We start from the raw sequence: 115,343 nt of genomic DNA on the forward strand, positions 1-115,343 counted from the left end.
GCCACCAAGGTCGTTGGTGAAGAAATGTGTGCCGAGATAGCGGTCAAGCGTCAGCAGCACCAGGGTGGCGGTCAGAATCGGGAAGGTGGCAACGATCAGGATGTTGGTGCAAAGCGCCGTCCAGCAGAAGACCGGCATCTTCATGTAGGCCATGCCGGGCGCGCGCATCTTGACGATGGTGACGATCAGGTTGATGCCCGACAGCGTCGTGCCGATGCCTGCGATCTGCAGGGCCCAGATATAATAGTCCACGCCGACGCTGGGACTGAACTGGATCCCGGAAAGCGGCGGATAGGCCAGCCAGCCCGCGGTCGAAAACTCGCCGATGAACAGCGACATCATCACGAGTACGGCGCCGGAGGTGGTCAACCAGAAACTGAAATTGTTCAGGAAGGGGAAGGCGACGTCACGGGCACCGATCTGGAGCGGCATGACAAAGTTCATCAGCCCGGTCACGAAGGGCATGGCCACGAAGAAGATCATGATCATGCCGTGGGCCGTGAAGATCTGGTCGTAGTGATGCGGCTCCAGGTACCCGGCGCCGCCAGTGGCGGTCCAGGCCTGTTGAACGCGCATCAATAGCGCGTCGGCGAAGCCGCGTACCAGCATAACCAGCGCCAGCACCATATACATGATGCCGATCTTCTTGTGGTCGATGCTGGTGAACCATTCCTTCCACAGGTAGCCCCAGAGCTTGAAATAGGTCAGAGCGCCCAGAACCGCCACGCCGCCGATGACGACGCCGATGAAAGTTACCAGAACCACCGGTTCGTGAAACGGGAAGATGTCCCAGCCGAGTTTCCCGACGATGGGATCCCAGCGCGAATAATCAACTGCCGCCATTATGTCCTCAAACTGAAATTTCGGGAGAGCTGCGCGCCCGTATTTCCGGGCGCCGCGCCGTTATCTGTCGGTTTCGGGTTGCGTGCCGCTCTCGGGACCAGCCCTCGGGGAGCCGGCCAAGTCCTTGAGTACCCCGGAAACATTGATCGCGGCGAGCGACAGCGGCTCAAGCTGACCTTCCGCTTTCTTGACTTCGCGCTTGCCGCGGATCCTGGTCAGCATACCCGTCGGGTTGCTTGAACTGCAGATCCCCGCGAAAACGTCGCGTAGCTGAAGGCCCTCCAGGCCTCCTCCTCCCAATGCGTCGACCATCATCATGTCGTTCTGACACAGATCGTTGGAATCGACACACAGATTGATGACAGCGTTCCAGAGCTCCGGATCGACGGAGCCGTAGTAGCTGACAGGGTTTGCAATGCTCGGTTCGTCGAGCTTCAGAAAGGCCGTGCGGTCGAGCGGCTGTTCGCTGTCCTGCGCCTTGGCGACCCAATCCTCAAAGCCTTTTTCATCGACGCTGTGGAACTTGAACCGCATATGCGAGAAGCCGGCGCCGCTGTAATTGGACGAGAAACCGTCATAGACGCCTTCCTCGTTCATGACCGCATTCAGTTCGGTCTGCATGCCGGCCATCGCGTAGATCTGGCCTGCGAGTGCGGGAACGAAGAAGGAATTCATGACCGTGGACGAGGTGATCTCGAATTTCACCGGCCGGTCGACCGGAGCAGCAAGTTCGTTGACCGCCGCGACGCCCTGTTCGGGGTAGATGAACAACCACTTCCAGTCCATGGCGACCACCTGAATCACCAATGGTTCTTCACCTGCCGGAATTTCCTTTTCGGCAGAAATCCGTTCGAGTGGTGAATAGGGGTCGAGACGGTGCGTTGCGACCCAGGTCAGTCCTGCGAGGCACATGATAATGGCCATCGGAACCGTCCAGATGACGATTTCCAGGCTCGTGGAGTGGTGCCAGTCGGGCTGGTACTCCGCGTCCTTGTTGGAGGATCTGTACTTGATTGCGAAAATGACTGTAAGGGCCATTACTGGCAGGACGACGATCAGCATGAGGATCGTCGAATAAATGATGAGTTCAGCCTGCTGGCTTGCGATGTCCCCGGCGGGGTTCATCACGACCATATTGCAGCCACTGAGAAAAGGCGCTGCCGCCAACAGAGGCGCAAGTTTGGAAAGTCTCATATGGGATCACCGCTGGTCGGGTAAAGTCTGGCCTGGCCAGAATACGCCAACGGTGCGGCGCAACGGACGGGTGGCCTCAGTTCGAGGTGGGATCACCTTCTGAGCGACTTATTATCCCGATATTGCAGCGCGCACAAGGCGATATTGCGTCGCAGCATAACTCCAGCTGCAAGAAATTAGTATATATACTTATAGGTGTGTTTCACAGCAAGCCCTAGAGACCATGGCGCAAAGCCTAAAAATCGTGCTAGCTTCCGCTGGAGGAGCTTCTTCGCGCTGCACTATAAGGTCGTCTCAGGGAAACCAATCGGTGCGCGGGAAGTTGACATGAGAGGAGAACGTTCTTCCGGCGATGCCGTTCGCCGGTTTCTTTCCGAAGCACCGCGCGAGCTCAAAGGATATTCGCTGCGCGGTTTTCAGACTGCAACGAACGGGAACGACACAGGGAACCCGAATGACTGATGCCACGAATGCGCATGGCAACCTTGCCAACGGCGCCGCAAAACACCTCGATCTCGACGAGTACATCATCACTGTCGTCATGGCGCGCGTAACCGATCATTTCGGTTTCTTCGTCTACGCGTTTGCGTCCGTGCTCGTCTTTCCGGCGGTTTTCTTTCCCAACTATGATGCGGCGACCGGCATCATGCTGTCGTTTGCGGTCTTTCCGCTCGCCTTTCTCGTCAGGCCCTTTGCCAGCCAGGTGTTCAAACGGCTCGAGCCGCGCATCGGCCGATCCGGCAAGATCACGCTTGCCCTCTTCGTCCTCGGCGGATCGACCATGGCGATCGGGCTTTTGCCAAACTACCAGACGGCGGGCATTCTGGCGCCGCTGCTGCTGATCGTCATGCGCATCGGGCAGGGCATCGGCCAGGGTGGATCCTGGGACGGGCTGACGCTGCTCCTCCAGACAAATGCGCCGGAAAACCGGCGTGGCTGGTACGCGATGATCCCGCAGCTCGGAGCGCCGATCGGCCTGTGTGTCGCTGCCGCAATCTTCTACGTGCTGACCGGTTTCCTGACTGTGCAGGAATTCGTGAGCTGGGGCTGGCGCTGGCCGTTCTTCGCCGTGCTGGCGGTGAACGTCGTGTCGCTCTTCGCGCGGCTGCAGCTCATTCACACCGAAGCACACGAGATGTTCAAGGAAGAGGCACTGCTGAAGTCGAGCCCCTTCTTTGAAATGCTCTCCGTGCACTGGAAGGACGTTCTTCTCGCGACATTCCTGCCGCTTGCCAGCTACGCTATCCTGCACATGGTCACCGTGTTCCCGCTGGCCTTCGATTATCTTGAGGCCCAGCATCCGGTCTCCGACTTCCTGCTGCTGTTGCTGGTCGGGGGTGTGATCTCCATTCCGTCCGTGGTGATCTCCGGCGTCCTGTCCGACAAGTTCGGGCGCAGAAAAATGCTTGCCGCCGTTTCGGTCGCAATCGCGCTCTTCAGCTTCATCGTGACAAACCTGCTCGACGGCGGCGTGACCTATGTCCTTGTCGGCTACGTTCTGCTCGGTCTTTCCTACGGGCAGGCGAGTGCGATCCTGCCCAACCGGTTCCTGAAGCAGTACCGCTACACCGCGAGCGCTCTTTCCGTAAACCTTTCGTGGATTTTCGGCGCCGCTTTCGCCCCTCTTGTAGCCCTCGGCCTTTCGCTCAATTTCGGCGTGGCCTCTGCCGGCTATTACCTTCTGTCGGGGGCGCTGGTCACACTGGCTGCCCTTACAGTGCTGACCTTCCGTGAAAAGCATGCGCGGCAGTCGGCTTCCAGTGGCGGAGATATCTGAGTGAAAGCCTGCCTGGTTCCGTAGCGCACAGATGAAGGCGACGCGTACGCTCGTCCCCGATCCGGGGTATGAGCGGGAGTTTCCGAACGCCGCACGCGGCGCCCCGTCGACATCCGGAGAAGGGTCATGAGTGGACAGGCAGCCAAATCGGAATACTTGATCCGGACCCGGGCCACGCTCATCGGCATCAACACCGATCTGAAAGGAGAGGTGCTGGCCGAAGCGGGCATTCATGTCAGGGACGGCGTAATCGCGGCGGTGGCGCCGTTCGACAGTCTAAGGGCCCAATATCCGGACCTTGCGGTCGAAGGCGGGCCGGACATGATCGCGTTTCCGGGTCTCGTCAACGGCCATCACCATTCCGGGCTGACGCCCTTCCAGCTTGGCGTGCCCTATGGTCCGCTGGAGCTCTGGCTGCCACAATTCCGGGGCATGCGGTATGTCGGGCACAGGCTCGATACGCTCTACTCGGCAATCGAGATGCTGGAATCGGGCACGACGACGGTTCAGCACATCCATCCAGGCCTTGCCGGCGATACGGACAGCTGGACGGATCTTTCGGACAAGGTCATTGGCGCCTATCGCGACATTGGCATGCGGGTCTCTTTCTCTTTCATGATCCGCGACCGCAACCAACTCGTCCATGAAGACGACGAACCGTTTCTGACCGGACTGCCGGAGGACGAAGCGGCCTATTGGCGGCCGAAGCTTGCCGCCAGCAAGGCACCGATCAACGCGTATATGGATTGGTTCGAGGCGCAAAAGGGAGCTTGGGCAAAGGCGGACCCGCAAGCGGTCTCCTGGCAGCTCGCCCCCGCAAATCTGCACTGGTGTTCCGATGACTGCCTTGCCGGGATCTTCGACACCGCGCAACGTACCGGTTCGAAGATCCACATGCATCTGGTGGAAACCAGGCTGCAAGCGGAATACGCACGCCGCACCTATGGCAAGTCGGCGATCCGGCATCTGGCGGACCTGGGCTGTCTGACCGGCAACCTCACGCTTGGTCACGGCATCTGGGCCGATGCGGAAGACCTTGATCTTGTCCGGGAATGCGGCTGCACGATCTGCCACAATGCCAGCTCGGGATTGCGCCTGGCCAGTGGCGTCGCCCCGGTCAACGACATGCTTCAGAAGGGCGTGCCGGTCTGCCTTGGCATCGACCAAGCGGGGATCAACGACGACCGGGACATGCTGCAGGAAATGCGGCTTGTCTGGGCGCTGCACCGGGAACCGGGTCTTGCCACCTTCCGCCCCTCCGCGGGACATGTCTTCCGGATGGCGACGGAACACGGGGCGGCAACCACGGGCTTTGAGGGCCGGATCGGCCGACTGGATGTGGGCAAGGCAGCGGATATCGTGCTCGTCGACTGGAATGACATCGCCCGTCCGTTCATCGATGACCGGGTCCCGCTTGTCGATGCGCTGCTCCAGCGCACCCGTCAGATGCCGGCGGACACCGTGTTTGTCGGCGGCAGGAAAGTCGTCTCCGACGGCAGGGTGACATCGATCGACCGGGACGCGGTTCTGGACCAGATCCGGACTATCCTGACCTCGGCACTGACCCCGCAGGAACGAGAAGCGCAAGACAGGACGGCGGCGCTATTGCAACACATGACGCGCTGGTTCGACGCGCGTTATCGGCAAGACACGCGCCGAGCCTACCGCTTCAACGCGATTGCCGGCCAATCCTGACCAATTCATTCGGCAGGCTGTTGAGAGCTGCCGCCAACTGATTGGCGAAGCGCGCGGAGGCGACTGACAAGGTGCGCCCACGCATCTGCATCAGGGTCAGATTGCCATACGGCACGTCTTCCTTGCCCAGTGCCCTGAAGACCAGACGCTCGTCTCCGTAGATGTTGAGGCCGATGGGAAACTGGAAACCGACGGCTCTTTCCTGCTGCACGTAGTGGCGCATGAACTCGAAGGAATCGGCTTCTGCGACCGGCTCCATCTTCTGGCTCATGTTCGCCACGGCGATGTCGAGCAGATAGCGGATACCGATCCGTTTCGGCGGAACCACATGCGGATAACCCAGGCAGTCCCTCAGGCGCAGTCTTTCCTTCGCCGCAAGGGGGTGGTCCCTGGCCATGACCGCGTAGACAGGCTGTTCCACGGACAGGAGCACATCGAAATCGCCCAGGTGCGCGGGCTCGAAGACCAGCGCCAGGTCGCTTTCGAAGGCGCGCAGATCCTCCTCCGCCGCATCCCGGTCGCGTACGTGCACCGAAAAGGAAACGCCAGGATGTTCGGCCCGGTAGGCGGCGATCTGGGCCGGCATGAAATAGGGCTGGATCGCCTGGGAACAGGCAATGCTGACATGGCCACGCCGCAGGCCCGACAGGTCGGCCACCTGGCTGCGAACCCGGTCCATATCGGCCAGCTGCCCGCGAATATGCTGGATCAACAGCTCGCCGGCCGGATTGAGGCGAACCCCACCGTGAAGGCGTTCGAAGATGGGGGCGCCGAACTCTTCCTCAAATCCAAGAATGCGGCGGTTCAGAGCCGACGACGTGATGTTCATGTCTTCGGCGGCCTTGCGGATGGAACCGGCCTTGCTCACTGCATCGATCAGCTTGAGCGTTTGAAGGTGCCTCATTTTCAATGCCTTACAAATGGCGCTGCAAATTTTGAAGCACAAAGGTGCAAAAATAGCAATAGAAGTACTCACCAAAGGCGCGCATCGTAGGTCCGAGAGGGAGGGGCTTTCTCCCCTTTCCTTCCAAGAGGGGACCGATATGACCTATGAAACTTCACGTCGCGGGTTTCTCACGGGCGTCGGAGCGACAGCGCTCGGAGCATCCGTTTTACCGTTTCTGAAAGTGCTGCCGGCCTCTGCCGCCGGCAACGACGTGGTGGTGGCCGTCACCGGCCAGACCATCAACAGCTTGGACATTCACCGCAAGGGGACGAACCGCCCGAGCTACCAGGTGGCCGTGAATGTCTATGACCGGCTCGTGAGTTTCGGCACCAAGACGCTAGAGGATGGTAGCCTGTCCTATGATTATGCGGTGATCGAGCCCGAAGTGGCCGAAAGCTGGGAATTCACCGATGATGGCATGGCGATCGTTTTCAAGCTGCGCCCGGAAGGCAAGTTCCAGGACGGTTCGCCGATCACCGCCGAGGACGTGAAATGGTCCTTTGACAGGGCGGTCAGCGTGGGCGGGTTCCCGACGGTGCAGATGAAGGCCGGCTCCCTCGAGAAACCGGAGCAGTTCGAGGCCATCGACGAATTCACCTTCAAGATCAATCTTCTGCGCAAATCCAAATTGACCCTGCCGGATCTCGCGGTTCCGGTGCCGATGATCATCAACGCCAAGGTGGCGCGCGAACACGCGACCGAAGACGATCCCTGGGCGATGGAATATCTGCACAAGACCCCGGCCGGATCCGGCGCTTTCAAGGTAGCCTCCTGGAAGCCGGGCGAGCAGCTTGTCTATGAACGCAACGACGATTGGACGTCTGGCCCGGTCCCGGCGGTCAAGCGTGTTGTCCTGCGCGAAGTGCCCAGCCCCGCCACCAGACGTGCGCTGCTGGAACGCGGCGACGTCAACATGTCCTTCAACATGCCCAACAAGGACGCCAAGGAGCTGTCCGGCACCGAGGACATCACGGTCACGACGACGCCCGTCGAAAACGCGATCTACTGCCTGTGTCCGAACCTTTCGTTCGAACCGTTCAAGGACAAGAGGGTTCGGCAGGCGATTGCCTGGTCGGTGCCTTACGAGGAAGTGTTCCAGACGGCCGCCTACGGCCGCGGCGCCCCCTTGTGGGGCGGCCAGTCGGCGACGCCGGCAGATATCGCCTGGCCGCAGAAATTCCCGTATTCCACGGATCTCGACAAGGCCAAGGCCCTTCTGGAGGAAGCCGGCTACGGTGAAGGCTTCGAGGTGCCGCTGTCCATCGACCTGTCGCAAAGCGACTGGATGGAGCCAGCCGCCCTGCTGATCCAGGAAAACCTCGCCAAGATCGGTATCAAGACAACTATCGAGAAGATCCCGGGGGCCAACTGGCGCACCGCCTCGCTGGTCGAAAAGCGGCTGCCGCTGCATCTTGAAACGTTCGGCGGCTGGCTGAACTATCCCTGTTACTACTTCTTCTGGGCCTATCAGGAAGGCCATCTCTTCAACTCGTCCAACTACCGCAACGAAGAGATCGAGACACTGACACCGGAAGCGCTGCACATGCCGGTCGAGGATCCCGACTATGCGCCCAAGATCAAGCGCATGATCGAGATCGTCTGGGACGAGGTGCCGCGTATTGCCCTGTGGCAGCCGGCGCTCAATGTCGGCACGCGCAACCTTGCAGGCTACGAGTACTGGTTCCACCGCCAGCTCGATGTCCGCGGACTGAAGAAGGTCTGACGCTGATGGCCGGGCGCCTGTCGACGATCGGGCTAAGGATCACACATGCCATTCCCGTGATCCTGGGGGTGGTCGTGGTCAGCTTTCTGCTGACCCGCGCCCTTCCCGGCGACCCGGCCGTCTATTTTGCGGGCGCCGCGGCCAACGAGCAGTCGATCGCCGAGATCCGGACGGCGCTCGGGCTGGACAAACCCTTGACTGAACAGTTCCTGGTCTATGCCGGAGATGTGCTCTCCGGCGATCTCGGCAATTCGCTCTCGACAGGGCAGCCGGTGCTGGAAGATCTGGCGAACAGGCTTCCAGCGTCGCTTGAACTGACCCTGACGGCACTGCTGCTCTCGTGCAGCATCGCCATTCCGCTTGGCGTGTTGGCAGCGACACGCCCCGGGTCGGCAGTCGATCACCTGTGCCGGGTGCTCGTTACGGCAGGTGTATCACTGCCGACCTTTTTTACCGGCATCGTGCTGATCTATGTCTTCTACTACCTGCTCGGCATCGCGCCGTCTCCGCTCGGCCGTCTGGATTTCATCTATATCGAACCGGATCATGTCACCGGCTTTTACCTGATCGACGCGGCAATAGCTGGCGACTGGGAGACCTGGATCGGTGCGCTCAAGCAACTGGTGCTGCCGGCGACGACGCTGGCGCTTTTCACCCTGGCGCCGCTGGCGCGCATGACCCGCGCGGCCATGCTCAGCGCTCTGTCCTCGGATTACATTCGCACGGCGCGCGCCGCCGGTCTCACGGAGGACAAGGTGCTGTTCACCTATGCGTTCCGCAATGCGCTTCTGCCGGTCATCACGACGCTCGGCATGGTGTTCTCCTTCACGCTTGGCGCGAATGTCCTGGTGGAAAAGGTTTTCGCCTGGCCCGGCATCGGCTCCTACGCGGTGGAGGCGCTCGTGGTGTCCGACTATGCGGCCGTTCAGGGGTTCGTCCTGGCGATGGCGCTGCTGTTCGTCGCGCTCAATCTGGTGATCGATCTCACCTATACGCTCATCGACCCCCGTATCGGATTTGAAACCAAATGAGTGATCTGGCGACCGCTTCCCTGCCTGCCAAACAGCCCGACGGTGCGCTGGCTCACGCGGCCTATGTCCTGCGCTCCAATCCGGTAACTCTGCTGGCTTTCTCCATGTTCGCCGTGCTGCTTGTCGCCGCGATCCTCGGTCCGGCGCTCGTGCCCTACGATCCGATGGCCTCGAATGCGGCGCAGGCGCTGCAGCCGCCATCGTTCGATCACTGGTTCGGCACCGACAACCTGGGCCGGGACGTGCTCAGCCGGGTGGTCGTGGCGACACGGCTTGATCTCGTTATTTCCGTGGCCGCGGTGGCCCTGTCCTTCCTGATCGGATCGATCCTCGGCAGCATCGCCGGATATTGGGGCGGCTGGATCGATTCCGTGCTCAACCGGCTGTTCGACACGATCATGGCCTTTCCGCTGTTTGTCCTCGCCATGGGCATTGTCGCAGCGCTCGGCAACACCGTCGAGAATATCGTCTACGCGACCGCGGTCATCAACATTCCCTTCTATGCCCGGCTGGTTCGGGCCGAGGTGAACATTCGCCGGGACGCCGGGTTCGCGCAGGCAGCCAAACTGGCCGGCAATTCCGACATCCGTGTGCTGGCCGTGCACATCTTCCCCAACGCGCTGCCGCCGATGATGGTGCAGGTATCGCTGAACCTGGGCTGGGCAATCCTCAACGCGGCGGGGCTGAGCTTCATCGGTCTCGGTGTCCGGCCGCCAACGGCCGAATGGGGGATCATGGTTGCCGAAGGCGCCAACTTCATCGTGTCCGGGGAATGGTGGCTGGCGATCTTCCCGGGTCTTGCACTGATGTTCGCCGTATTCACCTTCAACCTCCTGGGAGACGGGCTGCGCGACATTGTCGACCCCCGGCAACGCACATGAGCCTTTTGTCGATCAAGGACCTCAAGGTTTCCTTCAAGACCCGGCGCGGTGACGTCGATGCGGTGCGGGGCGTGTCCCTGGATGTCACCAAGGGCGAGGTTCTCGGTATTGTCGGGGAGTCGGGATCCGGAAAATCCGTCACCTCCTACGCGCTGATGCGCCTGCTGGAGAGCAACGGCCGGGTCACCGGCGGTGCCTTGTCCTATGGCGGTATCGATCTGGGAACCGTCAAGGAAAGCGTCATGCGAGACCTGCGCGGCCGGGAAATCTCCATGATCTTCCAGAACCCGCGCGCGGCCCTCAATCCGATCCGCAAGGTTGGCCACCAGATCGAGGACGTGCTGCGCCGCCATTCCAGGGCGACCCGGTCCAATGCCCGCGCCGAAGCGATCAAGGCGCTGGAGGCGGTCCGTATCCGGGACGCGGAGGCACGCTACAGCGCCTATCCCTTCGAACTGTCCGGCGGCATGTGCCAGCGCATCGTCATCGCCCTGGCTCTTGCCTGCGACCCCAAGCTGCTGATTGCCGACGAACCGACCACGGGCCTCGACATCACCACTCAGAAAGCGGTGATGGACCTGATCGTCGACCTGATTGCCGAACGCGGCATGAGCGCCATTGTGATCACCCACGACCTTGGTCTGGCCGCGCAATATTGCGACCGGATCGCGGTCATGAAGGACGGCGAAGTTGTGGAGGAGGGACAGGCCGAGCGCCTGTTCGCAGCCCCCCGACATGCCTATACGCGCAAGCTGGTCGACGCGACGCCCCGCGCGGGTGCCTCCGTGCGGTCTCTTCTACCCTCGGAGCTGCGCACAGCAGCGCCGGTGCTTGCCAAGGCGACGGCGCCGCTCCTGGAGGTCCGCGACCTGGTCAAGACCTACCAGGGCAAGTCCGGTCCGGTGCAAGCGGTCAAGGGCATATCCTTCGCCGTGAAGAAGGGGCAGAGCGTGGGCCTTGTGGGAGAATCGGGCTGCGGCAAGTCCACGACCTCCGCCATTCTCGTGCGCCTGGCCGATCCGACCAGTGGCGAAATTCTCTTCAACGGCGAGGATCTGGCGAAAACACCTGCGAAGGACTTCGCCCGCGACCCCCGCAGGGCGCGGATCCAGATGGTGTTTCAGGACGCGACAGACAGTTTCAATCCCCGTCACACGGCACGGCACTCCATCGGCGAGCCGCTGGCCCGCCTTTCCGGCCTGTCCCGCAAGGAGCGTCAGGACAGGATCGATGAACTGGCGGACCTGGTCGGTCTGCCGCGACCGCTGCTCGACAGGTTTCCCCATCAGCTGTCCGGTGGACAGAAGGCGCGGGTCGGCATCGCACGGGCCATTGCGGTCGATCCGGAATTTCTCATTCTCGACGAACCTACCGCCGCGTTGGACGTCTCCATCCAGGCAATCGTGCTCAACCTGCTTGTGGACCTGAGGGCCAAGCTCGGTATCAGCTATCTTTTCGTCAGCCACGACCTTCATGTCGTCCGTCTGCTCTGCGACCACGTCATCGTGATGCGCGACGGCGAGATCGTCGAAGAGGGCCCGGCCGACAGGGTCATGGAAGCCCCGACCCATCCCTATACACGGGAGCTGCTGGCCGCCGCGCCAACCCCGCCAGCCTTGGCGGAGCCGACATTTTCCGCCGCCGAATGAGAAAAAGAGACATTGAGGATCAAGATGTTCGAACTTCCCTTTACGCTTTCGTCCCTGAAGTCCGCCTATGCGGATGGCACCAGTCCCGCGGATATTGTCGAGGAAGTCTATCGCCGGATCGAGGCCGTCGATGATCCGGGGATCTTCATCCATCTGATCGACAAGCAGGAAGTGCTTGGTCAGGCGGCCGGATTGGGAAAGTACGACGAATCTCTGCCGCTCTGGGGCATCCCGTTTGTCATCAAGGACAATATCGACGCGGGCGGCAAGCCGACGACGGCTGCCTGCCCCGCCTACGCATATGAGGCGGACACCGACGCTTTCGTCGTCAAGAAATTGCGGGAGGCGGGCGCGCTTCTGATCGGCAAGACGAACCTCGACCAGTTCGCGACCGGGCTGGTCGGGGTGCGCTCCCCCTTCCAGCCGCCGAAAAACGCCGTCGACCCGGCAATTGTGCCGGGCGGGTCGTCTTCCGGATCCGCGGTTGCAGTCGGCCACGGTATCGTCAGTTTTTCGCTCGGCACGGACACGGCCGGCTCCGGGCGCGTACCTGCCGCGCTCAACAACATTGTCGGCCTGAAGCCGACGCTCGGCGCTCTGTCGGCAAGCGGCGTCGTGCCGGCCTGCCGGACGCTGGACACGATCTCGATCTTTGCACTGACCGTGGAAGACGCCTACTGCGTGTATCAGGCTGCCGCCGGATATGATGAAACGGATGCCTATTCCAGGCAGATCCCCGTGACTGCGCCAGCGCCGGTTCCACCCCGGCTCCGGATCGGCATTCCCGATGCCGGTTCCATCGAATTCTGCGGTGACGAGGCGCAGGAAAAGTCCTTCCGCGACACGGTTGCCCTGCTGAAAGCAGATGGTGCCGAGATCGTCGAGGTTGATTTCACACCGTTCTACGATGTCGCCCACATGCTCTACGAAGGGGCCTGGGTGGCCGAGCGCCATACGGTCATTGAGGACCTGATGCGCGACAACCTGGAAGCCGTTCATCCGGTGACCCGAAAGATCGTCGGGGCGGCGCTGGACCTGAGCGCGACCGATGCCTTCCGCGGAATTTACCGCCTGAAGGAACTGGCGCGAAAGACCGAGCCGGTCCTGGCCGAGCTGGACCTCCTGTGTGTGCCGACAATGCCGACCTTCTACAGCGTGGCGGATCTGGAAGCTGATCCGGTCGGGCCGAATTCGCGCAACGGCACCTACACCAACTTCGTCAACTTGCTGGATATGAGCGGCCTTGCCGTTCCGGTGGCACCGCGCGGCGATGGCCGTCCCGGCAACGTCACCCTTCTGGCGTCGGCGGGCCGCGACGGATTTCTGGCAGCGGTGGGCAGCCGGCTTGAGCAGATGGCGCCGCATACGCTGGGTGCGACCGGTTGGGCATTGCCCGCACCCGTGGAGCTTCAGCCCGCACCGGACACCGGCGAAATCGCCATCGCGGTCTGCGGTGCGCATATGTCCGGCATGGCACTCAACGGTGAGCTGACCGGCCGAGGCGGTCGTTTTCTCAAAAGCGGCGAGACCAGCGATGCCTATGCGCTCTTCGCCCTTGCAGGCGGACCACCGAAACGTCCTGGCCTTGTCAGGGGCACGCCCGGGTCCGGCAGCCATATCGAACTTGAAATATGGGCGCTGCCCGCTGCCGAGGTTGGCGGGTTCCTCGCCGGCATTCCGGCTCCGCTCGGGCTGGGCACCATCGAACTCGCCGACGGCACGAGCGTGACCGGCTTCATCTGCGAGGCGGTCGGAACAGAGGGCGCAGAAAATATCTCCCACCTCGGCAGCTGGCGGAAGTTCATGGCCAACGCGGCCGGGGGCCCATCCATCGCCGCGGCCGAGTGAAGAAAGAGGTATAGCGGACCATGGCCGACCTGGACATTCCAATCATCGATCTCGAGCCGTTGACGCACGGTGTCGCTGGCGGTCTTGAGACCGTCGCGGCCGAAATCGGCAAGGCGGCCCGTGAGACCGGGTTTTTCTACGTCACCAACCATGGTGTTGACCCGGCGCTGATCGAACAGGTTTTTGCGGCCGCACATCAGCTTTTCGCGCTGCCGACGGACGCCAAGATGGCGCTTACGAAGGATTTCTTCAGGACCAATCGCGGCTATGTGCCGATGAAGGGCGAGAACCTCGATCCGTCGAAGCCGTCCGATCTGAAGGAAGCCTTCAATATCGGACTGGATCTGGAATCGGACGACCCCAGGATTCTCGCCGGCGAACCCTTCCGGGCGATCAATCAATGGCCTGACCTGCCGGGCTGGAAGCAAACCGTGCTCGGTTATTTCAATGCCGTCTGGGCACTGGGCCGCACGATGCACCGCGCTGTGGCAAGCGATCTCGGGGCCGATCCGGAGTTCTTCGAGGACAAGCTTGATGCCCCCATGGCCACGCTCCGGCTGCTGCACTATCCGCCGCAACCGGCTGTCGCAGAGGAGGGCCAGATCGGTGCCGGCACGCATACGGACTACGGCAACATCACCATCCTGCTCCCCGACGCTGTCGGCGGACTGGAAGTGCGCCGACGGGACGGGGTCTGGCTCAAGGCGCCCACCATCGAAGGTGCGTTCGTCTGCAATATTGGCGACTGCCTGATGCGCTGGACCAACGACGTCTATGTTTCGACACCTCACCGGGTGGTCAATTCCAGCGGCCTCGAACGTTTCTCAATCGCGTTTTTTCTGGACCCCAACCCGGACGCAGAAGTTGCCTGCCTGCCCAGCTGTTTGGGGGCTGGAGAGACCGCGAGATATGCCCCGATTTCGGGGGCCGACTACCTGAAATCCAAACTCGATGCGAGCTACGAACCCGTGAAAGCCGCCGGAAATGGAGGAAACCAAATTGGCTAAAAATTAGCCATTTTCATAAACTGCTTAATTTATGTGCAAAACTGCGAAGCGAAGGGTGCGCAGGCAATGCCGGCAGGCATGAAGAACTGAAAGACAAAACGAAAACACAAATAAGAACAGAGCCTTGGTCATCTGTGTGTGACGAGTCTCATTAGACGGGGAAATGGCACAGGGATTGCTAATTTTAAGCAAGAGACAGACGGAGTGGCCGATTGCGCTTGGCTTCGTCGTAATACGGAGGACGTCATGTCGAAATTCGAATTCTCACGCCGGACTATCCTGAAATCATCTGCAGCGGGGCTTGCCGCGCTGTCCTCGGCCGGCTTTCCACGGCTGGCGCATGCGTCGGATCTGACGGTCGGCATCGTCTATGTCGGCCCGAGGGACGACTTCGGCTGGAACCAGGCCCACGCCGTGGCCGCCGCCGCACTGAAGGCCGTGCCGGGCGTGACGGTCGTGGAAGAAGAGAACGTGCCGGAAACGATCGCGGTCCAGAAATCCATGGAATCCATGATCAACCTGGACGGGGCCAAACTGATTTTCGCGACCTCCTTCGGTTACTACAAACCGTTCGTGCTGGATGTGGCTGCAAAGTACCCCGACGTGGAATTCCGGCACGCGGCGCCGCTGTGGACGGAAGGCGATCCGAAGAACGCGGGCAGCTATTTCGGTTATCTCGATCAGGCGCATTTCGTGGACGGCGTTGCCGCCGGCCTGTCGACAACCAGCAACAAGCTGGGATTTGTCGCCGCCAAGCCGATCGGCACGGTTCTGCGCAACATCAACTCCTTCCTTCTGGGCGCGCGCAAGGTCAATCCGGAAGCGACGGTCCAGGTGATCTTCACCGGGGAATGGTCGATGCCGGTGAGGGAGGCCGAGGCCGCCAACGCGCTGGTGGATGCCGGCTGTGATGTTCTGACCTGCCATGTCGACGGTCCGAAAGTTGTGATCGAAACGGCCGAGTCTCGGGGCGTCAAATGCTGCGGCCACAATGCCTCCCAGGCACCGCTCGCGCCCAACGGCTTCATCACCGGGGCGGAATACAAGTGGGAGACCATCTACAAGATGTTCGCCGCCGATCTGGCCGAAGGCGAGCCCCTGCCGAACTTCACGGGCGGTGGCTTCGATGTCGACTTCGTGCGCTCCACACCCTATGGCGCCGGGGCCACGGAAGCTGCGATCGCCTCGGCCGATGCGGCCCGTGCCGACGTCAAGGCGGGCAAGCCGATCTTCGTCGGGCCAATCAACAAGCAGGACGGCACCCAGTTGCTGGCGGCCGGAGCCAGCTTCGACAATTACGAACCGTCTCTCGACCAGACCGACTACCTGATTGAAGGCGTCCAAGGCTCGATTACCTGAGCATAACCCCGTGGCATGCCCGGCGAGCCGTTCCCGAATGGCCCGCCGGGTGTGGCTGACATCCCGGCGGCAAACGCCGGGGAGTGCCGCGCGTGCGGCTCAAACATCAGGGAATTGGCATGGCAGACACCACGGAAACGCCCGGACTTGCGGTCCAGTCCAGCCTGGGGGGCGATCTCATGGACCGGCTCAGGCAGTCGGCTGAATATGTGGTCATTCCGCTTCTGGCACTGGTTTTCTCAGGGCTCCTGTTTTCCATCTTCCTGCTCGCACTCGGCAAATCCCCGGTGGACTTCTTCTCGCTCGTGTGGCGCGGCGGTTTCGGCACCAGCTTTTCCTGGCAGAACACGCTCGTGCGCTCCGCGCCGCTTGTGTTCACGGCCCTGTGCGTTGCCATCCCGGCGCGTCTCGGTCTTGTGATCATCGGCGGCGAGGGGGCTCTGGTTCTCGGCGGTTTCGCTGCCGCCGCCATCGCTGTTCCCATGATCGACTGGGCGCCCAGCTTCCTGATACTCGGTGTCATGGCGATTGCGGGCATGCTGGCCGGCGGCCTGTGGATCGGCTGCGTTGGCGCATTGCGGCACTACCGCGGAGTGAACGAGACGATCGCGTCGCTGCTGATGTTCTACATCGCTGTCTCGATCCTGAACTTCTTCGTCGAGGGCGCCATGCGTGATCCCTCGGACCCGAACAAGCCGTCGACCCGGCCGATCGGCTCGGACAACATGATCGGCGTCATCCCCGGAACGGACGTGCACTGGGGGCTGCTTGTGGGCGTCGTCCTGTGCGCATTGCTCTATCTTCTGATGAACCGCACCACGTTCGGCTTCGCCGCGCAGATCGCGGGCGGGAACCTGAGGGCTGCGAAGGCGCAGGGCTTGCCGGTCGGCCGACTTGTCGTTGTGTCCTGCGCGATTGCCGGTGCCTGTGCCGGGCTGGCCGGTTTCTTCGAAGTCGCCGCCATTCACGGCAAGGCAAATGCCTCCCTGATCGCGGGCTACGGCTTCACCGGTATTCTCGTCTCGTTCCTCGCCCGCCACAATCCGCTGGTGATCATACCGGTCGCCTTCTTCCTCGGCGGGATCGCCGCCTCGGGCGGTCTGATCCAGCGCCGCATGGACCTGCCGGACGCCACAGTGCTTTTCCTGCAGGGGCTGCTGTTCCTCGTCATCCTGGTTTCGGAAACCTTCTACGGACGCTTTTCCATCTTCAAGTCGAAGGGAGGCACACAATGAGCGACGACGCCGGCTTCATGACCGTGCTGCTGGCGATGTTCGCCGGAGCCATCAGGGTCTCGACCCCGTTCCTGTTCGTCAGTCTTGGCGAGATGCTGACGGAGAAATCCGGGCGCATCAATCTGGGACTGGAAGGCACGCTCGTCTTTGGCGCCATGTCCGGCTACGCGATCTCCTACCATACGGGCTCGCCCTGGCTGGGCGTGCTCGTTGCCGGACTATGCGGATCGGGTTTTGGCGCGCTGCACGGTTACCTTTGCAAGCTGCCCAAGGTCAACGACATCGCCATCGGCATCGCGCTGATGCTGTTTGGCACCGGTCTCGCCTTCTTTTTCGGCAAGGCCTACATCCAGCCGTCAGCGCCGCGCCTGCCGTCGCTATCCTTCGGGTCGTGGAGCGATCATCCGGGCGTGCGCCAGGCGCTCGAGATCAACCCGCTGTTCCTGCTCGGTATCGTTCTGGCTGTCTTCCTGTGGTGGGCGCTGAAGAACACCCGCTACGGACTGACGATCCGCACGACCGGGGACAGTGCCCCGGCGGCGCTGGCGCTCGGCATCAATGTCGACAAGGTCCGGCTGCTGTCGACCATGGTTGGCGGGTTTTTCGCTGGCGTCGGGGGATCGTTCCTGTCGCTCTACTATCCCGGCAGTTGGACGGAGGGACTGTCTTCCGGACAGGGACTGATGGCCGTCGCGCTCGTGATTTTCGCGCGCTGGAACCCAATCTACTGCTTCTGGGCAGCACTGCTCTTCGGCGCGGCCGGAGCGCTCGGCCCGGCCCTTCAATCCATCGGCATTTCGCGCGGCTATCACTTCTTCAATGCCGCGCCTTACATCCTCACCCTTTTGATCATGATCGCGAGCACGTCCCCCAGACGGTCGCTCAAGGGCGCCCCCGGCGAACTCTCGATCACCAAATAAGGAGCCACGACATGAGCGGACTTGGAGGACTGAACAAGGCCCCGAATGGGGTCGTTCTGGGAATGGTGCAGCTGCAGCTGCCGACCGTCGCGACCGAGGACGATCTCGCACGGCAGACCCAGGTGATCGTTGACATGGTGGCCAAGGCCCGGCGCAACATGCCGACCATTGACATGGTCGTCTTCCCGGAATATGCGCTGCACGGCCTGTCCATGGATATCAATCCGGACATCATGTGCACGCTGGACGGTCCGGAAGTGGCCGCCTTCAAGAAGGCCTGTGTCGACAACGAAATCTGGGGCTGTTTTTCCATCATGGAACTCAACCCCGGCGGCATGCCCTACAATTCCGGGCTGGTCATCGACGATAAGGGCGAGCTGAAACTCTATTACCGCAAGATGCATCCCTGGGTGCCCGTCGAACCGTGGGAGCCCGGTGACCAGGGCATTCCGGTGATCGACGGCCCGAACGGCTGCAAGCTGGCGCTGATCATCTGCCATGACGGCATGTTCCCGGAGATGGCCCGGGAGTGCGCCTACAAGGGCGCCGAAATCATGATCCGGACGGCCGGCTACACGGCCCCCATCCGGGAGAGTTGGAGGTTCACCAACCAGTCCAACGCCTTCTGCAATCTCATGGTGACCGCCAATGTGTGCATGTGTGGCACTGACGGGACCTTCGACAGCATGGGCGAGGGCATGATCGTCAACTTCGACGGCACCATTCTGGCCCATGGAACCAGCGGCCGGCCGAACGAGATCATCACTGCGGAAGTCCGGCCCGATCTCGTGCGCGAGGCACGCATCAACTGGGGCGTGGAGAACAACATCTACCAGTTCGGTCATCGCGGTTACGTGGCGGTGAAAGGCGGCGCACAGGATTGCCCCTACACCTACATGACCGACCTTGCAGCGGGGCGCTACCGTCTGCCCTGGGAGGACGATGTCCTGCACAAGGACGGCACCTCCTGCGGTTTCGAGGCACCTGATCGCGTGTTCGGCGAAACCTCCCTCAGCGACGCGGCGGAGTGACCGGCATGAGCCTGGCACAAGTTATGACTGCGGAAACAGCAGAGGGACAGGTCGCCGCGAACCCGTATCCCTGGCCCTATAACGGCGATCTTCGGCTGGACAACACCGCGCTGATCATCATCGACATGCAGACCGACTTCTGCGGCAAGGGCGGCTATGTCGACAGCATGGGGTACGACATTGGCCTGACCCGGGCTCCTATCGAACCGATCGGCAAGGTGCTCGCCGCCATGCGGGCCGGCGGCTATCACATCATTCACACCCGCGAGGGACACCGGCCGGATCTTGCCGACCTGCCCGCCAACAAGCGCTGGCGTTCTCGCCAGATCGGCGCGGGGATCGGCGATCCGGGCCCCTGCGGCAGGATCCTCGTCAGGGGTGAGCCGGGCTGGGAGATCATTCCCGAACTTGCACCGGTCGAAGGCGAACCGATCATCGACAAGCCCGGCAAGGGCTCGTTCTGCGCAACGGATCTGGAGCTGCTGCTGAGAACCCGGGGCATCGACAACCTGATCCTGACCGGCATCACGACGGATGTCTGCGTACACACCACCATGCGCGAAGCCAATGACCGGGGATTCGAATGCCTGATCCTGGCCGATTGCTGCGCGGCGACCGACCCGGGCAATCACGAGGCGGCGCTCAAGATGGTGACCATGCAAGGCGGTGTCTTCGGCGCGGTGGCGGACAGCGAAACGCTTCTCGGCGGGTTGCGCAGGGCTTCCGGGGAGGCGTCGGCATGAGTGTCGCAGAGACAACCACGCCTGCACCGCGCGCCATCGGCGTGGAAACCATCGGCATGAGCAAGGTGTTCGGGGGGCTGACCGCCCTGGATGACGTTTCGATCCGGGTCTCACCCGGGTCGTTCCACGCGCTTCTGGGGGAAAACGGCGCCGGCAAGTCCACTCTCGTCAAATGCATGATGGGCTTCTACCAGCCGTCCAGGGGGTCGATGCTGGTCAATGGAAAGCAGGTTGCCGTGCCCAATCCGCGGGCCGCGCATGCGCTCGGGATCGGCATGGTCTACCAGCATTTCACGCTGGTGCCGTCCCTGACCGCCGCGGAAAATCTTGTCATCGCACGAGCGGACACACCGGCGGTGATCGACTGGACAAAGGAAAGAAAGGCGCTCAACGCCTTTCTGGAGACAACCCCGTTCCAGGTGCCGCTGGATGTGCCCGTCTCGGGGCTTTCAGCCGGGGAAAAGCAAAAGCTTGAAATCCTGAAGCAGCTCTATCTGGACCAACGGTTCCTGATCCTCGACGAACCGACATCTGTGCTGACACCGGACGAGGCGGACGAAGTTCTGGGGCTGCTGCGCGGCATGACCGAGGCCGGTGAACTCACCATCTTGATGATCACGCACAAGTTCCGAGAGGTCACTGCCTATGCGGACGACGTCACGGTGCTCAGGCGCGGGCGGGTGGTCGGCAGCGGGCGGGTCCAGGATCTGTCCGTCGAGGAGATGAGCCACATGATGATCGGCGAGGCGGACATCCGTGAAAGCGCTGCCCGTGTCGCGCAGCCGGAAAAAACCCTGAAAATCGAGCTGGCCGGCCTCTTTGCGGATGACGACGAGGAACTGCCCGCGATCGAGGCGATCAGCCTGAAGATCCACACCGGCGAAATCCTCGGCATCGCCGGGGTGTCCGGCAACGGCCAGTCGGAACTGATCGAGGTCCTGTCCGGACAACGCACGCCGAGGGATGGCCGGATCTTCATCGACAAAAAACCCTATGAACCGGAACGGGACCAGATGGACCGGTTCAAGGTGTTCGGCTTTTCGGAGGAACCGCTGAAGAATGTTGCCGTGCCGCGCATGAGCGTCGCGGAGAACATGGCCTTCCGCACCTTCGACAAGGCGCCAATTTCCCCGTTCAAGGGCTGGCTGTCGCCGCCGCCCATGCGCAAACGGGCCCGCGAACTGATCGCCGCCTACCGGGTCAAGACACCGTCGACGGAAGAGCCGATCGAGAACCTGTCCGGCGGCAATGTCCAGCGGGCAATCCTGGCCCGCGAGTTGTCCGGCGAAGTCGACGTCCTGATCGTCGCCAATCCCTGTTTCGGGCTGGACTTCGCCTCGGTCGCGGAGATCCGGGCGCAGATCATGGACCAGCGCAACAAGGGGGCGGCGATCCTTCTGGTGTCGGAGGATCTGGATGAAATTCTCGAACTGGCAGATACGGTCGCGGTCATGTCCGAAGGCAGGATCACCTACCAGTCGCCGATGGCGGAAACAGACAGGGCCACGATCGGCCATGCCATGGCGGGGCATCACTGATGATCAGGATTGATGCCGCGCCTTTCACGTTCAGCTTGGACCCCGCAGCCACCGCGCTCGTCGTGATCGACATGCAGCGTGATTTCATCGAGCCGGGCGGGTTCGGCGAAACGTTGGGCAATGACATCTCGCATATGCAACGGGCCATCGCACCGACCGGCAAGCTGCTTCAGCTGTTCCGGCAGAAGGGATGGCCGGTGATCCACACCCGCGAGACCCACGCGCCGGATCTGAGCGATTGTCCGCCAGCCAAACGAGAGCGCGGCAGTCCCGCGCTACGGATCGGGGACACCGGGCCAATGGGCCGGATCCTGATCCGCGGCGAACCGGGCGCCGAGATCATAACCGACTGCGCGCCTGTCGCGGGTGAAACCGTCATCGACAAGCCGGGCAAGGGCGCGTTCTACGCGACCGAACTGGGCAAGATCCTGGAAGGGTTCGGCGTAAAACACCTGGTCTTTGCAGGCGTGACCACGGAGGTCTGCGTCCAGACCACAATGCGCGAGGCGAATGACCGGGGCTACGAATGCCTCGTGATCGAGGAGGCGACTGAGAGCTACTTCCCCGAGTTCAAGGCGGCCACGCTCGACATGATCCGGGCGCAGGGCGGCATCGTCGGATGGACGGCGCCGCTCGCGAATTTCGAAAATGCCATCACCCAATGAACCGGAGTGCCCATGAGCGCTGAATTCGACCCGAAATCCCACGTCGCCCACATGGAAAAGGTCATGGGACTGACCATAAAGGACGACTGGCGACCCGTCGTCGAGGCCCATATCGCAGCCACGCAGAAGGCCGCTGAACTCGTCCTGGCCTTTCCGCTAGAAGACGACGTCGAGGCGGCACCGGTGTTCGAGGCATGAGTGCACAAATGGACCCGGCCACGTCGTCCGCCACGGAGATCGCAGCGGCGGTCAGAACGGGAGAGAGACGGGCCGTTGACGTGGTCTTGACTTCGCTGAAGCAGATCGAGGCGCTCAATCCTGCCTTTAACGCGTTCACGGATGTGACCCGCGAACGGGCGCTTGCCGAGGCCGAAAGCGTCGATGCGGCTGTTGCCGCAGGGGCGGACCTGCCGCTGGCCGGCGTGCCTTTCGCCGTCAAGAACCTGTTCGATATCAAGGGTGTGGTGACCCGCGCCGGCTCCAGGATCAATCTCGAGACCTCGCCGGCCACCTCGGATGCAACACTCGTTACGAACCTGCGCAAGGCGGGTGGTGTCCTGATGGGTGGCCTGCACATGGGTGAATTCGCCTATGACTTCACCGGCGAAAACGCCCATGACGGCAATTGCCTCAATCCACATGACACGGGGCGCATGAGTGGCGGCTCGTCTTCCGGATCGGGTGCGGCAGCGGCCAGCGGCATGGTGCCGGTGACGCTCGGGTCCGACACCAATGGATCCATCCGCGTGCCGTCCTCCTTCTGCGGCCTGTTCGGGCTGAAGCCGACCTATGGCCGTCTGTCCCGGCACGGCACCTTTCCGTTTGTCGGCAGTCTCGATCATCTGGGGCCACTGGCCCGGTCGGCTCGGGATCTGTCGCTCGTTTTCGATGCTCTCCAGGGCAGGGACGAGAACGATCCGGCGCAGGCGGACCGGCCCTATCTGGCGACGTGCGGGGAGCTTGACAAGGGAACGGACGGGCTGAGGATCGCCATTGCGGGCGGGTACTTCCGGCAAATGGCGCAACCGGAAGCCCTTTCCGCCGTCGACACGGTTGCCGGCGCATTGGGCGTATCCGCCGAAATCGATATTCCCGAGGCGGCCAGGGCGCGAGCGTCCGCCTACGTCATCACGGCGGCCGAAGGCGCCAACCTTCACCTCGACCGGATCATGGCCCGGCCGCAGGACTTCGATCCGGACACGCGTGACAGGTTCCTGTCCGGCACGATGGTGCCTGCCGTCTGGGTTCAGCAGGCACAGCGCTTCCGCAGTTGGTTCCGCGCGATGATGCGCGGCATTTTCGAGCATGTCGACATCATCCTGGCCCCGGCCACGCCCTTTTCGGCACTGCCGTCCGGCACGAAGACCGTCACGCTGGATGGCGAGACCATGCCGGCGCGTCCGAATATCGGCCTGTTCACGCAGCCGATTTCCTTCATCGGCCTGCCGGTCGTTGCTGTTCCGGTCTGGCTCGACGGCGCAAGCCTGCCGATCGGCGTTCAGGTTATCGCACCGGCCTGGCGTGAGGACTTGGCCCTGAGGGTTGCCGACACGCTTGAACGAACCGGTGTCTGCAAGGCGCCGGTTGCCGGCAGCAAATTTGACGTATGACGCGGAGGTGGAAAGCATGGACAACGCACGGTGGGCAGGCAGAAACCAGGACAAGGACAGGATCCGGCAGCGTGTCTGGTCCGGCCTTGAGGCCAGCGGAACCAGCATCGGCCCGGCCTTCAGCCGCATCCCGAATTTCGCGGGTGCGGATCTTGCGGCCCGCAATCTGGCGCGCCTGCCGCAATGGCAGCAGGCCCGTGTGGTGAAATGCAATCCCGACCCACCGCAGATCCCCGTCCGGCTCAGGGCGCTGTATGAGGGCAAGATCGTCTATGCCCCTGTACCGGAGCTTTTGAAACCCTATCCGTTTGTCCGGCTGGATCCGGACAGACTCGAACAGAAAGGCATCCAGTTCGAGCTGGCGGCGACCTCGCAAGGGTTTGTGGAACACGGCGAGCCGGTCGAATTCGAGGACATGGAGCTGCTGGATCTGGTCGTGGTCGGCTGCGTTGCCGTCAGCCGGCAAGGTGCGCGCACCGGCAAGGGCGGCGGGTTCGCCGATCTGGAACTCGGTATCTTCCGCGAGCTTTCAAAACTCAGGCCGGACACGCCGATCACCACGACAGTGCATTCCTCGCAGGTCGTCGGCAACGACCAGCTCGTGATGATGGCGCATGACAGTGCGCTTCACGCCATTGCAACGGAGGAGGAACTGATCGAGACCGGGACCTCCATTTCCCAGCCTCGCGGCGTGGCCTGGGACGAGGTTCAGCCGGATCAGTACCGGGACATTCCGTTCCTCACCACATTGCGGGAACGCCTCGAGGCGGCAGGAGACAGAGACTGATGGACATCAACATCACTACGGTCAAGGCGGAGGTCGAGGCGGCTTTCGAGGTCTATGAAACGGCGCTCGTCACCAACGATGTCGAGACGCTGGACCAACTGTTCCTGAACGAACCGACCACGATCCGTTACGGTGGGGGCGAGAACCTCTACGGCTATGAGGAAATCGCCGCGTTCCGATCCGCCAGGAGCAGCAGCAACCTGGAGCGGACACTCGCCAGGACCGTGGTCACCACTTATGGCACGTCCTTCGCGACGGCTTCCACGCTGTTCTACCGCGACACGGCACGCGGCAAGGTCGGCCGTCAGATGCAGACCTGGGTGAAGACGGAAGCCGGTTGGCGGGTCGTGGCCGCCCATGTCAGCGTCATTGACGAGACGGCCTGATCGCCTGGCCCAAACGGCAATGGGGTGCCTTACGCGTCATCGACGTCACCAGGGTGACGCTCGACAGGCGGACATCGATAAACAGGGCCGACTTTCAGTCGATCACATAGTTGAAGGTACCGCACAGCCCCGGGCTGTTGATGTCCTTTGGCTCTTCCGATCCCTCGAAAGCGGCAACTCCAAGCAAAGAATCCCCAAACGACGAGGTTTCATGGAAGACCAGAAATGTGGCTGCCTTGCCGCAAAGAGTGTTGCCGTTGAGAAGCGTGCCCGGATCCTTAGCGACCTTGAACACTTCGGCAGTCACCATCTTGTCGTCGACGTCATCCCACTGACGCCGGGAGGCGCCAACTGACGTCAGCTGCACCTTCTTGCCGTTGCCGAAAGTGATTGTCATCTTGCTTCCAGGGATCGCGAACTGATTGTTGCCGGACAGCCTGATTGCACCCGTGATGGCTTCCGCTGTACGGCTGAATGGTTCGAATTCCCGTTCATCCTGCCATACGTGGTGTTCGATCGCTGACTGGGCGAAGACCGGTCCCGATAGAAGGGGTGCCACTATGGCAAAGGCGAGTTGATATCTGTTCTGCAAGACCATCATTCCAAGGAGCATACTCAGTCCGGGTGGCTTCCACCAGACCGATGGTGTGTGCTTTGTTTGGTGTCTACCGCCAGGACACGCCAGGCTGCCATGTCAGGGCAATGATGCCGTCTTCCCCTCATTCGGCGCGGACTTTCCGAGCAGTTGCGCCAACGGTCGCTTTTGCGCATTGCAACTAGAAGGCGTCTTCAACCAAACCAATGAGCTGCGCCGTTAGATCCTCGGACTTCACTGGGGAGCCATGGCAGGGCAACAGGATCGACGGAGAAGCTGTGGCAAGGAATTCAGTCACCCAGGTTCTGTAGGCAGCTGCGTCCTGATGCCGTAGCGCGGAAAAGTTTCCAGCAGGCCCGCCTGATCGGCGTAAACACCGGGAGGGCGAAGCGCCGCATTGAACGCGTCCGTGACAGCCAAGGCGCAATCGGCCCGCGACCTTACCTGCAACCAGACTTCCCCCGTCTTCAGACCATCGGGTTCGCAAAGGTCTGATCCGTCGGGGAGTTTCTCCCGCAAACGATCTAGCCCGTCGAAGGTCAGGCCAGTCAATTTAGTCAGGCGAGGTTTAGCCGTGGCAGAGCAATATAACGTAGCATTCGGGAAAGCCTCGACATGGGCCTTCAAACCTTTGTTGTGATAGTGGTTGGGCGCCAACAGGGCAGAAACATCCCTCAACTCGTGTGGGCTCTGGGTGAGTGCCGTTTCCATTCCGGCAACCGGGCTATAGAGGCAAAGGCTGCCATCTCGCAGGCGCAAAGCCGTGCAGCTCAATTTCGCCAACCGCGCAACATATATGCCGTCGACCCCCGTCACCGATTGAATATCAGCCTTCATGATGACGCTCTCAATTCCGCAAGTCTGTTGCACATGAGATCGACAAGGGCGCGCCCCGCCGTCTGGTCCTTTTGCGTGCGGTTTTGCACATGAACGCCCATAACCGCAGAAACCAGAGCCGCGGCCAGCTCGGCGGGCGAAAAACGCACTTTCCCGCCTTGCGCCCTCAGTTCATTTTCCAGGGCCCGTGTGAAGTGACTTTCCAGCTCCGTCCAATAGCCCCGTGTAGCCTCTTCCAAAGCGGGGCTCTTGAGCCTTGCATTCTCGACCCCGGTGTTGACCATCAGACACCCGAACTCGCTGGACGTCATTGAACCAGGCGTCACAAGACCTCGTAAGAACGTGATGATTTCAGGGATGCCACCGTCCCACATCGGGGCCATTTCATTGGTGATTGCGGCATCGCGATAATAGTTCAGCGCCTCTAGGAGAAGCCCTTCCTTACCTCCGAACTCAGACCGTATGGCAAACTGATTGATCCCGGTCTGTTGTTCCAGCTCCCTTACGCCCAGGGCCTGAAACCCATGTTCCCAAAAGGCTAAACACGCCTTCTCAACGGCTTTCTGACGATCATAGGATTTGGGGCGTGCCATCTTTCAGTCCACTCACTTGATATTTCTATACAGTTGCATAGTTATTTTTCTATTCAACTGTATAGAAAAAGATTCAAGATGAGAGATGTTGTTTTTCCAAAGGGCAAACAAGCCAACTATGATGCCTACGGATACGCCGCGACCGTCAGAAGCTGGGGGTCCTGTTTGTATCCGGACAAGTGGGTGTCGACGCGTCTGGCATCGCAATCGCGGATCCTGCGGCGCTGTTTAAACAGGCGTTCGCAAACTTGGGTGACGTGCTAAGCGCCGCAGAATGCAGCTTCGACGACATTGTCGACATCACCACTTTTCATGTGAATATGCATGACCACTTCGCCGCCTTCGCTGCGGTAAACAAATGGTCTTTCCAAAACCACCGTTCCCGAATTGGACCGCTGTCGGCGTGGTTAATCTCGCTGACCCCAGTTTGCTCCTAGAGATCAAGGTCACGGCCAAAATCGGCTAGGTGTATGACGCACTGCAGCCATTCAAGCGAACTGCTGCACTTGTAAAACGAGGGCTCGGACCGGACTTGCGTCGGCACGGCAGGCCTCACCTATCCAATCGACTTTGCTGGCGTCGCTTCCCGGCCCAGAGCCGACCCTGGCCTTGAGATCAATGCGACATCGCAGCTACACTGAAGCTGCTATTCATGCAGGCCGCAGTATGATGACCTGCGAGAGGACAGAGGCAGTGGCATTGTTGGCGGTCAGAAGAAACTCGCCTATGCCCAGGAGGGCAAGCTGCTGTAGCGAATTGTTCGTGGTTTCTTGCCACTATCGTGGGCAACGGGTTTTGATAAATTACTGCTCTACACAAGCTCGGCAGGCCAAGCTTGTGAAGCAATGAGATGTCTTACTACCGTCAGCATTTCGCTCTGAACGCGTTTCAAAAGATATGAGTCGATTTTTTCTTTGCGAAACGCCAGGCATACAGTGCGCTCGAACACCGGATCGACGATTGGCAACGCGATGAGTCTGCCATCGACCAGTTCGGTCCTAACCGCAGAGCGGGCAAGAACGGCAGCACCGACACCACGTTCGATTTGTTGGATCAGTTGGTGGCCGGCATCAACCTCAAGCCTGATATTCAGTTCAAAGCCGCGCTGCGCGGCTATCGCCTCTACGCCAGTCCTCAGACCATGTCTGCGGCTCGGCGCGATCAATGGCAGGCATGCCAAGTCCTTCAAACCAAGCTGCTTGGGCAATGTCTCCGCCTGCTGTGCATGGCAGATCAGGAACAATCTCTCGGTGGCCAACTCCGTGATCTCCAGGGTCGCGTCAGATTTCCTGTCGAAGACGAAGGCAAAGTCGATCTCGTCATTTTCAAGCCAGCCTTCAAGGTAACCCGAGAAGGCCTCAGCGACGGTCAGTTCAACATTAGGCAGGGCCGCATTTACTGCCTCGATCAAGGGGGTTGTCAACACGGCCGAGACCGAAGGTGGCAAGCCGATTGAAACAGCGCCGGAGGGTGAACCCTCCCAGGCGGTGACTTCTGCGATGGCGTCAACTACCAGGCTCTCCAACTGCTTGGAGTACTTCAGCAGAATTTTACCTTGCTCAGTGGGACGGACCCCTCTGGAGTGCCGGCGAAGCAGTGTCGTTCCAACCACTTCTTCAAGTCTTTGCATTCGCTGGGTAATCGCGGATTGGCCGGTATGCAGTTCCTGCGCGGCCCTGGTCAGGTTGCCGTGTTCGCACACCACCGAGAAGTCGAACAGAAGGGGGATGTCTTTGGACTTGAGCACGGTATCACTCATTTTAATGCCTAAACCACATATTCATTATTTCAACAGATTTCAACAAGCCTCTAATGTCTCCCCCAGCGTCATGCTAACTCCGCATTCTTGCGGAAGACTGGGAGGAAAACGTGAAACACTTCATGAAAACAGCACTGATGGCTGCGGCCGCCATATGCACCGCCGCCACGTCGTGGGCTGCGGATTACAAACTCGACATCTCGCTTGACACCGGACCGAGCCATATCCGCAACGAGTCCATCATGAAGTTTGCCGATGAGCTGAAGGCGCGGTCGGACGGCAAACTGGAAGTCCGCGTGTTCCACGCTGCATCACAGTACAAAGGCTCCAATGTCCCGACCGCCTTGGCGCAGGGTGCGCTGGACATGGGCGCGCCCCTGCACCAGCACTTTTCGAAGATCATTCCCGAAGCAGGCACCGTCCTTCTGCCGCTGTTCTACGGCGCGACACCGGAAGAAATTCACGCTGTCTGGGATGGCCCGGCCGGTGACGAACTCAACGCCATGATCGAAAAGAAATTGCGCGTTAAAGTCATCGGGCGCTGGTTCGACCTTGGCTATGGCACCGTGTTCACCACGGAGAAGCAGCTGAACAAGCCCGAAGACATGGACGGCATGAAAATGCGTGTCCCCGGCGGTGCTGCGAACATGCAGCGCTACAGTACCTTTGGTGCGAACCCCGTGTCGATCCCGCTGTCGGACGTTCCGCAGGCACTTCAGCGCGGGACAGTGGACGGCATCTGGTCAACGCAAGAGACTGTGCGCTCGGCAAAGCTTTGGGAAAGCGGCATCTCCTACGCGTTCGAGGACCGTCAGGCTTTTCTCCAGTATGTTCCGATGATCAGCCTGGCTGCCTGGGACAAGTATCCCGAAGAGATCCAGACCCTGATCGTTGATACATGGGAGGACATGATCGACGACGTGCGCGCAGTCGCGATGGAGCGCCAGACAAAGGCGCGCGAAATCGGTGCGGAAAATGGCGTGATCACCGTGGATCCCTCGCCGGAAGACCTTGCGCGCATGCGGGAACAGCTGATGGCAGGTCAGGCCGAGGTTGTGGAGGAGTTGGGCATCGACCCTGACTTCGTCGCCACGGTTCAGGCAGAGCTGACAAAGCTTCGCTAAACCCTGACAACGGGGCGGCGTTCCGCTGCCCCGTCGCTATCTGCACACGGACGGACCTTATGATCACTTTTGCCAACCGGATCACGCAATTCGCCAGGATCGTTTCCGGCATCATCGGCCTTGCCGCTCTGTTGCTGCTGTGTTTCGAGGTCGTCGCGCGGTATTTCGCACCCCATATTCTGCCCGACTGGGGCGGCGAGGTCGTCATATACCTGACAGTCTGGGCCATGTTCCTAGTGGTTGGAGAGCTTGCCCTGAACGGCGGGCATGTTCACGCGGACTTTGTCGTCGACCGGCTTGGCCCACAGCCGCGATGGGCGCTCGGGTTGCTCGCCTCTTTCATCGGTCTGGTCTTTTCGATCCTTTTCCTTTGGTACGGTTACGAAGTCGTCGACTTCGCGCATTTGATTGGCGAAGAGGGCGACAGCTCGTTGCGCTTCCCGAAGTGGATCTACTACCTCGCCCTACCGACCGGAATGGCTCTGCAATGTTTGGGCTATGCCATCCGAATGTGGGCGGAATTTACTGATCCGGGTTCCATGACCCGCGTGTCACATACTCCCGCAATGGAGGACTGACCCATGGAATTCGCGCTCGTTGGCATCGCGCTTCTTGTCTCAATCGCGCTTGGCATCCCGATCTATGCGGTGCTTGGCCTGTTGGCCGTGGTCATGTTTGCCTTGGAAGGCACACCTCTGATCGCTGTTGCCCAGATATACGTTGATCATCTGAACTCGATCACACTTCTGGCGATCCCGTTCTTCATCATCTCGGCCACGTTCATGCAAAAAGGTGGCATCGCGCAGGCGCTGGTGAATTGGGCCAATGCCTGGGTCGGACGGTTCACCGGTGGTCTGGCCATTGTCTGCGTGACCGCGACGACGGTGTTTGCCGCGATCTCAGGTTCCTCAGTTGCCACAGCCGTTGCAATGGGCCTGATCCTTGTTCCGGCGATGCTTGAGCAAAAATATGATCGCCCCTTCGCTGTTGGCCTTGTCGGTGCGTCGGGGACTTTGGGAATCCTTATCCCGCCAAGCCTCGCTTTTATCGTCTACGCCATCATCGCCGAGCAATCCGTGCCGCGCCTCTTTCTGGCGGGTGTGATCCCGGGCCTGATGCAGGCGGCACTGTTCATCGGCTACTCGGTCTGGGTTGCCAAGCGTCGCAACTATCCCCGTATGCCGCCGCTGCCGCGCGAAGAGTTCATTCGCGTGAACATCCAGGCAATCCCGGCGCTGTTGGTCCCAACCATCATCCTGGGCGGCATCTACAGCGGGATCGTCACGGTCTCGGAGGCCGCAGGAGCCGCGGCGCTGGTCTCGATCTTTGTCAGTGTATTCTACTATCGCGGATGCAGCCTGCGTGACGTGATACCGATCGTCGGGGAGAGCATGCGGTCGACCATCTCCATCGTTATGATCATCATCACCGCGCTTGCCTTCGGCCATTGGCTGACGAAATCCGGCGCGCCGCAAGATCTGGCTGACTGGATCGTGGCGATGGATCTGGAGGCCTGGCAGTTTCTGATCATCATAAACATCTTCTTTCTAATTCTTGGAACCTTCCTCGAAGTGTTCGCGATCATGCTGATCACCTTGCCGATCATTCTGCCGTTGCTTGGGCCCCTTGGGATTGATCCAATACACTTTGCCGTCCTTATGACGATCAACATGGAACTGGCCCTGCTGACGCCGCCGATCGGGTTGAACATATTTGTGCTGAGTTCGATCACCGATACGCCGGTCGCAGAAACCGTGAAAGGCGTGCTGCCGTTCATGGCCCTCATGCTCATCCTGCTGATCCTGGTGACTTACGTGCCGGCCATCAGCCTTTGGCTGCCAACCCTCGTATACGGATAGGAGACCTGACATGCCCGTCATTCGTATCTTCTACGACGAAACACTTGACCCTGTCATGCGATCGCGCCGGGGTGAGATCCAGGACAAGCTTGAGGCGATGATGCGAGAGGTTCTGGCCGCCGATCCTGCAAAGTGCCAATTGGTGATGAGCGCGGTCATGCACGCAACGCCCAAGCCCGTCTATGTTGATCTGCAATTCCGCGCCAATGATCACCGGACACATGAAGTCGTGTCCGAGGCGATGACCCGAACCGCTGCAGCAATCGTCACGGCGACAGGCACTGGCATCCGCATCAGGGCCTTCGACATCGATCAGGCGACCTTGCACGCGCTGGACCGTGAGGCGGGAGAGGCGTCATGAAAGACTTTGACAAACAGCATGTGAAGATCGCCGAAATCAGCAGCTTCTTTGCGGGCGGCAAACGCGTGACGCTCACGGACCAGCCCCAAAAACACGTGCAGGTTGCCCGCAACGGGCCCCCAAGGCTGGTGGATCTGAATGGCGACTATGTGACAAGGCAATGCTATGTCCAGCATGTACGCCTTGCCGAGCCGGACTATGAAACACCTATCATGTTCTGGCACGGGGGGGGCATGACTGGCGTAACGTGGGAAACGACACCTGACGGACGTCCAGGTTGGCAGATGCGGTTCCTCCAAGCGGGGTTCGACACCTATGTCTGCGACGCCGTAGAGCGTGGACGCTCAGGGTGGTCACCCTTTCCGGAAATCTACGACACGGCCCCCATCTTTCGCACCCGCAACGAGGCCTGGGAGCTTTTCCGCTTTGGCGCACCGGACGGCTATTCAAACAAGCCGGACGAATGCCAACCTCATGCAGGCTTACAATTTCCGATCAGCTCTCTCGATAACCTCGCAGCACAATTCGTGCCCCGCTGGACGACCCACGGGCAAGAAACACTTGAAGCGTATTTTGATGTTCTGAAGCGGACCGGGCCGGTCTGGCTGATTGCGCATAGTCAAGGCGGAAACTTTGCTCTCGAAGCCGCCGCGCGCCACCCCGAATTCTTCAGGGGCGTAGTCATCATCGAGCCGGCCTCTGCGCCTGAGGACATCGGAAAAGCTAAACAGGTGCCCCATTTGTTCATGTGGAGCGACTATATAGGGAACTCGCCAACCTGGGTCTCTTACCGCGAACGGGCAGACGCCTATGCCGCTGCGCTGGCGGAAGCCGGTGGGTTCGTCGAGACGCTTGATCTGCCCGCCGACGGTATCCTGGGAAACTCCCATGTCCCGATGATGGATGTGAATTCGGACCACGTCGCAGATTTGGTTCGGGCGTGGATTGACAGGGTCAGATAACGGATATCGGCAATTCCCCGCATGGTTGCTTCGATATCTTGACTTTCAAACCCGATGTCTTCCCGATTTCGCAATGAAGTAGATATGCACTGGAAACCCTGCACATTTTTCATTTTCATATGAAAAACGATAAACGCGTACAAATTACGGCTCAAGAGCATGTAGGGGACAACCCCAAACCTTCCCAAGAACGCTATCTGCCGTGTAAATGTCCGCTTTGGACTTTTCTGGCCTGGTTAGCTGAGAGGTGCAGCGAATGTCCGCTTCCCGCCCAATTGTTGAGCTCAGCGCGCTGCAAAATGTGTCTTGGATAGGCTCGAAACCGACGTACGCTGCGCTGATGCAGAGAGTCGCCCCGGTTTCAGGTGAAGGTCGGCTAAATAGGAAGGGCTGCCGTTTGTGGCAACGTCGCCATGGCAATTCGCTGAGAACTGCCCTCATCAAGAACGGCCTTCACAGCAAGTGCCAGACATTCTGGCGGAACGTCATGTCGACCAACTCGCTAGCCGATGCCAGCGTACTCGTTTCTACGGGATATTGACGCATTCCAATAATAAAGAAATCCGAACAGCAAACCGACATGAAGGATGGTGTTGGGGATAAAGGACATGACGGATCCGTAGACGCCCATTGCATAGGCCAAGGGATCTACGGGAAGGATAAGCACCTGAAGAAGAGCGTTTGCCAGCAATAGGTTTGTCATTGTTGGCGAATCTGCGTCGCCTCGTGCCAGGAAATTCAGGACACCAAAACTCAAAAGAAAGACCCCAGCCGTGCGCGCCATAACCAACCCTGTGTCACCGGGCACCGCCGACTTCATGTCGACAAGGAGGGTCATGGGAAACACCGCCGCGATCACGCCAATCGTACAGGCCAAAAAGGAGGCAAAGGTCAGGAAAGCGCGACGAGACATCTTATGATCCTGTCTTTGGAAAGAGAGTTTGAAGGCTAAGATCAAGGGCTGTTTCCATGTGCTCTTTCGAGCCACCTGTTTGCGCAAGCGCGCTCAAGCCGTTCATGACCGCGTAGAGATGGGCGGCGCCGCTTTCCGGGGAAAGCTGCTGGTTGAATTCCCCACGTAAGGCGGCATTCCGGATGAAGGTCTTCAAAGCGGACCTGACCCTTTGTGCACCGGCATCAAGCGCTGGTTTGATTTTCGCGTCGCACGCTTGAGGACTGAATGCCGTGATGACAATAAAGCAAGCACCCGGCCCAAGGTTTTGCTGTACGGAAATGCTGTTGAAGATAAAATCACGCAAAGTGTTTTGATCGGCGTCCGAAGCCTCAATCGTCTCGCACTGGATTGAAACTTTGGCCCTGTAATGATCCAGCGCTGCAAGAAACAGCCCGTCCTTGTCACCGAACGTGTTGTAGATGCTTTGGCGGCTCAGGCCTGTTGCATCAACAAGCATCTGGAGCGAACAGGCGGCATATCCAGACTTCCAGAACGCCAGCAACGCTGCATCCAGAACTGTCTCTCTGTCGAATTCAACTGGCCGGGCCATACGCACCTCACAAAATTATGGAACGAACATTCAATAATTATGCGAGCTATTCAAGCGAATTTTGATTTGCTGCTGCAAACGACCATTCCCTGAGCGCGTGGCATCCGTAGGACCGGCTAAAACCGACCTCCTCGGGCGTGAACCGGCTTACAGCCAAACGGTCCATTTCAGCCATTCACCACGCCTTGATGGTCTCTTGGAAGGGGCGCGAGAGGTTATTCGAAAGGGCCTTTCAGACTTCAGGGCAATCGGCGGACCTGATTTGGTCCCGCGATACTCGTTCTTGCAGGCTCAACCTCTCAAGCAAAAGACAACACAAAGAGGAAGCTGACCGCCGCGAGCATCGCAAGGCTCAAGGTAACACCCAGGATTAGGGCGGGACCGATCTTCACAAGCCGGCGCAGATCGACGCTCAAGCCGAGACCGGACATGGCCACGACGAACAGCCCGCGCGAAATCTCCGAAGTCAGGTTTCCAAGGAGTTCCGGCACACATCCCAGATTGTTCAGCGCCGCCGCCAGCAGAAAGCCGGGAATGAACCAGGGCAGCACTTTCACCAGACGTATATGCGGTTTGCCATGGGATGGGCTTGGCTTTTCGCGATTCCGCAACAAAAGCGGAGCGAGCAAAACTGCGGGGACCAGCATCAGGACCCGGATGAGCTTGATTGTCGTGCCGACCTGGGCGCTGACCATGCTGACCGGTGCCGTCGCCGCGACCACTTGCGGAACGGCATAGACCGTCAAACCGGCGAAAGTGCCGAATTGAAATGCATTCAATCCGATGAATGGTGCGAGTGCGGGAAGCAACAAGACAAACAGGACACCAAGGATCGAACTGAAGGTGATCGCGGCGACCACATCCTCGTTGCCGGCCCCGACGGCGGGAGCGACTGCGGCTATGGCAGCGTTGCCGCAGATGGCATTTCCGCAAGCGATAAGGAGGGAAAGGCCCTCCGGCAGGCCGACGGCCCTGCAGAGCGTGAAGCCGGCCAGGATCATGCAGGCGACCAGGAGCATGACGAACAGCACGAAAGCGAGGTCGCCGTCATGGAAGACGTCGAAGCTCAACGAAAATCCGAGAAGGATGACGGCAATCTCGAGAACCGAGATCGTGCCGCAGCGGATCCCGGATGCAAAGGACGGTGGAATGGCCGCAAAGGTTCTGACAAGGATGCCAATGAGGATCGCGCCGGTAAACGGGTCTATCAGCCGAAGATTGGTAAGGAGGCTGCCGAGCTTGCTCAGTCCGATGGCCAGCAGGCTGATCGCCAGACAGAGAAAAAGCCCTGGCAGAAGGCCGGCGAAAGCCCGCATTTTCATCCGGCAAATGCCCGTTCGATGACAAATTCCGCCGGCCGGTTGTTGGCTCCCTCCGTCAGCCCCGCTGCCTCCAACAAGGCCTTGGTGTCCTTCAGCATATCCGCCGATCCACAGATCATGGCGCGGTCGGTCGCAGGATCGAGCACTGGCACGCCCAGATCTTCAAAAAGCTTGCCGCTTTCGATCAGGTCGGTGATCCGGCCGCGAAATGGATAATCCTCGCGGGTCACCGAGTTGTAGAGCGTGAGTTTCGATGTGTCGAAAAGCTCGTTCAGCATCTCGTCCGTTTTCACCGCAGCCACAAGGTCCTGGCCGTATTTGAGTTCCGCGACTTCCCGGCAGGAATGAGTGAGGATCAGTTCATCGAATTTTTCGTAGGTTTCCGGATCCCGGATCACGCTGGCAAAGGGCGCGATGCCGGTACCGGTCGAGAACATGTAGAGCCGCTTGCCAGTGACAAGCGCGTCGTTCACGAGCGTCCCCGTCGGCTTCTTGCGCATCAGGACCGCATCGCCCGGCTGCACCTTCTGCAGGTGAGATGTCAGGGGACCGTCGGGCACCTTGATGGAAAAGAATTCCATATCCTCGGCCCAGGACGGGCTGGCGATGGAATAGGCGCGAAACACCGGCTTGCCCTCGATCATGAGGCCGATCATCACGAACTCGCCCGAGCGGAAGCGAAACCCTGCCGGCCGGGTCATGTGAAAGTGAAACAGCTGGTCGGTGTAGTGAGTGACGCTGGTGACGGTCTCAACGAAGGTGCCGGCCGGCGCGCAGGCCTCCAGCTCTTCCGGTCGTGTCATGACATTCATGGCTGCTTCTTTCCCTTCAAGTTTCGTGGTGCCACCGGCAGACGGGTTTGCGAGGAGCGATGACAAGGCTCAGGCGGCCTTCTCGCTCAGGTGTTCAAGCTTGCCCTTGACACCGTTCCAGTCCTCGGCATCCGGCAGGGCGTCAATCTTCTCGGTGATGACGGGCCAGACCGCCGCATAGCGTGTGTTGAGATCGAGCCACTTCTGCGCTTCCGGATCGGTGTCGGCCAGGATGGCTTCGGCGGGGCATTCGGGCTCACAGACACCGCAGTCGATGCATTCGTCCGGGTTGATGACGAGCATGTTCTCGCCCTCATAGAAGCAGTCCACAGGGCAGACTTCGACACAGTCGGTGTATTTGCACTTGATGCAGTTTTCGGTGACGACAAACGTCATTTGACCCCTCCGTTTCGATGAGATGTCGCCGTTATTGCCGGGTCCCTTGGAAATGTCGGTCAATTAGTTGCTATTGCGGATTTCCGGCCTGTGGTGAGCTGGTTTCAGTCCTAAAGGAGCTGGAACAGACATGCAGCCAACCCCAAACACCTACACGCCGCTACCTTCCGCCGAGGAGGTGGCCGCCTGTGCGCCGCCCAAGGAAGTTCGCGTCGGCGGCAAGGGCGCGTCGCTGACGCTTTCCTGGCCGGAGGGCCGGGCCGAAACCTTCACCGCACCGTTTTTGCGCGAAAACAGCCAGTCGGCGGGCAGCAAGAAACTTCGCCTCAACGGTATGGCCGTTCCCGCACGGCCGGACCTGACAATCACGTCGGTCCGCCCGATCGGGGCCTACGCGATCAATATTGTCTTTTCAGACGGTTACGACCGGGGGATCTACCCTTGGGCCTTCCTCCTGCAGCTTGCTGAAACTGCGGCGGCAGCACCAGAGCAAACGGCACTGACACCGGAAGACTATCTGAAGAGCAATTAGTTGACCGACCGGGCTGGTGCGCCGGCTCTAGTGTGAATGCAATTGCTGGAAAAAGTGGAGACAGGCATGGACGACCTTCGTGCAGGATTGAATGAAGTGGAGTGCGACCTGCTGGTGATCGGCGGGGGAACGGCCGGGCCGATGGCGGCCTACCGGGCGCGGAAGAAAAATCCGAACGCCAAGGTCATTTTGCTGGAAAAGGCCAATGTGAAGCGCTCCGGCGCCATTTCCATGGGCATGGACGGGCTCAACAACGCGGTCATTCCCGGCCACTCGACGCCCGAGCAGTACACCAAGGAAATCACCATCGCCAACGACGGCATCGTCGATCAGGCCGCGGTCTACAAATATGCGCAGAACTGCTACGGGATCATCGAGGAACTGGACCAGTTCGGCATTCGCTTCCAGAAGGACGAAAACGGCGAATATGACGTCAAGAAGGTTCACCACATGGGAACCTATGTCCTGCCGATGCCGAATGGCGACACGGTCAAGAAGGCCCTCTATCGCCAGCTTCGCCGGGCGCGTGTGCTGATTTCCAACCGCTACATGGCGACACGTCTCCTGACCGGCAAAAGCGGCCGTGCCGCCGGTGCGATCGCGGTCAACACCCGCTCGGGCGAGTTCCTGGTCATCAAGGCCAAGGCTGTGATCATGTGCATGGGGGCCGCGGGCAGGCTCGGGTTGCCGACATCCGGTTATCTTTACGGCACCTACGAGAACCCGACCAATTCCGGCGAAGGCTATTCCATGGCCTATCATGCGGGTGCCAAGCTCGCCAATCTGGAGTGTTTCCAGATCAACCCACTCATCAAGGATTACAACGGCCCTGCCTGTGCTTATGTGGCGGGCCCATTCGGGGGCTACACGGCCAACTCGAAAAACGAACGCTTTATCGAATGCGACTACTGGTCCGGCCAGATGATGCAGGAGTTCTACAACGAACTGCAGTCCGGCAAGGGACCCGTGTTCCTCAAGCTCAACCATTTGCACAAGGATACGGCCGATCACATCGAGCACATCCTGCATACGGTTGAGCGGCCGAGCCGCGGCCGCTTCCACGAGCAGCGCGGCACGAAATACTCCGAACAGATGATCGAAATGCACATTTCGGAAATCGGCTTCTGTTCCGGACATTCGGCTTCGGGGGTTTATGTCGACGAGTTCGCCCGCACCACCGTGCCAGGTCTCTATGCCGCCGGAGACATGGCGAGCGTCCCTCATAACTACATGCTGGGCGCGTTTACCAACGGTGCGATCGCGGGCGAACACGCTGTCGACTTCGCAGCCGAAGTCGATCACGACGAGTTCGACGACGCAGCGATCTCGATGGAACAGGAGCGTGTTCTGGCACCGACGAAGCGCGACGACGGCATCCCGCCGAACCAGATCGAATACAAGATCCGGCGTCTGGTGAACGATTATCTGCAGCCGCCGAAGGTGACGGCCAAATACGAGCTGTGCCAGGCCCGGCTTGCCGAAGTTCGTGAGGACATGAACACGCAGATGATGGCCCGCGATGCGCATGAGCTGATGCGGTCGATGGAAGTCGCCAGCATCCTGGACTGTGCCGACATGGCCGCCCATGCCTCGCTCTATCGCGCGGAAAGCCGCTGGGGCCTTTATCACTGGCGTTCGGACTATCCGGACACAAACGACTCCGACTGGAAGTGTCATGTCCTCTTGTCCAACCAGGACGGTGTCATGACCTGCGAAAAGAAGGAAGTCGCACCTTACATCATCCCGATCGCCGAGGATGAGAAGGACGCCTACTACAAGCAACGCATCACGGCCCAGGCCTGATCCGAACGCACGGAGACACCCATGCCCATTGCCAATACGCCGACAACCGTTCCCGTCGTGGTCGATGAAGGAAAATGCATTGCCGACAAGGGCTGCACCGTCTGCGTCGACGTCTGCCCGCTCGACGTGCTGCGCATCAGCGACCTGACCGGCAAGGCCTACATGAAATATGACGAGTGCTGGTACTGCATGCCCTGCGAGGCCGATTGCCCGACCGATGCAGTCACCGTCAACATCCCCTATCTGCTGCGCTGAGGAGGAGGACGAGATGGTGTTCGAACCCTTCGAAGACGAGAACGACCTTGAAGATCTGGACGCAAGGTTGTCGGATCCCGATCCGGCGATACGCCGGGTGGCGGTCATGGGTCTGGCCGACACGGCTGATCCGGATGCAATCCCGCTGATCGCCCGGGCCGTTGCCGACAGCAGCGCCGACGTGCGCCTGCAAGCGGCAATCGCGCTTGGCGAATTCGACGGACTGGAGGCTGCGACGGCCTTGTGCCAGGCCCTGCAGGATACCGACAGCAAGGTTTCCAAGACCGCAGCAGACAGCCTCGCTGAGCTCAAGGACCCGAAATCAGCGGATCCGCTACTGGCCCTGACCAACCATGAAGACGCAAAGGTGAGGGAAGGGGCCTTGCTCGGCCTGAAGCAGCTGCGCCGTCCCGATGCCCTGGCCAATGGCATCGAAGGCATGAAGGATCCCGTAACGGCAGTCAGGATCCAGGCTGTCGGGGTTGTCGGATATCTGAAGGCCGAAGAAGCCCTGCCGGCGCTGATCGCCAGCTGCCGGGACGACGACCCGGAGGTGCGTCGCACCGCGGTCGGGGCGCTCGCCTTTTCGAAATCCTCGCATGCCCGGGATGCTCTGCTGACCGCACTCATGGACGAGCATTGGGCCGTTCGCGAGATCGCGGCGGAAGTGCTTGGCAAGATCTCCACGACCGGTGACGGTGGGCCGCTCATTCCGCTGCTCGATGATCCGTATTGGCAGGTCCGGGTCAAGGCCGTGCGCAGCCTGGGAAAACTGAAGGTGACCGCTGCGGTGGCGAAAATCGGCGCGCAGCTCGAAGAGCAGACCTCGAACCTGCGCAAGGAGGCGGCGGCGGCGCTTGGCGAGATTGCCGACAGGTCGGCCCTGCCATTCCTGGAAGACCTCGTGGACGATCCGGATCCGGACGTTCGCAAAAATGTTCGTTGGGCTTTGGGGCAAATTGAGTAACAATGCTGCAGAGCAGCATTTCGGCAAGGGGAGAGGCACAACGTGGGCAGAGGGATGGAAAGGCTGGCGGACCGGACCAGGGCGCATGATGGCAGCCGCCTCCGGGCTACCCCTTCGCTGACCGCAGCCTCTTCCCGTCTGCCGAAATACAGGGAGATTGGCAATACGCTGATGGAGGCCATCCTCGCCGGTGACTATTCGCCGGGAAGCTATCTGCCAAGCGAAAGCGCCTTGATGAAACGTTTCGGGGTCAGCCGGGTCACCATCCGGCTGGCCCTTAACATGTTGCGCGAGGCGAGCCTGATCGTCGGTCATCAGGGCAAGGGCTATTTTGTCTGCACGCTACAGGCCGTCCAGGACCTTGGACGCCTCCAGGGTTTCGGCGAGTTGATGGCGCCCCTCGGGGTCGAAACCCGCTCCGAAGTCCTGTCCGCCGGGATCGTTCCGGCGCCGGGGGATGCGGCAGCAGCGCTCAACCTGAAACGGGGGGAAGACCTGGTCAAGATCCGGCGTATCCGCATCGCCGCACAAGAACCGATGAGCATCGATGTGAGTTATTTTCCGCTCGCCATCGGCCAGAAACTCCTGCAGCTCGATCTTCCTAACATGGACATCTTTGCGCTCATCGAGAACCAGCTCGGCATCGAGATCGGCTTTGCCGACATCACCATGACGGTTATCCCGGTTGAAGCGGACACAAGCCGCCTCCTGAATGTGAAGGAAGGGGATGTCGTGATCCGTACGGAACGCCTGACCTACGACGCATCCGGCAAGCCGATCGATTATGAGCATCTGTTCGTGCGGCCGGATTGTCATCAATTCAAGATCAGGGTGCCAAGATGGTGAAGGTGAACCGGCGCGAAATTCTGCTTGGACTGGCGGCCTGCGCGGCAACCGCGATCCCGGCCCATGGTGCGGAACACGACTTCAGATCGCTCGGGCTGGTGAAACCGCCGCTGGCAATCGAAGCGCCGGAACTGAACGTTCCGGACCTGGCCGGCACCGTTCACCAGATCGGCGATTACCGCGGCAAGACAGTGCTTGTCTCCTTCTGGGCGACATGGTGTCCGCCCTGCCGCAAGGAAATGCCGGCGCTCGCCCGGCTGAGCCGGGAACTGGATCCGGACCGTTTCGCCGTCCTTGCGGTCAATGTCGGCGACCAGGAAGACCGGGTTCGGGATTTCCTGAGCAAGATCGACCATGACGGACTTCCGGTCCTGCTGGATCGGAATACGGACCTTCCGAGCAAATGGTACATTCGCGGCCTACCCGTGACCTATGTTCTGGATGGTGCCGGGCAAGTGATCTATGGTGCCATTGGCGAAAGGGTCTGGGACTCTCCAGCCATGATTTCCGGCCTCAAGTCCTTGAGCTGATCCGGAGAAGAATTCAAAGTATTCATTCCTGCGCGATTTGTATCGGGCAGTGCAGATGTCTTTTCACTAAATTTCCAAAAAGAAAAAAAGCGACCCTTCTTCATTTGGGTTGCTGAAACTTGTCTTTTCTGCCTGAGGTAAAGGTGATCAAATAATACAGGTTTTCCGAACTTGTATTAGAAAAAAGCTTGGCGCGATGCACAAGAACCGCGCACCTTGCCGCTGGGATAAGCGTTTACCCCAAATCCCGCCCCATACTGTCTAACCGAGACAATCGGTCATCCCGATAAATACTTATTCTTGTCAGTAGGTTACGGCTCCAGCCCAAAATACTTCCCGCAAGCTGGCACGGCATTTGCGCCAATAAAACCGTCCTGAGATAGGCGGCACTACTTGAGGGAAGGCTATGAAACACACAACACTTGGATTCGGATTGGGGCTCGCACTTGCGGTCGCACTCCCCAGCATGCCAGCACTGGCCAAAACCATCGACATCGCGATCGGTCACCAGAGCATGTGCACGGATACCTACACCGCGGGCATCGTGGTGAAGGAAAAGAAACTTCTCGAAAAATATCTGCCAAAGGACGGCGCCTATGCGGACGTCGACTACAACATCACCTGGGCAGACTATTCCTCCGGCGGGCCGATCACCAACCAGATGCTGGCCAACAAGCTGAATATCGGCGTGATGGGCGACTATCCGCTGATCGTCAACGGCGCCAAGTTCCAGGAAACGGATTCCCTGCGCACGCTCTATGTCGCCGGAACCGGCTACAATCTGAAGGGCAGCGGCAACGCTGTCGTCGTTCCGGTGGAAAGTGACATCTATTCTTTCGACCAGCTTAAAGGAAAATCGGTGTCGACGCCGGTCGGTTCAGCCGCCTGGGGCATGCTGCTGAAGGCGATGCAGGACGAAGGCATCACGGAAGAGGTGTCGCTGAAGAACCAGAGCCCGGCCGTTGGTGCCGCCAATATCGCGGCAGGCAAGATCGACGCGCACTCCGATTTCTGCCCCTGGTCGGAAATCATGGAATTCCGCGGCACGGGCCGGAAGATCTATGACGGCAGCGAAGCCGGTGTTCCCTACCTCCATGGTGTCGTGGTCCGGCAGGACTTCGCCGAGGAATATCCGGAGGTCGTCACCGCCTTCCTGAAGGCCGTGATCGAAGCCGGCCAGTGGATCGAGGAAAATCCGAGCGAAGCCGTCGACCTGATGGAAAAATGGACCGGCGTGGAGAAAGAGGTTCTCTACATCTACTTCTCAAACGGCGGTCACCTGACACTCGATCCGACCATCAAGGACGGCTGGGTCGATGCCCTGAAGTTCGACCATACGGTCCTGGTGAAGGAAAAGGCGATCCCGCCGCTCGATTTCGATGCCTGGATCACGGAGGATTATATCAAGGCGGCCTATTCCGACCTTGGCCTGGACTACGAAGCCGACAAGGCCACGGTGGTCGATCCGGAAACCGCAAATGCCGGCTTGCCTGTTGAAATCTGGCATTCCCGGGACGGTATCCTGACTTACGAAAGCCTGCCGGACTTCCTCAAGGCCGTTGCCGAGTTCCAGGGTACCGGGGCCAAGCTCAACGCGACCTATGTCTACGACAAGTCGACCGGCCTGAAGCTCTTCGGCAAGACCGCCTATTTCGTCCACGGCGAAGACGGCACCTATGAAACCTTCCTGCGCAAACCGGAGGCGGAAGCCTACGCGGCTGAGGTCAAGGGCGAGGTGATCGACCTGCCGACCGCCGTCGCGGCCTTCGTTCCCACCGAATAATGCGTTGACCCGGGCGCCGCGGCCATTTCCGCGGCGCTCGCAACACCTGCTTTTCGCCCGTTCGCGCCCGGGTCCACAGCCGTCTATTGAGGGAGAGTTTCATGAGTAACTTGGGTCAGGCCACTGATGTGGCCGAAGTCAGGGGTGCGGAGCCGGAGCCCTCCACCCCCACCCAAAGAAAGGAAGACCTGGTCGGTTTCGCGGACGCGCCCGGCCTGTCCGGAAAGGATGTTCTGAAGGCCGTGCGCGGCTGCACGTCGAGCACTTACGACCTTCTGAAGAAACATGGGGTCAGTATCGTATTGAGTCTCGTCTCGCTCGCCGCGGGCATCGTGTTCTGGCAGCTGGCGACGGCTTACAAGGTCGATTTCTACATCAATTTCGAAAACATTCCCTCGCCCGGCAAGGTTTTCGCGGCCTTCTGGACGCACCTTGGCGACGGCGAGTTCTACATCCATATCGGTGTTTCCATGCAGCGGATCCTGATCGGCTATGTCACCGCGTCGGTGATCGGAATTGCCGCGGGTGTTCTGATGGGACGCTCGAAAATCGCCTGGTCGCTGATCTATCCCTATATCGAGGTTCTGCGCCCGATCCCGGCCGTCGCCTGGATCCCGCTCGCTATCCTGATGTGGCCGACCGAGGAAGCCTCGATCATCTACATCACGCTGCTGGGCGCTCTGTTCCCAATCGTTCTCAATACCTTGCACGGAGTTGAGCAGACGCCGGAGGTGCTTGTTCGGGCGGCAAAATCGCTCGGCGCATCCCGGCTACAGATCTTCTGGCACGTTATCCTGCCGGCGGCCCTGCCGAGCATCGCGGCGGGCCTGGCCATCGGCATGGGCGTGAGCTGGTTCTCGCTGCTGGCCGGTGAGATCATCTCCGGCCAGTACGGCATCGGCTATTTCACCTGGAACGCCTACTCGCTGATCAACTACCCGGACATCATCGTCGGCATGCTGGTGATCGGCGGTCTTGGCACACTGTCCACCTACGCAGTGAAAATCGGCATGAAACCACTGCTGGCCTGGCAGAAGAGGGCAAGATGATGGCCCTCGCTCTCGGTTCCAGACTGGCGGTTGCGGCCGGTACGATCCGGTCCAGGCTCGGCCTGTGGCTGGCGCTCACCGCGGGTTTCACGGTGGGCTATTATCTCCTGCTGATGGCGGCACTGATCGTCCGGTTCGGCGCATTGCCAAACTATGCGACCGCCTACAACTGGCCGAAGAATGTGTGGACCATCTTCCGCTCGACGCCCTCCTTCAGCGACGTTCCTCCGATCGTCGCCGAGGAATACCTGCTCGAGTTCGGTTACATGAACTACGACTACGGACACGGCATTTCCGAGTGGGCGCTGAATATCCTGCCCTACAAGGTGATGTTGGTCGCCGTCCTCGCCGGTCTGCTGGCAGTCAACATCCTGCTGCTCAGAGCGAAGAGCGCGTGTTCCACGGCAACGCGGCTCAAGGCGGGCACCGCCACGGGTGTGGGTGCCGGCTTTGTGGCGCTCACCTCGGCCACCATGAGCTGGGTCGTGTGCTGCGCCACGCCATCGTGGATCGTCGGCCTGTCCATGCTCGGTCTCGGTGTCTCGGCGTCCTTCTGGATCGAGCCGATCGGCCCGTATCTCACAATGGGCGGCTATGGCCTGCTCGCGGCGACCGCGCTGGCTCTCGCCACCCCTCCCGGGACACCCGCCACGAGCGCAAGAGATCAGCAAGACAAGATTTCCTCTGCGAAAGGAGTGCATGCATGAACACCCAAGTCGTGTCTCTGACGGAACACATTCCACACCGGGCCCTTGCCGCCTCCAAAAAGGACATCGGCCATATCGTGATCGAGGATGTCGAAATCGTCTTCGGCAAAGGCGCCAACGCCAACCAGGCCGTGACGAAGACTTCACTTGATATCAAGCCCGGAGAATTCGTCTGCATCCTCGGCCCCTCCGGATGCGGAAAATCCACCCTCCTAAGCTCGATCGCCGGATACATCACGCCCACCAGCGGCGTGGTCAGCGTCGATGGCAAACCGGTCAAGGCTCCGGGGCCGGACCGCGGCATGGTGTTTCAGCAGTATTCGCTGTTTCCGTGGAAGACGATCCGCGACAACATAGCCTTCGGGCCAAAGGTTGCCGGTCGGAGCAATGTCGAATGCAGCTCCATCGCCAACACGTTCCTGGAAATGGTCGGCCTGTCCCGGTTCGCAGACAAATATCCCTCGGAGCTTTCCGGCGGCATGCAGCAGCGGGTCGGGATTGCACGGGCACTCGCGAATTACCCCTCGGTGCTCCTCATGGACGAGCCGTTCGGTGCGCTCGATGCCCAGACCCGGCTGATGATGCAGGAAAATCTGCTGTCGATCTGGAGCGAGTTCGGCATCACGGTCGTTTTCGTCACCCATGATGTCGACGAGGCGATCTTTCTGGCGGACCGGGTGCTGGTCATGAGCGCCAGCCCGGGCTCGATCATCGATGATCTTCAGGTCACGCTGCCGCGTCCACGCGACCCGGCGATGGCGACCGGGGCCGAGTTCATGGCGCTGAAGAAGATCTGCCTCGACCAGATCCGTTCCGAAAGCCTGAGAGCTTTCGAACAGCAGAACAGGTGATCCCATGGCGCGTGTTTTCCTGGCATTGGTGCTTTTCCTCCTCCCGCTTGGTGTCGCGGCGCAGGGCGTCCAGGGCGTTATCCTGGACGACCCGGTCAAGGTCGACGACTTCTCCCTGCGTGCACAGGACGGAACCCCGTTCACGCAGGACAGCCTGGCGGGGCAATGGACCCTGATGTTTCTCGGCTACACCCACTGCCCGGATGTCTGTCCGTTCACGCTTGCCAATCTGGAAGCGGTGCGAACCGAACTCTCCCAGATGATGACGCCCGAAAAGCTTCCGGAAGTGGTTTTTCTGGCTGTGGATCCGGACCGGGATGAAGAGCTGCTGGCCGATTATGTCGCGCATTTCGGGATTTCTTTCACCGGCATCACTGGTGAACGGGCGGAAATCGACAAGCTGGTGGCAAGCCTTGACGGCTTCTACCGCCTGGAAAAGTCGGGGGCCGACGACGACGCCTACGACGTCACCCACAGCGCGGCCGTCACCGTAATCAATCCGGACGGTGCCATCACCGCGAAGATCAGCCCGCCTTTTCATCCGGTCAATACCGCGACTTACCTGTTCCGCCACATGCGCGGACTGGACGTCACCAACTGAGAGGAACTTTCCATGCTTGTCAGCAATCTTCGCAGCAAACTCCTCGCTGGAATGGCTTGCGCATTAACTTTGACGGTTCTCTCGCAGGGGCCGGCACTGGCCGGCGGAGACCACACACACGCCCATATGAGCGACCAGAAGATGTCCGGAGTTGTCGTCAGTGAAGCGATGTCACCTGCTGCGGCACCAGGCATTGGCACCATGGCGGTCTATCTGCTCCTGGAAAACACAAGCGGGGCCAATGTCGACCTTGTGGGTGTGGAAAGCCCCGCATTCGCAATGACACATCTTCACAAGACCGCCATGGCTGATGGTCTCATGACCATGGAACCGGTTGCGCAGCTCACCGTGCCCAAGGGAGAGAGCGTCCGGTTTGCCCCGGGCGGTCTTCACATCATGCTGATGGGGGCCGAGCAGACTTACCAACCGGGCGACAGCTTTCCCCTGACCCTCGTTTTCGGCTCCGGGCAAGCGCTCGAGGTTGAGGTGAGTGTCGTAAATCCGGGAGAAATGCCGGTCGACGCTCACGATCACAGCACCATGAAGATGAACTGAGGACCGCTCGGCGTGGCCCGTCAGGGAAAGATCGAGGTAACCGGATTGCCTGCGACAGCAACCCGTCCTCCAGCTCGGAAGACCGCCCTTGCGCTATGCCTCTTTCTGTTGGTCCTCGCCGGCCGAACGACAGCCACGCAGGCGGACATGATCGACACGAGCGGCATGCAGCCATGGGAAACTTGCGGTCTCTGCCATTCCCTGGACGGTATCAGCCGCATGCCGAAGTTTCCGAAACTGGCGGGGCAAAGACCGGCTTACATCATCAAGCAATTTCGGGACTTTCATTCCGGCACGCGGGAAAATGACGGTGGGCAGATGCAGGCGATCACGACCGAGATCGATCCGAACGCTTTGCCGGCGATTGCCGACTATTTCGCACGCCTGGCACCGCCTGAACCTGTTTCCCCGTCAGACGCGGGCAGTCGGCCGAGTGCCGAACAGCTCTTTCGTCAGGGGCGAAGCGATATTCCGGCCTGCCTGTCCTGCCATGGCAGTACGGATCCTGACGTGCCGCTGGCGCCCTGGCTGGAGGCGCAGCACCCGGAATATCTCGTCAAGCAGCTCCAGGACTTTCGGCAGGGGAACCGCGGTAATGATCCAGGTGGCGTCATGCAGACCATCGCTTCCCAGCTGCCGGAGGCGGATATCGAACCCCTGGCCGCCTACATTGCCGCCCAGAAAAGACCGGAGAGGACACCTTGAACAAGATGTTACGTGACCCGAACAGAATGAAGGAACAGGCAGTCGAGGCCCCGGACCGGGTCTCTGCCGTCTATCTGAGCGAAGTGCTTTCCGATCTGGACGAAGGAGCGGATTTCCTCAGCCGGCTGAACGAGACGGACCTTGCCACGGTCAGGTCCGCGGGCTCTGTTGTCCGGTTCGGAAAAGGGGAGGGCGTGTTCTTCCAGGGTGATCGCCACAGCGGTATCTGGCTGATCGAAAAAGGCACGGTGCGAACGTTCTATGCCGGTCCGTCTGGCCGGGAGATCACCCTGGCTCTTTGGACGCGCGGGCATTTCGTCGGCGGGCCCGAAATATTCGGAGGCGGCACGCATATGTGGTCGGCGGACGCGCAGGAAGAAGTCGAACTGCTCTACCTGACCGGCGCGCGCATTCGGCAGCTGATCGACACGATGCCGTCCTTCGCCATCTGCATCATCAACGGGCTGGTGGCCAAGGGAAAATGCTATTCCGCTCTGGTTCAAATGCTGGGAACGCGTTCAGTCACCGAACGCCTTGCGCAATTGCTGATCATTCTTGCGGACACGCACGGCAGATCGGAAGGCAATCGGCTCGTCATCGAGAAAAAGATCACCCATGAACATCTCGCTGCAATTGTCGGCTCAACGCGGCAGTGGGTCACGATGACATTGGACAAGTTCCAGAAGAAGGGTCTGATTTCGGTAAGCAGAAACAAGCTGTCAGTCGAAAACTACGAATTGCTGCATGGCTTGGCAACGTAACGGCTCGAGCCGCTCGCCGACTTCTCTAACAAGCTATATTTTTCAACAACTTACCAGAAATCGCGTAATTTGTATTATGGAATATTAATGCATCTCAAAAGAAAGCAACACGGCTCCGCAATTTTGAGTGAGCGCAGGGCAGCATTTCGTTTCCGTTCGTCGTGTTTGTCGTACCGCGCGAAAGCCAACACGGCCTATCCGTATACTTTCAGCCGTGGACCGGCGGCGCGCTCAAACAGGTCTGCCGCAAATTCTTCGGAGCCTTTCAATGGCCCCAATATGCGGAATTGGTGTTGATGATAGAGACCCCGGTAGGCAGCGTGGGCCAGACGGCCATTGATGGATATATCTGTGTGAAACCACGACTTCAAAGTGCCGACCGTTCCGGCGTCTCCCAGAGACAACAAGGTTCCCTTGTTGCGGAACTCGAACGCGTCTATCGGTTCATTCTTCAGCCAGCGCGGCAGCGCATCAATGAGATGTTCGGCCTGCTCACTGGCGGCTTGCGCGGTCGTCGGAGCCGGGGTGTCGGTAATTGCGCAACAATCGCCAATCGCAAAGATCGCATCCGATTGCGTAGTTTGCAGGGACGGCCTGACACTCCACTGGCCCTTCTTGTTTGTCTCAAGCGCAGCAATGTCACCGGCAATCGCAGGGCCTGAAGTGCCCGTGGCCCAGATCGTCACATCAGCCTTGAACGTCTGGCCCGATTTGGTTTCAACAGCATTTGCCATGACCTTGCAGATCTGTTGACCGGTCTCAACGCGCACACCGGCTGTCTCAAGCTGCTCTCTCACGATAGAGCGAACCTCGTCATCAACACCGCCCAGGATCTGATCGGCTCCTTCGAGAATGGTCACATCGATGGGTGGCAAATCCGAATGCGGCGCCAATGCTGCACAGTGAAGATCATTCTTGAGATGAGCGGCAAGCTCGACACCGGTGGCGCCCGATCCTGCGACAACAATCTGAAACGGCCGGCCGGTGTTGTTGGCGTGATGCGCCAGCAGGCGGTGCGACAGCCGGGAAAACAACGCCTTGGCTCCTTCGACATCATCCAGCATCGCGGCATGTTCGCGGACACCCTCGACGCCGAAATCCGGCGTGCCGCCGCCAATTGCAAGCACCAGAGCCTGATAGCCGATCTGGCGTGGCGGCACGACATGACTTTGCGTGTCTTGCGTCATCGCCGCCAGCGTTATCGTGCGATCCTCAGCCGAGATATCGGCCAGACTGCCTTGCTGAAACGCAAAGCCCCATTTTTCCGCCAAAGTCGCGTAGCCGATCTCGTCAATCTCGCCGGGCCCGCTACCGGCAGCCACCTCATGCAGGCGCGGTTTCCAGATATGGGTTGGGCTCTTGTCGATCAAAAGCAGGTCCGGATGGCCGTTTCTGGCAAGTCCCACCGCCAGTTCCAACCCGCCTGCGCCACCACCGACAATCACAATGGGAAATGTTTGCATTACCTGCCGTCCAGACCTTCTTGAATTCACAACGGTGAGGGTGTTGCCCCTCCTGTTACTCCGCCTTGAAATCGCGATAGACAGGGTGCCACATCCGCGCCTCTACCTCGTCGTCAAGCGCGGCTCCGCCAACTGCTTGTGCCTCTGCCAGCCCTTCGGCCACCGCAGAGCGAGCAACGGCTTTGGCGATCTCGACGGCGACGCGGCGCAATTCCGAGGTGGGTGGCAGCATATGGCCCGGCCCCTCGGTGCTGGTCTTCGCGGTCTGCGCAAGTGCCTTGGCGGCAGCGACAAACATCTGCTCACTCACGCGAGTGGCGCGCGCCGCCAGCACACCAAGCCCGACACCTGGGAAAACATAGGCGTTATTGGTCTGATCGACCGTGTAACTCTTGCCGCCGATCTTGACCGGATCAAACGGGCTGCCCGTACCGATCATCGCCTTGCCATCCGTCCAATCCACGATGTCCTGCGGCCTGGCCTCGGATTTCGAAACCGGGTTGGACAGCGGCAGGATGACCGGGCGCTCGACCTTCGAAGCCATTTCAGTGATGCAGCTCTGGTCAAAGGCACCCGCCTGCCCTGACGTGCCCAGCAAGACGGTGGCCTTGATGTTGCGGAGCACATCGATCAGATCAATCCGGTCCTTGTCAGCACACTCCCAATCCGCGATATCGTCACGTGAGCGCGCAAAGGGTTTCTGGAAATCTTGCAGATCGGCATCGTCCAGCACCAGCCCGTTGGCGTCCATCGCATAGAATCTTGCGCGTGCCTCGGCCTCGCTCAGCCCCTCGTCCTGCATCAGCCGCAGGATCAGACGCCCGATCCCGCATCCGGCAGAGCCTGCGCCAAAGATCACCACAACCTGATCGCCAAGCCCCTCACCCTTCGCCTTGCTTGCCGCCAGCAAGGTGCCGGCCGCGACAGCCGCTGTGCCTTGCACATCGTCGTTGAAGGTGCACAGATGGTCTTTGTAGCGCTCCAGCAGGCGCAGCGCATTGCCGCGCGCAAAATCCTCCCATTGCAGCAACACATGGGGCCAGCGCTTCTTGACGGCAGTGACAAATGCCTCGACGAAATCATCATATTCCTCGCCGCGCACCCGCGCGTGGCGCCAGCCGATATAGCGCGGATCGTTGCGCCGATCTTCATTGTCGGTGCCAGTATCCAGCAGGATCGGCAGTGTCTTGTTCGGGTCGATCCCGCCACAGGCGGTATAAAGCGACAACTTGCCAATCGGGATACCCATGCCGTTGGCGCCCTGATCACCAAGGCCGAGAATCCGCTCGCCATCCGACACCACGATCACCTCCACGGCGTCGAACCGCGGATCGGCAAAGATGTCGTCGAGCTTGCTCTGATCGGGAGGGGAAAGGAACAAGCCGCGCGGATGCTCCCAATGGCGCGAGAATTCCTCGCAGCCCTCGCCCACGGTGGGCGTGTAGATCAATGGCAGTATTTCAGTGAGATGTTCGGAAATGAGTTTGTAGAACAAAACCTCGTTGTCGTCCTGCATCTGGCGCAACCGCAGATATTTCTGGATCGGCACGTCCACCTCATCGAGCGCGATTTTCGCGCGGGCGCATTGGTCTTCCAGCGTTTCGACATGCGGCGGCACCAACCCGCGCACCCCAAACGCATCGCGTTCATCCTCGCGAAAGGCTGTGCCCTTGTTCAACAGCGGATCATCCAGCAGATCGATGCCGCGTTTTGTGACGCGTTGCGCAGAATTGGTTTTATTGGTCATGGTGTCCTCAACGGCGTTGGGCAAGCTTGCGTTTGGTTTCGGCGATCGCCTTGGCCGGATTCAGACCCTTGGGGCAGGCCGAGGTGCAGTTCATGATCGTATGGCAGCGATAAAGGCGAAACGGGTCATCCAGCGCGTCAAGGCGTTCGCCGGTATGGTCGTCACGTGAATCCGCCAGCCAGCGATGAGCCTGCAACAGCACGGCCGGGCCCAGGTATTTGTCGCCGTTCCACCAATAGGAAGGGCATGCGGTCGCGCAGCAGAAACACAGGACGCATTCATAACTGCCGTCGAGTTTTTCGCGGTCTTCGGGTGTTTGCAGGCGCTCTCGCTCGGGTTCCGGACCATCTGCCTTCATCCACGGCTCGATCATTTCATATTGCGCGTAAAGAGTTTCCAGACTGCCGACGAGATCCTTGATGATCTCGAGATGGGGCAGCGGTGTCAGCGTGATCGGGCCGTCACCCTGTTCATCGATATGGGTCAGACAGGCCAGTCCGTTCTTGCCGTTGATGTTCATCGCGCAGGAACCGCAAACCCCTTCGCGGCATGAGCGGCGCAACGCCAGCGAGGGGTCTACCTCGTCGATAATCTTGAGGATCGCATCCAGCACCATCGGCCCGGTTTCGTCCAGATCAAGGGTGAAGCTGTCCATTCGCGGGTGATCGTCGCTCGCCGGATCGAAGCGGTAGACGCGAAACTCACGGGGTTTCTTCGCATCACTCGGGCTATCCCAGGTTTTACCTTGCCCGAGGCGCGAATTAGGCGGCAGACGGAACTCGGCCATTGCAGACCTCCTTTTCTTCAGATTTTGCGCTCGGTAGGCGGAAAGGGTTTGGCATCATCGCGCCCGGTTTCCAGATGCACCGGGCGGTAGTCGATCTCGACCTTGCGTGCCTCGTCCAACCACGCGACGGTGTGTTTCAGCCAGCCCTCGTCGTCGCGTTCCTCATAGTCATCGCGCAGATGGGCGCCCCTGCTTTCGGTGCGATTGAGGGATGATTGCGCGACCACAATGGACTGGTCATAAAGGTTCTTAACCTCATGCGCGGTCATCAGCTCCATGTTCCAATGCAGGTCGGGGCTGGTGCAACCGATATCATCGATACCATCGGCCAGTTCGGCCATTGCGTCGATCCCTTCCTGCATCGTCTCCTCGTCGCGAAAGACGCCAAAGTGCTTTTGCATGATCGCTTGTGACTTCGCTCGCAATTCGCCCGCGTTTGCGCCGGCGGCGTTGTGGCGCAAGGCGTCAAAGCGCGACAGCGCGGCCTCTTCGGTAGCCTTCGGGGCGGGCGGCACGTCTTCGTCCTTGTTCACTATCTCGGCCGCGCGCAGGGCGGCAGCGCGCCCGAAGACGATGATATCAAGCAAGCTGTTCGTTCCCAGCCGGTTCGCGCCATGCACCGAAACACAGGCGGCCTCGCCGATACACATCAGGCCTGGCACAATCGCATCCGGGCCACCCCGGCGAGGATCGATCACCTCGCCGTGGATATTGGTGGGAATCCCGCCCATGCAGTAATGCGCGGTCGGTACGACAGGAACCGGCTCCTTGCGTGCGTCGATCCCCTTGAACACCCGGATCGTCTCAAGAATTCCGGGCAACTTCTTCTCAAGCACCTCGTCGTCAAGATCTTCCAGGTGAAGCTCGATATAATCCCCGTTCTCGCCGCATCCCCGGCCCTCGCGCATTTCTACCCCCTCGGCATGGGAGACGATATCGCGGCTGGCGAGATCCTTTTCGTGGGGGGCGTACTTGGGCATGAACCGCTCGCCCTCGGAATTGGTGAGGTAGCCTCCCTCACCCCGCGCGCCCTCGGTGATCAGCACGCCCGGGCCTTTAAGGCCGGTGGGGTGAAACTGAACGAACTCGCCATCCTGAAGCGGTATACCCGCGCGCAACGCCATCGCTCCACCATCGCCCGTGCAGGTGTGCGCCGACGTGCAGCTTTCATAGATTCGGCCGTATCCCCCCGTCGCCAGCACCGTCTGCTTGCCTCGAAAGCGATGAATCGTGCCATCGACCAGCGAAAAAGCCATGAACCCGCGACAAGTGCCGTCTTCATCCATCAGCAAATCGGTGGCGAAATACTCCACAAAGAACTGGGCCCGCCGTTTCAGGCATTGTTGGTACAGAGTGTGCAAAACGGCGTGTCCGGTGCGATCCGCCGCAGCGCAAGAGCGCGCGGCCATCTCGCCTTCGGCGCAATGGGTGGTATGGCCGCCGAACTTGCGCTGATAAATCCGCCCATCTTCGGTTCGCGAAAACGGCACGCCCATATGTTCCAGCTCAACGACTGCCGGAATTGCCTCGTGGCACAGATAGGCGATCGCATCCTGATCGCCGAGCCAGACAGACCCTGCCACAGTGTCATACATATGCCAGTGCCAATCATCCTCCTTGATGTTGCCAAGGGCCGCGGCGATGCCGCCCTGTGCCGCCGCCGTGTGGCTGCGCGTGGGAAACACCTTGGTGACGCAGGCCGTTGAGAGCCCCGCCTCGGCCATGCCCAACGTTGCCCGCAAGCCCGCGCCACCGGCTCCAAGGACAACAACATCGAAAGCATGATCGATGACTTGATAGGAACGGGCCATGGGTCAGCCTCCGATATGTGTGAAAATGAGAACAGCCAGCCCAACGACAGTGGCAAGCGCCGAAAGCGCGGCAATCGCGTAAACAAGGGCGATGGATGCCACGCGCCAGCCCTCGGAATGGACGTAATCTTCCAGGATGACGCGAAATCCGATCGTGCCGTGGCGCAGCGCAACGAGCACAAAGGCGCCGATAAGCGCCGCATTCCAGGGCGCACCAAGCCAGGCAGCGGCAGTGGTGGCAGGCGCATGCAACATGCTGAGGATCGAGACAAGAAACCAGAGCGCCAACGGGATCAGGGCCAGCGCCGTCATGCGTTGCACCGTCCAGATCGCAGCCCCCGTGCCCGAAGCACCGAGTGCGGTTGCGCGGCGATAGGCGGTGCGCTGCGCGAGCCGTGTCAACAATGAGGGATCGGTCTGGGTACGTGCGACCTTGATTTCGTCTTTTTGTTTGTCGTTCTGATTTTGCTGATCGTCGTTCTTCGCGGTGTCTTTGGCCGCATCATCCGCCTCGCTTTTTTTATCAGTGTTTTTCGCGTCACTCATTGCCGCCCCCTCACAAAATCACCACAATCCAGACAATCACCGTCAGCAACAGTGCCCCCCCTACGGCGGCCTTTCCACTGCGCCGTACGCTGTCCATCTCAAAGCCCATACCGGCATCCCAGAACAGATGACGCACCCCGTTGCAAAGGTGGAAACCAAGCGCGAAGGTCCAGCCAAACAGCGCGAGATACCCAAGCCACGACGTGAGCAGCCAATGCGTCACGCTTTGAGCGCTGCCCCCCAACGCAAGCGCGGTAATCCACCACGCAAGTCCCACGGCGCCCAAGCCCAGCACGATCCCGGTTGCGCGGTGCAGCACAGACAAGATCGAGGTGATTTCGGGTCGGTAGTGTTGCAGATGCGGTGAAAGCGGTCGCGTCGTGGAGCGTGCTGTCATGTCCATTTCTCCATCCTGTCAGGCACCGCCAATCCCATCGCCGATCATGGCGCTCGGATCGGCAATACGGTCAAATTCGGGGCCGGTGAGGTAACCCAGCTTCAGCGTGGCCTCACGAAGGGTCAGGTCGTTTTCTTCGGCCAGATGTGCAATCTCGGCGGCGCGGTCATAGCCGATCTCGGGGCTGAGCGCGGTCACCAGCATCAGTGAGCGTTCCAGATATCCTGCAATCACCTCTTTGCGCGGGGCGATCCCTTCGACCGCGAAACGGCAGAAATTGGTCGTACCATCGCCCAGCAGGTCAATCGCATGCAGCACATTTGCCGTGATGATCGGGCGCATCGCGTTGAGCTGGAAATTCCCCATCCCCCCCGCCATTCCGACCGCTGTGTCCAACCCGATGATTTGCAGGCAGATCATCATCATCGCCTCGCATTGCGTGGGGTTGACCTTGCCCGGCATGATCGAGCTGCCCGGTTCCGTCTCGGGCATGTGAAGTTCGGCCAGGCCGCAGCGCGGACCCGACGCCAGCCAGCGCAGATCGTTGGCGATTTTCATCACTGACACCGCCAAACCCCGTAGCGCCGACATCACCGCTACCATCGGGTCAAGCGAGGCCTGGGCTGCAAACTTGTTGGGGGCCGTGATGAAGGGTTGTCCGGTGAGAGTTGCGATTTCGGATGCTATCGCCTCTGAGAATCCCGACGGCGCGTTCAAGCCCGTGCCCACCGCAGTTCCCCCTGCGGCCAACCGGTAGAGCCCATCTCGTGCCTGGCGCAACCGCTCGAGCCCGTCACGCAGCATCGCGCCATGACCAGACCATTCCTGGCCCACCGACAGCGGCACTGCATCTTGCAAGTGGGTGCGCCCGATCTTTGGCATATCGGCCCAGTCCTGCGCCCGCTGCTCGAACACGCTGGCCAAAGCCTCGATCGCAGGAAAGACCTGCGCATGCAGCGCCAGGACAGTCGCGATATGCATCGCGCTCGGGAAAGTGTCGTTTGACGACTGTCCCATATTGACGTGATCGTTGGGATGCACCGGATCCTTGCTGCCCAATGTCCCGCCAAGGATCTGGATTGCGCGGTTGGAAACGACCTCGTTGATGTTCATGTTCGATTGCGTGCCAGAGCCGGTCTGCCAGACAAAAAGCGGATAATGCGCATCCAGCTTTCCAGCGATGGTCTCGTCACACGCTTGTATGATGGCAGCGGCAAGCGTTGGATCAAGACGGCCTGCGTCCGCGTTAATCTTGGCGGCGGCCTTCTTGACGTAGCCATAAGCATGATAGACCTGCTTTGGCATCCGATCACCGGCAATCGAGAAATGAACCAGCGAGCGTTGGGTCTGCGCGCCCCAATAGCGATCAGCGGGCACCTCGATTTCACCCATGGAATCGCTTTCCGTCCGCGTGCCCCGCGCGCTCAGCCCGATAGGCGGCAGAGGGTGAGCTAGCGTAAGCGGTGAGGAATCAGGACGCATTGGGCAGCGTCTCCTGTTTGTGATGAAGATAAATCGAATTCTTGACGGTAACGCTCCGACACTCTCCGGGTTCCCGAGAGATCGATCAAGTTAACATCTGGTCATGTGACACACTCATCGTATTGCCTGCCGTAAAGGCACGCCAATACGGGGACCGCTGTTGAGAACACGGCATCATCGTTTCCTGTGAGACGGTCCGTTGCCGGGCAAGGAAGTTCGGATCGAAATATGCCGGCCGATTAACCTGACATCACGACCATGCCTTCAAGATGACACCATGAACCGGAAAATGTCGGCTATCGCTACGCATCGAAACAACTTGACGATGCAACCATGACGATTAGCACGCGGATACAACTGCAAGAGAGCTCATTGTCAATTTCGCTACGTAATCAGTTGCAAAACCAGAATTTTTTTTTAAAACTCTCAAAAGTGCGGAGCGAATATTTACTGATTGGTTCATGTTTTCTTCGGATGCGCTGCCGTGCCAACATCCTGCTGGCGCGAATTGCAACTCAAACCTTGAACCTGGCTGGAGGGGTCGAATGCCATCGATCGGTACAAATGTGACCAACGCCCGCGGAAGCGGTGATTGGCGGAACGCTGGATGTTCCGGGGGCGACCTGAGCGGCCCGGCATCAATGACCCGAAAGGCAAACGCCCACCCGACTACCGGAGCCCTGACAGCATGAGCCCTCGTCACTGCGCAATCTTGCCTCGCGGATGGAGGTGGGCGGTCACCATTCTTTCTGGTGTGGCAGTGTTGACCGGATGGTCGGACGTGACCGTCGCCGCGGATATTTTCAGCCCGATAGGTCCGGTGTTGGAGGATCAGTCGACCCATCTGCTGCGGGCATCGCTGATCGCCCTCGTGGCGGTTCTGCCCGCGATCCTCCTTCTCCCGATCATGCTCTGGCGCTACCGGATCGGTGGAAACGCGCGCTACACGCCCCAGTGGGAGTTCAACAAATGGTACGAAATGGCCATCTGGGGGGTACCGGTTCTGGTGATTTGTGTACTGGCGTACTGGCTTGCCCAGTCGACGCTCAAGTACGATCCCTACACACCCCTGGGGGAAAATCCGCTGGAGATCGACCTTGTGGGCATCGATTTCCGCTATCTCGCGATCTACCCGGACCAAGGGGTCGCCGCGCTGGACGAGATCGTCATCCCGGCCAACCGTCCCGTTACATTCCGGCTGACCACTGACACGAACATGCAAAGTTTCCTGCCGAACGGCTTTGCCGGGCAGATCTACGCGATGCCGGGGATGGTCACCAAACTGAACCTGGCCGCCAATCAAGAGGGTGAGGGTACCGCGACCCAGACCCAGTTCAACGGCTACGGTTTCGCGAACATGCGGGTGCCCATGCGCGCCGTTTCGGACGCGCAATTCGATGCCTGGGTCAATGGTGCTGCCGGCGAAACGGTCGATGCCGAAAGCTACGTCAAGCTGCTCGTCTCCGGAGACAGCGCGAAGGAGTACAACTCCAATACGCCCGCGCTTCGACCTCTGGCCGATACCTGTCTCTTCGACCGCGTGGTGGCCCGCTATCATCAGGGCACGCCCGTACCGCCGGAGGCGCAGCCGGGCAGCACAGTCTTCGATCCCGCGAAAGGCGCCTTGCCCGATGGACCTTGTGACAAGCTGTTGGCCAACAGCCACTTCAACATGAGCCAGATGGGCAATATGCACCACGATACCGCCACAGATCCCACCGGGTCCGACCAGTAGAAGCGACAGAACATGGAACACTTTATTTTTGGTCGTCTCGGCTGGGACGACATCGCGATCTTCGACGTTTTCCGCGACCCCACGGCCAGCAACATCGTCGGCAGCTCCGCTGGCTGGCTGGCCGTCATCGGTGCGGTGATCGTCGCCGCTTTGCTGCTGATCAAGGGCTGGTGGAAGCCGCTGCTGTTTACCTGGTTGAACACCACCGACCACAAGAAGATCGGCATCATGTATATCGTCGTGGGCCTTGTCATGTTCGCGCGCGGTGTGGCCGAAGGCGTTGTGATGCGCTCGCAATATGTGACCTCCTACCAGGGGGGCTACCTGACGCCAGATCACTTCTCCGAGCTTTTCTCGACCCACGGCACCATCATGATCTTCTTCGTCTTGATGCCGTTCCTGATCGGCTTCATGAACCTTTTGGTGCCGCTGCAGATCGGGGCGCGCGACGTGGCCTTCCCGCGTCTCAATCAGATCAGCCTCGGCTTCACCATCGTCGGCGCGATGCTGTTGATGATCAGCCTCGTGGTCGGACAGTTCGCAACCGGCGGATGGACCGGTTATCCGCCCTATACCGGCGTCGCCTTCCAACCAGGAACCGGGCCGGATTACTGGATCTGGTCACTGGGCCTGTCTGGTATCGGAACGGTGCTGACCGGCCTGAACTTTGCCGTGACCATCTACAAGATGCGCTGCCCGGGCATGACCTTTTTACGGATGCCGATCTTCGTCTGGACGGCGCTCTGCACCTCCATCCTCCTGATCTTCGCGCTTCCCCCACTGACGGCCGTGGTCATCATGCAGGCGCTTGATCGCTACCTCGATTTTCACTTCTTCACCAACGACCTTGGCGGAAACATGATGAACTTCGCCAACCTGTTCTGGATGTTCGGCCATCCGGAGGTCTATATCCTGATCCTGCCCGCCTTCGGCCTTTACTCCGAGTTCACGGCGATCTTCTCGGGCAAGCGCATCTACGGCTACATGTCACTGGTCATCGCGACGATGGCCATCGCCGTGCTGTCCTTCACTGTCTGGCTGCACCACTTCTTTACCATGGGACAAAGCCCGACGATCAACGTTGCCTTCGGCATCGCCACCATGCTGATCGCGATCCCCACGGGGGTGAAGGTCTATGTCTGGATCGCAACGCTTTGGGGCGGACGGATCCGGATACGCACGCCAATCATCTATCTTGCGGGGTTCATCGTCTTCTTCGCTGTGGGCGGTTACACCGGCATCCTGCTGGCCAACCCGACGGTCAACTTTGCCGTGCACAACAGCCAGTTCGTCGTCGCGCATTTCCACAACGTGCTGCTGCCGGGCACGCTCTTCGCCGTGCTTGCCAGCATCTACGTCTGGTTTCCGAAGTTCTTTGGCTTCCGGCTGGACGAACGCTGGTCGGCGACGGCTGCCTGGCTCTTCATCATCGGGTTCACCTTCGCGTTCATGCCGCTTTACATGGTCGGGCTGATGGGCCTGCCTCGGCGCAGCCCGGCCTTCGATGATCCCAGCTACATTCCCTACATGATCGTGACGATGGTTGGGGCGCTCTGCGTGCTCGCGGCCCTGGGTACGCTGATCGGCAGCTTCGTGGTCTCGGCACTGCGACGCGATACTCTTGCGGTGCCAGGTGGCGACCCTTGGGACGGGCGCACCCTGGAATGGGCCTCGCCCGCACCGGTGCCGGAGTGGAACTTCGCCTTCATCCCCACGGTGAACAGCCAGGATGCTTTCGCCAAAGAGAAAGCGGCAGGCACCGCCTACGAGATCGACTGCGACACCTACGAGGACGTCGAGCTTTCACCGACCAGCTGGATAGGCCTGAACATCATCGTCTTCGGGACACTGTTTGGTTTTGCCATGGTGTTCTGGATCTGGTGGCTGGCCGTGCTGTCTGCACTTGCGTTGCTGACCCATTCCATCGGCCTCGGCTTCGTGCGCGACAAGGGCGAGATCATCCCCGCGTCTGTGATCGAGCGGACCGAGAAAGACTGGATCGCCCTGGCCGCAGAAGGCCCGGGCACCGAGCGTCGTGACGAGGTATCGCCCAGCAACCGCGGCATTGCCGCCCGCATTTCGGAGGCGTGAGATGACGACGTCGAACACCAACCTCAGACGCCATCCAGGGCTGAACCTTGGCCCTTCCCACGGAAAAGCCCACGAAGAAGCCGAATCCGTCGTATTCGGGTTCTGGGTCTTCCTGATGAGCGATCTCGTCACATTCGCGATGTTTTTCGCAATCTATGCGACGTCGATCCAGGCAACCGCAGGAGGACCGGGCAACGCGGACATCGTCGATGTGACCAGCATCGCACTCCAAACCGGATCGCTGCTGATCAGCTCACTGCTCTTCGGCGTCGCAACCGTCGCGATGAAATATCATTCCTCCAAACGTGTTGTGATCCTCTGGCTTCTGGCTTCCTTGGCTTTCGGTCTGTGCTTCCTCGGTCTCGAAATCCGCGACTTCATAGATGCGGCGGAAAAGGGGGCAGTCCCGATGCGCTCGAGCTATCTCAGCTCCTATTGGGCGCTGGTCGGGTTGCACGGGCTGCATGTGAGCGTGGGCAGCCTGATGATCCTGGTTGTCTGCGTCCAGATCGCCTTCTTCGGCTTTGCCAGCGACGTCAAGACACGGGTGCTCCGGCTGGGGCTCTACTGGCACTTTCTCGACATCATCTGGATCGGGATCTTCTCGGTCGTCTTTCTTCCGGGGCTACTGTCATGAACAACAAGGACGAACGCGCGCACGACCTGCGCATGTATTTCACGGGCTTCATTGCCGCCGTCATCCTGACTGCCCTGTCGTTCCTGACCGCGATCCTGCAACCCTTCGGCTCCGTCGGAATCTTCGCGTCCCTCGCGGTGCTGGCAGCGGTGCAGATAGCCGTCCACTTCCGCTTCTTCCTGCACATCGACGTGTCGCGGCAGAAACGCGAGGAGCTGCAGCTCATCCTGTTCACCGGGCTGATCATCCTCATCATGGTCGCCGGAACAGTCTGGGTCCTCGGCAATCTCATGACGCGCATGATGTAACAGTATCCGGGCGGCCCCCTGACGCATTCTTCGGGCCGACCGGATTTGCTCGTACCAACTCCGCTGCAAGGGAAAGTTCAAATTTCTCGTGCTGCGGAGTTTTACGATATCAAGACCAAATTCAGTGACAGGGGACGCGTCCCATGTGTTTTTCCGCCGAAGTGAATTTTGTGGCCAGCGCCGCCATTGGCGCGGTCGGGGTCGCAACGCTCACCCATGTCCGTCATCCACGCCATGTCCTCTTTGCCGCGATGCCGCTTTTCTTCGCGTTGCATCAGTTCACCGAGGGATTCGTCTGGCTCGGACTTGACGGGACAATTGGTGAAACCGCGCGCGATCATGCTGCGTTTTTGTTCCTGCTTTATGCACAGGGACTGCTGCCGATATTGATGTCGCTGTCCGTTTTCCTGCTGGAAGATGTCGGCTGGCGCCGCATGGTATTGGCGGCAATCACCCTGATTGCCCTTGTTTTCGGGGCCTACATGATCTGGGGTGTCATGTCGTACCCGACGTCGTGCTACGTCGAGAACAGGTCGATCGTCTATTCCAACCCGGTAACTGAAACGACGTGGACAGGCATTGCCTATATCTTTGTCACCTGCGGCGCACTCGTTCTGTCGAGCTTCCGCGTGGTTCGGTGGTTCGGGGTCTACAACCTGGTCGGGCTCACGATCATCATCCTTGCCAAATCTTACGCCTTCTCCTCGGTCTGGTGTTTTTACGCCGCGGTGATCAGTGTCATGCTCTACTGGCAGTTCCGAAACGGAAAGATCCTGTCCTCGTCCGTCCCTTGATAAGGGCAGGTTCCCCTGCCCGCGCCGCGCGCAACGTGACGTGCCGCACCAAGAGGCACGAAGGTATGGACCGGCAGGAAGATCAGGCTTGCCATATCGCAGATCTGTTCTGGGTCGAGCAAGATGATGTCGATCAGAGACGGGCATGAAAGCGTCGCCTCTGCCATGTGACCGGCCCATCGAAAAGTTACGGTTTGCGTGGCCGTCAGCGCTTGCGCCGCCTTCGAAACAGACGAATGGCGACGAAGATCACGAGCGCAACGATTACCACAAGCGGAACCGCATGCATTGCGTTCGGATGGTGCGTCAACCAGCGCGCGGCTCTGCCGCCAAGCACGGTCCAGAGCCCGGCCCAGGCCGCTGCACCGACGATGTTGGCGATCAGAAACCGAATCCAGGGCATTCCCGTCGATCCCGCAACCAGTCCGTTGAACTGGCGCAGCACGACGAAAAACCGCGCGAACACGACCATGAACGCGCCGTATTTCTCCGTTGCGGCCTCAACGCGCGCGTAGCGCGCCTGTGTCAGGCCCACGCGGTCGCCATAGCGTGCCACCAGCGACTGGCCATATCGATGCCCGATGACGTAACCGATGTTGTCCCCAATGACCGCCCCCGCCCAAGCCGCCAGGAAAACGTACGGCAGGCGTGTTGCGCCCGCGCCGGCGGCGGCCGAGGCGGCAATCAGCGCGCTTTCGCCGGGCAGAGGCAAGCCGAAGGCTTCCAGAAGGACCGTTACGAAAACTGCCGCCGGGATGCTCCCGCCCAGCAGTCCCCAGCTGGAGATGAGCGAGATCTTCATCGCTCATCTCGCCTTGCATCTCGCTGCACGAGCCGCTTTCCTCTCGCTCTATCGCAGGAAGTTGTCGCGCAAGAGCGACACGACTTCGCGCGTGCGCCCGTCCAGCACGGCCTTAATGCCGAAGAGCGCGGTCGAGGCGACCTGACCGGCCTCAATTTTGGGGGGCATGACCAGTTCCACCCGATTGACGCGGACGTCGAGGATTGCGGGACCTTCGGCGGCAAGCCATTCCTTCATCGCGCCTTCCAGATCACTCGCATTCTCGACCCGCCATCCCTTCAGACCGCACACCTCAGCCAATTTGGAGAAATCGGGGTTCTCCAGCCCGGTGAAACTGTCGAGCAGGCCACTGACCCGTTGCTCCATCTCGACGAAGCCAAGGCTTTCGTTGTTGAAGATGAGAATCTTGATCGGCAGCTTCTCTTGCTTGAGGGTCAGAAGATCGCCCATCAGCATGGTCATGCCTCCGTCACCACTCAGCGAGATGACTTGGCGCCCGGGATAGGCGGCCGCGGCCCCCATGGCCTGCGGATAGGCATTGGCCATCGTGCCGTGCAGCAGGCTTGTGAGGAAACGCCGTTGGCCCTTCGCCGTCAGGTGCCGCAAAAGCCAGACCATCGGGGATCCGCCATCGGCGGTAAAGATCGCGTCCTGCGCCGCCAGCCGGTCGAGCGTGTGGGCGACGAACTGCGGATGGATCAGCGACGGATCGTGTTCGTCGGCCTCGGAAACGTAGCCTTCAAGATCCTTTTTCCACTGCTTGCGCGCGGTGTCGAGATGGGCCTTGTCTTCCTTCTGGTCCAGTCGGTCGAGCAGCGCCTCGATGGTCGGGCCGATGTCGCCGACAAGACCCATGCCTACCGGCGCGCGGCGTCCGATATGCGCCGGGTCGTGATCGACCTGGATGATCTTCTCCTTGCCGGGATAGAATTGCGTATAGGCGAAATCCGTGCCGAGGCAGAGCATCACGTCGGCGCGGTCCACGGCCTCGACCCCTGCCTTGTTGCCCAGAATGCCTATCATGCCGATGTTGTAATCGTTGTCGGGCTCGATAAATTCCTTCGAGCGGGAGGTATGGGCGATGGGCGCGGCCAGCTTTTCGGCCAAGGCCACCAGCTGGGGCTTGGCATCGCGCGCGCCGATCCCGGCATAAAGCGTGACCTTGCCCGCCGAGTTGAGCCGGTCCGCCAAGGCGTCAAGCTCGTCGTCCGCGGGTCGTTGGCGCGACTTGGGCCGATGGACGGACCAGGCCAGATCGTCCTTGGTGTCTTCCTCGAACATGTCGCCGTTGATGATGACGACCGCGACACCACCTTTGGTCAGGGCCGCCTGCGCGGCTTGCACGATGATGCGGCGAGCTTGGTCGGGATGCGAGATGTATTCGCAGAACACGCTGTATTGCTCATAGATCTTTCGCTGGTCCAACTCCTGGGGAAAGCCCAGACCGGTCTCGGCGCGCGCCACGTCCGTTGCGATCAGGAGGACGGGTGCGCCGTTGCGGTGGCTCTCGAAGATGCCGTTGACGAAATGAAGTGATCCGGGGCCACAAGTACCTGCGCAGACGGCCAGTTCACCGGTGAAAAAGGCCTCACCGCCAGCGGCAAGCCCACCCGCCTCTTCGTGGCGCACATGCACCCAGCGCAGATCTGAGCGGCGCACCGCATCGGTGAAGTGATTGATCGTGTCGCCCACGATCCCCCAACAGCGCTTCGCACCAGCTTCGATAAGGGTGTCAACGACAACATCGGCAACCTTGGCCATTTTCGTATTCCTTATTTTTATCAGTTGGTTAGTTCGCGCGTTCCCGTGCGAGATCAATGGCGGGGCGGAAACTGGTCGCCTGCGCTGCGCGCCAGAAGTCGGCGTAGATGGTGTCTTCAGGGGCATCCAGAAGCGCCCCTTCGCTGAGGAAAGTGTGAACCCGATCCATCGGCACCCCCTTTTCGGGCCCGCTGCGATGCATCAGATGGTGCGGCTCAAGCTCGCTCGGGTGGTCCAGTCCGGCCGAAGCGACAATCTCCATCAAGGCATTGACGGTCTTGTCGTGAAACCGGGCCGAGCGCTCGCCCTGAACCTCGGGAACAAGGCCGCGTTGACGGCTTGGATCCTGTGCGGTGACACCGGTTGGGCAGGTGCCGAGATGGCAGCGCTGAGCCTGGATGCAGCCGACCGAGAACATGAAGGCCCGCGCCGCGTTGCACCAGTCCGCCCCCTGCGCGATGCTGCGCGCCAGGCCCATGCCGGAATAGACCTTGCCGCTTGCCGCCAGCCTGATCTGCGATTTGACGCCCGCCCCCACCAGAGCATTGCGCATCAGGATCAGGCCTTCGGACAGAGGCATGCCGACCCAATCGGACAGTTCCAGAGGAGCGGCCCCGGTGCCGCCCTCGCCGCCATCCACGACGATGAAGTCGGGGTGAATTCCCGTCTCAAGGATCGCTTTCATGATGGCAAAGGGCTCATGTGGCTGTCCAATGCACAGCTTGAGGCCCACGGGCTTGCCGCCGGACAGCTCACGCATCCTCGCGGCGAACTCCAGCATCTCGATCGGTGTGGAAAAGGCCGAATGGCCACGCGGCGACAGGCAATCCTCATGCGCAGGGACCTGTCGGATCTTTGCAATTTCCTCGGTCACCTTGGCGGCCGGCAACAAGCCGCCGTGGCCCGGCTTGGCGCCTTGGCTCAACTTGATTTCGGTCATCTTGACCTCGTCGCGCTGCGCGGTTTCGGCGAATTTCTCCGGATCGAACTTGCCATCCTTGTCGCGCGCCCCGAAATAGCCGGACCCGAGCTCCCACACGATGTCGCCGCCGTTCTCCAGGTGATAGGGGGAAAGCCCGCCCTCGCCCGTGTCGTGGTAATATCCGCCCAGCTTGGCCCCGCGGTTCAGCGCACGCACGGCATTGGCTGAAAGCGCGCCAAAGCTCATGGCGGAGATGTTCAGGACCGAGGCCGAATAGGGCTTGCTGCACTGGTCGGATCCAACATCCACCCGGGGCGATGTAATCGGGTTCTCGGTGGGTGAGATGGAATGAACCACCCAGTGATAGGTGTCCTCGTCGGTGTCGCGTTCGGTGCCGAACGGCTGCGTGTCGGTGAGACCGTCGGCGCGCGCATGAACCAGACGTCGTGCCGACAGTGAATAGGGCGTGCCGCCGAGATCGTCCTCGACGATATAGCTGTGAAGATAGGGTCGCAGATCGTGGAACAGCCACCTGATCCGGCCGGCCACGGGATAGTTTCGCGTAATCGACCAGCGGGTCTGGAACGCATCGTACAGCCCGAGAAGGACAACGGCGGCCATTGCCAGGCCCAACCAGATCCATCCCATGACGACAGCGAGCAGAAGTCCAACCGCTGCGATAATCGGGACGATTGCGCGCTTTGACAGATCAAGAAGGCTGGCCAGTTGATTGTTCATTTTGTCTTCTTTCTTTTTTTGGTCAACGCAACGTGCCTGTGACCTGCCGTCAGTGCCCATGCACCATTTCTGGATTCTTACTTAACTCCGGTCAAGCCCTTGCACCTGTGTTTCTTGTTTCTTACTTGTTTCGGATCAAGCGCTTGCACCGCATTTCTGTGTACTGCAACTGACCTACAATCGGAAGTTCTTACGAATTGCTCGTCAAAGCTGAAATACTGTTGAGTTTCTATCTGCAGTCCCAGGCTTTCAGAGCGCCACCGGCGCAGCCCGGTGTCAGAGGCGGTGCAGCTCTCTCGTCTCCGGACCGAGACTTGAACCCAGAATCGGATGCCCTAAAAAATCCGAACACTTGAGTAGCTCTTTCTAACCGCGTTTCGAGAGCCACTCTGCAACCCGAAGGAACAAACATGGACGTCACACAGATCATCCTCCAGGACCACGCCGAACAACGCCGTCTGTTTGCTGCGATCAACGAGATCGACCCAAGCGACACCGAAGCCCTCACGGCCGTGTGGGGTCGCTTGAAAGCCCTGCTCGATTCACATGCAGAGGCCGAGGAGCGCTTTTTCTATCCTGACCTGCTGAAAACAGGCACCGGTGCCGCAGATGCCGACGATGCGGAGGAAGAGACACGCGACGCCATTGGCGATCACAACGAGATCCGGGATACCGGCGAAAAGGTGCAGAATTACAAGGTTGGAACACCGGAGTGGTTCTCGGCAGTCGCGGCCTGCGAGGTCGCCAATAGCGATCACATGGGTGAAGAAGAGCGTCAGGGCCTCGCGGATTTCCGCAAACGCAACTCTCTGGAGGAGCGCCACAAATTGGGCGTCCGCTTCCTTGCGTTTCAGTGCGCACATCTGACGGGTGTCCCCGTAAAGGACAAGGATGTGGACGACTACGTCGAGGATCCGGCGCAGACACTGGGCAACGCCTGATCCAAGCACCCCTGAAGGCGGATCGCGGCCACAAAGCGGCCGCCTTCGCAATCGGATGGTAGTCCGGGTTGCAGAAATTCCAAATATGCCTGACGCGCATCCGGCAGGTGCGTGTCAGCGCCAGGCCATACCCCTTTCGGGCTCTCACCCGACCTCAGGCTAGTCGTGTCCCCGCTGGGACTTGATGGCGCTCTCCAAATCGATGCGTCGGTCAAGTTCCACCGCCTGGCTGACGGTGATCTCGCCCTCATTTCTTTGATCCTTCAAGAAACGGCGCTCTGCTTTCAGAGCGACACTGTGAAGATCGCAGCGCAGCTCGGCGGTGGCCTCCCGGTCATCCGCATCGGATTCGTGATGCAAGCTGTCGAGCCGATGTTGGTAGATTTCCATGATTTCGCCCGAGGCCGCGTCGAGGGCAGTGGTATCTTCCATGTCCTTGGCCCGATCCGAGCGCGCGTCTTTCAGCGCCGACAGGGCTGCCTCCGCCATGCCGACCTCAATCTCACGCAGCTCGTCCCGTGTCGATCCGGTGCCCGACCAGTCAAGCCATCGCAGGCAGACCGGCAGCAGCAGCCCTGTCAGGGTCGTGGTGGATACGATCACCACGGCAGCAACCAGGATGGCGAGGTCTCGGGTCTCCAACGAAATCTCGCCAGAGGACGTTGCCGGCAATGTCAGGATTGCGGCGAGTGTCAGTGCTCCGCGCGGTGAGGCCACCGTCATCGACACCAGCAGCGGGAACAACTTCGGACCCGCGTCGCCCGCGCGCAGCTTTCGCCAGGCCGGCAGCACGCCAAAGACGATGCCAAGGACGATCAGCCTGACCGCGTAGAGCGCGATCAGGATCAGGCCGATCTGCAAGACAAGGCTTTCCGCCCCTTTCAGATTGGCACTTCCGGACACCTTCAGTCCGCTCTCCAACAGTCTGGGAAGTTGCTCGCCCAGCAGGACGAAGACCGCCCCGTTCAGCGTATAGCTGATCAGGTTCCAGATCGCGCGCCGCTCCAACCGATGGACCCCGCCACCCAGTTTCGCTGAATGGCGCAAGGTCACGGCCAGACCCGAGGACGCCGCGGCAAGAATGCCCGACGCTGAGACATGCTCGGCCGCGATATAGGCACCGAAGGGGATCAGCACCGTGATGAGTGCCGTCGATCCAGCATCAGCGCCCAGACGATCATCGATCTTTGCGGTCAGCCAGATGCTCAGCCATGTCACGGCGACGCCGATCCCGACACCCGCGCTGGACAGCCAAAAGAACTCGCCGCTGGCCTGCCAGATCGAAAATGCGCCCGAAGCGATCGCCGCAACCGCGAACTTGAAACACACCAGTCCGACGGAATCGTTCAACAGCGCTTCGCCCTGTAACACGGTCATCAGGCGGTGGGGCATTGGCACACGAGAGGTGATCGCCGAGACCGAAACCGGATCCGTCGGCGAGATCGCCGCCGCAAGGGCAAAGGCCACGGGAAGCGGCAACTGAGGCAAGATCGTGTGGATCAGGAGGCCGATTGCCACGACGGTGACAAAGACCAGAACAAGCGCCAGGCTCAGCACCGTCGGCGCATCACGCGCCAGGTCATCACTCGGCAAACGCCAGCCATCATAAAACAGGAGTGGCGGAACAATCATCAGGAAGAACAGATGCGGATCGAGCGTGATGTTCCATGGTGACAGCGCTCCGATGGCCGCCCCGAGCGCGATTTGCACCAGGGGTCGTGGCAGTCCGGGAACGATTCGCGACAGCAGACTGCTGATCACCGTGGCCAGCAGGAACAGGATCACGACGAGACCGACGTTCATACGGACCCCCGCCGTTTTTGTCCGTGAACGGTCATGGTTTGACTTTCCTTCGACGGTGACACCCGAGGGTGCGGACCTATAAATGAAGACGAAATGGCATCTGAAAACTCTGTCGAACTTTCATCTTTTGCAAGGAACGTTTTTTCGCTCAGGCGGTTCCAGTGGGCTGCCAGATCAGCCTTCATCGCGGCGCCGGTCGAGCAAATTTCTCCTAGCGGAAAGTTGCTGGCACCTTGACGAACTCCATTGCAAGGCGCCCTCATTTCGGACGTTCGAGACTTCTCCGGAAGCCAGACACTAATCATTGAAAAGGCTTCACTTCTTCCACTTTCAGATATCCTAAAGGAAGTGGGTGGTAGACAAAGAACACCTTTAACAAGAAAGGCAGGGAACCAGTCCGGTGGGCAGAGCGTTACAGGTCAGTGTAAAAGCAAAAACAGATCTCTCCAAGAAAGAACACAAAGTGCCTCTACTGCGAATTGACATGATCGAAGGCCGCTCGGAAGAGCAGCTTCAGACCCTTCTCGACACCATCCAGAGCTGCGTCGTTGACGCCTTTGGCGTACCTGATTCAGACCGCTATCAGATCGTCCATGAGCACAAGCCGGGACGCATGGTGTTCCTTGATACCGGACTAGGCTTCACGCGTTCAAACCAGATGGTTTCGATCCAGTTCTTCACCAGTCCGCGAACGCATGTCGAGAAGATGAAGGTCTATGAGCTTCTTGCTGACCGCCTCGAAAAGGAATGCGGCCTCAATCCCAACGACTTGCTGATTTCCGTGTTCACCAATCGGGAGGAAGACTGGAGCTTCGCCCAGGGCGAAGCACAATACGTCACCGGACGCCTACCATAAGAGCCCTCTGCAAAACCGGTCGGATGGCCCTTCCACAAGGCGGGGCCGGGCGTGTCGCAAAGTTTCTCGCCAGAGAATTTCATTCCACTGCTGCAGGTCTGAATGTCCAATTTTTCACTTTCGGGTTGATTGTCTCACTGGCGAAATACCCACCGTATAATAGGGTTACGATTTTGGCTTTCACACCAGAATTGTTGTCTCCCTATTCAAGCTCTCCACGAACTCTGCGACACTCTCCATAACCTTGATCCCGACCCGTCCAAGTATAGCCGACCCCTTGTCCCGCACAGGCGCTCCCCCTTCCCGAGGGCGCCTCTGATCCATTTCCGAAAGGACCCTGCAGATGACCACTCTTGCCAAACTTCTTGTCGAAACGCTCGCCTCCGCCGGGGTAACGCGGATCTGGGGCGTGACGGGTGACAGCCTCAATGCCATTGACGGCGCCCTGCGCGAGAACGGTGAGATCGAGTTCATGCATGTCCGCAACGAAGAGGCCGGAGCATTTGCCACCGGTGCAGAGGCGGCGGTTACGGGCAAGCTCGCGGTCTGCGCAGGAAGCTGCGGGCCGGGCAACCTGCATCTGATCAACGGGCTTTACGACTGCTACCGCAACCGGGTCCCCGTGCTCGCCATCGCGTCGCATATCCCCTCCACCGAGATCGGGCTGGGCTTCTTCCAGGAAACCCATCCCACGAAACTGTTCGAAGAATGCAGCGACTTCTGCGAACTCGTCACCACGCCCAAGCAGATGCCGGGCGTCCTGCACAGGGCTTTGCGCACGGCCATCGGCCGGAACACCGTTTCGGTGATCGTGATCCCCGGCGACGTGTCTCTGCTGGACTTCGACGGTGACACCCCGGCCTTCGTACCGCCCTCACCGGTGCGCCGCGTGCCGGTCGATAGCGATATCGCGGCCGCAGCGGAGCTTTTGAACGGCTCGTGCGACGTCACGATCCTGGCCGGGGCCGGTACCGTTGGCGCGCATGACGAGGTCGTGGCGCTGGCCGACGCGCTGAAAGCGCCGATCGTGCACGCCTTCCGCGGCAAGGAATTCATGGAATGGGACAACCCTTTCGATGTGGGCATGACCGGACTGATCGGATTTTCGTCGGGGTATCACGCGCTGAAGGAATGCGACACGCTGCTGATGCTCGGCACCGACTTTCCCTATCGGAATTTCTACCCCGAGGATGCCAAGGTCATCCAGGTCGACCGTGAGCCCGGCGCGCTCGGCAAGCGTGTGGCCCTGACAATGGGGATCGAAGCCGACGTTGTGGAATTCGCGCGCATGATCACGCCGAAGATCGACGGAGGCCGACCGCGAGAGTTCCTCGACAAGGCGCTCAAGCACTATGCCAAGGCGCGTGAAGACCTCGACGCTTTGGCGATCCCCAGCAAGCCGGGCAAACCTCTGCACCCGCAGCATATCTATTCGATCGTCAACGAGGTGGCCTCGGAGGATGCGGTCTTTACCGTCGATGTCGGCACGCCCGCGATCTGGGCCGCGCGCTATCTCAAGACCAACGGCAAGCGGCGACTGATCGGCTCGTTCAACCATGGTTCCATGGCGAACGCGATGCCGCAGGCGCTGGGGGCGCAGGCGGCGTTTCCTGACCGGCAGGTCGTGTCCATGTCGGGTGACGGAGGGGTGGCGATGCTATTCGGCGAATTGCTGACAGCCGTACAACTGAAGCTGCCTGTCAAGATCGTGGTTCTGAACAACGGAACGCTCGGCTTCGTGGAGCTGGAGCAGAAAACCGGCGGCTACCTGCCCGAGAATGTCGCCCTGCAGAACCCCGATTTCGCAAAGGTCGCTGAGGCCATCGGCCTGAAGGGTATTCGTGTCGAGGAGGCCGACGATCTCAAGGGCGCGCTGCAGGACGCTTTCGCCCACGATGGCCCTGCGCTGATCGACGTGGTGTCGAACCGGCAAGAACTGGCCATGCCGCCGACTATCAAGGCCGACGAGGCCATCGGCTTCAGCCTCTATGGCATGCGCGCGATCCTGAACGGACGCGGTGACGAGATCGTGAAACTGGCCACCAGCAACCTCTTCAGATGAGCCCCCAACCAACCGGCCGAATTCTTACATTTATTTGATCTTGGGAACCGGCAGAGGAAAGAAACAAGATCAAATATAGCCGGAAATGAAACGAGTGCGCAGCGGGGCTGGTCCTGCCGGTGGTGGGAGGTCAGCGCTGCGCATACTGCAACGCCAAGACGGGAGTGATCCGAATGGCAGCCCCAACCTCCCGCTCTGACGGAGCCATGACCCACTATCGCTGGCTCGTCGTCGCGCTTCTCTTCGCCATCGTCGTGATCAACTACATCGACCGCTCGGCGATCTCCTACGCCATCGACCCGATCTCAAAGGAACTGAGCCTGTCGGACACCCAGAAGGGGCTCATCCTCGGGGCTTTCGGGGTTGGCTACATGTTCACCACCTTCATCGGTGGTATCCTGACTGACCGTTTCGGTCCGCGCATCATCCTGACTGCTGCAGTCATCCTCTGGGCGGTCTCAAGCGCGCTGACCGCCGTCGCCTCCAGCTTCTTCCTTCTCCTGGCCCTGCGCGCGCTGCTGGGTCTTGCGGAAGGGCCGATGTTTCCAGGCCTGACCGGTGCCGTCGCCAACTGGCTGTCACCGCGTGAACGCGCTCGGGCGTTAGGCTTTTCACTGGCAGCGGTGCCTCTCTCGTTGGCCATCGGCGGCCCTGTCGTCAGCGGCATCCTGTCCTTTACCGACTGGCGCTCGCTGTACTGGATCCTCGCCGTCGCAAGCCTTGTTTGGTTTCCGCTGTGGTTCTGGTTGTTCCGAAACCGGCCGGAAGAATCGGCTCAAGTGAACAAAACCGAATTGGCCCATATCCAGCACAAGGCCGTCGACGACACCGACACAGACCGTGGCAGCGGAAATGTCGTTCCTGCCCAATCCGACAACGCGACTGAAACAAGCTGGAAACGGCTGTTCACGAACGGAACGCTTCTGTCCAACTACTGGGCGTTCTTCGTCTTCGGCTATTTCCTGTTCTTCTTCATGACATGGCTGCCGGGATATCTGGAACAGAAGTTTTCGGTATCGGTTGCCAATGTGGGCTGGTTCTCCTTCGTGCCCTGGGCGGTCGCCGGCCTGGTGCTTCTGTTGCTTGGCAATCTGTCCGACCGTCTGCTGGAGAAAACCCACAGCCTTCGGATCTCGCGCAGCTGGCAGATCATCATCACGCAGCTGATCGCCGCCGTCGTCATCCTGCCCGTCGCCTTCACCTCGACACTCTGGGTCGCACTGGCACTGATCAGCGTGGCGGTTGCGGCCTCCATGGGGGCGAACGCGGTCTACTACGCCGTCAACGTTGACGTGGCCCCGGACCGGTCGGCCACAGCGCTGGGGATAATGGACTTTTTCTTTGCTGTTTCGGGCTTTGCCGCGCCTGCCATCACCGGCTGGGTGGTCGGCAGCAGTGGCGGTTTCGAGCGGGCGTTCTTCATCCTCGCCGGGCTGGGAGCTTCTTCGGTGATTTTGACGTTCCTCTTCCACCGTCCCGACCGCGACGCGATCGACCATCCCTATCCGGAGCGGCGTTAACCGACGCCACCCTGCCAACCGGTCTGCAGAAAAGGACAACCACATGCGCCCCAAGACCACAGCCAAGTCGCCCTCGACCACGACGTTGCTCAACGACCCGAGCTTCAACAAGGGCACCGCCTTTACGGAGGAGGAGCGTGAGGAGCTGGGTCTAACCGGGCTGCTGCCCGCGCATGTAGATACGCTTGAGACCCAGATTTCGCGGGTCCACACCCATCTCGAAGCCAAGGGGACGGACCTTGAACGCTATATCTACCTGATGGGTCTGTGCGACCGGAACGAGACGCTGTTCTACGCGGTGCTCATGCAGGACCCGGCGCGGTTCGTTCCCATCGTCTACGACCCGACCATCGCTCAGGCCTGCCTTGACTACGGGCAGATCTTTCGCCGGCCACGCGGAATGTATCTGACGAAGCACATGAAGGGCCGGCTCAAGGAGGTTCTGTCCAACTGGCCGACGCGCGATATCCGCTTCATCTGCATCACCTCGGGCGGTCGCATCCTGGGTCTCGGCGACATCGGCGCCAACGGCGCGCCAATCCCCATCGGCAAGCTGCAACTCTACACCGCCTGCGCGGGCGTGCCCCCGAATGCCCTCTTGCCGATCCACATGGACATCGGCACGACCAACCGGGATCTGCGCGACAACCCGCTCTATCCCGGCCTGCACGAGGACGTGGCGAGCAGCGATGAGATCGACGCCCTGATGGACGAATTCATGCAGGCGGCGAACGAGGTTTTCCCGGGCATCTGCATCCATTTCGAGGATTGGAAAGGCACCGACGCTCTGCGCCTGTTCCACCGCTACAAGGACGACTACCTGATCTTCAACGACGACATCCAAGGCACTGCCAGCGTGACGATCTCGGGCCTGACGACAGCGCTGCAGATCAAGGGCGAGGCGCTGAAGGATCAGCGCATCCTTTTCGCCGGGGCCGGGTCCGCCGGAATCGGGATTTCCGAGATGATCGCAGAGGCGATGCAGGGCGAAGGCCTGAGCGAGTGCGAAGCGCAGGAGGCCATCACGCTCTTCGATGTGAACGGCCTGCTGACCAGCACGCGTGACGACCTCAATACCTATCAGCAACCTTTCGCCAAAGATCTCAAGGACACGAAGGACCTCGAGGCCGCGGTCAAGGCGGTCAAACCGACGATCCTGATTGGGGTCAGCACCGTCGGCGGCCTCTTCACCGAGGGTGTGGTCAAGGAAATGGCCAAGCACTGCGACCGGCCAATCATCTTTCCGCTGTCCAATCCCACCGAGAACGCGGAATGCACGCCCAAGGACGCTTATACCTGGACCGACGGCAAGGCCCTGGTGGCCTGTGGGGTGCAGTTCCCCGATGTCGAGGTGAACGGACAGGAATTCCACCCCGGACAGGCGAACAACTTCTACATTTTCCCCGCCCTCGGTCTTGCAGCCTACGCGACCAAGGCGACGAAGATCGACAGCGAAATGTTTATCGCAGCTGCCCGGGGGTGCGCAGGGCAGGTCTCGGACTCGGCCCGCGACAAGGGCATGCTGTTCCCGCCGCAAAAAGACATGCTGGCCACCGAGCTTCGGATCGCCGTTGCCGTTGCGCGGAACATCTTCGACCGCGGTCTGGCAGGTGTCGAAGAGCCCGATGACGTGGGCGCGCTGATCCAGAGCCACGTCTTCGAACCAGTCTACCAAAGCAACAAGGACTGAAACCAAAAGACGGTGGGCAGGGATCAACTTTCCCGTTGATCGTGGTCTATCTTTCCTTCGGCGGATCGAAAAAGCCCGCCGAAGGGCCGACCGCCTGGGCAAGGCCCCTGCCCCGCCACCACGCGGCCCTTTCCGGTCTTGCGCTTGAGAACCGGCCCGTCGTCGACTCCGTCAGGAGTTCGACGAGGCTCCGATAAGTTCCCGCAGAGCCTTTGGCGAGACGACCTTCAGCACCCCCATCGCGATAAACGCCAGGACGGTCGCCATAGCCGCCGCCGCAAGAACGGCGTCCATGCGCTCCTCCGCAATGGGTTTGTCCGGGGCGAAAATGCCGATCAGGACGATAATCGCGGTGGTAACGAACATGATCGCGATCAGCTTGGACCACGAGAGCAGCCACTGGAACAGGAAAAAACAGGAGACGCCGATGACGACGCTGCCCCATATGGGAAGCGACAGATCGTTCAAACCGATGGAAACGAGCCAGCCCAGGCCCGTGCCCAGGCACCTCTTGATCGCGTTGCCAAAGAAAAGCGAATGTGGCGGGAGGCACAGGAAGGCGAAGGCCAGGGGAAAGAAATAGCCGTGATTGCCGAGCTGATCGAAATACTGCCGCCCGAACCAGGTGGCAAATGCGAAACCACTGGCAAACAGGACACCGAGGACCAGAGCATGGGTACGCGAGCGTTCATCCTCGGCCGGAAAGCTATTTGAGGCCGACGTCAGCCGCGCCACCAGAAACGAGGCGAGCGCACCGCTCAAATAGAGGCCCACAACAAGCTCCGGATTGTTCTCCGGGATGATCTGTCCGGTGAAAACTGACCAGGTGATGCAGACCACGATCATCGGGCGCGCGTGGCCGAAACTGCCGAACAAGCCTGAAATCATTGCCAGGGCGGCGGCGATCAAAGGTGCCCATGCCCCGAAAAGCAGCACCAGATAGATGGCGCATGCCCCCACCAGAAGGGAAAGGGTCGCCATCCGGTAGCCCGATCCCCGGATTCCATTGATCATCGCAAGTGCCCCCAGAAACGGGACTGGTGTCATATGCGGGACAATAAAGAAGACGATGACAGCCGGTACAAAGGTCGCGAAGGTCGTACCTAATGCCAGCCGAAGCGGCACCGGCGATCCCTCGAAGATAAAGTCCCACAGCCACTGTCCCAGCGACGCAAGGCTCCAGGACGTTTTTTCGCTGGCCATTCGAATACCTCCCTCCTACGGTCCGACCAGCCCGGTCAGCAAAGCGATAACGAGGGCCGCGATTACGGCGGCCGGCAACGAGATGGAGACGACAAGCGGCGCATGAATGACCGTCAACGCCCCGGCTAAGGCCCCGATCAGGACGCTGAGCAATGTCACCACCGGGCCCACCGCCTCGCGCCAGTTCCCGCGCCCTGCGATCGCATCCGCTACCTTTCCTGCCAGTGTCACCAGCATCCCGCTCAGATACGTCCGGACATGGAAATCCATGTGCCCGCTGAAAGCATGGTTGATCATGCCCATCGCAGCCGCCAGAGCCACCAGTGTCAGATAGGCGTCGCCGCCCATGACCAGATTGACCGCCGAGGCACTAAGCACCCCAGCGACCAGCGCCAGCGACGCCGGATCCCGCCGCGCTTCGCCCGCGTTGACAAGGCGACCAACAACGCCCCCCACGAAGAACGCGAGAACCCCAGCAGCAATTTTCAAAGATGTCGCGCCGTTGCCATTCACGACACCAGTCACGATTTTGGTCAGGTTGCCGCTCATGAAAGAGGGAAACATCTGGATCGAGGCCAGCATGGCGAGATATCCGACCGCATCGATCCACCCGGCAACGGCGTTGAGGATCAACGATACAAACCCTTGCGGTATCGAGAGGCGCGTGATCGGCGAATTCTCTTCTGCGCCCCGCCCACGGGATTCGGATTTCTGCGGCATCGATATGTTCCGACTATCTTTTCGTTTCGTCGGACACCGACAGGTCCGCCCGGATATTTTTCAGGCCGCAAACTACCCGCCAAACCGGTTGACCGAAAGGCGTGGGATTGCCGACGGTATCTCCATGGCACAACCGTGTCCCCAGCTAGAAGCCGCAAGCACCTAGGCAATACCATTCAAGATGGTCGGAAAATGCCATCATCAACCAGTGGCGGTTTTGGTGCAAAATTAAAACGTGGTCGCTGCGTAACGTTCGTCCACCCCTAACGTTCCCGCATCGCATGTGCGATTTGATCGGCGACCGGTTTCACCAGATAGCTCAGAACAGTTCGGTCTCCCGTTTCCAGAAAAGCCTCGGCAGGCATGCCGGGGAGCAACACCTTGCCTTCGAGCTTGGAAAGCTCTTCGTCCAAGATGCCAAGGCGCGCGACATAGAACGCCATGCCCGTGCGCTCGTCCTGCTTGAGGTCTGCTGATACCGTCAGAAGCGTTGCGCGGAGTTCCGGCGTGGTTCTCTGATCGAAACTCGGGAAGCGAACACGCGCAGCCTGGCCCGAGGACAACTGATCGATATCCACCGGCCGCACCTGGGCTTCGATGATCAACTGGTCCTCACGAGGAACAAGCTGCAGAACCGTTTCGCCGGGGGCGACGACCCCTCCAATGGTGTGAACGGCAAGTTGGTGCACATAACCGGTTCTCGGGGCCCGGATCTCGACCCTGGTCAACTCGTCTTCAGCCGCGATCTTCTGTTCTTCAAGTTGCGCAATGCGCGAGCGAACCTCCTGAAGCTGCTCGAGAACCTCAGCCCGGTAGGATTCTTCGATCTGAAGGATCTGGATATGCCGCTCGCTGATTGCTTCCTTCGTGCGCGCAATTTCCGCTACGAGGCCGCCAAATTCGCCTTGCAGGCGGGCATGCTCCCGTTTCAGAGCCGTCACCCGGCTCTTGGAAACCAGGTTCTTCCCCAGAAGGCCTGACAGATCAGACAATTCCTCGTTGATCAGCTCGATCTCGGATCTCTTCGCTTCGACTTGCGCTTGGAGGCCTTCAATCTGTTTGTTGAACTGGCGGACCTGCTCGACAAGCTGATCCTTTCGGCCGGCTATCGATTTTCGCCGCGCGTCCAGAAGCATCTGCTGGCCGCGTTCTATATCACCGGGCTTGGTCTTACGATTGTCCGGCCAGGCAATCTCGTCGCGGTCGTCGCGCTCCGCCTCAAGGCGATACAGCTGTGCGGAGAGATCCCTGAGCTGTTTCGTGACAACCGCCAGGTTTGCCCGGGTCACCGTATCGTCCAGCCGTATCAGGAGATCGCCCGCAAGGACCTCGTCTCCATCCTTGACCTTGATCTCCTTGACGATCCCGCCTTCGCGGTGCTGAACGTCCTTGACGCTGCTTTCGACGACGACCGTACCGCTGGAGACGACCGCCCCCGAGATTTCGGCGAGGCCTGCCCAGATCCCGATGCCACCAACCAGAACGACGATGGCAAGGAAAGCAAACAGGAGATGGGACCGCACGGTCTTGCCAAGAAGCGCATCGTGATCGTTGCGACCTCCGCTCGGCGACGTCTCAATCATCTTCATCAGACGCCTCCCCTGCCTGTCACCTGCTGAGGCACTGGCTGCACGACCTGTTTGAGCACTTCCTCTTTCGGACCGAAGCCGGCCATTTTCCCATCGTTGAGAAAGAGTATTTTGTCGACCGATGCGATGGCGCTTGGCCTGTGCGCGATGACGACAACGATGGACCCGCGCTCTTTCATTGTTTGAATCGCATTTGAAAGTGCGTCCTCGCCCTGAGAGTCGAGGTTGGAGTTCGGCTCATCCAGAACGATCAGAAACGGATTGCCGAACACTGCTCTGGCCAGCGCGATGCGCTGGCGCTGGCCGGCAGAAAGCTCGCGCCCGCCCCGGCCGATGACTGTATTGTAGCCCTCTGGCAGACCAACGATCAGGTCGTGAACATCAGCGATCATCGCCGCTTCAATGACGTCTTTTGAGCTGGCACCATCCCTGAACCGGGCAATATTCCCGCCGATGGTTCCGTCGAAGAGTTGCAGGTCTTGCGGCATGTAGCCGATAAACTCACCGCGTTTCGGGCTCGGCCACTGGCCGAGTTCAGCCCCGTCGTATCGAATGACGCCCTTGAGTGGGGGAACCACACCCACCAGAGCCCGTGCCAATGTGGATTTGCCAGCCCCCGAACGGCCTATGATGCCGAGGCCCTCTCCCGCTTCCAGGGTCAAGGACACATTCTGGACGTACGGTAGCGTTTCGCCGACCGGGCCGCAAAACACCTGCTCAACTCGGATCTCCCGTTCCGGTACAGGAAGATCCATGATGTTCTTTTTTTCGTCGACCAGGTGCAGGACGCGTTTCAACCTGCTCAGCGCCTGCCGGCAGGCAACGAAACCGCGCCATTGGCCGACAGCCTGTTCAATGGGAGACAGTGCCCTGGAGGTCATGATGGAAGACGCAATCATCACGCCAGGACTGATTTCCTGCCTGATCGCGAGCCAGGCTCCAACGCCCAGAATTGCGGACTGCAATATGAACCGGATTGTCTTGATAGCCGTCCCGAAGAAACCGGACCGGTCGGCGGCCTTTCGCTGGGTCGCGAGATAATCCCCGTTCTGGGCGTTCCATTTTAGCGACAGGGCTTCCTGCATACCCATCGCGGTCAGGACTTCCGAATTGCGCTGCCCGTCTTCGATCGCGGAGGTTCGACGACCGGTCTGGCCGGCCGCCTCCTGTGCCGGGCCGCGCGACATGGCTTCGTTCAGGCCGATCATCGCGCAAATCACGACAGCACCACCCAGGGCAACCAGACCGAGCAGAGGGTGAAAAAGGAACACAATACCGAGATAGAGCGGCAGCCAGGGAATATCGAAGATCGCAGCCGGGCCCGGCCCGGACAGAAACTGCCTGACCGTGTCCAGATCCTGAACCGGCCGCAGCTTTGCCGACCTCGCGCCAAGCCGGACAGGCAGGAGGTTCGAGATTTCGTAGACGGCGTCCGAAAGCTTCGCGTCGACACGTTGGCCCACCCGCGCCAGAATACGGCCACGCACCCCCTCCAGCAGCCCGTAAAACGCGTAAAGCGTGATTGCCAGGGAACCTATGACCACAAGGGTCGGCACCGAACCGCTGGCCAGCACCCTGTCATAGACCTGGAGCATGAAGAGCGGCCCGGTAAGCATCAGAATATTGATGACGAGGCTCACCGCCCCAATGGCCCAGAAGGTGGGTCTGATGGAACGGAAGGCCAGCACAAGGGGATCGTTTTTCCGGGGACTCTGGGAAGCATTGCGAGCGTTTGATTGCATTGAAATCATTCCATTCGGCTGCTTCGCAGAGTTTTTGGAGAGCTTGTATGCGTCGAAAACATTTCCGTGTGACAACCAAATATGCAGCCCCGTCTCAGGCCGGGCATCTCTCCAACGCCAAAGTCAAATCGAGACGGGACAAAATCGGCAGTCTGACGTGCACCGGCTGGATGATATCGTTCGCCAAAGAACGTTGCGTCACGCTCAACACACCCCCAGTGTTCGGGCAATCACGCCCGCTGGACGTCGGTGACGACGATGAACAGTTTCCCTATCGCATGAGGTCATCCCTACGGATCTCACATCGATATAGATGTTCGGTTAACTTCCCGGTGTCACGCCACCTATGCGAAAGGAAGGCCGTCAGTAAAGACGATGCTTTCCACATCATAGAGATAGTTGCGTCCCAGATCGCCATCATCAATGAAGTATATCGTCCCTACTCTCGCGGCCAAACGATCACACTGTACATGAGAACACTACTCTTCAATCTGACGAAACTTTAGGCAAGAAGACAAGATTGACTTTCCTGAAGTTAGCAAGCCCCATTTTTTGGCACAAGCACATATTTTGCACCGCAACATATCTTGTCGGAGTTTGCACCTACATCAATCTATCAATATGATTTTAAAGCTTTTACGCCTGATTTCAGCCAGCGACCGACAGCATTGCACACAGGCCGATTGCAAAAAAATTAGGCTGTATCTGATCCGATACAACTATTCCAATTAGGCTTCGGAAATAAAACTGAAGCTCAGAGCAAATATTTAGCCGGCAGCCGCATCGAACCCAGCATTTTGCTGCCATTCGCGGTGCAACCCGAAGACATAAATATCTACCCCTGCGTCATGAGCATGTTACCGCAGTGCAAAATAATCCACCCATCTCTGATTGTGCAGAACCATGACCGTTGTGCGCTGCAGCACAAAATATGAGCACCTCCCCCTATTGCGGTACAAACAAACCCTGCGTAACCTCCGCTTACCTTTCGTTAACTCTCTATGTTGACACCTGAATTGCTCACGCGGGTTTCTCAGAATGATCCAGGACGCACTGCACAATGCAAGCGCTCGTCTGACCGATTGGCTGGACAGCAAGGCCTTGCCTGTCTGGTGGGAGATTGGCGCCGACAAGGCAGTCGGCGGCTTTTTCGAAGCCATTGCGCAGGACGGCACGGCTTGCCGGATCGATCGGCGCGCGCGGGTTCAGCCGCGCCAGATCTACTGCTATGCGGCAGCGGGTCACCAGGGCTGGAACGGCCCTTGGGAAGAGGCCGTAGGTCATGGGCTCAGGTTCTTCGACGAGACCTATCTTCTGGAGGACGGGCTATACGGTGCAATGGCGTCTTCAAGCGGCACGCTGACTGATCGCAGCTTCGATCTCTACAATCAGGCCTTCGCCCTCTTTGCCTTGGCACAGGCGGCAAAATCGTTTCCGGAAAACGCCGAAGCATACGGGATACGGGCGGCCACGCTTCTCGGGAGACTGAAAGACCGTTTCGCTCACCCGTTTGCCGGCTTCGAAGAGCAAGTCCCCCGCGTTCTGCCGCTGTGCTCCAATCCGCATATGCATCTGTTCGAGGCCGCTCTCGCTTGGCATGAGCTTGGTGGCGTACAGGCATATGCGTTCGGCAAACTGGCGGACGAGATCGCGGAACTTTGCCTCGGCAAATTCATCAACCCGGCAACCGGCGCACTCCGTGAATTCTTCGACGGTGACTGGGAGCAATTCGCCGAGGACAAGGGACGCACGGTCGAACCCGGACACCAGTTTGAATGGGCCTGGCTTCTGGTGCGCTGGGGAACGCTACGCGGACGGGATGATGCGCTTCTGAAGGCCCGGCGCCTCTTCGACATCGCGAAAACCTACGGCATCTGCGCCACTCGAAAAGTGGCGATCATGGCGCTGAATGACGACTTCACCGTGCGTGACGGCGTCGCAAGACTCTGGCCGCAGACGGAGTGGATCAAGGCGGCAATCGCCCTCGCTTCCGTTTCGTCAGGTGCCGAACAGGAAAGATACCTCGCATCCACCCTAGCCGCGTGCCAGGCATTGGAGCTTTTCCTGAACACGCCGGTTCCCGGACTTTGGCGAGACAAGATGAAAACCGACGGCAGCTTCATCGATGAGCCTGCACCTGCAAGCTCCTTCTACCACATCCTTTGCTCGATCTACGAATTGTCGGACAGGATTGAGCGGCTCAGCGAAAACGAACCGGCATTCGAAACCTTGCAGCCTCTCAAGAGAAAACTGGCATGACTTTCGGGGGCCGCAATGTGGCCACCTGCGAAGACCTCTCTCACCACTTTGAACCCAACAAAAGAATTATGCACACAAAATTTGCACCAGTTAAATTTTTGAACATAAAAACGCACTTCATAAAAGCATTTGTCACATGAATTTCACTTTCAAAAGAAAATTTTTTGATTACAATTTGAGATAATAAATATTCATCCGAGTAATCGCTTGAATAGCACATAAAAATCAGAATTTTTAAGGCGGTTAATCTAGACTCACGTCTGGTTTTTACGACCGTCAACGGACCTTCGTGACTTATTCTTTTGATGGGGTGTTTTGAGATGGTCGCCAAATTTGGAACAAGCGGACTGAGGGGTCTGTCAACTGAACTCGTCGGTGACACGACTCTTATCTACACGCTCGCCTTTGGCCGGTATCTTCTGGAGACAAACCAGATTTCCGAATTCGATACCGTCTACATTGGCCGGGATTTTCGCGAGTCCAGCCCCGAGATCCTGGAGCTTTGCGCGAACGCACTCAGCGAGCTCAATCTGAACGTGGTCGATTGCGGCACGCTGCCGACACCTGCCCTCGCCTATCACGCGATTGGACGCCTCAGCGCCAGTCTGATGGTGACCGGCTCGCATATTCCGGCTGATCGCAACGGTATCAAGTTCTATCGGCCGGACGGTGAGATTTCCAAGGTCGATGAAATGGAAATCACGCGCTTTGCCGCAATGATCACGAAGACGGACATTGTCGCAGTCAAGCGTGCCAACTCGCCTCCCGCCCGCATTTGTGACGAAGCGATGCGCGGTTTCGAGACGCGCCTCAAGACATTCCTGGAAGCCGGTGCGCTCAGCGGTCTTCGGGTCGGCGTTTACCAGCACAGCACCGTCGCCAGAGACCTTCTGGTCAGCATCCTCGAATATTACGGCGCCCAGGCAATACCCCTTGGTCGGTCCGAAACATTCATTCCGGTCGACACGGAAGCCGTCTCTGCAGAAACGGAAACGCTTTTGCAAGACTGGGCTGCCGAACACCAGCTCGACGCCATTGTTTCCGCCGACGGCGACGGTGACCGCCCTCTGGTCGCTGACCAAACCGGCACTCCCCTGCGCGGGGATCTCCTTGGATTGATCAGCGCCCTGCATCTGGGAGCAGATGCCGTGGTTACTCCGGTTACATCGAATTCCAGCATCGAGAAGGATGCGCCGTTCGAAACCTTCCGCACCCGGGTCGGGTCACCTTTTGTGATATCCGGCATGGAATCGGTCGAGGTGAATGGAGCGACAGCCGTTGTCGGCTTCGAGGCCAACGGCGGTGTACTGCTCCAGTCAAATTTCGATCGCGGGCCATCCAGGTTCGAAGCCTTGCCGACACGCGATTGTTTTGTCCCGATCCTCGCAACGCTCAAGAACCTCGCCGCGTCGAAAGACGACCTGGGAACCCTGGCGAGATCCTTTGGCCTGAAGGCTGCTCTGGCGGACAGGTTGGAAAACTACTCCACCGAGCGCAGCTCCAGCCTTGTTAGCTACCTCTCGCAGAATGAAGACAATTTGCGGGACTTCCTGGCCCCCGTCGGACAGCCCGTTTCGATCGACACGATCGACGGTCTGCGGATCACCCTCGACGGAGAACGGATCATTCACCTGCGCCCCTCCGGAAATGCGCCCGAGATGCGTTGTTACGTAGAGGCATCTTCGCTCAGCGAGGCGAGAAAACTTCTGAGGGACGGACTGGAGCTGCTCTCGGGCTGGACCGGCTCCAACGTTATTTCAGAGCGGTTGTCGGCATGAGTTGCCGCACCGAACGGCGGTGAAACGCCCATGAAAAACTGATCGCGAAGCGCGGCCTGAGTGCCGTGCTGCGGCGAACTCTACGTCATCTCTGAGATGACCGAATTACTTATCAATTATGAGGTGAATAACTGCCATGATCGACTTCAAGTCCAATGACGGAACTTTCAGCATCAGCGTGGTTGGTGCCGGATATGTCGGTTGCGTTTCCGCAGCCTGCCTTTGCAATGACGGCTACAATGTCGTTGCGATGGACGTCAGCGCCACAACGATCGAGCGCCTCGCCAACGGCAAGTCACCGATTATCGAACCAGGCTTGGACGAGCTGATTGCAGCTGGCCACGAAAAGGGCACGCTGAAAGCCACGACCGACATCGAGGAAGCCGTCCGGTCCACCAATATGACGTTCTGCTGTGTGGGCACACCCAGCCTTCCCAATGGCACCTTGAACACCGGCTATGTGAAGCAGGTCTCGGAAGACATTGGCCGCGTGTTGCGCGACAAGGACGAATTCCACATTGTCGTCATGCGCTCCACGATTCTTCCAGGCACGATGGAAGAAGTCGTGCTGCCGGCCCTGGCCGAAACTTCCGGAAAGGTACCTGGAGTTGATTTCGGCGTCGCCTACTATCCGGAATTCCTGCGCGAAAGCACGGCCATCGACGACTACTACAGCCCTGGCGCGATTGTCTTCGGCCAGTATGGCGATGACACCCGCTCCATTGATGCGCTCAAGTCGCTCGTCGCTCACATTCCGGTTGTTCCGCATGTCATACCGATGCGCAGTGGCGAAATCGTCAAATATGCAAACAACTGCTGGCATGCAGTGAAGATCAGCTTCGCGAATGAAATCGGCAACCTGTGCAAGTCCAAGGACATCGACAGCCACGATGTTCTGGAAGTCCTGTGCGCCGATACGCGGCTGAATATTTCCAAGGCCTACATGAAACCCGGCTTTGCCTTCGGCGGTTCATGCCTGCCCAAGGACTTGCGCGCGCTGACCGGTTTCGGCCGGCTCAACAACGTTCCGACACCGATGCTGGATGCTGCCTACAGCGCCAATCTGCTGCAGATCGACCGTGCCAAGAAACTGGTCAACAACGCCGGCAAGAACAACGTCGGTTTCATGGGCGTGACCTTCAAGGAAAACACCGACGATCTTCGCGAAAGTCCGATGGTCGAATTGGTGGAAACCTTTCTCGGCAAGGGCAAGCAGATCAATATTTATGATCCGAATGTGGTCAAGACCGAAAACGGTGGCCGAAACTATCTGCCCCATATCGCACCGCTTGTCTGCGACACGATCGACGACGTGGTTGCACGCTCCGAGATAGTGGTCATCGGAAACAAGTATCCAGGGCTTGCGGAGTCTCTTTCGGCTTCCAACAAGGAACTTACCGTGATCGACCTTGCTCGCGTTTCGATGACGTCGACGGCCAACCTCACCTACCACGGCCTCTGCTGGTAACGGCAGGGAAATCATCGGAAATCAAGCCAATGAGCGACGGATATTCCGTCGCTCATTTCTTGGCGCCGCCAACTTCCATTTCCTGTTTCCCAGTAAGTTGCTCAAAAGTTAAGCAATTGCACGGAAACGATCATTGAAATTTGGTTAAAGCGACGGATAAGTGCGGTAAATATGTTTCTATAGTTACTAAAACTTAATCCAGGTTCATTATTTTTAGCTGACTTCTTGCCTTCTGGAACCGGCAGATATTACAAAACTTGAGAACAACAGGGTTCTAGGCACCGCAAATCGGGACGATTAGTTTTGAAAAGTAAGTCCTTTAGATCGTTGAAAAAACTCGTCGGAGCGGCCTTTCTTGCTGGACTTCTTGCAAGCTGCGCCAGCCCCCGGACTATTCTGGATGTCGGAAGCCGCGCCGAGCGAGACAACCAGCAACGGTGGGCAGAAGTCCAATACAACAAGGCGCTCGTCGCAGCGGACGAAAAATTGGCCGAGTCACCCGGAGATGCGGAAGCACTCGAGGTCAAAGGCATCGCTGGCCGCAAGCTCGCCCAGATACACGAAGACCGCGGCGAGAAAAAAGAAGCTTATGCCGCACTCGAAGCATCCGCTGCTGCAGGCTACGGCTCTTCCATATCCCGCCTTGCCAAGTTACACAGCGATGGCGTCTATATCCCGAGAAATTTACGTGCCGTTCTGCCTGGCTACGCAAGACTGGCGAATGAAGACAAGTCTATACGCGCTTCCATGCTTCTTGCCGACCTGGCAAAGCAGGGCAAGCTGAAGGGCAGCGGCCTGAACACCAACAGCTCTTACTGGTATGCGAAAGCAGCCTCCTACGGATCAGTCCGGGCGAAAGACGATCTTGCGAGACTCTATGCTTCCAGCGGCCGTCTCAACGAAGCCAAACGCCTGATCGCCAGCCAGGGCAGAACGAAGGCTGTTGGGAAGTATCTTTCGCTGGCAAAGGATACGCTTGCCGGTCAAGACGGTATTCGTAAAAACCTTAAAGCTGGCGTTTTCTGGATAAAAGCCGCAGCCGAGATCAACCCGGAAAGAGCTTCCAGCACCGCAGCCAGCTTTTATCGCAAGACTGATTCCGAGGCGGAGCGTGCCGCTGTCCTGCCATACATGCTGTCGATCCCCAGCGCCCGGATCAACGATCTGATTGCGGACTATGAAGCACTTACCGACGAGAACCGGAAGCGTGAGGTCTTCGCACAAATCCGCAAGGTCGCCGATGAAGGGAACGGCAAAGCTGCTCTTCTGGTTGCCCGGGTTCTGCGTGGCAACAACAATGCAATCAATGAAGAAGCTTTGAAATACTACGGAATTGCAGCCTCGAACGGACAGAAAAGCGCCGTACGGCTTCTGGTCGATCAGGCTTCCTTCGGCAAGGCCGGCAACTCTGCGACGGATCAGATCGTTTCGACGCTTACCTCTGTAGCTGAGTCAGGAGATGTCGATGCTTCGATCGCGCTGGCTCGTTTCTACGAGCTTGGCGGACCGACACCGAAAAATCCGAAAAAGGCTTTGTACTGGAACAAAAAAGCAGCCGATGCCGGAAACCAGGAAGCCCAGTTCAACACGGGTGTCGCTTATGCGGAAGGTAACGGAACATCCAAGGACATTTCCGCTGCGCGCCACTATCTGGTAGCCGCTGCAGACAGCGGCAACAGCGCCGCGAAAGCCTACCTGCAATCGCTTCCAGCGAAATGATGCTGCCGAAAGTCGGATTATCAACTTGATGAATGAAAAGGGCCGGCGAATGCGCCGGCCCTTTTCATTTTGCTCAACCGTGGCAGCAGCTTTCACCGATCTTCATGCCAAGTGTAAACTCATAGATGAAAACCGGGCAAAGTCAGACAGAGGGCGAAACGAGACCGCATCGTGCCGCGCTTTAACGACGTTCCTTCATCCCTTCGTCGATGCCGCGACCACAATTTCCAGGTCGGCTTTTGCAGTATCCTGATCCGGTACGATCAGCTTCTGCAGCGACACGAAGAGCGACGTCCCTTCCGAAAGGCGAAGCGGGGCGACAAAGTCGCTTTCCTTCACCAGTCTTGCCTGCTCAGCCCCTGCAATCTCGGCAATCGGATTGGGGTTCCGGACGGCCGCCAACGTGGTCTTCGCCAACCGGCCCAAGGCTCCCTCGCAGATCAAGGACAGATCGTCCCCTCTTTCGGCGCTCATGGCAGCCAGTCCACCGAGTGGCCGAAGGGCATAGACATGATAGTTGCGAGCCTGGCTTCCCCGCTGAATTTCTAGCGCCAGATGACCTGCGGCATCGACCTGACAGAGCCCGATTTTGGCGCTTTCGTGAGCCCACTTGACGAGATCAGCATCCCGACCAATGTATCCGGCCGCTCCGACGGCGAGTGCTGCCCAGTATCTATGATTGTTCCTGCGCGATTTGGGCCCAGCCTGATACCGGAAGAAATGTACCGTCGAGCGAGCCACATCCGTTAACCAGCCCCCGATGATGACGCGCTGGTCTTCGGAGAAGGCACCTCTGGTTTCCAGATAGTCGATGGTGAGACCGATCTCGGCCATAAACCGACTGCGCGAAAGATGAGCGTCACCGCTTTTCATCTTCGTCAGCGCTCCGTCACGTGCCCAAGCCGCAAGAGTTTTCGCCGCACAACGCTCCAGCTTCACGTCGCCGCTGAAGGCCTCCATACCAACTGTCCGCAAGAAGCTTCGGACCGGCTTCATCTGAAGTTCGCGCTTGCGTCTGGCAGCTGCGTCAACCGTATCCTTGGAACCCGACTGATGGTATTTGGACCGGGTATCGAGCACCACGACCGGCGCCGGCACCGATTTGCAGGATGAGACGTTCGGATCGGCAGGGTTTCTCGCAGCGGAGGCAGAAGTTCCCACTCCGGCAAGCGTCACCTGGGGGACGTTGGAAAGGCTCGAAAGAAGCGTCTGCGCCTTGGCCGGGGACGACTGAATCCCTGACATGGCAAGGGCGTAAATTGCAACGCCGAGACCGGTTCGAACCGTATTTTGAATGAAACGCGACATAGTGCTCACCAAGACATTTGGCTCACACTAGGCATCGCCGGCTTTCAAACCCCTTGGAGAAAATCCTAAAGTTTTAACGAGTTCCAAATTTCCTGAATTTCTCTACGTCAGCCTTAAAGCTTTAATCAGGCGTCCTGTTGGCATCCATTTATGCTGCACCTGCACAAAAACTATGCGGCTGCCTTTACTTTCCGCACAAATTGACGTTAGGTCGCTCCAATTTAAACCCTTCGTAACTTTACAATTTTAGCCGCCTGAAACTACTATGCTGCATAGCAACAATTTGCAGTTCAAGAAGTCCTTTGCCATGCGTATCGCATTTCTAAATGCGGGAAAAACCTGCCTCTCATTTACGTTATCTGTCGGCATAGCCTGCGGCTCTGCTGCAGCGCAAAATACGCGCGTCAACGTCGTTGATCAGGCCTTTTCGACACTTGGAGAGACGGCCGGCGAATTCGACATTGTCGACAAGATTGATGTGCGTAAGGCTGAGCTCATTATTTCCCAGAACATCGCCCTGGCGAAGCATACAAGCCTGATCGGCGAAGCCACTCAGTCGGCACAACTCGCTCTGAAAATCTACGAACAGCTCGACAACCTTGCCAAGTCCGAAGCCCACATCAGTTCGGTACTCAGCGACATGATCAGCGAGGCCAAGCTGGCGAAGGAGAGATTGGGCGCAGCCGGTATTTCACGGGACATGATCGCCGGCTTTCTCATAGAATTGCTGTCGAACAGGATCATCGAGACCGATCTGGACGAAAAGCAGATCCTGGATGTCAGTGTTCAGATCAATGAGAACTTCGCAAAGTTGAAGGATCCGCGTTTCACGCTTGGCGCGCTCTATAACAGGGCGCGTACCGAGAAGAAGCTGGGAAAGGACATCAGGCTTTTCGAAGCGGTCCTGCGAATTTCCAACGAATTGATTAGGGTCGAGGCGGCCAAACTTCTGGGCGACGCCGATTTGCGCGCCCAGGCTGATAAAGTCATTGAAAATTCTATAGAAATACTGAAATCAGAGGATCCTGAAAAGGCGTTTCCGCTTGCTGAGCGGATGGTTGAGATCCATTCCGATCCAGGGCTTGCCTACCGATACCTTGAACCTTTCGGCAGATCGTTCGCGACCTCAGACCTCTACAGGCCCGACTATTTCTCAACATATAAGCAATTGGAGAGCGAGGAACTCACCGACAGTCTTGAGCGCGGCATCGCCAGCGGTGAGCTCACCAGTGTTGAGCTCCTGGTAAACCTGATTGCGAACTTCGATGAGAACGATGCTGCATCGCACAAATTGGCTGTCGCGCTGACCCGTGCACTTGCCCGCCAGAACCAGCTGGATATGGCACTTTTCACATCGTTCTGGACAACTGCGGCACGTGAGCGAACTAAAGATGCCCGCGACCCCATGTTGCAGGAAATCAGTGTGATCATGGCGTCGCAGGGGCGAGGTTTTCCTGCGCTGGAAGCTGCAGGCAGGATAAGCGATACGCAGCGGCGAAACGTGGCACTCAAGGTGGCGTCCGATGAGTTGGCGACTGCCGGCTACGATGCTGCCGTGGAAACGACCGCCAGCAAGATTCTCGACAGTTTCCAAGCTGGAGAGTTTGACGCAAAAGATCTGGAACTGCTCAGGGACCTTACCGCAACCCTCGGAGAAGCAGGCCTGAACGAGCTTCTGGAACGTGTGCAGTCCATGACATCGGACGAAACCGTTGCCGCCGCAGCGAACCGGCAGTTGCTACGCATTGCAATCGATAACCGGGACGTGGATATCCTCAAAGCTCTGCTTTCCGGAGAGGGACCGTTTGCAAGCAACGACCGCGCTTGGGCAAAAGCCTACAGCGCAGTGCTGCAAGAGGACGTCCATGCGACATCCGAGGCCCTGAAAACATTCCAAGGCGTTCCAGCTGAAAATACACAAACGGTCTCCAGCTTCGACAACACGGCTGCCTTGGGCGCCTATGTCCGGGAACCGGAGTTCATGCGTACTCTTCTCACAGAGAGCGCATCGGATCTTTCGCCAAAGTCGCTGCTAGATCTGCTCCACGGCTTCGTCAGGGCCAGATTTGAAGACGACCCGCAAACGATCTCCGATCTAGACTTCGTGTCCCCTCTCCTTTCCCGGCTCGTTCAAGATGAAAGTCTTGAGGCTCAGGACCATGAAGCCTTGGCGAAAACTTTTGCCATGCTGGGCGACGTCGAAAACACGGATCTTCTTCTTGGCAGCGCAGACGACCGGCTCAATTCCGACCAGAAGCTGGAACAGAAAACTACGGCCCTCGCCATGGCCGGACGGTTCGAAGAAGCAAGGCTTGCAACATCAAAGATCGAACACCCTTCATTGGCTCAGAGCGCCCTGGCCGGGGCTCTCCGGATAGAAGCTCGACTCGGCAATCTGGAGGAAAGTGCCCGGCTGCTTAAAGACGTTGACGACTACCGCTTGCGAGTTGGTACCTATCGTGATGTCGCAGAGTGGATGGCGCATGATCTCGACACGGATGGTCTTCTGGCCCGCAACCACCCTCAGGCGTACGCCCTGACACAAGGGGAAGATACTGCGGCTAAAAACGTCGATGCAGATGTCACTCCGTTGTCATTCCAGATCGAAGACTCGAACACCTTGCGCGTAGGTGACGGCATCAGGCTCGTGCGCCAGAACACATTGGTTCAGGACGACGGTTATCCGGACCTCATCGCCGGGCTAAATGCCTCCTCAGGCAATGTCCGGAGCATCGTGCCCTTGCTTCCGCGCGCTGGCCCAAGCGGGCTCTCCGTGGCAGGCCTCAACCGGTTTGCCCGCCTCAACCGGTTCTCCTCCAAGTTCTTCGAGGAAGTCGTCGGCATGAGTGCGCGCGATTACCTCTACAAGCGCCAGGGCACGATCAACCCGATTTTCCTCTATCTGACAGAAGGCGTTTTCACGGTCGAAAAGCTGCTTTACCTGTCTGTTTCGGGCAGGTTCAGAACAGTTGACCGGGTGGATGACGGCTTCATTTTCCGCGCTCCGATCGTGATTGGCCCGAACGCGACACTTGTCCTGTCCGGTCAGGAGGCCAAGGCCTTTTATCTGAGCCAGAGCTACGGTTCCTTCATCGTGAACGCCGGCAAATTGTTCGTCGTGGACACGACACTCGGTGCCTATGATGAAGGCAAGCAGGACTTTGCCTTCTCGGACTACAAGCACCGTAAGGACTTCCGTCCCTTCATTCTTTCGTGGAGCAACAGCGAAACCTATATCGGCGGCTCCAGAATCGTCGGTCTGGGCTATTCGGCCGGTAAATCTTATGGCCTTTCGCTCTCTTCCGGACCGAAGGATTCCATCGACGAAAAACGCCAGGATCAAAGACCGTTCGGCATCATCGCCGACAACAGCTTCGAGAACATGCTCTACGGGTTCTACTCCTACGAAGCTGACGACGTGGCTGTGGTTGGCAACGAGTATCGCAACAGCATCACCTATGGCCTCGACCCGCATGACCGCTCCAAGCGACTGACGCTGTCGTACAACACCGGCTACGACACCGAGAAGAAACACGGCGGCATCATCTCGCGAGAGGTAGACGACAGCTTCCTTGTCGGAAACCTGATGTTCGACAACGCCGGCTCGGGCCTGATGGTCGACCGAGATTCCATGGCGACCACGATTTACGCGAACACCTCCTTCGGCAATGAGCAAGACGGCCTGACCTATTTCGAAAGCCCATGCGCCCTGATCGATTCCAACCATTTCTTCAACAACAAACGCGCAGGTATCAAGGCACGCAATTCCTGGGATCTGTCGATCACGCGCAATCGGATCAGCGGCAATGCGGAAGCAGCTATCGACGGGTACATTTCGGTCCTGGAAGACAGTGACGCGGCCCATACCCGCGACTTCGAGATGGATCCGTACATTCCCTTCGGAAGCTTCTTTGCTGCGGACAACGAGCTCACGGAAAACAATGTCGGCATCAAGGCCAATGGTCTGAGCGCGGTTACACTCAAGGACAACCAGTTCATCTTCCAGCGCAAAGGGCTTTATGGCGGCGACCTCAAGGACCAGTCGCTCTGGCTTCTCAAATACGGTTCGGACGGACAGGCTGTGACCGTTGCATCAACCTGCCTCCCCAAAGTCACTCACCACAAGGCGTGCGCGCTGCAGAAGAGGGGATTGCTTGCCTCCCATGCAACTGCTCCAGCCTTCGAAACGTCGCAGATTACCGATCTGTGTCTCGGCAACGAGACGAGCGTGCAGGCCGGTGCGGTCAATCCGGTGACCAACTAGATCTTCATGAGCGGACCCATGTCAGTACCTCGTACAGTCAAATCTAACCGCCCGTTCCGGTCGTCAAGAACGTCCTTGCTCGGTTCCTGTGCCGTAGCCACGGTATGGAGTTTGCTGGCTCTCGTTCCGCTAACTGCGTCAGCGCAGGCGCAGAGCGCGCCGGTGGTGGCTTCAGATCAGGAACCCGTCAGCAACCTGCCTGTGTCGCAGGTGAACAAACTTGCGGTCACTGATGCCTATATCGCCACCCTCACGCCGGAAGAACGGATCGAGCTGGCTGACCGTCTGCTTCGCGGGCTGCCCTATTCCCAATCCAATCCTCTCATCGTAAGCGACTTCACGACCGGCTCCCGCCTGTTTGAAGAAGCCCTCGCGACCGCGTCCGGCGATGAATTTGCCTTGCTCGAATACCAGTACGGCAAGGCGCTTCTCGCCACTTCCGAGCCTGACAAGGGACGCAGGGCAACGGAGCATCTTGAAATTGCTCTTGAAAACGGGCGCAAGGATGCAGGCCTGCGGCTGGCGATGGAGTTTGTCAGCAATCCGGAAAACGTCAAAGAGGCTGTCGGGCCTGAGAGGGCAAAGGAACTGTTTCAGCCGTTCCTGTCCGACGGCGATCCCGAGACACTTCTGGGATATGCCGAACTGATCGAAGGTGAAGACCCCGAGGAAGCGCGTTCCCTTCGGTTGCTTGCCTTTACTCAGCTCGCCGTCGAGGCACCGAGCGACGCGCGCGCAGCCATTTTGATGGGTAATGCCTACCTGGACGGATCAATCGGCGAGAAAAATCTCGAAAAAGCGGTTGCCAACTATGCCAGCGCGCTGACGGGCGGCTCGGCAAACGGCGGCTATCTGATCTATTCGGCGCTAAAGGATCTGCTCGACGAGCCGGACATTGCAGCGCGGGTGAAGAATGCGCTCGTCGCCTCCGTCACGCTCGGCTCCGTAAAGGCAACCCTGCGTCTTCTCGACGACTACACGGACAAGAACAGGCTCGGCGTGACACGCGAGGAAGCGGAACAACTCGCGAGTCTGTTGAGCGAAACGGGTCACTCCGACGGCCTTTACTACCAGATCCGTATCTTTGAGAAACTTCTCAAGGACGGTCAGAAGCTCTCCACCAGCGAGATGGACGCCACTGTTGAGAAGTTTCTGGCGTCCGGAACGAGTTTGTCGACCGACGACGCTGAGAAGCTTGGCGGGCGGATCCTGCGCTCTACGCTGCCGCAAGATATGCGCTTCGGATATTCTCTCTACTTCTTTGAATATGCACTTGAACGAGGCTCGGTGTCCGCCGCTTACGAGCTGGGCGACCTTGTTCTGGGGCGGCTTTCCAGTTCGCAGTATTTTGACAAGCTGGGCGACAAGGCCCTGCAGAAAAAGGCGCTTAGCGCCCTGCAGTACGCGGCAGAACGCGATAACCAGCTTGCGATGGTCCGCCTGGGCGACGTCTATCGCACCAACGAATTTGTCGAGCTTTCGCTCAGTGAGGCGGAAGAGTGGTACAAGAAGGCTGTAGCGCTCGACCCAACACCGAGAGCTCTTGAACGGCTCGCGTCCTTCATCAATGCCACCCGCGAAGATGCTCAGTCGCTTGATGAGGCACTGTCGCTGCTACAAAGCGCGGCCGCGCAGAACAGCGCCTCCGCGATGACGACGCTCGGTACGATCTACCTTCGCGGGAAGAGAACATTAACACCGGATGTGCCCCGCGCCCTGACCTGGCTACACCGGGCCGTGGACGCAGGTTCCACCCAGGCACTGATCGTTCTGGGTGAATTCTATCGGGACAGCGAACAGAATTTCGATCTGGCCAGAAACTCCTTCCAGGCTGCGGTAGACGCAGGAGATGGCAAGGGGTGGATCGGTATCGCGTCGCTCCACGAGCTCGCAGGCGAACCTCAAAAAATGATGGCCGCCCTGAAATCGGGTTCCGACGCAGAAAATCCCGAAGCGATGGTGGCCTATGCCTTCGCCCTGCTTCAAAAGTCCGCGGACGATCAGGAAGCCTTTTCCCTGCTTCAGCGCGCCCAGCAGCTCGGTATCGACAGCTCCGGCACAAATCTGCGGGTCGCCGAAACTTATATAGCCACGGGAGAGCCGGCCAACATCGGCACCGGGCTGGATATTCTGAACGTGCTCGTCGATCGGGGTTATGGTCCTGCAGTCGCGCGCGCCGTCAGGATCTATCTCAGCAGCGAGGCGGGTACCCCGGACCTCGAAAAAGCCCTTTCCATCGCCTCGGTCGGCCTGACACAGGGCTACACTGCGCCGATGGTCCAGGTCGCACTGACGCTTTCGGAAGGCACACCTGAAATTGAAGCCGACCCGGAACAGGCCATTCAACTCCTGAAGCAGGTCTACCAGAAGTCGCCGCAAAGCCTCGATGTCGCCTTTCGCCTCGGCCAGGCCTATACGGATGGCACCTATGTCGAGCGGGATCTGGACCTCGCTCTGCAGTACTTCGAGGAAGCAGCGACCCAAGGCAGCGTGCGCGCTCAATTGCGGACTGCAAAAGCCTATCTGGACGGGGTCGGAACCGAACGGAACTCGACCAAGGCCATCGGCTGGTACCAGCAGGCGGCAGATGCGGGCTCGACCACCGCGCTGCTGCAACTGGGCCGCATCTTTGCATCGGGTGGCATTACCGAAATCAACCCGGAATTGGCCTTCGTCTATTTTTACAGAGCTGCTGAAGCGGACTCCACCGAAGCCAAGGCCGAGGTCGGCCGCTCGCTCCTCGCCGGGTTCGGTATCGACCAGAACATCGATCTCGGGGTGAAGTGGCTTGAAGATGCCGGTGAAGATGGCAGTGCGCGTGCCATGTACGACCTGTTCTTCCATTTCATCTATCAGGACACGCCTGATGCGCAGCAGGTCGCCATCGAATGGCTGCATCGTGCTGCCGAAAACGGCAGCGCCGAAGCCATGTTCCGCTATGCCGCGCATCTGCGCGCGGAGGCCAAGGATGACAATGCCAAAGGCGTCAAGGAATGGCTGAAGCGCGCCAGCGCGGCTGGCCACCAGTATTCCGCAACAATTCTGACTTCAGGCTGGAAAGAATATGTCGAATGACATTTTCCTTTCTTCGGATTCACTCGGTGCGAACCTGATCAACGGAAGAAATTGATAAAATGGTTTTCTCTTCAGCTTTTTTCATCATGGCCTTCTTGCCGATATTTCTGGTGCTCTATTTTGTGACACCTTTCCGCTTCAAGTCGGCAGTCATTCTCGCCGGATCCTATTTCTTCTACGCGTGGTGGCGTGTCGATTATCTGGCTTTGCTTATCCTGGTGACCGGCTGGAGCTATTTCATCGGCCATAAAATCTACGCTGCTCAAATGCGCGAAGATGCAAAGGCGTCCAAGCGTTTCTGCGCGATTGGCGTGATAGGAAATCTATCCGTTCTTTTGTATTTCAAGTATTTCAATTTCTTCGTCGACAGCGTATCCCTGACTTTCTTTAACGGAGAGCCTCTGTCGCCCCTTTTCGGACAGGTTATTCTTCCGATCGGCATCTCTTTCTATGTCTTCCAGGCGATCAGCTATGTTGTCGACGTCGCCCGGAAGGATGCTCCGCCCGCGACAAACCTTTTCGACTTTGCTGCCTTCATCGCGTTGTTTCCGCAGCTGATCGCAGGACCCGTTCTTCGCTACAAGGATCTCGCGGATCAGTTCGTCGAACGCGAGCACTCCTGGGAAAAGTTCGGAGAAGGCTCACGCATGTTCATGCTGGGTCTCGCCAAGAAAGTTTTGATCGCCGATTCCGTGGCGCCGATCGCCGATACGATATTCAGCGTGGATATGCCGACCTTTTCGGAGAGCTGGCTCTGTATCACCGCCTACACGATCCAGCTTTATTTCGACTTCTCCGGCTACAGTGACATGGCCATCGGTCTTGGTCTTATGCTCGGCTTCCACTTCATCCGGAACTTCCAGTTCCCCTATATCTCCCGATCGATCACGGAGTTTTGGAGACGCTGGCACCTCAGCCTTTCAGCCTGGCTGCGCGACTATCTCTACATTCCCCTGGGAGGTAACCGTATTGGCGTCACACGGACCTACGTAAACCTGTTCCTGACGATGTTTCTCGGCGGTCTCTGGCATGGTGCGAACTGGACATTTGCGATCTGGGGTGCCTGGCATGGAATCCTTCTGGGGATAGAGCGCTGGTGCGGTGTTTCCAGCACGCGAGACAGATCGATCCTTTACCTGCCGCTGACGCTCGTCTGCGTGATGATCGGCTGGGTTTTCTTCCGCGCCGAAAACGTTCCCTCAGCCTTCGCCATGCTGTCGGGCATGGTGGGCATGCACGGGTTCGGCATGACAGATATCGTCGCCTGGCAGGTGACAAGGTTCTCCCTTGCGATGCTCGTGGTCTCAATCGTCATCGTCTACCTGGAGCCCTATTTGTCGCAATCCGGATCCAAACCGACCAAAGGTGACACGTTCGTAAGCCCCGAATTCATCTCAATTCGGCACGGCCTTTTGGTTTCGAGTGTGGGCGTCCTGTCTCTGATCAAGCTGACCGCAGACAACGATTCCCCTTTCCTCTACTTCCAGTTCTGACCGAGAGAGGGACACACGCCATGACCAGCACAGGTTCCAAGATCCTTTCCGCTTCGATGATCGGCTTGTTCGCCATCGGCTTCGCCTACACCGTCAATTTCGCCATGTTCAGCAATATTGACTGGAAAAACAACGACGGCACACCATCAGCCTTTCTCAAGGGAAAGGTCGCGCTCGATCTCGAAAATGCATACAAGGACGATCTGTTTTTCCGCGAAATTTCCATCAATCTGTATAACGTCATTTCGCTGGGCCTGTTTGGCGAAGCCAAGAAGGGGGTCCTGGTCGGAGCAGACGGTTGGCTCTATTCGACGGAAGAATTTTCGTGGACCAAGGACTCACCGCAGAACCTGAAAGCGGCTCTTGCTGCGGTCGAGAATACGGACAAGCAGTTTGCTGAGCACGGCACCAAGCTTGTCGTCGCCCTTCTTCCCACCAAGTCAGAAGTTTATAGCGAACATCTCGGGTCGCTCCGCTGGCCGAAGGTTCATCACCCCCTTTACGAGCAGGTCCGGGGCGAGCTTCAAGCACACTCCGTTCTGGTGCCCGAACTGCGCAAGCCGCTTGTAGAGGCCAAGGAACACGAACAGGTCTTTCTCAAGACCGATACACACTGGACCGTTGAGGGCGCGGAAGTCGTTGCAAGAAATCTTGTGCCGGAAACTCTGGCCGAGAGCCTGCCACCAGCCGAACTGACGGTCGAACCTCAACAGAAGACCAGCCATCGCGGAGATCTTCTGAAGTTCATCAAGCTTGGATCGATCATGCCTTCCCTGTCCTATCCGGACGAGACCATTCAACCGATCCTGGTGCGGGCTTCGGTTGACGATGTGGCCAGTCTGCTTGACGACGGCGACGAGAACCCTGTTCCCGTCGCCTTGGCGGGGACCAGCTACAGCGCGAATACGCTCTGGAGTTTTGAGAGTCATCTGCGCAACGCGCTGCAAACCGATGTGCTCAACGTCGCCGAGGAAGGCAAGGGTCCGTTCGATCCCATGTCCGGTTACATGAAGAAGCTGGAAGACGGGGAACTCTACTATCCGCAGCTGGTCATCTGGGAAATGCCGATCCGGTATCTGGACGACTACAGTCCTGAACTCCTCCAGAGCCTTGACTTCCAGGTCGACTGACGAAGCAGCACACGACACTTGGTGAGAGAGAAAAGCGACTTAGAGGAAATTCTAGAAATAAATGTCTAAAATTTAAGTAAATGACTATAAAAAAGGCACGATAGAAAGCCTGAAAGAAAATCGCTCATAATTTTCGCAGAAACAACAGCAAATTGATCAAGATCGTATTGGCACGCTGATTGCTTATTCACTTGGTAAGTGATTGTGATTTTGAAGAATCGTGACGTATGTCCGACTTTACTGACAATACACTAGAAAACTGCTTGATCGGGATAAGGTCGATGAACGGGAAGCATCAATATCACAGGAGCGCCGGAGTGCGTCCTGCAACAGCCACACGGAGGCTTTCACCAGACAACAGGCTCTGCATCGTCACCCGGCTGTCAGATGAAAAGACTACACCCATGGCATTGCCCGCAAACGACTTCCTAAACGCCCTGGAGACCGCATGATCTATCATGTCCTGTACATGCTCGTGATCGCAATCGTGGTTCTGCTCCTGCCGGACGAAGCCTTCACGAGCAAAACCCAAGAGGTCCTTCTCGTGCTCGGCTTGCTCGGGATCTGGCGCTACACGTGGGGCATCATTCATCTTCTGCGCAGTCTCTGGTACAGGAAAATCGCTTTCCCGCGCATACGCCGCACTGCCAAGGCCAAGGCCGACGAGGCAGGCTACGGTCATGCTTTCATGCTGATCACCAGTTTCCGCATCGATGCGCCGACCACTTTGAAGGTCTATCGGGGTGCGTTTGAGGCCGCCATGCGCGCTCCGGCAGGAGCAACCGTGATTGCTTCCATAGTTGAACTGGGAGACCAGAGACTCATTGAGCAGCTCTACCGGAGCATGTTTGGCGACGAACAGCCATTCAAACTGGATTTTGTGCGTATCGCAGGGACCGGCAAGCGTGATGCTCTGACGTACGGCTTCGAGGCGATCTCGCGCTACAACCCGGGCCCCAATGATACCGCATCGGTCATTGACGGCGACAGTATTGTGCCTGCCGACCTGGTCGAGAAATGCGCCAATATCTTCCTGATCAACCCGCGCGTCGGCGCCCTGACGACCGATGAGACCTGCACGGTGGAAGGGCGTGACATCTTCCGCAAATGGTATTCGCTGCGGTTCGCACAGCGCCAGATCCTGATGAGTTCGAACGGCCTCGCCAAACGCGTGCTCACATTGACGGGGCGCATGTCGATGTTCCGTGCGCAACTCGTTTGCCGGCCGGAATTTTATCGCCACATCAACGAGGATTTCATTGAGCACTGGCGTCTTGGACGCATCAAGATGCTGACAGGCGACGACAAGTCATCCTGGTACTGGCTGCTGAAGAACGGCTACCTGATGTACTACGTGCCGGACGTTGTCGTCGAAACAATCGAGCAGCCGCCCGTCGACGACTTCATTGTCTCCGCCAAAGTTCTCATGACCCGATGGTTCGGCAACATGCTGCGGACGAACACGCGTGCGCTTGCGCTTGGCCCACATAAGGTAGGTCTTTTCACCTGGTGGTCGGTGCTAGACCAGCGCATCAGCATGTGGACCTGTCTTTCCGGGCTGACGATGGCCGTTCTCGCATCGATCTTCGTGACGCCCTTTGCCTTCATTCTTTATCTCTTGTGGGTGGCGATCTCCAGGTACCTGGTGATGCTGACGTTCCTTACCGTTCGTAAGGAAGTTTCGATCACCTACCCGTTCCTGCTCTACTTCAACCAAATCTTCGGCTCCTTCATCAAGGTCTACATATTCTTTCGCATGGATAAGCAGCGTTGGACCCGCCAGAACACCACGCTTGGCGGATCGGAGAGCCGGTTCAGGCACTATTACAAGATCGTTTCGTCCAATCTGGTCCACGCTTCAGCGCTACTCGTCTATGTCGCCGTGCTGGCTTACACGATCAACATCTTCTCAACGAGCGATGCGATCCATGGCCTCTACCGCTGATCAAGAGTTTCGCTCCCTAACCCTTTCGAACAACCTTTGGCTGGGAAATTGATAATGAGTACCGTTGCTTCAGAAGTGCAAGTCCAGCGCCAGCACCCGCGTTTCAAACTGCCCCTGATGGTCACCATCAAGGACCGGAAATTCATGGCGGCCGACTGGTCCGTAGGTGGCATTGCCCTTCAGAATGCCGATCAGGCGCTCAAAGTCGGGGAACCGGTTGAACTGACCATGAGTTTCAATCTTCAAGGCTATTCCCTGAGCCTGAAGATGAACGGCATCGTGCGCTACAACCGGCGAGACATCGGCCGCTGCGGTATCGAGTTCACTGATGTCACGCAGCGCCAGCTGACATTAATCCGCTTCATGATTGACAGTTACATCTCGGGCCAGCTGGTGGACGCCGGCGATGTCCTGGAGTTCATGAGCCGCGATAATTCGGCGAAGGCCCGCAAAAAGGAACTTGAAAAGGCCGCGAATGACGACGGCAGCCCGTCGCTCCTTGCAATTGTCCGGCGGGTTCTCGGCTTTACACTCACCTTCGGACTTGCGCTTCTCGCCCTTGCCTATCTGGGTGTCTCTGCCTTCAACCGCATCTTCGTCTTCGATGCAAAGTCAGCGACCGTAGAATCCGAACTGGTTTCGTTACCTGCCCCTTCCAGTGGCTTTGTGACGTCCTTCGCCGACAAGACCTCGTTCAAGGCGGGAGAACCTGTCTACGTCTTCGTCGATATTCAGACCAACGAGCCGACCACGATCTTCAGCCCGTGCAGTTGCGATGTGGTCGGCGAAATTCCGGCAGAGGGAGACTATGTTGCCCGCGGACAATCACCGGTGAAATTCTTCGACAGTTTCGCGCCGAGTTTCGTCAAGGCAAAGGTTTCCTTTGACGACGTTTCCAGACTTGGCTCGGGCACCAGCACGTTGATCAGCTTCATGGATGGAAGCGAGGTCAAGCTAAGTTCCCTGCCCGAACAGGTGCTGCAGAATATCGTCAATCCCGAAGTACTCGACGACAACGTTTATCTCCGCATCCCGGTCGAAAGAGACATTTCCGCCAGTGACATCGGTCTTCCAGTCCGGGTGCGCTTCAATACTTTCTCGCTTCCAGAGCTATGAGCATTGCGTTGTCCCGCATGCGGGGCAACGCAATGAAGAACGATAAGACACTGAAATCAATATTAAAAATCTCGGTTGCCCAGACACCCCAAGTATGAGGTCATGAGATGGCAAAGATTATTCCTACGATAATGATCGGCGGCTCCGGCACCCGCCTTTGGCCGCTTTCGCGCAAGAACAGCCCCAAGCAGTTTCTACGTCTGTTTGGCGACAACAGTCTTTTCCAGGAGACCGTCACACGGTTTCCACGAGAGGAGTTCGCCAGTCCGTGGTTGATGACCAACGTGGATGTTCTCAACTTCGCAGTTGAACAATCCGATGAGATTGGCGTCAAACCCGCAGGTATTTTTGTCGAACCGCTTATGCGAGGCACAGCCGCCGCAATCGGTGCGATGGCGGTTGCCGCAGAACAGCTTGATCCCGACTCCTTGATCCTGGCGGCCCCTGCCGACCACGTCATTGAAAATCCGGAGGCGTTCCGCAAACAGATTGAGCTTGCGAAACCCCTGGCCGAAGATGGCGCAATCATCACCTTCGGCATCGTGCCGACGGCTCCGGAAACGGGATTTGGTTACATCAAGGGCGGCAAGACCGTGTCCACGTCGGAGGGCGACGTAGGCTTTCGTGTCTCGAAGGGCGGCTTTCTCGAGAAGCCGGATCTGGCAACTGCGCAAGAATTCCTGGCTGCAGGCACCTACTACTGGAACGCCGGCATCTTCCTGTTCTCCGCCAAGACGATCATCAAGGAGATGAAAACCTTTGCGCCAGGCATCATGCAAGCCGCTGGCGAAGCGGTTGCCGGATCGCAGTCGGAGCTGAGATCAGACATTCCCGTCTATTATCTGAACCCGGAATCCTTCGCTCAGGCGCCTGAAATGTCTATCGACAACGCCGTGATGGAACATTCCGACAAGATTGTCGTTGTACCCAGCGACATCGGCTGGAGCGATGTCGGTTCCTTGTCCGCTCTTTGGGACATCAGTCCGAAGGACACAGAATCCAACGTGACGACGGGCAAGGTTCTCGCCATCGATTCCAACAACTGCCTGCTGCGAGCGACCGCAGACCGCCGGATTGTGGCGCTTGGTTTAGAGAACATCATGATTGTCGACACGATCGACAGCGTTCTCGTGATGCCTCGAAATCGCGCACAAGAGGTCAAGCAGGTCGTCTCCGAACTGAAAGCCTTGGGAGCCAACGAAGCGGTCTCCATGCCGCTCATCAATCACGACTGGGGCGACACCGAGCAGAAGTTCGTCGACGAAGATCACTGCGTCAGCCAGCTCAAGATTCGCCCCGGCAACATTATTCCGAACCGCCGCGTGACGGCAGAGCGGGAAATCTGGCTGGTCGTGAAGGGAACCGTTGATGTGATCGTGAATTACCAGCGCCTTACGCGGTCGAAGGGGGAAACCTTCAGCCTGAAGGCCAACGACATGGTCACGGTCATCAATCCCGACGAGGACAAGAAAGCCAAATGCATGATGATGGTTCAGGAAAATCGCGAATTCGACCGGCTCTTTGAAGCCATTGGTCCCGCGATCGCAGCGGAATGAGCAATGTTCGTTCAGGAAAAACATCATGAAAATCGGTGAACCCGGATACTTTGTCGAATTCCCAGGACAGTCGGTTTTCCGAGTCACGGCCGCCGAAGGTAAGGTGATGTCTGTCGTGCCCCAGAGCTCCGACGACAGCGCCGAGGCGCCGCGTCGGGAACAGCTCGAGGGCACGATGACACAGGCGTGGCTTCATGTTGTCTCGGAAGACGTGTCATGCACTCAATCGGTATTGTGTTCTCTGTCCGGTACCAAGCTGACATTCGCCGAAGAGTATGACGAGTGTCAAAAGCTGATAGCCGATCAGCTTTTGGCAGGCTCCATTTCAGTGCCTGCCTTCTTCGACCTAGCGACAACGAGACATATGGTGGCGGCGGCTGGAGACCGGAACGAACAGTTGCCCTATTACGCCGTTGCGGCACGCGCTTCCTCTGGAGCGTCTGGAACCAGGAAAAGACTGGTGGCAGGTCTGGCAGCTTTGGTTCTCGCGGGGGCAGTCGGTTTTCTCTGGCTGCAGCAGCATTTGACGATTTCCAACACGTCCAGCCTGGTGACGTCCGACTACAAGCTCGTCGCCAGTCCCGTGACCGGGACTGTCGTGTTCGTCAACGACGAGAAGACCATCACGGCTGGAGAGCCGATTTTCGGCATCGAAGGGACATCGGGCAGGCCGGTTATCGTGAATGCGCCGATCAGCACCGCCAACTTCGAAGCGGTCGCGTCGCCAGGAGCGAGAGTTGAAAGAGGAAAGGCCCTCGGCCGCATTGCAGATGAGAACGCTGCACCGCAGCTGGTCACTTATGTTCGCTTCAGTGAAGCGATTGCTATTGCGAAAGGCGCGGTAGCGCAGGTGAACTTTCGCGACAACAGTGTCTTTTTCCTGCCTCTCGGCCTCGATGACATTCACCAACCGGTCAACGACAAGGACACGAGCGACCCGCTGATGAAGGTTCAGGTGCAGCTCCCTGACGACTTCCGGAACCTGGTCGGCCAGACCGCCTCGATCCAGATCAGAAGGAACGACACCTTCTACCAGAGTATATGCGGACTTGCCGGAGCGGTGCCTTCCCTAACCACCTGGTGTGGCCCGGCAGAAGACAAGGCGACGTGAGGACATGTGCTGGACAGGAAGATACCTGCCGACGCTGACATGCAAAGTGAGACGAATGATGTTTCAAGCTCCAATTTTCGCAAATGCGACACGGCTGGTATCGGCCGCAGTGTTTTCAATCCTGGCAGCCTCGACAGCAGCAAATGCGCAAGGACCGGCGGCGAAACTGCGCAATGTCTTTACCTGTCCGGACCTCGCTGAACGGAGCCTGGCTCAGGGTCTTACGCATCCACTGGTTCAGGGCTACGGCGGCGCGTTCTATCGGGTAAGCGCGGATCTGCGAGATTTCTATCTCTACTCACGGTCCAATATTCAGTATTTCGCGCGGCTAAACGAAGTCCTCAAGTCCAAAGACATCGACCTCACCCTGGTTTTCGTTCCTCCCAAATCCTTCATGGACGCGGCTTTCGTGCCCGAGGAAGTCTGGAAGGAATACGATTTCGATCGTGAAATGGCGACGCAGACCTACAAGCTTCTGAACGAAGACCTGACCCGTGCCGGATTGCGCAGTGTCGATTTTCTGAAGTTGAGGGACCATTTCGTCGAGGAAGGCGAAGAAAGGTTTTTCTTTCTGCGCGATTTCCACTGGATGCCGAGAGGTTCGCGGGCGACGGCCAAGGTCGTCGCAGACGCCCTGAAACAGACCGAAGCCTACCAGGACCTGAATACCAAGGAGTTCGAGACCGAGATCGTCGATGCGGAGCTCTTGCACCTTGCGGGCATGCACAAGATCGTCGACACGCTTTGTACCGGGCCGGCCGTCCAGGAATATATGGTTCGATATGAGACGACCGAAGCTCTGAACGATCTCGACTCGCTGCTTGACGACGATGCGACACCTGTCGCGCTGATCGGCACGAGCTTCAGCGACGAGATCAACCCTTACAATTTCTCCGGATTCCTGCGCGAGTTCATGCAGGTCGAGATCGCCAGCTACGCCATCAGCGGCGGCGGGATGGAATCCTCAGTCCTCGACTGGACGCACAACGCTCTCCCGGAAAGCGAGGGAACGCGTTTCCTTATCTGGGAGTTGCCGATGACGGCCGGCATCGCCCGCTTTCCCGAGGTGACCTTCCGCCAGATCATTCCAGCTGTTGCAGGGTTTTGCGAGGCTGACAGACAGATTGCCGAAGTGGCGTACGATATCGAGCCCGGCGGTGCTGTCACGATGGATCTGGAGGAGCTTGTTCCCGATCAGGATCATCTCATCGGATCGGACTATTATCTCGCCATGAGCCTGTCGGAGAGCGACGTCCGCAGCTTCGCGCTCGAAATCTCCCAACGCGACGGTTCATCCGAGAACGTGTTGATCAATCGTCCTGAACGCGTCACCAGTTTCAGTTCCCTGTTCTTCGAAATGTCCCAGACACAGATTTCCCCGCTGCGTTCCATCACTGTGAAACCCGGCGGCGAAAAGGCCTTATCAGGCACCCTCAGCCTCTGTCGATATGGCTCGTCCAACTCGTGAGAGAAAGCATAATCATGTTCAAGTACTCGTCCAAACAGGCATCCGCTCTGGCGCTTGTGACCCTCTTTTTCGCGCTGACTTTCGCGGCGCTTCTCCCGGCACGTGCGGGTGACGAAGGACTATATGACAGTCCTCCCCCTCCCGGTTCCTCCTTTGTCCGTATCATCGACGGCCAGCGCGCATCCGGTGTCGCCAGTGTCGGCTCGGTCGAATATTTGCTGACCGAAGAAGGTCTTACGCCTTACAAGATCGTTCACGCCGGAACCTATGACCTGTCGATGCGTGATGCGTCCCCAAGCTTCAGCTTCGAAGCCGGCAAGTTCTATACGATCGTGGCAGCAGCAGGAACAGAGCCTGTGCTGGTCGAGGACGAGCCAATCAGCAATCCTTCCCGCGCTGGCCTGTACTTCTATAACGCCACGGGTACCTCCGACGTCGATCTCGCACTGGTTCTCGGTGGCAAGGCAGTGAAGGCCTTCAAGAATGTTTCCGCCGACAGCGAAGCCTTCCGGCAATTGAAGGCGGCAACCGTGGGCTTTGAAGCTCAGCAGTCCGGCAACGCCTTGGCAGCCGCAGACGAATTCAGCCTGAAGCGGAAGATCGGCACGACCGTGGTCCTCTTCCAGGATTCGGGGAACTACAAACTTCTGGTCAGCAACAATTCCCTGGAACAATGACCGATCCCGGGCGGGAAGCTTGCAGCTTCCCGCCCTCTTTCCAGTTTTCAGTTGACGTGGTGTACGACAAATGGATTTTCTCAGGCGCGCACTTTCGGTTTCTTTCAGCACCGAAGCACTTCCGGCGACCGCTGTTTCCTTGAGACGCCTTGCCCTGACGACAGTCTGCGCGCTCGGTGTCGGCGTCACGGGTGTCTCTCCGTCTATCGCCGCTTCAAAGAACGAAAAATTGTTCGATGTGATCGGTATCTTGCCGCCGGACCTCGATTACAAGGCCCTCTGCGAGCGGGATTCTGTCCGCGTGCCTCTGATAACCGACTGGGAACAATGGAACGGGGAGAAAACGGATCGCAAGAGCGACGATCTGTTCAAGATTGCCCGCGAATACAGCAAGGGCAGCGATCGCGTTTTTGCAGACCCGGAAACGGCCAGCAAAATCCTGGCTTACCTCGAGACGAACCGGCACGATTTCGAAGTCGCTGAACTGCGACTGGCGCAGGCGGAGAACGTGCTCAACGCCCAGAAGGACGCCTTTAGCCAGGAAGTGATCGACAGTTTGCAGCAGGCGATCGACGCCGGCTCCGTGAAAGCGGCCACCCTTATGGCCCGGTATATCGGCCCGGAAGCACCGGCGAACCGGCAGAACCTCGAGGAAGCGGCCCGTCTTTATGCAGCTGCGGCACGGGCCGGTAATCTTGAGGCGGAACAGGGGCTGATTACACTTGCCAATACCGGCAGGCCCGAATTCGCGATGACGGTCGCGGAAAAACGCGCTCGCATGACCAATGTCCTCAATCGCATGATTCAGGAAATCGTCAACGAGGGCACTTGTTCCTATCTCTCTCAGATCGGCAATCTCTACCTTCTGGAAAAATATATTACCAAGCAGAATGATGTGGCTCTCGCGTGGTTGCGGATCCAGGCGCAACTTGGAGACGGCGTCCTCGCCGAACTGCTTGGCCGGCGCCTGAAGCTTGGCCGCTTTTTCGACTATAATCAGGAAAAATCAATCGAACTCTTCAAGATCGCCGCGGAAAAGGGACGCCCCAAAGCGATGCTGGAAGTCGGGCAGGCTCACATCAAGAGCCTTATTGCCAACGCGTCGGAGCAAATCGGAGAGGACTACCTGCTTAAGGCTGCGGAAGCCGAGGTGCCCAAGGCATATGAAGTCCTCGCCAAATATTATCGCGGCTCCTATGGGCACCGGTTCCAGCCGGAACTGGCTGCGAAATTCTATGAAAAGGCGGCGGCAGCAGGCGAAAAACGGGAAGAAATGCTGTACGGCCTTGGCAAGCTGCTGATGCTGGATACCCCGGTGTATGACCCCAAGCGCGCCCTTGCCGCATTTGAAGCGTCTGCGGAGCTGGGGCATGACGGCGCCGCTCGCGAGGCCGCCAATCTTTACATGCGGGAGTTAATTCCCGGCCAGCCTGCGGACTATGTCAAAGCAGTCCGCCTCTATCGGTTTGCCGCCATCAGCGGAGATTCCGCAGCAGCGAGAACTCTTTCCAAACTCTATCGCTGCGGCGAAGGCCTACCCTACAAGCACGACGTGTCCGAGACATGGATGGACAAGGCAGCCTTCCTCGGGTCTTCCGAGAGCATGTATGAACTGTCTCAGCAAATGCTGCGATCCGGAATGCTGAAACACGACGCCAAAATGATGGCGCGCGGCACGATGCTGCTGCGCAGGGCCGCTCACGACGGATCGGCGAAGGCTATCGCAGCGCTCGCCTTCGCCTATGAAAAGGGCACCGAATATCTGCCCGCAGATCCGGAGCGATACGACCAGTTGATCGCCTACACTCTTCGAAACCCGTTTGATCATCAAAAGATCTTCCGGGAACTTGCCGTGCGCCGATTTACCAAGGACATGAACGAGGCTGCTCGGCTCGACATCATCAAGAAGACCGCGGGGGAGCTCCAGATAACGGACCTCGATCCGATCTTCGCGCAGACATTCGCAGCCAAGGCCTCCACTGTTAACGAGGCGAGCGACCAATTCCAGCTTGCTCACAATTTGCTGGAAACCGGGGCGAACCAGGCAACAACGCTGGAGGCGCTCGACCTGCTGGAAGAGTCTGCGGACGAGGGCTACGTGAAAGCAAAGATCGATCTCGTTCGCTTTTCCAGCGAAGGCTATACGGTCGACGCGCTGGCAGAAATCGGCCAGGAAGGTGTCTGCAGTGTCAGAGACGCCCTGGCTCTTGCATCCGCTTTCTCGGAAATAGGCAGCGATGAGGCGAATGCTTACAGGGATGACTGGCTTGCACGGTCCAACGACATAGCAAATAACGACCCGCTCGCCGCACTCGACATCGGCATGGCTTACTGGAAGGGCGCCTTCGGAGAAAACCACAAGCAGCAAGCGGAACCCTATCTGGTAAAATCCCTCGAACTTGGTCAGGAAAAGCCGCTGTTTATCCTGGCCGAAGGCCATATAAAGGATGTCTGGGCGGACTCGGACCCGGAAAAAGGCGCAAAGATCTACAGAGACCTTGCAGCCTCGGGACGAGCCAACGCCGCTTATTCCTTGCTGCGCTTCATTTCGCAAGGCAAAGTGAACTCGAACTTCGATGAGATCGAAATGCTTTTGTCTCAGGTCAGGGCAATCCCTGATCTGCAATCCGAGCTCACCCCGCTCTATATCAAGCTTGCCGACCTATCCACGAAGGGAAAATTTGGCGATAGCAACGGCCCCCAGACAGTCTCCTTGCTACTGGACGCCGCGGAAAAGAGTGCCGATCCCGAGCTGTTCCGCAGATTGGCCGAAATCTATCTGAACGGACAGATGGGGATAGACCGGGATCTTGAGAGCGGCATGGAGTGGATGCTCAAAGCAGCGCAAGCCGGAGATCGCACTGCCGCCGAGCGTGTAGCCCGGTCTTACGAATTCGGTTTCGTTTTCGAAAAGAATGCGTCCCTGGCTGCTGAATGGGACGAAAAAGCCAATTTCCTGCAAGAGTGAATGAAAGTCGAAAAATGCCAGTTAAAGCAATCGGCCCCGGTCGCCTGTGCATCCAGGGAGCGATGTTTGCCGTCACCCTTGCTGCCGCGTCCTGGACCTCCACTTCCGCGATGGCTGATGACGGCCGCATGATCGTCGCTATCAGCAATTCGAACTCTGTTGCCAAATCCCAGAGCGCTGATGCGCAAGGCCAGATGAAAATGCTCGCCTTCCCGTTCAAGGTGCGCGACGACGGCCCGTATCGTCAGCAGGAACTTGTATGTGCGAGACCGACACCGGCGCCTGTCATCGATCTTGATGTCGGCAGCATTTACACCCCCGGCGACGAGACCCATTCGAGGGTCGATCCGAAGGCACAGGAAGTCTATCTGGCAAAGATGAAAGCTGTACGGTCCTATGCTTCGGATGTCGTGCGCATGGCCAACAGTTTCCACGCCAATGGCGACCTTGAAGCCGCGGCCTGCGCCCTTACCTGGCTTCAGGACTGGGCAAAGTCGGACGCGCTTTCCAAATTGCAGACGCGGCAGGCCTATCTGACGTCGACGCGCGTCCTCTCCGGCCTGGCGCTTGGCATGATGCAGGTCATGCCCGTCGCCGATCAGATGAAGGATATCGATGTCAGGCTCATCCAGGACTGGTTTGTTCGCCGTGCAGAACCCCTGATCGAGGAAGTGTACGGTGACCCGGAGGACCGTGCCTCGAACCGGCAGAACCATCGCTACTGGGGGGGATTGGCTGTCGCTTCAATTGGCGTCGTGACCGGCCGGAAGGACTTTCTCGAGTGGGGCGTTGAGAGCTACCGCCTGGGTGTGTGCGAAATCGCGGACAACGGGACGCTTCCGCTGGAACTGGCACGTGGCAAGAGGGCACGTCAGTATCATAACCATGCGCTCGCACCGCTTATCCTGATTGCCGAAATCGCGGAAAGCAACGGCATTGATGCCTATTCATTCTGCGATTCTGCTATCCATCGTCTTGTCCGTTTCCTGATGACATCGGTCTTCGATGAGAGCGAAATCGAAAAGATGACGGGCCATAAACAAATACCGATCCCGAAACGTCCGGGCGGGTATTACCGGGGGGATCGGTTTGCGTGGGCCGAACCCTACAGGGCTCGTTTCCCGGACAAGGCGGAAGTGTTTCGCATCGACGATCTGAAACTACGCAGACCGCTCTATTCGACAAATCTGGGTGGGGAAACCACCACGCTATTTGTACGCTGAGTTTACGGTATTTAACGACGGAAAGGGGCCGGCAATTGCCGGCCCCTTTCTTTGTTTCAACCGCTGACCGCTTTTCTAAAACAGAAAATCGCTCTGGTGCAGATCGGCCAATCTGAAGTCGTCGAGAATGATAGAAGCTCCGTTATCGAATTCGATTTGCACGCCATCGCCATAGGCAGAATAGTCCAGGTCCTTGACCCCGCCGATGTCCATGCCGGACAGGTCGATCAGATCTTCGCCGCTTTGGAAGTCAAGGATACGGTCCGTCTCGCCTTGGGACATGGGCAAAAAGACGAACTGATCTGCTCCTTCGCCGCCAACGAGCCTGTCATTTCCCGAACCGCCGACGAGTATGTCATCGTCGTCGCCGCCATCCAGGACGTCATCTCCTGCGCCACCTTCGAGAAGATCGTTACCGGTCGCACCGTAGAGCCGGTCGTTGCCGTTATCGCCGTACAGCTTGTCGGACCCGACCTCACCGCTCAGCTTGTCGTCGCCGGAACCACCGTGCAACTCGTCATGACCAGTGTCGCCGTAAAGAATGTCGCTTCCGGCATCCCCATACATCTGGTCACCGGCAGAACCGCCGTAAAGCTTGTCGTTGCCGTTGCCCCCGGTGATGTAGTCGGCCCCGGAATTTCCCTTGAGGGTATCGTTGCCGTCGCCGCCGTCGAGCCTGTCGTCGCTGTACCCACCTGAAATCAGATCGTCTCCATCGCCACCCTTCAGGTCATCTTCACCGGAACCGCCGTAGAGCGTGTCGTTGCCGTCTCCGCCTTCTATCAGATCATTACCGACCCCGCCGTTGATCCAGTCGTGGCCGCTGTTCCCGTAAAGCTGGTCATTCCCACCTTCGCCCTCGATGGTGTCGTCGTCCGATCCTCCATAAACGGTGTCGTTGCCCGAGCCGGATTTGATGGTGTCCTTGCCACTTCCTCCATTGATATAGTCTTCGCCCATGCCCGAGGAAATCGTGTCGTTGCCGTTGTTTCCGTAGATCACGTCGTGACCATGGTCGTCGATGATGGTGTCATCGCCGTCACCGCCCGTCACCTTGTCACTACCGTTTCCGGCGTAGATCAGGTCGTTGCCTTCGTCTCCGACGAGATAGTTTTCGCGGTCATTGCCGTGCAGTTCATCGTCACCCCCGCCGCCGGCCATGTAGTAAAGCGTATCGGACGCGACCAGATAGTCGTCCGCATCATGGCCAACGACATAGTTGAGAATGATCGTGTTCTCGCCGTAGATGTCTGTCTCCACATGAGCCTTGCCGCCGGGCGAGATCGCTGTCCAGTAGCCGCGCACGCTACCAGTGTTCTGATCCGGCTGATATTCCAGCACCAGCCTGTCGACGGTCACCGTGTTCGAGTGGTCGAAACTGCCGTGAAAATTGATGTCGCGATTGCTTTCGGAGATGTGGATCGTGTTGTTGTCTTCTGCATGCCACGATGAAAACAGGAAGGAATGGCGATTATTGAACAGCTCCAGGTTCGACAAACTACTGTGAAACGTCTCGTAGAGCTGGATGCCGTAGCCGTTACCCGCCGTACCCTTGTTGTAGCTACCGTTGGTATAAAGATTGTCTGCTTTCAGAGACAAGCTGTTTTGAAACCAGAAACCATCGCTGGCGGCATTGATCACCGAGACACCTTTGGTTTCGAAACCGTAGGTACTGTAAACGTGCATCCCTGCGGCCTGCGTGAATTCCGGTATGACATTCACGAAATCATTATGATTTGGGCTGTTCTGAAGGCTCGTCGGAAGATAGTCGCTGAGGTCGTAAGTGATGGTAAGATCCTGGACACTCACGTCTTCAAGCAGATCGACCTTTCCGACGGTCGCCTTGCCGGCGTCGAATTTCTGCCCGACCTCGTTTTCCAGATAGACTTTATTGCCGTTAACGGCGACGACTTTGACCAGGGTTTCCCGAAAGGGCGATATTGCGGCCTGGTCGGCGTCATACTCCGTGTCTCCACGGGACTGCAGGAAACTTGTCGTGTTCTCCTGGGAGATATAAAGATAGTCCCCCGAGGAAATCTGGCTCGCGTCCTTCAGATAAAGAACCGTCGAATTTTCATTCGTGCCGTTTGCGACCGTCGTGATGTCTTCCGGTATGGAACGCGATCCGACGACGATACCGTCGCCCGAGACGTCCGGATCAAGATCGAAAACCAGCTTTGTTCCGGCCTCGCTCTCACCTTTCAGCGTGATGTCCGGCCTGTCGATAACAAGACTGCCGGTAAACCGATGAACGCCATCACGAAGAATGACAGTTGATCCGGCCGGCGCATCTGCAATGAAAGCGTTCAGGACATCGACACTGACCCCTGTATCGACGTAGTAAGTATTCCCGTGCTGTGAAAACATAGTATCACTCGCTGAGGTAATACCAGAATTATTATAATTAGTATTTGTCTGATATGTAATGTTGGCATCATACAGCGTCTCGAGATCGATGTTTTCGAAGGTGATAACATCGTCGCCCGAGAGCTGAAGAACCACATTCTCCCCCTCCTGCCCTGCGAGGGAGAACAAATGATCCTGGTTGAAAAAAGAATATCCTCGTAGATCCAGGACATCCTCACCAACAGTAAAATCCCGAATTGTGATACTGTCGTGGCCCTTGTCAAAAATATATGTGTCCACGCCACCACCGCCGGTAACGACATCGTCACCACTGCCCATATCCCAGACAGTATCCGCATCGTTGCCGATCACGGTCTCGTCGCCGCGGCTCCCGGTGACATCGAAGTCCGACCCTTGCGCAAGGTGGAAAGTTACCGCGCCGTCTCCGCCTTCTGCACTATCTCCACCTTCTACGCCCCGCAGACCGCGTAGCTCCAGTTCGCCAGCGCCATCGATGACGACATCGCCTGTAGCCGCTTCCATGAGATCGACCCGATGGTATCCCTGCTGCGCAAACTGCAGGTCGATGCGACCGGCATCGGATTGATCGAGGATGTGAGCGTCAATCCGGACGACAACACCACCGTTGCTGGCGGCCGTCATGTCGAACCGGTCAATATTCTGCAACAAGGATGTCTGCCTGTAGTCCAGGACATACCCTGACGTCGACAGGATTCTGATTTCGTCGACTGCATCCGCTGATCCATATTCGGCATACTTCGCGAGAGCAGAAATATATAGATTTTGAATAAAATCAGGATACAACTCTTGAATAGGGGTAATGTCCGACATCTGTTACTTCCCTCTGCCCAATTTTTAATCAGCGAAGTCTCTGCTGTACTGATTTTTTTATATGAAAATCAAATTACGACCCGGATAAGAGCGAGGATTCATTTATTTCTAGCGTTTTAACTTCTGATAAAGCTTTTGAGAGCTTCGCAAACTTGTTTGGATGAAACCGCGATTTTCGACATTTTCGCGTTCATGGCGCCTCTTGAGGGCACGGTCAGTCCATGCCCCGAATGCATCTGCTCGCGCGTGGAGATTGGATCTAGCCGTGAGGCGATTGCTGCGGCGGGCATTGGTGTCAGCCGTGAAACGATCCGCAATGGATGAACCGGTTTGGTCGGCATATCGCGCGCAGCCCTCGTCGGGAGCGACCAAGGCCCAAAAGCAAGTGGCATCCTGATGACGCCGCGATCGTCATTTGCGGAGTAAAATACTGGCCCTGGCGGACTATTGACGGAAATGAAACGTGCTCGAAATCCTGGTTCGATCCCGCTGGAATGCCAAA

General features: G+C 58.8%; 94 protein-coding genes (1 of these 94 cut by a window edge). 65 read left to right on the top strand and 29 right to left on the bottom strand.

Annotation, left to right across the window (positions count from 1 at the left end; all coding sequences use genetic code 11):
- Both cyoB and cyoA read right to left on the bottom strand, forming a co-directional pair.
- Positions 1–843, bottom strand: partial view of a cytochrome o ubiquinol oxidase subunit I gene (gene cyoB, locus AC2A6O_RS25880; protein WP_148587504.1) — the 5' end (the start) only. Its footprint begins 1,173 nt before the window's first position; only the first 843 of its 2,016 coding nucleotides appear in the window; its start codon is at positions 841–843; its stop codon lies beyond the left edge, outside the window.
- A gap of 60 nt (positions 844–903) precedes the next feature.
- Entirely contained in the window at positions 904–2,037 is a 1,134-nt protein-coding gene (cyoA, locus tag AC2A6O_RS25885; protein WP_498931425.1) for a ubiquinol oxidase subunit II, read from the bottom strand.
- Positions 2,038–2,491: 454 nt separating this feature from the next.
- Here cyoA and AC2A6O_RS25890 point away from each other — a divergent pair, with 454 nt between their 5' ends.
- Entirely contained in the window at positions 2,492–3,814 is a 1,323-nt protein-coding gene (locus AC2A6O_RS25890) for an MFS transporter (RefSeq protein ID WP_162530143.1), read from the top strand.
- A gap of 126 nt (positions 3,815–3,940) precedes the next feature.
- Positions 3,941–5,509, top strand: a complete 1,569-nt coding sequence (locus AC2A6O_RS25895) for an amidohydrolase family protein (protein WP_498931427.1) — start codon at positions 3,941–3,943, stop codon at positions 5,507–5,509.
- Here the strand turns inward: AC2A6O_RS25895 and AC2A6O_RS25900 are convergent.
- On the bottom strand, positions 5,484–6,413 hold the full coding sequence (locus AC2A6O_RS25900; protein ID WP_148587500.1) for a LysR family transcriptional regulator: 930 nt from the start codon (positions 6,411–6,413) through the stop codon (positions 5,484–5,486). The genes AC2A6O_RS25895 and AC2A6O_RS25900 overlap by 26 nt on opposite strands.
- A gap of 139 nt (positions 6,414–6,552) precedes the next feature.
- Between AC2A6O_RS25900 and AC2A6O_RS25905 the strand changes: the two genes are divergently transcribed.
- From AC2A6O_RS25905 to hpxZ, 17 genes are all read left to right on the top strand, one after another.
- A complete protein-coding gene (locus tag AC2A6O_RS25905) occupies positions 6,553–8,178 on the top strand; it encodes an ABC transporter substrate-binding protein (protein ID WP_148587499.1) in 1,626 nt (541 codons plus the stop codon).
- Between the two features lie 5 nt (positions 8,179–8,183).
- Positions 8,184–9,209, top strand: coding sequence for an ABC transporter permease (locus AC2A6O_RS25910; protein ID WP_498931430.1), 1,026 nt, complete (start codon positions 8,184–8,186; stop codon positions 9,207–9,209).
- The gene (locus AC2A6O_RS25915) at positions 9,206–10,090 is read left to right on the top strand and encodes an ABC transporter permease (protein WP_148587497.1); all 885 of its coding nucleotides are present in this window, start codon (positions 9,206–9,208) and stop codon (positions 10,088–10,090) included. The genes AC2A6O_RS25910 and AC2A6O_RS25915 overlap by 4 nt, the downstream gene beginning before the upstream one ends.
- The gene (locus AC2A6O_RS25920; RefSeq protein WP_498931433.1) at positions 10,087–11,739 is read left to right on the top strand and encodes a dipeptide ABC transporter ATP-binding protein; all 1,653 of its coding nucleotides are present in this window, start codon (positions 10,087–10,089) and stop codon (positions 11,737–11,739) included. The genes AC2A6O_RS25915 and AC2A6O_RS25920 overlap by 4 nt, the downstream gene beginning before the upstream one ends.
- A gap of 24 nt (positions 11,740–11,763) precedes the next feature.
- Positions 11,764–13,587 (top strand): allophanate hydrolase, encoded by a 1,824-nt coding sequence (gene atzF / locus AC2A6O_RS25925; RefSeq protein WP_498931434.1) that lies wholly within the window; start codon positions 11,764–11,766, stop codon positions 13,585–13,587.
- A gap of 20 nt (positions 13,588–13,607) precedes the next feature.
- Complete coding sequence (locus AC2A6O_RS25930; protein WP_498931436.1) at positions 13,608–14,594, top strand: isopenicillin N synthase family dioxygenase; 987 nt, start codon at positions 13,608–13,610, stop codon at positions 14,592–14,594.
- Positions 14,595–14,840: 246 nt separating this feature from the next.
- Positions 14,841–15,953, top strand: a complete 1,113-nt coding sequence (locus AC2A6O_RS25935; protein WP_148587493.1) for a BMP family ABC transporter substrate-binding protein — start codon at positions 14,841–14,843, stop codon at positions 15,951–15,953.
- 119 nt (positions 15,954–16,072) lie between these two features.
- Positions 16,073–17,188, top strand: coding sequence for an ABC transporter permease (locus AC2A6O_RS25940; RefSeq protein WP_498931438.1), 1,116 nt, complete (start codon positions 16,073–16,075; stop codon positions 17,186–17,188).
- Positions 17,185–18,108: an ABC transporter permease gene (locus AC2A6O_RS25945; RefSeq protein WP_498931440.1), complete on the top strand. Its 924-nt coding sequence runs from the start codon at positions 17,185–17,187 to the stop codon at positions 18,106–18,108. Before AC2A6O_RS25940 ends, AC2A6O_RS25945 begins: the two co-directional genes overlap by 4 nt.
- A gap of 11 nt (positions 18,109–18,119) precedes the next feature.
- Positions 18,120–19,139, top strand: a complete 1,020-nt coding sequence (locus AC2A6O_RS25950; protein ID WP_498931442.1) for a formamidase — start codon at positions 18,120–18,122, stop codon at positions 19,137–19,139.
- A 5-nt stretch (positions 19,140–19,144) separates the two neighbouring features.
- A complete protein-coding gene (biuH, locus tag AC2A6O_RS25955) occupies positions 19,145–19,882 on the top strand; it encodes a biuret amidohydrolase (protein WP_498931444.1) in 738 nt (245 codons plus the stop codon).
- On the top strand, positions 19,879–21,420 hold the full coding sequence (locus AC2A6O_RS25960; RefSeq protein WP_498931446.1) for an ABC transporter ATP-binding protein: 1,542 nt from the start codon (positions 19,879–19,881) through the stop codon (positions 21,418–21,420). The genes biuH and AC2A6O_RS25960 overlap by 4 nt, the downstream gene beginning before the upstream one ends.
- Positions 21,420–22,085, top strand: coding sequence for a cysteine hydrolase family protein (locus AC2A6O_RS25965; protein ID WP_498931448.1), 666 nt, complete (start codon positions 21,420–21,422; stop codon positions 22,083–22,085). Before AC2A6O_RS25960 ends, AC2A6O_RS25965 begins: the two co-directional genes overlap by 1 nt.
- A gap of 12 nt (positions 22,086–22,097) precedes the next feature.
- On the top strand, positions 22,098–22,283 hold the full coding sequence (locus AC2A6O_RS25970) for a DUF4089 domain-containing protein (protein ID WP_148587487.1): 186 nt from the start codon (positions 22,098–22,100) through the stop codon (positions 22,281–22,283).
- Positions 22,280–23,695, top strand: a complete 1,416-nt coding sequence (locus AC2A6O_RS25975) for an AtzE family amidohydrolase (RefSeq protein WP_498931450.1) — start codon at positions 22,280–22,282, stop codon at positions 23,693–23,695. Before AC2A6O_RS25970 ends, AC2A6O_RS25975 begins: the two co-directional genes overlap by 4 nt.
- A 16-nt stretch (positions 23,696–23,711) precedes the next feature.
- Positions 23,712–24,482, top strand: a complete 771-nt coding sequence (locus AC2A6O_RS25980; protein WP_498931452.1) for a 5-formyltetrahydrofolate cyclo-ligase — start codon at positions 23,712–23,714, stop codon at positions 24,480–24,482.
- Positions 24,482–24,868, top strand: coding sequence for an oxalurate catabolism protein HpxZ (gene hpxZ / locus AC2A6O_RS25985; protein WP_498931454.1), 387 nt, complete (start codon positions 24,482–24,484; stop codon positions 24,866–24,868). Before AC2A6O_RS25980 ends, hpxZ begins: the two co-directional genes overlap by 1 nt.
- Before the next feature lie 94 nt (positions 24,869–24,962).
- On the opposite strand, the gene AC2A6O_RS25990 is transcribed toward hpxZ, so the two are convergent.
- From AC2A6O_RS25990 to AC2A6O_RS26000, 3 genes are all read right to left on the bottom strand, one after another.
- On the bottom strand, positions 24,963–25,460 hold the full coding sequence (locus AC2A6O_RS25990) for a hypothetical protein (RefSeq protein WP_498931456.1): 498 nt from the start codon (positions 25,458–25,460) through the stop codon (positions 24,963–24,965).
- Between the two features lie 297 nt (positions 25,461–25,757).
- The gene (locus AC2A6O_RS25995) at positions 25,758–26,300 is read right to left on the bottom strand and encodes a hypothetical protein (RefSeq protein ID WP_498931458.1); all 543 of its coding nucleotides are present in this window, start codon (positions 26,298–26,300) and stop codon (positions 25,758–25,760) included.
- Complete coding sequence (locus tag AC2A6O_RS26000) at positions 26,297–26,893, bottom strand: TetR/AcrR family transcriptional regulator (RefSeq protein ID WP_498931460.1); 597 nt, start codon at positions 26,891–26,893, stop codon at positions 26,297–26,299. Before AC2A6O_RS26000 ends, AC2A6O_RS25995 begins: the two co-directional genes overlap by 4 nt.
- Before the next feature lie 179 nt (positions 26,894–27,072).
- On the opposite strand from AC2A6O_RS26000, the gene AC2A6O_RS26005 reads away from it, so the two are divergent.
- Positions 27,073–27,330: a Rid family hydrolase gene (locus tag AC2A6O_RS26005; protein WP_498931462.1), complete on the top strand. Its 258-nt coding sequence runs from the start codon at positions 27,073–27,075 to the stop codon at positions 27,328–27,330.
- Between the two features lie 374 nt (positions 27,331–27,704).
- On the opposite strand, the gene AC2A6O_RS26010 is transcribed toward AC2A6O_RS26005, so the two are convergent.
- On the bottom strand, positions 27,705–28,652 hold the full coding sequence (locus AC2A6O_RS26010) for a LysR family transcriptional regulator (RefSeq protein WP_498931464.1): 948 nt from the start codon (positions 28,650–28,652) through the stop codon (positions 27,705–27,707).
- 122 nt (positions 28,653–28,774) lie between these two features.
- On the opposite strand from AC2A6O_RS26010, the gene dctP reads away from it, so the two are divergent.
- The 5 genes from dctP to AC2A6O_RS26035 are packed head-to-tail and all read left to right on the top strand — an operon-like array spanning position 28,775 to position 32,958.
- A complete protein-coding gene (dctP, locus tag AC2A6O_RS26015) occupies positions 28,775–29,776 on the top strand; it encodes a TRAP transporter substrate-binding protein DctP (RefSeq protein WP_498931466.1) in 1,002 nt (333 codons plus the stop codon).
- A 59-nt stretch (positions 29,777–29,835) separates the two neighbouring features.
- Positions 29,836–30,354, top strand: a complete 519-nt coding sequence (locus tag AC2A6O_RS26020; RefSeq protein WP_498931468.1) for a TRAP transporter small permease — start codon at positions 29,836–29,838, stop codon at positions 30,352–30,354.
- Between the two features lie 3 nt (positions 30,355–30,357).
- Positions 30,358–31,635 carry a TRAP transporter large permease gene (locus AC2A6O_RS26025; protein WP_498931470.1) on the top strand — a complete coding sequence of 426 codons (1,278 nt, stop codon included), beginning with the start codon at positions 30,358–30,360 and terminating at the stop codon, positions 31,633–31,635.
- A 10-nt stretch (positions 31,636–31,645) separates the two neighbouring features.
- Positions 31,646–31,996: a hypothetical protein gene (locus AC2A6O_RS26030; protein WP_498931472.1), complete on the top strand. Its 351-nt coding sequence runs from the start codon at positions 31,646–31,648 to the stop codon at positions 31,994–31,996.
- Positions 31,993–32,958: an alpha/beta hydrolase gene (locus tag AC2A6O_RS26035; protein ID WP_498931474.1), complete on the top strand. Its 966-nt coding sequence runs from the start codon at positions 31,993–31,995 to the stop codon at positions 32,956–32,958. The genes AC2A6O_RS26030 and AC2A6O_RS26035 overlap by 4 nt, the downstream gene beginning before the upstream one ends.
- A gap of 502 nt (positions 32,959–33,460) precedes the next feature.
- Here AC2A6O_RS26035 and AC2A6O_RS26040 read toward each other — a convergent pair.
- From AC2A6O_RS26040 to fdxA, 5 genes are all read right to left on the bottom strand, one after another.
- Complete coding sequence (locus AC2A6O_RS26040) at positions 33,461–33,871, bottom strand: hypothetical protein (protein WP_498931476.1); 411 nt, start codon at positions 33,869–33,871, stop codon at positions 33,461–33,463.
- 1 nt (position 33,872) lies between these two features.
- Positions 33,873–34,463 (bottom strand): TetR/AcrR family transcriptional regulator, encoded by a 591-nt coding sequence (locus AC2A6O_RS26045; protein WP_498931477.1) that lies wholly within the window; start codon positions 34,461–34,463, stop codon positions 33,873–33,875.
- 299 nt (positions 34,464–34,762) lie between these two features.
- Positions 34,763–35,785 carry a YeiH family protein gene (locus AC2A6O_RS26050; RefSeq protein ID WP_498931479.1) on the bottom strand — a complete coding sequence of 341 codons (1,023 nt, stop codon included), beginning with the start codon at positions 35,783–35,785 and terminating at the stop codon, positions 34,763–34,765.
- A complete protein-coding gene (locus AC2A6O_RS26055; protein WP_498931481.1) occupies positions 35,782–36,597 on the bottom strand; it encodes a ferredoxin--NADP reductase in 816 nt (271 codons plus the stop codon). The genes AC2A6O_RS26050 and AC2A6O_RS26055 overlap by 4 nt, the downstream gene beginning before the upstream one ends.
- A 69-nt stretch (positions 36,598–36,666) precedes the next feature.
- Positions 36,667–36,993 (bottom strand): ferredoxin FdxA, encoded by a 327-nt coding sequence (gene fdxA, locus AC2A6O_RS26060; protein WP_148587468.1) that lies wholly within the window; start codon positions 36,991–36,993, stop codon positions 36,667–36,669.
- A gap of 130 nt (positions 36,994–37,123) precedes the next feature.
- Between fdxA and AC2A6O_RS26065 the strand changes: the two genes are divergently transcribed.
- The 14 genes from AC2A6O_RS26065 (at position 37,124) to AC2A6O_RS26130 (ending at position 48,938) form a co-directional block, all read left to right on the top strand.
- Entirely contained in the window at positions 37,124–37,525 is a 402-nt protein-coding gene (locus AC2A6O_RS26065) for a gamma-butyrobetaine hydroxylase-like domain-containing protein (protein WP_498931483.1), read from the top strand.
- Positions 37,526–37,591: 66 nt separating this feature from the next.
- Positions 37,592–39,328 carry a fumarate reductase/succinate dehydrogenase flavoprotein subunit gene (locus AC2A6O_RS26070; protein WP_148587466.1) on the top strand — a complete coding sequence of 579 codons (1,737 nt, stop codon included), beginning with the start codon at positions 37,592–37,594 and terminating at the stop codon, positions 39,326–39,328.
- Positions 39,329–39,349: 21 nt separating this feature from the next.
- On the top strand, positions 39,350–39,583 hold the full coding sequence (locus AC2A6O_RS26075) for a 4Fe-4S dicluster domain-containing protein (protein WP_148587465.1): 234 nt from the start codon (positions 39,350–39,352) through the stop codon (positions 39,581–39,583).
- A 13-nt stretch (positions 39,584–39,596) separates the two neighbouring features.
- Positions 39,597–40,550, top strand: a complete 954-nt coding sequence (locus tag AC2A6O_RS26080; protein WP_148587464.1) for a HEAT repeat domain-containing protein — start codon at positions 39,597–39,599, stop codon at positions 40,548–40,550.
- Positions 40,551–40,604: 54 nt separating this feature from the next.
- Positions 40,605–41,396: a GntR family transcriptional regulator gene (locus tag AC2A6O_RS26085; RefSeq protein WP_498931486.1), complete on the top strand. Its 792-nt coding sequence runs from the start codon at positions 40,605–40,607 to the stop codon at positions 41,394–41,396.
- A complete protein-coding gene (locus tag AC2A6O_RS26090; RefSeq protein WP_498931488.1) occupies positions 41,390–41,926 on the top strand; it encodes a TlpA family protein disulfide reductase in 537 nt (178 codons plus the stop codon). Before AC2A6O_RS26085 ends, AC2A6O_RS26090 begins: the two co-directional genes overlap by 7 nt.
- A 406-nt stretch (positions 41,927–42,332) precedes the next feature.
- Positions 42,333–43,709, top strand: coding sequence for an ABC transporter substrate-binding protein (locus tag AC2A6O_RS26095; protein ID WP_498931490.1), 1,377 nt, complete (start codon positions 42,333–42,335; stop codon positions 43,707–43,709).
- Positions 43,710–43,810: 101 nt separating this feature from the next.
- On the top strand, positions 43,811–44,758 hold the full coding sequence (locus tag AC2A6O_RS26100; protein WP_498931492.1) for an ABC transporter permease: 948 nt from the start codon (positions 43,811–43,813) through the stop codon (positions 44,756–44,758).
- A complete protein-coding gene (locus AC2A6O_RS26105; RefSeq protein WP_498931494.1) occupies positions 44,755–45,465 on the top strand; it encodes a hypothetical protein in 711 nt (236 codons plus the stop codon). The genes AC2A6O_RS26100 and AC2A6O_RS26105 overlap by 4 nt, the downstream gene beginning before the upstream one ends.
- Positions 45,462–46,316 (top strand): ABC transporter ATP-binding protein, encoded by an 855-nt coding sequence (locus AC2A6O_RS26110; RefSeq protein WP_148587459.1) that lies wholly within the window; start codon positions 45,462–45,464, stop codon positions 46,314–46,316. The genes AC2A6O_RS26105 and AC2A6O_RS26110 overlap by 4 nt, the downstream gene beginning before the upstream one ends.
- Positions 46,317–46,320: 4 nt before the next feature.
- On the top strand, positions 46,321–46,917 hold the full coding sequence (locus tag AC2A6O_RS26115; protein ID WP_498931496.1) for an SCO family protein: 597 nt from the start codon (positions 46,321–46,323) through the stop codon (positions 46,915–46,917).
- A 12-nt stretch (positions 46,918–46,929) separates the two neighbouring features.
- Positions 46,930–47,472, top strand: a complete 543-nt coding sequence (locus tag AC2A6O_RS26120) for a copper chaperone PCu(A)C (protein ID WP_498931498.1) — start codon at positions 46,930–46,932, stop codon at positions 47,470–47,472.
- 147 nt (positions 47,473–47,619) lie between these two features.
- Positions 47,620–48,177 carry a c-type cytochrome gene (locus AC2A6O_RS26125; RefSeq protein ID WP_498931500.1) on the top strand — a complete coding sequence of 186 codons (558 nt, stop codon included), beginning with the start codon at positions 47,620–47,622 and terminating at the stop codon, positions 48,175–48,177.
- Between the two features lie 5 nt (positions 48,178–48,182).
- Positions 48,183–48,938 carry a Crp/Fnr family transcriptional regulator gene (locus tag AC2A6O_RS26130; RefSeq protein ID WP_498931638.1) on the top strand — a complete coding sequence of 252 codons (756 nt, stop codon included), beginning with the start codon at positions 48,183–48,185 and terminating at the stop codon, positions 48,936–48,938.
- Between the two features lie 194 nt (positions 48,939–49,132).
- Here AC2A6O_RS26130 and AC2A6O_RS26135 read toward each other — a convergent pair whose 3' ends face one another.
- Genes AC2A6O_RS26135 through fumC form a run of 7 tightly spaced genes read right to left on the bottom strand, consistent with a single transcriptional unit; the run spans position 49,133 to position 57,171 of the window.
- A complete protein-coding gene (locus tag AC2A6O_RS26135) occupies positions 49,133–50,401 on the bottom strand; it encodes an NAD(P)/FAD-dependent oxidoreductase (RefSeq protein ID WP_498931502.1) in 1,269 nt (422 codons plus the stop codon).
- A 55-nt stretch (positions 50,402–50,456) separates the two neighbouring features.
- A complete protein-coding gene (locus AC2A6O_RS26140) occupies positions 50,457–52,148 on the bottom strand; it encodes an NAD-dependent malic enzyme (protein WP_498931504.1) in 1,692 nt (563 codons plus the stop codon).
- A 7-nt stretch (positions 52,149–52,155) separates the two neighbouring features.
- Positions 52,156–52,935 (bottom strand): succinate dehydrogenase iron-sulfur subunit, encoded by a 780-nt coding sequence (locus AC2A6O_RS26145; protein ID WP_498931506.1) that lies wholly within the window; start codon positions 52,933–52,935, stop codon positions 52,156–52,158.
- Between the two features lie 17 nt (positions 52,936–52,952).
- Positions 52,953–54,746: a succinate dehydrogenase flavoprotein subunit gene (sdhA, locus tag AC2A6O_RS26150; protein ID WP_148587452.1), complete on the bottom strand. Its 1,794-nt coding sequence runs from the start codon at positions 54,744–54,746 to the stop codon at positions 52,953–52,955.
- A gap of 3 nt (positions 54,747–54,749) precedes the next feature.
- Complete coding sequence (sdhD, locus tag AC2A6O_RS26155) at positions 54,750–55,292, bottom strand: succinate dehydrogenase, hydrophobic membrane anchor protein (RefSeq protein ID WP_498931508.1); 543 nt, start codon at positions 55,290–55,292, stop codon at positions 54,750–54,752.
- Positions 55,293–55,302: 10 nt separating this feature from the next.
- Positions 55,303–55,689, bottom strand: a complete 387-nt coding sequence (sdhC, locus tag AC2A6O_RS26160; RefSeq protein WP_498931510.1) for a succinate dehydrogenase, cytochrome b556 subunit — start codon at positions 55,687–55,689, stop codon at positions 55,303–55,305.
- Positions 55,690–55,707: 18 nt separating this feature from the next.
- Positions 55,708–57,171 (bottom strand): class II fumarate hydratase, encoded by a 1,464-nt coding sequence (gene fumC, locus AC2A6O_RS26165; RefSeq protein ID WP_498931512.1) that lies wholly within the window; start codon positions 57,169–57,171, stop codon positions 55,708–55,710.
- 763 nt (positions 57,172–57,934) lie between these two features.
- Here fumC and AC2A6O_RS26170 point away from each other — a divergent pair.
- The 5 genes from AC2A6O_RS26170 to AC2A6O_RS26190 all read left to right on the top strand — a co-directional run bounded on the left by AC2A6O_RS26170 (position 57,935) and on the right by AC2A6O_RS26190 (position 62,736).
- Positions 57,935–58,906 (top strand): cytochrome c oxidase subunit II, encoded by a 972-nt coding sequence (locus AC2A6O_RS26170; protein WP_498931514.1) that lies wholly within the window; start codon positions 57,935–57,937, stop codon positions 58,904–58,906.
- 12 nt (positions 58,907–58,918) lie between these two features.
- Positions 58,919–60,997 (top strand): cbb3-type cytochrome c oxidase subunit I, encoded by a 2,079-nt coding sequence (locus AC2A6O_RS26175; protein ID WP_498931516.1) that lies wholly within the window; start codon positions 58,919–58,921, stop codon positions 60,995–60,997.
- 1 nt (position 60,998) lies between these two features.
- Positions 60,999–61,634 (top strand): cytochrome c oxidase subunit 3, encoded by a 636-nt coding sequence (locus AC2A6O_RS26180; RefSeq protein WP_148587446.1) that lies wholly within the window; start codon positions 60,999–61,001, stop codon positions 61,632–61,634.
- Positions 61,631–61,942 (top strand): cytochrome o ubiquinol oxidase subunit IV, encoded by a 312-nt coding sequence (gene cyoD / locus AC2A6O_RS26185; RefSeq protein ID WP_148587445.1) that lies wholly within the window; start codon positions 61,631–61,633, stop codon positions 61,940–61,942. The genes AC2A6O_RS26180 and cyoD overlap by 4 nt, the downstream gene beginning before the upstream one ends.
- Positions 61,943–62,085: 143 nt before the next feature.
- On the top strand, positions 62,086–62,736 hold the full coding sequence (locus AC2A6O_RS26190; protein ID WP_148587444.1) for a DUF6629 family protein: 651 nt from the start codon (positions 62,086–62,088) through the stop codon (positions 62,734–62,736).
- A gap of 205 nt (positions 62,737–62,941) precedes the next feature.
- On the opposite strand, the gene AC2A6O_RS26195 is transcribed toward AC2A6O_RS26190, so the two are convergent.
- Genes AC2A6O_RS26195 through AC2A6O_RS26205 form a run of 3 tightly spaced genes read right to left on the bottom strand, consistent with a single transcriptional unit; the run spans position 62,942 to position 66,959 of the window.
- Entirely contained in the window at positions 62,942–63,538 is a 597-nt protein-coding gene (locus AC2A6O_RS26195) for a DedA family protein (RefSeq protein WP_148587443.1), read from the bottom strand.
- A gap of 48 nt (positions 63,539–63,586) precedes the next feature.
- On the bottom strand, positions 63,587–65,299 hold the full coding sequence (locus AC2A6O_RS26200; protein ID WP_498931519.1) for a thiamine pyrophosphate-dependent enzyme: 1,713 nt from the start codon (positions 65,297–65,299) through the stop codon (positions 63,587–63,589).
- Positions 65,300–65,327: 28 nt separating this feature from the next.
- On the bottom strand, positions 65,328–66,959 hold the full coding sequence (locus tag AC2A6O_RS26205) for an FMN-binding glutamate synthase family protein (protein WP_498931521.1): 1,632 nt from the start codon (positions 66,957–66,959) through the stop codon (positions 65,328–65,330).
- 410 nt (positions 66,960–67,369) lie between these two features.
- On the opposite strand from AC2A6O_RS26205, the gene AC2A6O_RS26210 reads away from it, so the two are divergent.
- Positions 67,370–67,900 carry a hemerythrin domain-containing protein gene (locus tag AC2A6O_RS26210; protein WP_148587440.1) on the top strand — a complete coding sequence of 177 codons (531 nt, stop codon included), beginning with the start codon at positions 67,370–67,372 and terminating at the stop codon, positions 67,898–67,900.
- A gap of 159 nt (positions 67,901–68,059) precedes the next feature.
- On the opposite strand, the gene AC2A6O_RS26215 is transcribed toward AC2A6O_RS26210, so the two are convergent.
- Positions 68,060–69,703 carry a cation:proton antiporter gene (locus tag AC2A6O_RS26215; protein ID WP_498931523.1) on the bottom strand — a complete coding sequence of 548 codons (1,644 nt, stop codon included), beginning with the start codon at positions 69,701–69,703 and terminating at the stop codon, positions 68,060–68,062.
- Between the two features lie 463 nt (positions 69,704–70,166).
- Here AC2A6O_RS26215 and AC2A6O_RS26220 point away from each other — a divergent pair, with 463 nt between their 5' ends.
- The 4 genes from AC2A6O_RS26220 (at position 70,167) to AC2A6O_RS26235 (ending at position 75,831) form a co-directional block, all read left to right on the top strand.
- Positions 70,167–70,559, top strand: a complete 393-nt coding sequence (locus tag AC2A6O_RS26220; protein WP_498931525.1) for a tautomerase family protein — start codon at positions 70,167–70,169, stop codon at positions 70,557–70,559.
- 343 nt (positions 70,560–70,902) lie between these two features.
- Positions 70,903–72,621 carry a ubiquinone-dependent pyruvate dehydrogenase gene (gene poxB / locus AC2A6O_RS26225; RefSeq protein ID WP_498931527.1) on the top strand — a complete coding sequence of 573 codons (1,719 nt, stop codon included), beginning with the start codon at positions 70,903–70,905 and terminating at the stop codon, positions 72,619–72,621.
- Between the two features lie 173 nt (positions 72,622–72,794).
- A complete protein-coding gene (locus AC2A6O_RS26230; protein ID WP_498931529.1) occupies positions 72,795–74,141 on the top strand; it encodes an MFS transporter in 1,347 nt (448 codons plus the stop codon).
- 43 nt (positions 74,142–74,184) lie between these two features.
- Positions 74,185–75,831 (top strand): NAD-dependent malic enzyme, encoded by a 1,647-nt coding sequence (locus AC2A6O_RS26235; RefSeq protein ID WP_498931531.1) that lies wholly within the window; start codon positions 74,185–74,187, stop codon positions 75,829–75,831.
- Positions 75,832–76,002: 171 nt separating this feature from the next.
- Here the strand turns inward: AC2A6O_RS26235 and AC2A6O_RS26240 are convergent, their stop codons facing one another.
- The 4 genes from AC2A6O_RS26240 to AC2A6O_RS26255 all read right to left on the bottom strand — a co-directional run bounded on the left by AC2A6O_RS26240 (position 76,003) and on the right by AC2A6O_RS26255 (position 81,085).
- The gene (locus AC2A6O_RS26240; protein ID WP_498931533.1) at positions 76,003–77,034 is read right to left on the bottom strand and encodes an FUSC family protein; all 1,032 of its coding nucleotides are present in this window, start codon (positions 77,032–77,034) and stop codon (positions 76,003–76,005) included.
- A 15-nt stretch (positions 77,035–77,049) separates the two neighbouring features.
- On the bottom strand, positions 77,050–77,754 hold the full coding sequence (locus tag AC2A6O_RS26245) for a DUF1275 family protein (protein ID WP_498931535.1): 705 nt from the start codon (positions 77,752–77,754) through the stop codon (positions 77,050–77,052).
- A gap of 263 nt (positions 77,755–78,017) precedes the next feature.
- Positions 78,018–79,343 carry an HlyD family type I secretion periplasmic adaptor subunit gene (locus AC2A6O_RS26250; protein ID WP_498931537.1) on the bottom strand — a complete coding sequence of 442 codons (1,326 nt, stop codon included), beginning with the start codon at positions 79,341–79,343 and terminating at the stop codon, positions 78,018–78,020.
- The gene (locus AC2A6O_RS26255; protein WP_498931538.1) at positions 79,343–81,085 is read right to left on the bottom strand and encodes a type I secretion system permease/ATPase; all 1,743 of its coding nucleotides are present in this window, start codon (positions 81,083–81,085) and stop codon (positions 79,343–79,345) included. Before AC2A6O_RS26255 ends, AC2A6O_RS26250 begins: the two co-directional genes overlap by 1 nt.
- Positions 81,086–82,123: 1,038 nt before the next feature.
- Here AC2A6O_RS26255 and AC2A6O_RS26260 point away from each other — a divergent pair.
- The 4 genes from AC2A6O_RS26260 (at position 82,124) to AC2A6O_RS26275 (ending at position 88,309) form a co-directional block, all read left to right on the top strand.
- A complete protein-coding gene (locus AC2A6O_RS26260; protein WP_498931540.1) occupies positions 82,124–83,344 on the top strand; it encodes an AGE family epimerase/isomerase in 1,221 nt (406 codons plus the stop codon).
- A gap of 320 nt (positions 83,345–83,664) precedes the next feature.
- The gene (locus AC2A6O_RS26265; RefSeq protein WP_498931542.1) at positions 83,665–85,122 is read left to right on the top strand and encodes a phosphomannomutase; all 1,458 of its coding nucleotides are present in this window, start codon (positions 83,665–83,667) and stop codon (positions 85,120–85,122) included.
- Positions 85,123–85,258: 136 nt separating this feature from the next.
- Entirely contained in the window at positions 85,259–86,590 is a 1,332-nt protein-coding gene (locus tag AC2A6O_RS26270) for a nucleotide sugar dehydrogenase (RefSeq protein ID WP_148587429.1), read from the top strand.
- 486 nt (positions 86,591–87,076) lie between these two features.
- Entirely contained in the window at positions 87,077–88,309 is a 1,233-nt protein-coding gene (locus tag AC2A6O_RS26275) for a tetratricopeptide repeat protein (RefSeq protein WP_498931544.1), read from the top strand.
- Positions 88,310–88,504: 195 nt separating this feature from the next.
- On the opposite strand, the gene AC2A6O_RS26280 is transcribed toward AC2A6O_RS26275, so the two are convergent.
- Positions 88,505–89,617 carry an alginate lyase family protein gene (locus tag AC2A6O_RS26280; protein ID WP_498931546.1) on the bottom strand — a complete coding sequence of 371 codons (1,113 nt, stop codon included), beginning with the start codon at positions 89,615–89,617 and terminating at the stop codon, positions 88,505–88,507.
- Positions 89,618–89,924: 307 nt separating this feature from the next.
- Between AC2A6O_RS26280 and AC2A6O_RS26285 the strand changes: the two genes are divergently transcribed.
- From AC2A6O_RS26285 to AC2A6O_RS26340, 12 genes are all read left to right on the top strand, one after another.
- On the top strand, positions 89,925–93,881 hold the full coding sequence (locus AC2A6O_RS26285; RefSeq protein ID WP_498931548.1) for a right-handed parallel beta-helix repeat-containing protein: 3,957 nt from the start codon (positions 89,925–89,927) through the stop codon (positions 93,879–93,881).
- Between the two features lie 165 nt (positions 93,882–94,046).
- Complete coding sequence (locus tag AC2A6O_RS26290) at positions 94,047–96,956, top strand: tetratricopeptide repeat protein (protein ID WP_498931550.1); 2,910 nt, start codon at positions 94,047–94,049, stop codon at positions 96,954–96,956.
- Between the two features lie 59 nt (positions 96,957–97,015).
- Positions 97,016–98,449 (top strand): MBOAT family O-acyltransferase, encoded by a 1,434-nt coding sequence (locus AC2A6O_RS26295; RefSeq protein ID WP_498931552.1) that lies wholly within the window; start codon positions 97,016–97,018, stop codon positions 98,447–98,449.
- Positions 98,450–98,469: 20 nt separating this feature from the next.
- Positions 98,470–99,579 carry an alginate O-acetyltransferase AlgX-related protein gene (locus AC2A6O_RS26300; RefSeq protein WP_498931554.1) on the top strand — a complete coding sequence of 370 codons (1,110 nt, stop codon included), beginning with the start codon at positions 98,470–98,472 and terminating at the stop codon, positions 99,577–99,579.
- Between the two features lie 448 nt (positions 99,580–100,027).
- Complete coding sequence (locus tag AC2A6O_RS26305; protein ID WP_148587422.1) at positions 100,028–101,524, top strand: glycosyltransferase; 1,497 nt, start codon at positions 100,028–100,030, stop codon at positions 101,522–101,524.
- 54 nt (positions 101,525–101,578) lie between these two features.
- On the top strand, positions 101,579–102,640 hold the full coding sequence (locus tag AC2A6O_RS26310) for a PilZ domain-containing protein (RefSeq protein WP_148587421.1): 1,062 nt from the start codon (positions 101,579–101,581) through the stop codon (positions 102,638–102,640).
- Between the two features lie 107 nt (positions 102,641–102,747).
- Positions 102,748–104,196, top strand: coding sequence for a mannose-1-phosphate guanylyltransferase/mannose-6-phosphate isomerase (locus tag AC2A6O_RS26315; protein ID WP_498931556.1), 1,449 nt, complete (start codon positions 102,748–102,750; stop codon positions 104,194–104,196).
- 25 nt (positions 104,197–104,221) lie between these two features.
- Positions 104,222–105,307, top strand: a complete 1,086-nt coding sequence (locus AC2A6O_RS26320; RefSeq protein WP_498931559.1) for a hypothetical protein — start codon at positions 104,222–104,224, stop codon at positions 105,305–105,307.
- Positions 105,308–105,362: 55 nt separating this feature from the next.
- Complete coding sequence (locus AC2A6O_RS26325) at positions 105,363–106,775, top strand: alginate O-acetyltransferase AlgX-related protein (protein WP_498931561.1); 1,413 nt, start codon at positions 105,363–105,365, stop codon at positions 106,773–106,775.
- Between the two features lie 14 nt (positions 106,776–106,789).
- Positions 106,790–107,452: an alginate O-acetyltransferase AlgF gene (locus tag AC2A6O_RS26330; protein ID WP_148587417.1), complete on the top strand. Its 663-nt coding sequence runs from the start codon at positions 106,790–106,792 to the stop codon at positions 107,450–107,452.
- Between the two features lie 70 nt (positions 107,453–107,522).
- Positions 107,523–110,420, top strand: a complete 2,898-nt coding sequence (locus AC2A6O_RS26335) for a tetratricopeptide repeat protein (protein ID WP_498931563.1) — start codon at positions 107,523–107,525, stop codon at positions 110,418–110,420.
- A 14-nt stretch (positions 110,421–110,434) separates the two neighbouring features.
- On the top strand, positions 110,435–111,643 hold the full coding sequence (locus AC2A6O_RS26340) for an alginate lyase family protein (RefSeq protein WP_162530137.1): 1,209 nt from the start codon (positions 110,435–110,437) through the stop codon (positions 111,641–111,643).
- Positions 111,644–111,718: 75 nt separating this feature from the next.
- On the opposite strand, the gene AC2A6O_RS26345 is transcribed toward AC2A6O_RS26340, so the two are convergent.
- Positions 111,719–114,679 (bottom strand): calcium-binding protein, encoded by a 2,961-nt coding sequence (locus AC2A6O_RS26345; protein ID WP_498931566.1) that lies wholly within the window; start codon positions 114,677–114,679, stop codon positions 111,719–111,721.
- Positions 114,680–115,343: the final 664 nt, after the last annotated feature.

The organism is Labrenzia sp. ATLA3, from assembly GCF_057180185.1.

What these genes read in the sequence shown, in the direction of transcription:
- cyoA (WP_498931425.1), bottom strand. Translation starts at nt 2,037, where the DNA reads ATGAGACTTTCCAAACTTGCGCCTCTGTTGGCGGCAGCGCCTTTTCTC.
- AC2A6O_RS25890 (WP_162530143.1), top strand. Translation starts at nt 2,492, where the DNA reads ATGACTGATGCCACGAATGCGCATGGCAACCTTGCCAACGGCGCCGCA.
- AC2A6O_RS25895 (WP_498931427.1), top strand. Translation starts at nt 3,941, where the DNA reads ATGAGTGGACAGGCAGCCAAATCGGAATACTTGATCCGGACCCGGGCC.
- AC2A6O_RS25900 (WP_148587500.1), bottom strand. Translation starts at nt 6,413, where the DNA reads ATGAGGCACCTTCAAACGCTCAAGCTGATCGATGCAGTGAGCAAGGCC.
- AC2A6O_RS25905 (WP_148587499.1), top strand. Translation starts at nt 6,553, where the DNA reads ATGACCTATGAAACTTCACGTCGCGGGTTTCTCACGGGCGTCGGAGCG.
- AC2A6O_RS25910 (WP_498931430.1), top strand. Translation starts at nt 8,184, where the DNA reads ATGGCCGGGCGCCTGTCGACGATCGGGCTAAGGATCACACATGCCATT.
- AC2A6O_RS25915 (WP_148587497.1), top strand. Translation starts at nt 9,206, where the DNA reads ATGAGTGATCTGGCGACCGCTTCCCTGCCTGCCAAACAGCCCGACGGT.
- AC2A6O_RS25920 (WP_498931433.1), top strand. Translation starts at nt 10,087, where the DNA reads ATGAGCCTTTTGTCGATCAAGGACCTCAAGGTTTCCTTCAAGACCCGG.
- atzF (WP_498931434.1), top strand. Translation starts at nt 11,764, where the DNA reads ATGTTCGAACTTCCCTTTACGCTTTCGTCCCTGAAGTCCGCCTATGCG.
- AC2A6O_RS25930 (WP_498931436.1), top strand. Translation starts at nt 13,608, where the DNA reads ATGGCCGACCTGGACATTCCAATCATCGATCTCGAGCCGTTGACGCAC.
- AC2A6O_RS25935 (WP_148587493.1), top strand. Translation starts at nt 14,841, where the DNA reads ATGTCGAAATTCGAATTCTCACGCCGGACTATCCTGAAATCATCTGCA.
- AC2A6O_RS25940 (WP_498931438.1), top strand. Translation starts at nt 16,073, where the DNA reads ATGGCAGACACCACGGAAACGCCCGGACTTGCGGTCCAGTCCAGCCTG.
- AC2A6O_RS25945 (WP_498931440.1), top strand. Translation starts at nt 17,185, where the DNA reads ATGAGCGACGACGCCGGCTTCATGACCGTGCTGCTGGCGATGTTCGCC.
- AC2A6O_RS25950 (WP_498931442.1), top strand. Translation starts at nt 18,120, where the DNA reads ATGAGCGGACTTGGAGGACTGAACAAGGCCCCGAATGGGGTCGTTCTG.
- biuH (WP_498931444.1), top strand. Translation starts at nt 19,145, where the DNA reads ATGAGCCTGGCACAAGTTATGACTGCGGAAACAGCAGAGGGACAGGTC.
- AC2A6O_RS25960 (WP_498931446.1), top strand. Translation starts at nt 19,879, where the DNA reads ATGAGTGTCGCAGAGACAACCACGCCTGCACCGCGCGCCATCGGCGTG.
- AC2A6O_RS25965 (WP_498931448.1), top strand. Translation starts at nt 21,420, where the DNA reads ATGATCAGGATTGATGCCGCGCCTTTCACGTTCAGCTTGGACCCCGCA.
- AC2A6O_RS25970 (WP_148587487.1), top strand. Translation starts at nt 22,098, where the DNA reads ATGAGCGCTGAATTCGACCCGAAATCCCACGTCGCCCACATGGAAAAG.
- AC2A6O_RS25975 (WP_498931450.1), top strand. Translation starts at nt 22,280, where the DNA reads ATGAGTGCACAAATGGACCCGGCCACGTCGTCCGCCACGGAGATCGCA.
- AC2A6O_RS25980 (WP_498931452.1), top strand. Translation starts at nt 23,712, where the DNA reads ATGGACAACGCACGGTGGGCAGGCAGAAACCAGGACAAGGACAGGATC.
- hpxZ (WP_498931454.1), top strand. Translation starts at nt 24,482, where the DNA reads ATGGACATCAACATCACTACGGTCAAGGCGGAGGTCGAGGCGGCTTTC.
- AC2A6O_RS25995 (WP_498931458.1), bottom strand. Translation starts at nt 26,300, where the DNA reads ATGAAGGCTGATATTCAATCGGTGACGGGGGTCGACGGCATATATGTT.
- AC2A6O_RS26000 (WP_498931460.1), bottom strand. Translation starts at nt 26,893, where the DNA reads ATGGCACGCCCCAAATCCTATGATCGTCAGAAAGCCGTTGAGAAGGCG.
- AC2A6O_RS26010 (WP_498931464.1), bottom strand. Translation starts at nt 28,652, where the DNA reads ATGAGTGATACCGTGCTCAAGTCCAAAGACATCCCCCTTCTGTTCGAC.
- dctP (WP_498931466.1), top strand. Translation starts at nt 28,775, where the DNA reads ATGAAAACAGCACTGATGGCTGCGGCCGCCATATGCACCGCCGCCACG.
- AC2A6O_RS26020 (WP_498931468.1), top strand. Translation starts at nt 29,836, where the DNA reads ATGATCACTTTTGCCAACCGGATCACGCAATTCGCCAGGATCGTTTCC.
- AC2A6O_RS26025 (WP_498931470.1), top strand. Translation starts at nt 30,358, where the DNA reads ATGGAATTCGCGCTCGTTGGCATCGCGCTTCTTGTCTCAATCGCGCTT.
- AC2A6O_RS26030 (WP_498931472.1), top strand. Translation starts at nt 31,646, where the DNA reads ATGCCCGTCATTCGTATCTTCTACGACGAAACACTTGACCCTGTCATG.
- AC2A6O_RS26035 (WP_498931474.1), top strand. Translation starts at nt 31,993, where the DNA reads ATGAAAGACTTTGACAAACAGCATGTGAAGATCGCCGAAATCAGCAGC.
- AC2A6O_RS26040 (WP_498931476.1), bottom strand. Translation starts at nt 33,871, where the DNA reads ATGTCTCGTCGCGCTTTCCTGACCTTTGCCTCCTTTTTGGCCTGTACG.
- AC2A6O_RS26045 (WP_498931477.1), bottom strand. Translation starts at nt 34,463, where the DNA reads ATGGCCCGGCCAGTTGAATTCGACAGAGAGACAGTTCTGGATGCAGCG.
- AC2A6O_RS26050 (WP_498931479.1), bottom strand. Translation starts at nt 35,785, where the DNA reads ATGAAAATGCGGGCTTTCGCCGGCCTTCTGCCAGGGCTTTTTCTCTGT.
- AC2A6O_RS26055 (WP_498931481.1), bottom strand. Translation starts at nt 36,597, where the DNA reads ATGAATGTCATGACACGACCGGAAGAGCTGGAGGCCTGCGCGCCGGCC.
- fdxA (WP_148587468.1), bottom strand. Translation starts at nt 36,993, where the DNA reads ATGACGTTTGTCGTCACCGAAAACTGCATCAAGTGCAAATACACCGAC.
- AC2A6O_RS26065 (WP_498931483.1), top strand. Translation starts at nt 37,124, where the DNA reads ATGCAGCCAACCCCAAACACCTACACGCCGCTACCTTCCGCCGAGGAG.
- AC2A6O_RS26070 (WP_148587466.1), top strand. Translation starts at nt 37,592, where the DNA reads ATGGACGACCTTCGTGCAGGATTGAATGAAGTGGAGTGCGACCTGCTG.
- AC2A6O_RS26075 (WP_148587465.1), top strand. Translation starts at nt 39,350, where the DNA reads ATGCCCATTGCCAATACGCCGACAACCGTTCCCGTCGTGGTCGATGAA.
- AC2A6O_RS26080 (WP_148587464.1), top strand. Translation starts at nt 39,597, where the DNA reads ATGGTGTTCGAACCCTTCGAAGACGAGAACGACCTTGAAGATCTGGAC.
- AC2A6O_RS26085 (WP_498931486.1), top strand. Translation starts at nt 40,605, where the DNA reads ATGGAAAGGCTGGCGGACCGGACCAGGGCGCATGATGGCAGCCGCCTC.
- AC2A6O_RS26090 (WP_498931488.1), top strand. Translation starts at nt 41,390, where the DNA reads ATGGTGAAGGTGAACCGGCGCGAAATTCTGCTTGGACTGGCGGCCTGC.
- AC2A6O_RS26095 (WP_498931490.1), top strand. Translation starts at nt 42,333, where the DNA reads ATGAAACACACAACACTTGGATTCGGATTGGGGCTCGCACTTGCGGTC.
- AC2A6O_RS26100 (WP_498931492.1), top strand. Translation starts at nt 43,811, where the DNA reads ATGAGTAACTTGGGTCAGGCCACTGATGTGGCCGAAGTCAGGGGTGCG.
- AC2A6O_RS26105 (WP_498931494.1), top strand. Translation starts at nt 44,755, where the DNA reads ATGATGGCCCTCGCTCTCGGTTCCAGACTGGCGGTTGCGGCCGGTACG.
- AC2A6O_RS26110 (WP_148587459.1), top strand. Translation starts at nt 45,462, where the DNA reads ATGAACACCCAAGTCGTGTCTCTGACGGAACACATTCCACACCGGGCC.
- AC2A6O_RS26115 (WP_498931496.1), top strand. Translation starts at nt 46,321, where the DNA reads ATGGCGCGTGTTTTCCTGGCATTGGTGCTTTTCCTCCTCCCGCTTGGT.
- AC2A6O_RS26120 (WP_498931498.1), top strand. Translation starts at nt 46,930, where the DNA reads ATGCTTGTCAGCAATCTTCGCAGCAAACTCCTCGCTGGAATGGCTTGC.
- AC2A6O_RS26125 (WP_498931500.1), top strand. Translation starts at nt 47,620, where the DNA reads ATGATCGACACGAGCGGCATGCAGCCATGGGAAACTTGCGGTCTCTGC.
- AC2A6O_RS26130 (WP_498931638.1), top strand. Translation starts at nt 48,183, where the DNA reads ATGTTACGTGACCCGAACAGAATGAAGGAACAGGCAGTCGAGGCCCCG.
- AC2A6O_RS26135 (WP_498931502.1), bottom strand. Translation starts at nt 50,401, where the DNA reads ATGCAAACATTTCCCATTGTGATTGTCGGTGGTGGCGCAGGCGGGTTG.
- AC2A6O_RS26140 (WP_498931504.1), bottom strand. Translation starts at nt 52,148, where the DNA reads ATGACCAATAAAACCAATTCTGCGCAACGCGTCACAAAACGCGGCATC.
- AC2A6O_RS26145 (WP_498931506.1), bottom strand. Translation starts at nt 52,935, where the DNA reads ATGGCCGAGTTCCGTCTGCCGCCTAATTCGCGCCTCGGGCAAGGTAAA.
- sdhA (WP_148587452.1), bottom strand. Translation starts at nt 54,746, where the DNA reads ATGGCCCGTTCCTATCAAGTCATCGATCATGCTTTCGATGTTGTTGTC.
- sdhD (WP_498931508.1), bottom strand. Translation starts at nt 55,292, where the DNA reads ATGAGTGACGCGAAAAACACTGATAAAAAAAGCGAGGCGGATGATGCG.
- sdhC (WP_498931510.1), bottom strand. Translation starts at nt 55,689, where the DNA reads ATGACAGCACGCTCCACGACGCGACCGCTTTCACCGCATCTGCAACAC.
- fumC (WP_498931512.1), bottom strand. Translation starts at nt 57,171, where the DNA reads ATGCGTCCTGATTCCTCACCGCTTACGCTAGCTCACCCTCTGCCGCCT.
- AC2A6O_RS26175 (WP_498931516.1), top strand. Translation starts at nt 58,919, where the DNA reads ATGGAACACTTTATTTTTGGTCGTCTCGGCTGGGACGACATCGCGATC.
- AC2A6O_RS26180 (WP_148587446.1), top strand. Translation starts at nt 60,999, where the DNA reads ATGACGACGTCGAACACCAACCTCAGACGCCATCCAGGGCTGAACCTT.
- cyoD (WP_148587445.1), top strand. Translation starts at nt 61,631, where the DNA reads ATGAACAACAAGGACGAACGCGCGCACGACCTGCGCATGTATTTCACG.
- AC2A6O_RS26190 (WP_148587444.1), top strand. Translation starts at nt 62,086, where the DNA reads ATGTGTTTTTCCGCCGAAGTGAATTTTGTGGCCAGCGCCGCCATTGGC.
- AC2A6O_RS26195 (WP_148587443.1), bottom strand. Translation starts at nt 63,538, where the DNA reads ATGAAGATCTCGCTCATCTCCAGCTGGGGACTGCTGGGCGGGAGCATC.
- AC2A6O_RS26200 (WP_498931519.1), bottom strand. Translation starts at nt 65,299, where the DNA reads ATGGCCAAGGTTGCCGATGTTGTCGTTGACACCCTTATCGAAGCTGGT.
- AC2A6O_RS26205 (WP_498931521.1), bottom strand. Translation starts at nt 66,959, where the DNA reads ATGAACAATCAACTGGCCAGCCTTCTTGATCTGTCAAAGCGCGCAATC.
- AC2A6O_RS26210 (WP_148587440.1), top strand. Translation starts at nt 67,370, where the DNA reads ATGGACGTCACACAGATCATCCTCCAGGACCACGCCGAACAACGCCGT.
- AC2A6O_RS26215 (WP_498931523.1), bottom strand. Translation starts at nt 69,703, where the DNA reads ATGAACGTCGGTCTCGTCGTGATCCTGTTCCTGCTGGCCACGGTGATC.
- poxB (WP_498931527.1), top strand. Translation starts at nt 70,903, where the DNA reads ATGACCACTCTTGCCAAACTTCTTGTCGAAACGCTCGCCTCCGCCGGG.
- AC2A6O_RS26230 (WP_498931529.1), top strand. Translation starts at nt 72,795, where the DNA reads ATGGCAGCCCCAACCTCCCGCTCTGACGGAGCCATGACCCACTATCGC.
- AC2A6O_RS26235 (WP_498931531.1), top strand. Translation starts at nt 74,185, where the DNA reads ATGCGCCCCAAGACCACAGCCAAGTCGCCCTCGACCACGACGTTGCTC.
- AC2A6O_RS26240 (WP_498931533.1), bottom strand. Translation starts at nt 77,034, where the DNA reads ATGGCCAGCGAAAAAACGTCCTGGAGCCTTGCGTCGCTGGGACAGTGG.
- AC2A6O_RS26245 (WP_498931535.1), bottom strand. Translation starts at nt 77,754, where the DNA reads ATGCCGCAGAAATCCGAATCCCGTGGGCGGGGCGCAGAAGAGAATTCG.
- AC2A6O_RS26250 (WP_498931537.1), bottom strand. Translation starts at nt 79,343, where the DNA reads ATGAAGATGATTGAGACGTCGCCGAGCGGAGGTCGCAACGATCACGAT.
- AC2A6O_RS26255 (WP_498931538.1), bottom strand. Translation starts at nt 81,085, where the DNA reads ATGCAATCAAACGCTCGCAATGCTTCCCAGAGTCCCCGGAAAAACGAT.
- AC2A6O_RS26260 (WP_498931540.1), top strand. Translation starts at nt 82,124, where the DNA reads ATGATCCAGGACGCACTGCACAATGCAAGCGCTCGTCTGACCGATTGG.
- AC2A6O_RS26265 (WP_498931542.1), top strand. Translation starts at nt 83,665, where the DNA reads ATGGTCGCCAAATTTGGAACAAGCGGACTGAGGGGTCTGTCAACTGAA.
- AC2A6O_RS26270 (WP_148587429.1), top strand. Translation starts at nt 85,259, where the DNA reads ATGATCGACTTCAAGTCCAATGACGGAACTTTCAGCATCAGCGTGGTT.
- AC2A6O_RS26280 (WP_498931546.1), bottom strand. Translation starts at nt 89,617, where the DNA reads ATGTCGCGTTTCATTCAAAATACGGTTCGAACCGGTCTCGGCGTTGCA.
- AC2A6O_RS26285 (WP_498931548.1), top strand. Translation starts at nt 89,925, where the DNA reads ATGCGTATCGCATTTCTAAATGCGGGAAAAACCTGCCTCTCATTTACG.
- AC2A6O_RS26295 (WP_498931552.1), top strand. Translation starts at nt 97,016, where the DNA reads ATGGTTTTCTCTTCAGCTTTTTTCATCATGGCCTTCTTGCCGATATTT.
- AC2A6O_RS26300 (WP_498931554.1), top strand. Translation starts at nt 98,470, where the DNA reads ATGACCAGCACAGGTTCCAAGATCCTTTCCGCTTCGATGATCGGCTTG.
- AC2A6O_RS26305 (WP_148587422.1), top strand. Translation starts at nt 100,028, where the DNA reads ATGATCTATCATGTCCTGTACATGCTCGTGATCGCAATCGTGGTTCTG.
- AC2A6O_RS26310 (WP_148587421.1), top strand. Translation starts at nt 101,579, where the DNA reads ATGAGTACCGTTGCTTCAGAAGTGCAAGTCCAGCGCCAGCACCCGCGT.
- AC2A6O_RS26315 (WP_498931556.1), top strand. Translation starts at nt 102,748, where the DNA reads ATGGCAAAGATTATTCCTACGATAATGATCGGCGGCTCCGGCACCCGC.
- AC2A6O_RS26320 (WP_498931559.1), top strand. Translation starts at nt 104,222, where the DNA reads ATGAAAATCGGTGAACCCGGATACTTTGTCGAATTCCCAGGACAGTCG.
- AC2A6O_RS26325 (WP_498931561.1), top strand. Translation starts at nt 105,363, where the DNA reads ATGATGTTTCAAGCTCCAATTTTCGCAAATGCGACACGGCTGGTATCG.
- AC2A6O_RS26330 (WP_148587417.1), top strand. Translation starts at nt 106,790, where the DNA reads ATGTTCAAGTACTCGTCCAAACAGGCATCCGCTCTGGCGCTTGTGACC.
- AC2A6O_RS26335 (WP_498931563.1), top strand. Translation starts at nt 107,523, where the DNA reads ATGGATTTTCTCAGGCGCGCACTTTCGGTTTCTTTCAGCACCGAAGCA.
- AC2A6O_RS26340 (WP_162530137.1), top strand. Translation starts at nt 110,435, where the DNA reads ATGCCAGTTAAAGCAATCGGCCCCGGTCGCCTGTGCATCCAGGGAGCG.